This is a genomic window from Faecalimonas sp. LCP19S3_D12 (genome assembly GCF_052121495.1).
In the GTDB taxonomy this organism is placed as follows: domain Bacteria; phylum Bacillota; class Clostridia; order Lachnospirales; family Lachnospiraceae; genus Faecalimonas.
The window spans coordinates 1-99,675 of record NZ_JBQKED010000004.1; the positions used below are offsets into that span (position 1 = coordinate 1).

94 protein-coding genes, 2 tRNA genes, 1 rRNA gene, 1 other RNA gene, 1 riboswitch and 1 other annotated feature are annotated in these 99,675 nt (G+C 41.2%); of the genes, 84 read left to right on the plus strand and 14 right to left on the minus strand.

Going from position 1 to position 99,675, the window contains the following annotated elements; translation table 11 throughout:
* Positions 1-299: 299 nt before the first annotated feature.
* Positions 300-1,361: a cell wall hydrolase gene (locus tag ACTQXY_RS01835; protein WP_441658036.1), complete on the minus strand. Its 1,062-nt coding sequence runs from the start codon at positions 1,359-1,361 to the stop codon at positions 300-302.
* A gap of 114 nt (positions 1,362-1,475) precedes the next feature.
* Between ACTQXY_RS01835 and ACTQXY_RS01840 the strand changes: the two genes are divergently transcribed.
* The 8 genes from ACTQXY_RS01840 to mutY all read left to right on the plus strand — a co-directional run bounded on the left by ACTQXY_RS01840 (position 1,476) and on the right by mutY (position 8,290).
* The gene (locus tag ACTQXY_RS01840; protein WP_441658037.1) at positions 1,476-2,054 is read left to right on the plus strand and encodes a hypothetical protein; all 579 of its coding nucleotides are present in this window, start codon (positions 1,476-1,478) and stop codon (positions 2,052-2,054) included.
* On the plus strand, positions 2,047-2,877 hold the full coding sequence (locus ACTQXY_RS01845) for a Cof-type HAD-IIB family hydrolase (protein WP_441658038.1): 831 nt from the start codon (positions 2,047-2,049) through the stop codon (positions 2,875-2,877). The genes ACTQXY_RS01840 and ACTQXY_RS01845 overlap by 8 nt, the downstream gene beginning before the upstream one ends.
* A gap of 15 nt (positions 2,878-2,892) precedes the next feature.
* Positions 2,893-3,729, plus strand: coding sequence for an undecaprenyl-diphosphate phosphatase (locus ACTQXY_RS01850; protein ID WP_441658039.1), 837 nt, complete (start codon positions 2,893-2,895; stop codon positions 3,727-3,729).
* A gap of 132 nt (positions 3,730-3,861) precedes the next feature.
* Positions 3,862-4,641 carry an ABC transporter substrate-binding protein gene (locus ACTQXY_RS01855; protein ID WP_441658040.1) on the plus strand — a complete coding sequence of 260 codons (780 nt, stop codon included), beginning with the start codon at positions 3,862-3,864 and terminating at the stop codon, positions 4,639-4,641.
* Positions 4,642-4,742: 101 nt separating this feature from the next.
* On the plus strand, positions 4,743-5,444 hold the full coding sequence (locus ACTQXY_RS01860; protein ID WP_441658041.1) for an amino acid ABC transporter permease: 702 nt from the start codon (positions 4,743-4,745) through the stop codon (positions 5,442-5,444).
* Complete coding sequence (locus ACTQXY_RS01865; protein ID WP_441658042.1) at positions 5,431-6,153, plus strand: amino acid ABC transporter ATP-binding protein; 723 nt, start codon at positions 5,431-5,433, stop codon at positions 6,151-6,153. Before ACTQXY_RS01860 ends, ACTQXY_RS01865 begins: the two co-directional genes overlap by 14 nt.
* A gap of 19 nt (positions 6,154-6,172) precedes the next feature.
* The gene (locus ACTQXY_RS01870) at positions 6,173-6,529 is read left to right on the plus strand and encodes a Spx/MgsR family RNA polymerase-binding regulatory protein (protein ID WP_441658043.1); all 357 of its coding nucleotides are present in this window, start codon (positions 6,173-6,175) and stop codon (positions 6,527-6,529) included.
* Positions 6,530-8,290 (plus strand): A/G-specific adenine glycosylase, encoded by a 1,761-nt coding sequence (gene mutY, locus ACTQXY_RS01875; protein WP_441658044.1) that lies wholly within the window; start codon positions 6,530-6,532, stop codon positions 8,288-8,290.
* Positions 8,291-8,315: 25 nt separating this feature from the next.
* On the opposite strand, the gene ACTQXY_RS01880 is transcribed toward mutY, so the two are convergent.
* The 3 genes from ACTQXY_RS01880 to ACTQXY_RS01890 form a co-directional block, all read right to left on the minus strand.
* Positions 8,316-8,966: a phosphatase PAP2 family protein gene (locus ACTQXY_RS01880; protein WP_441658045.1), complete on the minus strand. Its 651-nt coding sequence runs from the start codon at positions 8,964-8,966 to the stop codon at positions 8,316-8,318.
* A 98-nt stretch (positions 8,967-9,064) separates the two neighbouring features.
* Positions 9,065-9,871, minus strand: a complete 807-nt coding sequence (locus tag ACTQXY_RS01885; protein ID WP_441658046.1) for a glycerophosphodiester phosphodiesterase family protein — start codon at positions 9,869-9,871, stop codon at positions 9,065-9,067.
* 2 nt (positions 9,872-9,873) lie between these two features.
* On the minus strand, positions 9,874-10,800 hold the full coding sequence (locus ACTQXY_RS01890; RefSeq protein WP_441658047.1) for a YegS/Rv2252/BmrU family lipid kinase: 927 nt from the start codon (positions 10,798-10,800) through the stop codon (positions 9,874-9,876).
* A 137-nt stretch (positions 10,801-10,937) separates the two neighbouring features.
* Here ACTQXY_RS01890 and ACTQXY_RS01895 point away from each other — a divergent pair, with 137 nt between their 5' ends.
* From ACTQXY_RS01895 to ACTQXY_RS01985, 19 genes are all read left to right on the plus strand, one after another.
* Entirely contained in the window at positions 10,938-11,852 is a 915-nt protein-coding gene (locus ACTQXY_RS01895) for an ArsR/SmtB family transcription factor (protein WP_441658048.1), read from the plus strand.
* A gap of 86 nt (positions 11,853-11,938) precedes the next feature.
* Positions 11,939-13,108, plus strand: a complete 1,170-nt coding sequence (locus tag ACTQXY_RS01900) for a galactokinase (protein WP_441658049.1) — start codon at positions 11,939-11,941, stop codon at positions 13,106-13,108.
* A gap of 14 nt (positions 13,109-13,122) precedes the next feature.
* Positions 13,123-14,613, plus strand: a complete 1,491-nt coding sequence (galT, locus tag ACTQXY_RS01905) for a UDP-glucose--hexose-1-phosphate uridylyltransferase (protein ID WP_441658050.1) — start codon at positions 13,123-13,125, stop codon at positions 14,611-14,613.
* Between the two features lie 24 nt (positions 14,614-14,637).
* A complete protein-coding gene (locus ACTQXY_RS01910) occupies positions 14,638-15,678 on the plus strand; it encodes a galactose-1-epimerase (protein WP_441658051.1) in 1,041 nt (346 codons plus the stop codon).
* Positions 15,679-15,807: 129 nt separating this feature from the next.
* A complete protein-coding gene (locus ACTQXY_RS01915) occupies positions 15,808-21,000 on the plus strand; it encodes a fibronectin type III domain-containing protein (protein WP_441658052.1) in 5,193 nt (1,730 codons plus the stop codon).
* Between the two features lie 14 nt (positions 21,001-21,014).
* The gene (locus ACTQXY_RS01920; protein ID WP_441658053.1) at positions 21,015-21,992 is read left to right on the plus strand and encodes a hypothetical protein; all 978 of its coding nucleotides are present in this window, start codon (positions 21,015-21,017) and stop codon (positions 21,990-21,992) included.
* A gap of 144 nt (positions 21,993-22,136) precedes the next feature.
* Positions 22,137-22,483, plus strand: a transfer-messenger RNA (tmRNA) gene (gene ssrA, locus ACTQXY_RS01925).
* 97 nt (positions 22,484-22,580) lie between these two features.
* Positions 22,581-23,498, plus strand: coding sequence for an ATP-binding protein (locus ACTQXY_RS01930; RefSeq protein ID WP_441658054.1), 918 nt, complete (start codon positions 22,581-22,583; stop codon positions 23,496-23,498).
* 131 nt (positions 23,499-23,629) lie between these two features.
* Positions 23,630-24,307: a response regulator transcription factor gene (locus ACTQXY_RS01935; protein ID WP_441658055.1), complete on the plus strand. Its 678-nt coding sequence runs from the start codon at positions 23,630-23,632 to the stop codon at positions 24,305-24,307.
* Positions 24,307-25,788, plus strand: coding sequence for a sensor histidine kinase (locus tag ACTQXY_RS01940; RefSeq protein WP_441658056.1), 1,482 nt, complete (start codon positions 24,307-24,309; stop codon positions 25,786-25,788). Before ACTQXY_RS01935 ends, ACTQXY_RS01940 begins: the two co-directional genes overlap by 1 nt.
* A gap of 17 nt (positions 25,789-25,805) precedes the next feature.
* Entirely contained in the window at positions 25,806-26,414 is a 609-nt protein-coding gene (gene hisH, locus ACTQXY_RS01945) for an imidazole glycerol phosphate synthase subunit HisH (protein ID WP_441658057.1), read from the plus strand.
* Between the two features lie 11 nt (positions 26,415-26,425).
* Complete coding sequence (gene hisF / locus ACTQXY_RS01950) at positions 26,426-27,187, plus strand: imidazole glycerol phosphate synthase subunit HisF (protein ID WP_441658058.1); 762 nt, start codon at positions 26,426-26,428, stop codon at positions 27,185-27,187.
* Between the two features lie 13 nt (positions 27,188-27,200).
* Entirely contained in the window at positions 27,201-27,875 is a 675-nt protein-coding gene (locus ACTQXY_RS01955; RefSeq protein WP_441658059.1) for a uracil-DNA glycosylase, read from the plus strand.
* Positions 27,876-28,021: 146 nt separating this feature from the next.
* Positions 28,022-30,289 carry a heavy metal translocating P-type ATPase gene (locus ACTQXY_RS01960; RefSeq protein WP_441658060.1) on the plus strand — a complete coding sequence of 756 codons (2,268 nt, stop codon included), beginning with the start codon at positions 28,022-28,024 and terminating at the stop codon, positions 30,287-30,289.
* 132 nt (positions 30,290-30,421) lie between these two features.
* Positions 30,422-30,781: a metalloregulator ArsR/SmtB family transcription factor gene (locus tag ACTQXY_RS01965; RefSeq protein WP_441658061.1), complete on the plus strand. Its 360-nt coding sequence runs from the start codon at positions 30,422-30,424 to the stop codon at positions 30,779-30,781.
* A 23-nt stretch (positions 30,782-30,804) separates the two neighbouring features.
* The gene (locus ACTQXY_RS01970) at positions 30,805-32,667 is read left to right on the plus strand and encodes a heavy metal translocating P-type ATPase (protein ID WP_441658062.1); all 1,863 of its coding nucleotides are present in this window, start codon (positions 30,805-30,807) and stop codon (positions 32,665-32,667) included.
* 19 nt (positions 32,668-32,686) lie between these two features.
* The gene (locus tag ACTQXY_RS01975) at positions 32,687-33,211 is read left to right on the plus strand and encodes a tetratricopeptide repeat protein (protein ID WP_441658063.1); all 525 of its coding nucleotides are present in this window, start codon (positions 32,687-32,689) and stop codon (positions 33,209-33,211) included.
* Between the two features lie 9 nt (positions 33,212-33,220).
* On the plus strand, positions 33,221-34,471 hold the full coding sequence (gene hflX, locus ACTQXY_RS01980) for a GTPase HflX (RefSeq protein WP_441658064.1): 1,251 nt from the start codon (positions 33,221-33,223) through the stop codon (positions 34,469-34,471).
* Between the two features lie 5 nt (positions 34,472-34,476).
* Complete coding sequence (locus ACTQXY_RS01985; protein WP_441658118.1) at positions 34,477-35,091, plus strand: tRNA 5-(aminomethyl)-2-thiouridylate-methyltransferase MnmM; 615 nt, start codon at positions 34,477-34,479, stop codon at positions 35,089-35,091.
* Here the strand turns inward: ACTQXY_RS01985 and ACTQXY_RS01990 are convergent.
* Positions 34,973-35,866: a helix-turn-helix domain-containing protein gene (locus ACTQXY_RS01990; protein ID WP_441658065.1), complete on the minus strand. Its 894-nt coding sequence runs from the start codon at positions 35,864-35,866 to the stop codon at positions 34,973-34,975. The genes ACTQXY_RS01985 and ACTQXY_RS01990 overlap by 119 nt on opposite strands.
* 127 nt (positions 35,867-35,993) lie before the next feature.
* Here ACTQXY_RS01990 and dapF point away from each other — a divergent pair, with 127 nt between their 5' ends.
* The 22 genes from dapF (at position 35,994) to ACTQXY_RS02100 (ending at position 59,467) form a co-directional block, all read left to right on the plus strand.
* Complete coding sequence (gene dapF / locus ACTQXY_RS01995) at positions 35,994-36,851, plus strand: diaminopimelate epimerase (RefSeq protein WP_156556372.1); 858 nt, start codon at positions 35,994-35,996, stop codon at positions 36,849-36,851.
* 266 nt (positions 36,852-37,117) lie between these two features.
* Positions 37,118-37,921: a 3-isopropylmalate dehydrogenase gene (locus ACTQXY_RS02000; protein WP_441658066.1), complete on the plus strand. Its 804-nt coding sequence runs from the start codon at positions 37,118-37,120 to the stop codon at positions 37,919-37,921.
* A gap of 5 nt (positions 37,922-37,926) precedes the next feature.
* Positions 37,927-41,331 (plus strand): helicase-exonuclease AddAB subunit AddB, encoded by a 3,405-nt coding sequence (gene addB / locus ACTQXY_RS02005; protein WP_441658067.1) that lies wholly within the window; start codon positions 37,927-37,929, stop codon positions 41,329-41,331.
* A complete protein-coding gene (gene addA, locus ACTQXY_RS02010) occupies positions 41,322-44,975 on the plus strand; it encodes a helicase-exonuclease AddAB subunit AddA (RefSeq protein WP_441658068.1) in 3,654 nt (1,217 codons plus the stop codon). The genes addB and addA overlap by 10 nt, the downstream gene beginning before the upstream one ends.
* Before the next feature lie 2 nt (positions 44,976-44,977).
* Positions 44,978-45,241, plus strand: a complete 264-nt coding sequence (locus ACTQXY_RS02015; protein WP_441658069.1) for a DUF1294 domain-containing protein — start codon at positions 44,978-44,980, stop codon at positions 45,239-45,241.
* 245 nt (positions 45,242-45,486) lie between these two features.
* Entirely contained in the window at positions 45,487-45,810 is a 324-nt protein-coding gene (locus ACTQXY_RS02020) for a PadR family transcriptional regulator (RefSeq protein WP_044988298.1), read from the plus strand.
* The gene (locus tag ACTQXY_RS02025; RefSeq protein ID WP_441658070.1) at positions 45,807-46,436 is read left to right on the plus strand and encodes an HAAS signaling domain-containing protein; all 630 of its coding nucleotides are present in this window, start codon (positions 45,807-45,809) and stop codon (positions 46,434-46,436) included. Before ACTQXY_RS02020 ends, ACTQXY_RS02025 begins: the two co-directional genes overlap by 4 nt.
* Positions 46,436-47,197 carry a DUF4097 family beta strand repeat-containing protein gene (locus ACTQXY_RS02030; RefSeq protein WP_441658071.1) on the plus strand — a complete coding sequence of 254 codons (762 nt, stop codon included), beginning with the start codon at positions 46,436-46,438 and terminating at the stop codon, positions 47,195-47,197. Before ACTQXY_RS02025 ends, ACTQXY_RS02030 begins: the two co-directional genes overlap by 1 nt.
* 61 nt (positions 47,198-47,258) lie before the next feature.
* Complete coding sequence (locus ACTQXY_RS02035; RefSeq protein WP_441658072.1) at positions 47,259-47,459, plus strand: small, acid-soluble spore protein, alpha/beta type; 201 nt, start codon at positions 47,259-47,261, stop codon at positions 47,457-47,459.
* 92 nt (positions 47,460-47,551) lie between these two features.
* Positions 47,552-48,235 carry a WecB/TagA/CpsF family glycosyltransferase gene (locus tag ACTQXY_RS02040; RefSeq protein ID WP_441658073.1) on the plus strand — a complete coding sequence of 228 codons (684 nt, stop codon included), beginning with the start codon at positions 47,552-47,554 and terminating at the stop codon, positions 48,233-48,235.
* A gap of 188 nt (positions 48,236-48,423) precedes the next feature.
* Positions 48,424-49,512 carry a PucR family transcriptional regulator gene (locus ACTQXY_RS02045; protein ID WP_441658074.1) on the plus strand — a complete coding sequence of 363 codons (1,089 nt, stop codon included), beginning with the start codon at positions 48,424-48,426 and terminating at the stop codon, positions 49,510-49,512.
* Between the two features lie 17 nt (positions 49,513-49,529).
* Positions 49,530-50,207, plus strand: coding sequence for a cell division ATP-binding protein FtsE (gene ftsE, locus ACTQXY_RS02050; protein ID WP_441658075.1), 678 nt, complete (start codon positions 49,530-49,532; stop codon positions 50,205-50,207).
* Positions 50,207-51,118 carry a permease-like cell division protein FtsX gene (gene ftsX, locus ACTQXY_RS02055; RefSeq protein ID WP_441658076.1) on the plus strand — a complete coding sequence of 304 codons (912 nt, stop codon included), beginning with the start codon at positions 50,207-50,209 and terminating at the stop codon, positions 51,116-51,118. Before ftsE ends, ftsX begins: the two co-directional genes overlap by 1 nt.
* An 8-nt stretch (positions 51,119-51,126) precedes the next feature.
* Positions 51,127-52,266, plus strand: a complete 1,140-nt coding sequence (locus tag ACTQXY_RS02060) for a murein hydrolase activator EnvC family protein (protein ID WP_441658077.1) — start codon at positions 51,127-51,129, stop codon at positions 52,264-52,266.
* 16 nt (positions 52,267-52,282) lie between these two features.
* Positions 52,283-53,473 (plus strand): S41 family peptidase, encoded by a 1,191-nt coding sequence (locus ACTQXY_RS02065; protein WP_441658078.1) that lies wholly within the window; start codon positions 52,283-52,285, stop codon positions 53,471-53,473.
* A gap of 89 nt (positions 53,474-53,562) precedes the next feature.
* Complete coding sequence (locus tag ACTQXY_RS02070) at positions 53,563-54,849, plus strand: dihydroorotase (protein ID WP_441658079.1); 1,287 nt, start codon at positions 53,563-53,565, stop codon at positions 54,847-54,849.
* Positions 54,850-54,861: 12 nt separating this feature from the next.
* Positions 54,862-55,788 (plus strand): orotidine-5'-phosphate decarboxylase, encoded by a 927-nt coding sequence (gene pyrF, locus ACTQXY_RS02075; RefSeq protein WP_441658080.1) that lies wholly within the window; start codon positions 54,862-54,864, stop codon positions 55,786-55,788.
* Positions 55,789-55,800: 12 nt separating this feature from the next.
* Positions 55,801-56,583 carry an iron-sulfur cluster-binding protein gene (locus ACTQXY_RS02080; RefSeq protein WP_441658081.1) on the plus strand — a complete coding sequence of 261 codons (783 nt, stop codon included), beginning with the start codon at positions 55,801-55,803 and terminating at the stop codon, positions 56,581-56,583.
* A complete protein-coding gene (locus ACTQXY_RS02085; RefSeq protein WP_441658082.1) occupies positions 56,583-57,485 on the plus strand; it encodes a dihydroorotate dehydrogenase in 903 nt (300 codons plus the stop codon). Before ACTQXY_RS02080 ends, ACTQXY_RS02085 begins: the two co-directional genes overlap by 1 nt.
* A gap of 29 nt (positions 57,486-57,514) precedes the next feature.
* Positions 57,515-57,889: a DUF4190 domain-containing protein gene (locus ACTQXY_RS02090; protein WP_441658083.1), complete on the plus strand. Its 375-nt coding sequence runs from the start codon at positions 57,515-57,517 to the stop codon at positions 57,887-57,889.
* Positions 57,890-57,905: 16 nt separating this feature from the next.
* A complete protein-coding gene (locus ACTQXY_RS02095) occupies positions 57,906-58,829 on the plus strand; it encodes a helix-turn-helix domain-containing protein (RefSeq protein WP_441658084.1) in 924 nt (307 codons plus the stop codon).
* A gap of 101 nt (positions 58,830-58,930) precedes the next feature.
* Positions 58,931-59,467: a prolyl-tRNA synthetase associated domain-containing protein gene (locus tag ACTQXY_RS02100; protein WP_118208339.1), complete on the plus strand. Its 537-nt coding sequence runs from the start codon at positions 58,931-58,933 to the stop codon at positions 59,465-59,467.
* Positions 59,468-59,522: 55 nt separating this feature from the next.
* Here the strand turns inward: ACTQXY_RS02100 and ACTQXY_RS02105 are convergent, their stop codons facing one another.
* The gene (locus ACTQXY_RS02105) at positions 59,523-59,780 is read right to left on the minus strand and encodes a helix-turn-helix domain-containing protein (RefSeq protein ID WP_441658085.1); all 258 of its coding nucleotides are present in this window, start codon (positions 59,778-59,780) and stop codon (positions 59,523-59,525) included.
* Between the two features lie 815 nt (positions 59,781-60,595).
* Between ACTQXY_RS02105 and pyrE the strand changes: the two genes are divergently transcribed.
* The 13 genes from pyrE to radA all read left to right on the plus strand — a co-directional run bounded on the left by pyrE (position 60,596) and on the right by radA (position 72,856).
* The gene (gene pyrE, locus ACTQXY_RS02110; protein WP_441658086.1) at positions 60,596-61,276 is read left to right on the plus strand and encodes an orotate phosphoribosyltransferase; all 681 of its coding nucleotides are present in this window, start codon (positions 60,596-60,598) and stop codon (positions 61,274-61,276) included.
* 14 nt (positions 61,277-61,290) lie between these two features.
* On the plus strand, positions 61,291-61,443 hold the full coding sequence (locus tag ACTQXY_RS02115) for a hypothetical protein (protein WP_004613685.1): 153 nt from the start codon (positions 61,291-61,293) through the stop codon (positions 61,441-61,443).
* Positions 61,444-61,460: 17 nt separating this feature from the next.
* The gene (locus ACTQXY_RS02120; protein WP_441658087.1) at positions 61,461-61,937 is read left to right on the plus strand and encodes a VanZ family protein; all 477 of its coding nucleotides are present in this window, start codon (positions 61,461-61,463) and stop codon (positions 61,935-61,937) included.
* Positions 61,912-62,271 carry a DUF6142 family protein gene (locus tag ACTQXY_RS02125; protein ID WP_441658088.1) on the plus strand — a complete coding sequence of 120 codons (360 nt, stop codon included), beginning with the start codon at positions 61,912-61,914 and terminating at the stop codon, positions 62,269-62,271. Before ACTQXY_RS02120 ends, ACTQXY_RS02125 begins: the two co-directional genes overlap by 26 nt.
* Positions 62,272-64,338, plus strand: coding sequence for an aminopeptidase (locus tag ACTQXY_RS02130; protein ID WP_441658089.1), 2,067 nt, complete (start codon positions 62,272-62,274; stop codon positions 64,336-64,338).
* A gap of 155 nt (positions 64,339-64,493) precedes the next feature.
* Positions 64,494-65,006, plus strand: coding sequence for a 5-(carboxyamino)imidazole ribonucleotide mutase (gene purE / locus ACTQXY_RS02135; RefSeq protein WP_441658090.1), 513 nt, complete (start codon positions 64,494-64,496; stop codon positions 65,004-65,006).
* Between the two features lie 22 nt (positions 65,007-65,028).
* Positions 65,029-66,054, plus strand: coding sequence for a phosphoribosylformylglycinamidine cyclo-ligase (purM, locus tag ACTQXY_RS02140; protein WP_441658091.1), 1,026 nt, complete (start codon positions 65,029-65,031; stop codon positions 66,052-66,054).
* Positions 66,048-66,680, plus strand: coding sequence for a phosphoribosylglycinamide formyltransferase (purN, locus tag ACTQXY_RS02145; RefSeq protein ID WP_004613691.1), 633 nt, complete (start codon positions 66,048-66,050; stop codon positions 66,678-66,680). Before purM ends, purN begins: the two co-directional genes overlap by 7 nt.
* Positions 66,681-66,689: 9 nt before the next feature.
* Positions 66,690-67,961: a phosphoribosylamine--glycine ligase gene (gene purD, locus ACTQXY_RS02150; RefSeq protein ID WP_441658092.1), complete on the plus strand. Its 1,272-nt coding sequence runs from the start codon at positions 66,690-66,692 to the stop codon at positions 67,959-67,961.
* 151 nt (positions 67,962-68,112) lie between these two features.
* A complete protein-coding gene (locus tag ACTQXY_RS02155; protein ID WP_004613693.1) occupies positions 68,113-68,481 on the plus strand; it encodes a GntR family transcriptional regulator in 369 nt (122 codons plus the stop codon).
* A gap of 17 nt (positions 68,482-68,498) precedes the next feature.
* Entirely contained in the window at positions 68,499-70,943 is a 2,445-nt protein-coding gene (locus tag ACTQXY_RS02160) for an AAA family ATPase (RefSeq protein ID WP_441658093.1), read from the plus strand.
* A gap of 65 nt (positions 70,944-71,008) precedes the next feature.
* On the plus strand, positions 71,009-71,422 hold the full coding sequence (locus ACTQXY_RS02165; protein ID WP_004613695.1) for a hypothetical protein: 414 nt from the start codon (positions 71,009-71,011) through the stop codon (positions 71,420-71,422).
* A gap of 78 nt (positions 71,423-71,500) precedes the next feature.
* Complete coding sequence (radA, locus tag ACTQXY_RS02170; RefSeq protein ID WP_441658094.1) at positions 71,501-72,856, plus strand: DNA repair protein RadA; 1,356 nt, start codon at positions 71,501-71,503, stop codon at positions 72,854-72,856.
* Positions 72,857-72,915: 59 nt separating this feature from the next.
* Here the strand turns inward: radA and sdaAA are convergent, their stop codons facing one another.
* Together sdaAA and sdaAB are read right to left on the minus strand one after the other, a co-directional pair.
* Positions 72,916-73,788, minus strand: coding sequence for an L-serine ammonia-lyase, iron-sulfur-dependent, subunit alpha (gene sdaAA, locus ACTQXY_RS02175; RefSeq protein ID WP_441658095.1), 873 nt, complete (start codon positions 73,786-73,788; stop codon positions 72,916-72,918).
* Between the two features lie 11 nt (positions 73,789-73,799).
* Positions 73,800-74,468: an L-serine ammonia-lyase, iron-sulfur-dependent subunit beta gene (gene sdaAB / locus ACTQXY_RS02180; RefSeq protein WP_004613698.1), complete on the minus strand. Its 669-nt coding sequence runs from the start codon at positions 74,466-74,468 to the stop codon at positions 73,800-73,802.
* 195 nt (positions 74,469-74,663) lie between these two features.
* Here sdaAB and ACTQXY_RS02185 point away from each other — a divergent pair, with 195 nt between their 5' ends.
* Together ACTQXY_RS02185 and ACTQXY_RS02190 are read left to right on the plus strand one after the other, a co-directional pair.
* Positions 74,664-76,202, plus strand: coding sequence for a DUF1538 family protein (locus tag ACTQXY_RS02185; protein WP_441658096.1), 1,539 nt, complete (start codon positions 74,664-74,666; stop codon positions 76,200-76,202).
* A 14-nt stretch (positions 76,203-76,216) separates the two neighbouring features.
* Positions 76,217-76,906, plus strand: a complete 690-nt coding sequence (locus ACTQXY_RS02190; RefSeq protein WP_441658097.1) for a P-II family nitrogen regulator — start codon at positions 76,217-76,219, stop codon at positions 76,904-76,906.
* Positions 76,907-76,958: 52 nt separating this feature from the next.
* On the opposite strand, the gene hydF is transcribed toward ACTQXY_RS02190, so the two are convergent.
* The 4 genes from hydF to ACTQXY_RS02210 all read right to left on the minus strand — a co-directional run bounded on the left by hydF (position 76,959) and on the right by ACTQXY_RS02210 (position 81,007).
* Positions 76,959-78,149, minus strand: a complete 1,191-nt coding sequence (hydF, locus tag ACTQXY_RS02195; RefSeq protein ID WP_441658098.1) for a [FeFe] hydrogenase H-cluster maturation GTPase HydF — start codon at positions 78,147-78,149, stop codon at positions 76,959-76,961.
* Positions 78,150-78,159: 10 nt separating this feature from the next.
* On the minus strand, positions 78,160-79,581 hold the full coding sequence (hydG, locus tag ACTQXY_RS02200) for a [FeFe] hydrogenase H-cluster radical SAM maturase HydG (RefSeq protein ID WP_441658099.1): 1,422 nt from the start codon (positions 79,579-79,581) through the stop codon (positions 78,160-78,162).
* Positions 79,582-79,693: 112 nt separating this feature from the next.
* Positions 79,694-80,731 carry a [FeFe] hydrogenase H-cluster radical SAM maturase HydE gene (gene hydE / locus ACTQXY_RS02205; RefSeq protein WP_441658100.1) on the minus strand — a complete coding sequence of 346 codons (1,038 nt, stop codon included), beginning with the start codon at positions 80,729-80,731 and terminating at the stop codon, positions 79,694-79,696.
* Between the two features lie 24 nt (positions 80,732-80,755).
* Entirely contained in the window at positions 80,756-81,007 is a 252-nt protein-coding gene (locus ACTQXY_RS02210; protein WP_004613704.1) for a TM1266 family iron-only hydrogenase system putative regulator, read from the minus strand.
* Positions 81,008-81,264: 257 nt separating this feature from the next.
* Here ACTQXY_RS02210 and ACTQXY_RS02215 point away from each other — a divergent pair, with 257 nt between their 5' ends.
* From ACTQXY_RS02215 to proC, 4 genes are all read left to right on the plus strand, one after another.
* Positions 81,265-81,423, plus strand: coding sequence for a hypothetical protein (locus tag ACTQXY_RS02215; RefSeq protein ID WP_441658101.1), 159 nt, complete (start codon positions 81,265-81,267; stop codon positions 81,421-81,423).
* Positions 81,424-81,460: 37 nt separating this feature from the next.
* Positions 81,461-81,739, plus strand: coding sequence for a hypothetical protein (locus ACTQXY_RS02220; RefSeq protein WP_441658102.1), 279 nt, complete (start codon positions 81,461-81,463; stop codon positions 81,737-81,739).
* A 119-nt stretch (positions 81,740-81,858) separates the two neighbouring features.
* Positions 81,859-82,053: an ATP cone domain-containing protein gene (locus tag ACTQXY_RS02225; RefSeq protein WP_441658103.1), complete on the plus strand. Its 195-nt coding sequence runs from the start codon at positions 81,859-81,861 to the stop codon at positions 82,051-82,053.
* An 85-nt stretch (positions 82,054-82,138) separates the two neighbouring features.
* A complete protein-coding gene (proC, locus tag ACTQXY_RS02230; RefSeq protein ID WP_441658104.1) occupies positions 82,139-82,933 on the plus strand; it encodes a pyrroline-5-carboxylate reductase in 795 nt (264 codons plus the stop codon).
* A gap of 49 nt (positions 82,934-82,982) precedes the next feature.
* Here proC and ACTQXY_RS02235 read toward each other — a convergent pair whose 3' ends face one another.
* Positions 82,983-83,588, minus strand: coding sequence for a TetR/AcrR family transcriptional regulator (locus tag ACTQXY_RS02235; protein ID WP_441658105.1), 606 nt, complete (start codon positions 83,586-83,588; stop codon positions 82,983-82,985).
* Positions 83,589-83,705: 117 nt separating this feature from the next.
* Positions 83,706-85,670, minus strand: a complete 1,965-nt coding sequence (gene thrS / locus ACTQXY_RS02240; RefSeq protein WP_441658106.1) for a threonine--tRNA ligase — start codon at positions 85,668-85,670, stop codon at positions 83,706-83,708.
* A gap of 128 nt (positions 85,671-85,798) precedes the next feature.
* Positions 85,799-86,005 (minus strand) — a binding site (T-box leader).
* Between the two features lie 156 nt (positions 86,006-86,161).
* Here thrS and ACTQXY_RS02245 point away from each other — a divergent pair.
* The 16 genes from ACTQXY_RS02245 to ACTQXY_RS02320 form a co-directional block, all read left to right on the plus strand.
* Positions 86,162-88,315, plus strand: a complete 2,154-nt coding sequence (locus ACTQXY_RS02245; RefSeq protein WP_441658107.1) for a Tex-like N-terminal domain-containing protein — start codon at positions 86,162-86,164, stop codon at positions 88,313-88,315.
* 2 nt (positions 88,316-88,317) lie between these two features.
* Positions 88,318-89,031 carry an SIS domain-containing protein gene (locus tag ACTQXY_RS02250; protein ID WP_441658108.1) on the plus strand — a complete coding sequence of 238 codons (714 nt, stop codon included), beginning with the start codon at positions 88,318-88,320 and terminating at the stop codon, positions 89,029-89,031.
* Between the two features lie 142 nt (positions 89,032-89,173).
* Positions 89,174-91,024, plus strand: a complete 1,851-nt coding sequence (locus ACTQXY_RS02255; protein ID WP_441658109.1) for a beta-glucoside-specific PTS transporter subunit IIABC — start codon at positions 89,174-89,176, stop codon at positions 91,022-91,024.
* Between the two features lie 10 nt (positions 91,025-91,034).
* Positions 91,035-92,465, plus strand: coding sequence for a 6-phospho-beta-glucosidase (locus ACTQXY_RS02260; RefSeq protein WP_441658110.1), 1,431 nt, complete (start codon positions 91,035-91,037; stop codon positions 92,463-92,465).
* Between the two features lie 84 nt (positions 92,466-92,549).
* A riboswitch (FMN riboswitch) is annotated at positions 92,550-92,668 on the plus strand.
* 107 nt (positions 92,669-92,775) lie between these two features.
* A complete protein-coding gene (locus ACTQXY_RS02265; protein ID WP_441658111.1) occupies positions 92,776-93,411 on the plus strand; it encodes an ECF transporter S component in 636 nt (211 codons plus the stop codon).
* An 82-nt stretch (positions 93,412-93,493) separates the two neighbouring features.
* Positions 93,494-94,003 (plus strand): YcxB family protein, encoded by a 510-nt coding sequence (locus tag ACTQXY_RS02270; RefSeq protein WP_441658112.1) that lies wholly within the window; start codon positions 93,494-93,496, stop codon positions 94,001-94,003.
* Between the two features lie 15 nt (positions 94,004-94,018).
* Positions 94,019-94,450, plus strand: coding sequence for a tRNA (adenosine(37)-N6)-threonylcarbamoyltransferase complex ATPase subunit type 1 TsaE (gene tsaE / locus ACTQXY_RS02275; RefSeq protein ID WP_441658113.1), 432 nt, complete (start codon positions 94,019-94,021; stop codon positions 94,448-94,450).
* Between the two features lie 2 nt (positions 94,451-94,452).
* Complete coding sequence (gene tsaB, locus ACTQXY_RS02280) at positions 94,453-95,163, plus strand: tRNA (adenosine(37)-N6)-threonylcarbamoyltransferase complex dimerization subunit type 1 TsaB (protein WP_441658114.1); 711 nt, start codon at positions 94,453-94,455, stop codon at positions 95,161-95,163.
* Positions 95,147-95,587, plus strand: coding sequence for a ribosomal protein S18-alanine N-acetyltransferase (gene rimI / locus ACTQXY_RS02285; protein ID WP_441658115.1), 441 nt, complete (start codon positions 95,147-95,149; stop codon positions 95,585-95,587). Before tsaB ends, rimI begins: the two co-directional genes overlap by 17 nt.
* 108 nt (positions 95,588-95,695) lie before the next feature.
* Positions 95,696-95,926, plus strand: coding sequence for a hypothetical protein (locus ACTQXY_RS02290; protein WP_004613722.1), 231 nt, complete (start codon positions 95,696-95,698; stop codon positions 95,924-95,926).
* A gap of 15 nt (positions 95,927-95,941) precedes the next feature.
* Entirely contained in the window at positions 95,942-96,853 is a 912-nt protein-coding gene (locus tag ACTQXY_RS02295; protein ID WP_441658116.1) for a ribonuclease Z, read from the plus strand.
* A 30-nt stretch (positions 96,854-96,883) separates the two neighbouring features.
* Positions 96,884-97,912, plus strand: a complete 1,029-nt coding sequence (gene tsaD / locus ACTQXY_RS02300) for a tRNA (adenosine(37)-N6)-threonylcarbamoyltransferase complex transferase subunit TsaD (protein WP_156555343.1) — start codon at positions 96,884-96,886, stop codon at positions 97,910-97,912.
* Between the two features lies 1 nt (position 97,913).
* Positions 97,914-98,618, plus strand: a complete 705-nt coding sequence (ispD, locus tag ACTQXY_RS02305; protein WP_441658117.1) for a 2-C-methyl-D-erythritol 4-phosphate cytidylyltransferase — start codon at positions 97,914-97,916, stop codon at positions 98,616-98,618.
* 94 nt (positions 98,619-98,712) lie between these two features.
* Positions 98,713-98,798: transfer RNA gene (locus ACTQXY_RS02310), tRNA-Ser, on the plus strand.
* A gap of 58 nt (positions 98,799-98,856) precedes the next feature.
* Positions 98,857-98,945 (plus strand) — tRNA-Ser (locus ACTQXY_RS02315).
* Positions 98,946-99,302: 357 nt separating this feature from the next.
* Positions 99,303-99,675 (plus strand): 16S ribosomal RNA (locus tag ACTQXY_RS02320); the annotation flags it as partial.

Here is a 99,675-nt window from a genome sequence, read left to right on the forward strand (position 1 = left end):
GATAACCGAACCATTTTTCTTGGTAAATCTATGGAAAAAAGTTAGAAATGTGGAAAACTTGATAAAAGAAAAACCCGGACTTCTGTCCGGGACTTTGTCTACAGTCTGAAATGACTGCGGTTTCTTTAAAACCGCAGTCATTTTTATTCTTCTTCGTCTGTTTCTTGTGCACCGAGTAAGGCACCGGTGGAAGCAGCGACGACAGCTGCAACGATTGCGGCAATGATGCTTACCGCAATGACACAAACTAAGAATCCCATGTTAAGATACCTCCGTTTCTGTGATGAATAGTATTTGCATTAGAAGAATACATTTCCCCCGATTACAATTCCGCTATGTCCGGTCCATGCTGCACGGAAATTCAGACAGCTACCTACATTATTTTTCCCTGCGATAGCATCTTTTGCAACCTCCACGCAAGAGGATTTAACACCTCGTTTTAAGACTTTATCAAGCTTTCCGGAAGCGACCGGAGAAAATTGTCCGATCTGATAGATTACTCCGGTAATAGTATCAGGATAATATCTATGGTTGACTCTGTTCATGACGACAGATGCAACTGCAAGCATACCTTCATAATGTGTACTTCCGGCTTCGCATTCAATCAATGCGGCGAATAACTCTAGTTCACTGGCGCTGACATTAGGGGTCTGACCTTGAGAAGAACCGGAATTGTTACTGGGCGGTGCCTCTGGCTCGATAGGTATGACTTCTTTGTCAAGAGCCTCCTGTGCTGCTTTGGCACGCTCTTTTGCCTCAGCAAGTTTTGCAGAATATTGCTCTAATTCTCCTGATGTGGAAGAAATTTTTGCGGTAAGATCCGCTTGCTTTTGATTGAGCTCATCCTGAAGTTTCGTCAGTTGAGATTGTTCATTTTGAAGCTGCTTTTCTTTTTCGGCAACAGCATTCTGTGCATCGACGAGCTCTTTCAGACGATTGCGGTCGTATTCGCTTACCGCACTGATAAATTCGGCTTTATTTAAAAATTCAGTCATGCTCCCAGAAGAGAATAGCATCTCTAAGTAAGAGGTGTTGCCGCTTTCATATATATGTTTGATTCTCAGTTTCATAGACTGATACTGAGCTGCTTCCTCGCCTTTTGCGACAGCAAGATCGTCTTTCACCTGCTCGATTTGCGCTGTGATGGTATCCATTTTTTTCATAATGGTATCTAACTCTCCACTCAAGGCATCGAGTTCGCTATTTAAATTGGATAATTCATTCTGTAAGTTTGATGTTGTGCCCTCAAGTGATTCAACAGAATCTTCAGCGTATGAAGAAGTAGCAAAAACTGTGAACACTGCGATGGAAGTTAAAATGGAACAGGTACGTATCAGCATTTTTAACTTTTTATTTTTCATAAGTAATTCCTTTCCTGAATAAATAGTTATTAAAATATTATACTATAAATTGCGTTATTAATCAAATTTTGTTAGAATAGAATCAAATAGCAGAAGAAAAGAGGGCAGTAGAATATGATGAAATACAAAGAGGAGCATTATCTTTATAAGAATATCAAGGATAAGATTTATCCGTGGGTGAAAGAATGTCTTGTAGATCATAAGGCGCTGAATGGAAAGTATATTTCTGATAAAGATACTCCGATAGTCTCTTTTGCAGGGGATTTGATGGTGATATTTGTAATTGAAAGAGACAAAGATACATATGAGATATTAAAAGACAATATGCTTCCGCCAGATACGGACATAGAACTGCTTTACCATACAGCGTGCGAAAATCTTGCAAGGAATGTGAAATTTGTAATTGGACACACATTATATGGTGGCTTTAGCATTATCGCTGACGGTTATCACGAGGCAAGTTCACTTTGTTTTAAGCATATTTGGTCTATGTGCAGTGAAAAGCTTAATGATGATATTGTTATTATGGCACCGACGAAAGATATGGTTCTATTTGTTCCAGCAGGCAATCAAAAGCAGATTGAAGAGATGAAAGCTTATGGAATGCAATCGTTTGAACGTTCATTTGACAAGGTAAGCACGAAATTACTACGTTTTACAAAAGAAGGAAGGGAACTGACCGTATATGAGTAGAACAATTAGGATGATTGGGGTGGATCTGGATGGGACACTGCTGAACAGTGAAAAACAGCTGACTGCCTATACAAGAGAGGTGCTAAAAAAGGCGATTGAGCAGGAAGTAGCTGTAGTTGTGGCTACCGGACGTCCATTTTCGGGAGTGCCTGATGAACTGAAACATTTTCCGGGAATGAGATATGCACTGACAGCAAACGGTGCAAGAATATTGGATATGCAGAAGCAGAAGGTAGTTTATGAGAACCTGCTTTCAGGGGAGATAGCAGAAAAAGTCATAGATATTTTGAAAAGACATCATGCAATTCACGAGTTTTTTGTTGACGGAGTCGGCTACATGAATGAAGATGGTCTGAAGAATGTATATGCATATTTTGAAGATCCTCATATGGCAGAATATTTACAAAGTACAAGAATTACGGTAAAAGATGTAAAAGAAAAATTACAGGCGATGAAGTGTGAGGTAGATAAGCTACAGGGAATTTTTAGAAATCAGAAAGATAAACAGGAAGCACTAGAAGAATTGAATACCCTTTCGGGCATCGTTGTCACAGCTGCAATGGATAATAATCTGGAGATTAATAAAGAAGGAACAAACAAAGGACTTGGTCTTTTGCAGTTAGGGAAATCTCTTGGAATTTCAAGAGAGGAGATTATGGCGTGCGGTGATGGCGGCAATGATGTGGAGATGTTAAAAGAAGTTGGCTTTGCTGTTGCCATGGCCAATGCTTATGATACTGTCAAGACAGCAGCAGATTTTGTGACTGTTTCGAATGATGAAGATGGAGTGGCAAAGGCGATTGAGAGGTTTGTGCTGAACTAGAGGAGGAAAAGAAGAATGTTAGATATGTTAAAAGTAATTATACTTGGAATTGTGGAAGGTATCACGGAGTGGCTGCCAATCAGCAGTACAGGACATTTGATTCTGGTAGATGAGTTTATCAAGCTTGGGGCGAGCAGCGCATTCAAAGAGATGTTTAATGTGGTGATACAGCTTGGGGCAATTTTAGCGGTTGTAGTTTTGTACTTTCATAAACTGAATCCGTTTTCACCGAAGAAATCAAGAAAACAGAAAGTGTATACGATTCAGTTGTGGATGAAAGTGATCGTTGCATGTTTACCAGCTGCTATTCTTGGAATTCTGTTGGATGACTGGATGGAAGCGCATTTGCATAATTATGTAGTAGTATCCATTACGTTGATATTGTATGGTATTTTATTTATTGTGATAGAAAATTGGAATAAAGGTAAGACACCGCAGGTGACAAAATTGTATCAGCTCTCTTATCAGACAGCATTGCTTATTGGAGTATTTCAGGTTCTTTCTCTTGTGCCGGGAACGTCACGTTCCGGTGCGACAATCATTGGTGCATTGTTGCTTGGAACTTCCAGATATGTGGCGGCAGAATTTACATTCTTCCTTGCAATTCCGGTTATGTTCGGTGCAAGTGGAATTAAATTGTTGAAGTTTATCAAAGTTGGGGGCGGCTTCACAGGGATGGAAGCAGCTATGCTGATCGTAGGATGTCTGGTGGCGTTTGTTGTATCGATCATTGCGATTAAATTTTTAATGGGATATATCAAGAAAAATGATTTCAAAGTATTTGGTTATTACCGCATCATCTTGGGTGTGATCGTGCTTGGGTACTTTGCGGCAAGCGGATTTTTAAAATAATATACAAACGGGTGGCTGTTTATGCAAGAAAAATGTATAAATAGCCACTTGATTTTTTTGAAAAATGTGATAAAATATACCACATAGTTGAATTTTTATGCAGGATAAATTGCGAAAGGGAGAGATTAAATTATGAAGAAGAAATTATTAAGTGCATTATTGGTGGCAACATGTGTGGTATCTATGGCAGCTTGCGGAAGTGATAAAAAAGAAAAGGAAGCTAAGGCTGACAAGATTATTGTCGGAACAGAGGCTGGTTTTGCACCATACGAGTACATGAAAGGCAATGAAGTTGTCGGAATTGATATGGATATCGCAAAAGCGATTGCGGATGATATGGGAAAAGAGCTAGAGATCAAGAACATGGATTTTGACGGTGCTTTGGCAGCGGTTGCAAGCGGAAAAGTAGATTTTGTTGCAGCAGGTGTGTCTATCGATGAAGACCGTTTGAAAACAATGGACTTCTCTCATGAATATGTAAATTCAACAGAGGTAATCGTTGTAAACGGTGACAGTCCGGCAGTGACTCCGGCAGGAGCAGAACTTTCAGGAACAGATCTTGACGGAAAAGTAGTTGCAGTACAACAGGGGAATATCGCAGATATCTGGGTATCCAATGAAAAGAACTGCAAGCCGAAAGAAGTAAAGCGCTATACAAAATTTGCTCAGGCTGCAGAAGATTTGAAAAATAATAAAGTAGATTGTATCGTAATGGACCAATATCCGGCAGAACAATTAGTAGCTTCTAATGGAACATTGAAAATTTTAGATGGTGTGCTGTTTGAAGATAAATATGCAATTGCAGTGAAAAAAGGAAATAAGGAATTATTGGATAAAATCAACAAAGTAATCGATCAGTTGATTGAAGATGGAAAAATTGAAGAATTTACAGCAAACCATACACAAAAGTAATAAAATAGTGTAAAATAGAAGATAAGTAATTTTAGAATCAGCAGATTTTGTATAATCTGCTGATTCTTTGATGCAATTACAAAAGAAAGAGAGGAGAAAAGATGGACTTTATACAAAAGTTTATAGAAGGGTTTCATCATGCGGTAATCTATGACCAGCGGTATTTGGTCTATTTGGATGGTCTGAAGGTTACCATTTTAATTTCCATATTTGCAATCCTGATCGGTGTGGCGATTGGTCTGTTCATCGCAGTGGTGAAAGTAACAGTTTCCAAAAATATTTTTGTCAGGATTTTGAAGTGGTTCTGTAATGTGTATACGACGGTGATTCGAGGAACACCGGTTATGGTACAGCTTTTGATTATGTACAATATGGTGTTTACTGCAAGAGACACGAACGAAATTTTTGTTGGTGCAATCTGCTTTGGTATCAACTCCGGCGCGTATGTAGCTGAGATTATCCGAGCTGGAATTGAATCCATTGACAGAGGACAGATGGAGGCAGGTCGTTCGCTTGGATTCAACTACATACAGACGATGCGCTATATCATTGTCCCACAGGCAGTGAAAAATATTCTGCCGGCGCTTGGAAATGAATTTATTGTGCTCATCAAAGAGACATCCGTAGCGGGAGTGATTGCGGTGACAGATTTAACAAAAGCAGCACAGTACATTGGTTCTACAGATTTTATTGTATTACCGCCGTTGTTTGTAGCAGCAGGCTGCTATCTTGTGATCGTGTTAGGACTTACAAAATTACAAAGTTTATTGGAAAGGAGGTTGTCACAAGGTGATCGTCACTAAGAATTTACAAAAATCATTTCATGGAAACAATGTGCTTTGTGGGATTGACGAGCATATTGAAAAAGGAGAAAAAGTAGTTGTGATTGGACCGTCTGGTTCCGGGAAATCTACTTTTTTGCGTTGCCTCAACCTTCTGGAAGAACCGACAGGCGGAGAAGTGTGGTTTGAGGGAAATAACATCACAAGTAAAGATTGTGATATCAACAAACTGAGACAGAAGATGGGCATGGTATTCCAGCAATTTAATCTGTTTCCGCATTTATCGATCAAGGAAAATATCATGCTCGCACCGGTGAAACTTGGTGTGATGACAAAAGCAGAGGCGGAGAAGAAAGCAAAAGAATTGTTGCAGCGTGTTGGACTTCCTGACAAAGAGAATGCATATCCGAGACAGTTGTCAGGTGGTCAGAAACAGCGTATTGCAATTGCGAGAGCTCTGGCGATGAATCCGGATGTGATGCTGTTCGATGAGCCGACGTCTGCACTTGACCCGGAGATGGTAGGAGAGGTTCTGGAACTGATGAAAGAACTGGCAGATGAGGGAATGACGATGGTAGTCGTGACACATGAGATGGGATTTGCAAAAGAGGTTGCAACGCGTGTCCTGTTCATTGATGAGGGAAAAGTAAAAGAAAGCAACACGCCGAAAGAATTTTTTGAGAATCCACAAGAACCGCGTCTGAAAGAATTTTTGTCAAAAGTATTGTAAGAAAGCGAGGGAGAATGTGATGAGTATTTTATTTGTAGAATATCCAAAATGTACGACCTGTAAAAAGGCGAAGAAGTGGCTGGAGGAAAAGGGTGTTGCCTTTGAGGACAGACATATCGTGGAGGCAAATCCTACTGCGGAAGAATTAAAGGCGTGGCATGAAAAAAGCGGTCTTCCACTGAAGCGTTTTTTCAACACAAGTGGTATGAAGTATAAAGAACTCGGGCTGAAAGATAAACTTCCAAATATGACAGAAGAAGAGCAATATGCACTTCTTGCGACGGATGGAATGCTTGTGAAACGTCCGCTTCTAGTAGGTGAAGAGTTTGCTGTTCCGGGATTTAAAGAGGTTTCCTGGGAAGAGGTTTTAAGTTAAATGAAATATGAAAGAATTGAGATTGGGAGGTTCATTGAACGTCCCAATCGTTTTATTGCGTATGTAGAAATTGCGGGGAAGAAAGAGAGCGTACACGTGAAAAATACAGGGCGTTGTGCTGAACTTTTGACACCGAATGCATCTGTGTATGTGCAGCGGGCAGAAAATCCGGACAGAAAAACCCAGTGGGATCTGATCGGTGTAAAAAAAGGAAAACGGATGATCAATATGGATTCCCAGATACCGAACAAAGTAGTGGAGGAATGGATTAAACAAGGGAATTTGTTTCCGGATGCGACAGTGATCAGACCGGAAAAGACGTACAGGAAATCCAGATTTGACCTTTATGTGGAAGAGGGAGATAGAAAAATCTTTGTAGAAGTAAAAGGAGTCACGCTGGAGGAAAATGGAATTGTGAAATTTCCGGATGCACCGACTGAGCGGGGGATAAAGCACATCGAAGAGCTTTGTGAGGCGACAAAAGAAGGATATGAAGCGTATATCTTTTTTGTGATCCAGATGAAAGGTGTGCGGTATTTTACTCCGAATATGGAAACGCAGCCGGCATTTGGCGAAGCGCTAAAACGAGCGAAGGAGCAGGGGGTGCATGTACTTGCATATGACTGTAAAGTTGGAAAAGACAGCATTGAGATTGGAAAGGAAGTGCCTGTTCTTTTGGAGGATGAGAATCTAAAGAAAATCGCAGTTCCTCTGGTCACATGGTACCGGGAGAATAAGAGAGAACTTCCGTGGAGAGAACAGATCAGCGCCTATCGTGTGTGGGTGTCAGAGATTATGCTGCAGCAGACAAGAGTGGAGGCGGTGAAGCCGTTTTACGCCCGATTTTTAAATGCGCTTCCGACAGTAAAGGATTTGGCGGAGGCGGAGGAAGACCAGCTCTTGAAGTTGTGGGAAGGTCTTGGATATTACAACCGTGTGCGCAACATGCAGAAAGCGGCAAAGCAGATCATGGAAGATTTTCATGGAGAATTTCCCAAGACCTACGAGGAGATAAAAAGTCTTACAGGAATCGGAAACTATACGGCAGGGGCGATCAGCTCATTTGCATTTGGGATTCCAAAACCGGCGGTCGATGGCAATGTACTTCGTGTGGTTTCGAGGATCACGGCAAGCTATGATGACATTATGAAAGCGAGCGTGCGAACAAGGATAGAAGAACAGCTAGAACGTATCATTCCGAAAAATGCGGCGAGTGATTTTAATCAGGGTCTGATTGAACTTGGTGCAATTGTCTGCGTGCCGAATGGGGAGCCGAAATGTCTGCTGTGCCCGTTGAGGCAGCTCTGCAAAGCGAGGGAAAAAGGAATTGAGTCAGATCTCCCGGTGAAGACAAAAGCAAAAGCGAGAAAGATTGAAAAGAGGACAGTATTCATTTTTCAGGATGGCGAGAATGTAGCAATTCGGAAACGTCCGGCAAAAGGTCTTTTGGCAGGATTGTATGAGCTTCCGAATATTGAGGGAGAATTAAGTGCAGATGAAGCGCTGGAATACAGTAAGAAAATTGGACTGCAGCCGCTGAGAATAAAAGAACTGGGAGTGGCAAAACATATTTTCAGTCATGTGGAATGGCATATGACCGGGTTTGCCATTCGAGTAGATGAGTTGGAAAAATCTTGTACAGAGAAAATGTTGTTCATCCATCCGGAGGAAGTGCAAAGAGAGTATCCAATTCCGGCAGCATTTGAATATTATACCGATTTTGTGGATATCAAACTTGGACAGGAAAAATATGAGGAATAAGAATAGGACCAGCAGTCTGCTGGTCCTAAATTGTTTGTCTGGATACGGCCGGCTGTTTTTTAAATGCAGCCACATATACGAGCTGATAACAGATTACAGCCATGGCGCCGGCGCCTACCACGTCGATTACAGAGTGCTGCTTTAAAAACATGGTAGATAAGATGATGAGTCCGCCAAGTACAAGCGAGGCGTATTGAATCCATCGATATTCTTTTAATCTCTGGCTATGCATAATTGCAATGCAGGCGCCGATGGAATTATACACGTGCAGGCTTGGGAAAATATTCGTCGGTGTATCAGCACGGTATAACTGCTTTACTAAATCGACAAAAATATTGTCGTGTTCAAATGTTGTCGGACGTAAAATCTGCCCATTTGGATAAATAGTTGAAAATATCAAAAAAATCGTCATTCCAATACAGAGAAAGGCTGAAAGCTTATAAAAATCAGTCTTATCTGTGAAAAAGAAGTATCCGACAGTCACTGCGATGAATAAAAACCACAGTCCGTAAGGAATGATGAATATCTCTAAAAATGGTATCTTTTCATCGAGACTGGTATGGATAATATGGAAATCTGTTGTCACATGTTTTTCCAGGTAAAAAAACCAAGGAAGGTATATGAATCCGTAAAGAAAAACCCATGCATGTCTGTATTTTTGTAGGAAGCTTTTCATGCTATCAAAATCCCTTCATAAAGTGAATTAAAGTATGTAAATGATTATAGCATGAAAAAGATTGAGCAACAACAGTCTTCATACTATCTTTAGAATTTTTAAAAGTTTTTTTCGAATATGACCATATCGTATTGCCGTTTTGCCTGGAGAAATGATTCGGGTGTACGAAGTGTCCAGACTGCGACCGGTGTGCGGTAGAGAATTCTTATCATTCGGAGACTGATGTTGGAGACATCTTTGAATTTATAAGAAATAAAATCGGGTTTTGCAATACCGTTTAAAAGGAGAAAACGGACAAGAAAGCAGGCAAACCAAGGCTCGTTCTTTCGTGTCCTTGTCAGGTTCGAGGATAGCTGACCACGCAGAATATGCGGGGCATTTTTTCGAAACCAGAAAATCCCGATTGTGTTAAAAGACTGAATCAAATAAGCTCCCTGATAAGTTTTCAAAAGCTTGTGTACTTCATGACAGAGTCTGGTACTCTTTGTAGGAAGCTTTAATTCAATCAAAAGCGGCACACGACCGTTGACGTACGACAACACATCGGAGAGAAGCGGAATTCTTTCCGATGTGTGATTCAGGTAAAGTTTCTGCAAGTCTTCATAAGAGGTTTCTTCGATGAGGGCATCAATCCGGCACATCCTTGTGAGCGTGTCATCGTGAAAAACGACTACTTTTTCATCTTTTGTCAGATGGACGTCAAGTTCGATGCCGACATGCTGTCTGACTGCTTCCTGAAAAGATTTCATGGAATTTTCAGGAATGGCATGGGCATCTGAAAACAGACCGCGGTGGGCGAATTCTGTATGAAAAAATGGTTCCATCATTTTGCGTCTGGCAAGATTTGGACAGATGGAAATCAAATACAGGAATAAGAATAAAAATAGCAATACAATAAAAAACATAGTTACCTCCTTTGTGGCACGATAACCGGAAGCATTTTAGAATCGCATGAGGCGGAAATGCTTTTTTGTAAAAATACAGGTTCTCCGTCTGTGTGAACCGGCAATGCTCGTTCTGTGTGGATGTTTACATGGCGGCACTGATAGGTGTGGACGCCTTTAAAATGCGTATGCCAACCGGTAAATGCTGTCGGAAGGAGGGTGAGAATCTTTAATTTTGAAAGATCAGAAACAACAATTACATCGAGCAAATCGTCATCGGGGCGTGCATCGGGACAGAATTTGATCCCTCCGCCTTCGTATTTGTGATTCATAATTGAGACAAAATATGCAGATGAAAAAGTGAATTCTTCTTTATGATCCAGCGTGACTGTCATTTCCTGAGGTGTTGTCAGAAAGAGACGGTGCAGGGAGATACCGGCATAAGTGAGTTTTCCAAGGTGGAGCTTATTCAATACAACTTTCAATTTTGAAATGACTGCCTCGTGGCAGATAGCGGCGTCAAAGCCAATACCTGCACTTACGGCAAAGTGTTTCAAGCGGTCTTGATACTGTAATCGTCCGATATTTATCGAGCGGGTGTCATGTGCCGCCAGAATAAGCTCCAAAGCCTCTTTGGGTGAAGAGGGGATATTCAGGCTTCTGGCGAAATCGTTGCTTGAACCAATTGGAATATACCCCAAGATCACCTTTTCGTAATCTTGGATTCCGTTTACCACTTCGTTTATCGTACCATCTCCGCCGAGCACAACCAAAGTGGAAGGACCATCACCAGAGGTGACTTTGCGGGTAATCTCGGTCGCATGTTTTTGATATTTTGTAAAATACGCTTTATAAGGTACTTTTCGTTTTTTTAAAATAGATTCTAATTCGTCCCACACGACATGTCCGAGACCGGAACGAGCGTGTGGATTTACAATAAAAATGTACATTTGCATCACCTGTCTTTTGTTCTTGGAGATATTATAACATTTATAATTGACGATGGTCACTAGAAAAGTTAAAATAAATATAACAAGATTTTTGGTATAAAATAATAAATATAGTGCATTAAAGAGGAAAAAAAAAGATGGATAGAACGGAAAAATATAATTTGAGCCAAAAAGAACAGCTTGCATTAATTGGAAAAGCATTGTCATCGGAATTGAGACTCCGGATTTTGAGTGAACTAGAAGAAAGAGCTTATAATGTAAATGAAATTGCCGAATGTTTACAGATACCAGCATCCTCTGCTGCGCTGCATGTTCGGGTTCTTGAGGAAGCCGGCTTGATTGAGACAGAACTTCGGGCAGCCGTCAGAGGGTCTATGAAAATCTGCAGAAAGAAAGTAGATGGAATTTTTATTGACTTACAGCAGGAGACAGAAGGAGAAATCGATGAGATCCATATGCCGATCGGAAATTATGTGGATTACCATGTGGAGCCGACTTGCGGAATGGTGTCTCAGGACGGGTATATTGATGTGGAAGATGAGGCTTCGGTATTTTATAATCCGGCAAGGATGAATGCCAAGCTTATTTGGTTTGGAAATGGATATTTGGAATACCGTTTTCCGAATGTGACATTAAAAAAGAAAACGCTCAGGAAAGTAGAGGTGTCTGCGGAAATATGCTCGGAAGACCATGAGTATAATATGGACTGGCCTTCTGATATCACACTGTGGATCAATGACGTTGAGGTTGGCACATGGGAAAGTCCGAGTGATTTCGGCGGAAGACGCGGGAAACTGAATCCGGCATGGTGGTCATCCGATAAGACCCAATATGGCATGTTAAAGAACTGGTGTGTGAAAAAGGACGGAAGCTTTCTGGACGGTGAAAAGCTTTCTGATGCCGGACTGGAAAAATACAACATTTCTGACAAGGATTATATTTCGGTGAAGATCGGAATTAAGGAGGATGCAGCACACAAAGGCGGAATCAATATATTTGGGGACTGCTTTGGAGATTATCCGCAGGACATTGTTCTAAAATTGAGTTATTAAAGCTTTACAGTATAGGAAAATATGATATAATAAATAACAAATAAGGTGTTTTAAAACAAAAATATTAAAATAAAAGGAGAAGAAGAATGAAAGCGAGACTGGTAGAACAATTCAAACAATTATTTGGACCAGAAGGGGATATCCGGGCGTATTTTGCTCCGGGACGTGTGAATCTGATTGGGGAACACACAGACTACAACGGAGGGCATGTGTTTCCATGTGCGCTGACATTAGGTACATATGCGATTGCAAGAAAGAGAGAAGATGAGAGGCTGAGACTGTACTCTGCGAATTTTGAATCTCTCGGTGTAATCGAGTCAAGTCTGAAGGATCTGGTTCCATCAGAGGCAGCAGGATGGACGAATTATCCGAAGGGAGTTATGTGGACATTCGAAAAACGCGGATATAAGCTTACAAACGGACTTGATATTCTGATTTACGGAAATATTCCGAACGGATCAGGACTTTCTTCATCTGCATCGTTGGAAGTTCTGACAGGAGTGCTTTTGAAGGATATGTTTGCATTTGACGACTTGACGATGGTTGAGATCGCGCAGATTGGGCAGTGTTCAGAAAATAACTTTAATGGCTGCAACTGTGGAATTATGGATCAGTTTGCAAGCGCGATGGGAAAGAAGGACAATGCCATTTTCCTGGATACCAATACGCTGCAATATGAATATGCGCCGGTTGTACTTGAAGATGCAAAAATTGTAATTGTAAACAGTAAAGTAAAACACAGTCTTGTGGATTCTGCCTACAATGACAGAAGAAATGAATGTGAGACTGCATTAAAAGAACTGCAGAAAGTGTTGGATATCCAGACACTTGGTGATCTGACAGAGGAGGAATTCGAGGCGCATAAAGATGCAATCCAGTCTGAGATCAGACAGAAAAGAGCAAAGCATGCAGTGTATGAGAACCGAAGAACGATCAAGGCGGTAGAAGCGCTCAAAGCAGATGATATTGAGACGTTTGGAATGCTGATGAATGCATCTCATGTATCGCTTCGAGATGATTATGAGGTATCTTGTGAAGAGATTGATATTTTGGTAGACCTTGCATGGTCAATTGAGGGCGTCATTGGATCACGTATCACAGGAGGCGGATTCGGCGGATGTACAGTAAGTATTGTAAAAAATGATGCAGTAGATCATTTCATTGAGACTGTCGGAGCGCAGTATGAGGAGAGAGTGGGACACAAAGCTGAATTTTATGTAGTAGACATCGGAGACGGAGCAAGAATTTTAAAATAAGCAGGAGAGAAAAAATGTTATTTGAAAATATTAAAAAATTAGTACAGTATGGAATTGACACAGGATTGACGCCGGAGTGCGAACGCATTTATACAACGAATCTGTTGTTGGATCTTTTTGGCGAAGAGAATTATGAAGACACAGATATTCAGGGGGAAGAAATAAATCTTGAGACAGTTCTTGGAGCATTGCTTGATGAGGCGTGTAAAAGAGGAATTATTGAAGACAGCATCGTGTACCGTGACTTGTTTGACACAAAGCTTATGAACTGTCTGACACCACGTCCGGCACAGGTACAGGCTGAGTTTGCAAAAAGATATGAGGTTTCTCCAAAAGAGGCGACAGACTATTTCTACAAATTAAGTCAGGACAGCGATTATATCCGTCGTTACCGTGTGAAAAAAGACCGCAAATGGAAAGTGGACAGCGCTTATGGTGAGATTGATATCACAATCAACTTGTCCAAACCGGAGAAAGACCCAAAGGCAATTGCTGCTGCGAAGAATGCAAAAGTGAGCAGTTATCCAAAATGCCAGCTCTGTGTGGAAAATGAAGGATATGCAGGGCGTGTGAACCATCCGGCGAGAGAAAATCACCGTATTATTCCGATTACAGTGAATGACAGTGCATGGGGATTCCAGTATTCGCCATATGTATATTATAATGAACACTGTATCGTATTTAATGGCGAGCACACACCGATGAAAATTGAAAAACAGACATTTGTAAAATTATTTGATTTTGTAAAACTATTCCCACATTATTTCCTGGGATCAAACGCAGACCTTCCGATCGTAGGAGGCTCTATCTTGAGTCATGACCATTTCCAGGGCGGAAATTATACATTTGCAATGGCAAAAGCGCCGATGGAAGAGACATTTACAATCAAAAACTTTGAAGATGTAGAAGTTGAAATTGTAAAATGGCCATTGTCTGTATTGAGATTGAGAAGTACAGATGAGTCGCGTTTAATTGAACTTGGAGCACACATTTTAGATGCATGGCGAGGATACACAGACGAAGCGGCGTTTGTATTTGCAAATACAGAAGGTGAACCACACAACACAATCACTCCAATCGCAAGAAAAGTTGGGGATACATATGAGCTGGATCTTGCGCTCCGCAACAATATTACAACGGAAGAACATCCGCTTGGGGTATATCATCCACATGCACAGTGGCATAACATCAAGAAGGAGAACATTGGACTGATTGAGGTAATGGGACTTGCAGTGCTTCCGTCTCGGCTGAAAGAAGAGATGGAAATCCTTGCAGATTATCTTGTGGAAGGCAAGAATATCAGAGAGAATGAAAAGATTGAAAAACATGCAGACTGGGTAGAGAGATTCCGAGGAAAATACGACGGATTTACAAAAGAAAATGTAATGGAAATTTTGGAAAAAGAAGTTGGAATTGTATTTACCAATGTTTTGGAAGATGCAGGTGTTTATAAATGTACAGAAGAGGGAAGAATTGCATTTAAACGGTTCATAGAGACACTGTAGGCATTTGGAGAGGGTGAGAACAGAATGGAACAGAGAGTATTTGGAGCAAACAGCAAAGGTGATGCAGCTTTATTATATACATTTACGAACAAGAACGGCATGATGATTGGGGTGACTGATCTGGGGGCAACGCTTCATGCGGTTCTTGTCCCGGACAGGGATGGAAACCTCTGTGATGTGGTACTTGGATATGACACGGCAGAGCAATATGAAGAAGGAGCTACTTTTTTTGGAGCTACGGTCGGTCGGAGCGCGAATCGCATCGGTGGTGCGTCGTTTGTGTTGAATGGGAGAAAATATAATCTGGACAAAAATGATGGTGAAAACAATCTTCACAGCGGGTTGGATTTTTATAGTTTCCGTGTGTGGAAAGTGAAAGAACAGACGGAGAACAGCATTACATTCGCACTGCACAGTCCGGATGGCGATCAGAATTATCCGGGGGCATTGGACATTGAAGTGACTTATACGTTGACAGATGACAATGAAATAAAAATTCAGTATCATGGAGTGCCGACGAAAGATACGATCATCAATATGACAAATCATAGTTATTTTAATCTGTCTGGACATAATTCCGGTTCGGTGTTAGAGCAAGAAGTATGGATTGATGCGGATGCTTATACGAGAGCGGATGCAACGTCGATTCCAACCGGAGAGATCGTTTCCGTAGACGGGACGCCAATGGATTTTCGTGTGCCAAAGACAATTGGAAGAGATATTGAAGAAGACTATGAGGCACTGAATTTCGGAAATGGATATGATCATAACTGGGTGTTAAAGCCACGTGATGGAGTTGGAAAGGTTGCAACACTTTATTCTGATAAAACGGGGATTGAGATGGAAGTGTATACAGACCTTCCGGGAGTGCAGATGTATACAGCCAATTTTGTAGAGGATGAGTGTGGAAAAGAGGACGCAATCTATCAAAAACGTCACGCAGTCTGTTTTGAGACTCAGTATTTTCCGGATGCAGTGAATCATGAGAATTTTGTAAGCCCGATCTGTCGTGCGGGTGAGGCATATGATACGACAACAGTATATAAATTCATAGTAAAAAAGTAGGAAATTAGAAAAATAACCGTCTGAGAGCGTTCTCATTCGGTTATTTTTTGAAAAAAATCATTGCATTTTGACGAAAATATTGCTAGAATAATGTGGAATTTTGCAATTTTAAGAAAGGGGAGAGGATGTATGAAAAGAGGAATTGCAGGCTTGCTCATTTCGTGCCTAATTTTACAGACACCGCTTGGAGTGTTGCGGGCAGAAGAGATGAATAAGGAAATTGTCCAAACGGCAGTTGAGGAATATTCCCAAAGCAGTGATTCAAAATCAGTATCCGGGACATTAGAAGTGGTGTTGGAATCGGTACTTGGAGAGATCGATTATAACAGAGACTTTCAAGTTAGTTTGAAAAAGGCTGGTAGCAGCATTGTAGGAGAGCCTGAAACATTTCAATTTTCGGATTCGAAAGGAATCGGCAATGTTTCTTTTGAAGAACTGGAGAGTGGGAACTACACTGTCTCCATCACAGCAAATGGGTTTGAAGAGTATACCCAGGATATACAAATCAATGCATTTGCGAAGAATCAGATTTATGTACTGACCGGATACTCGGAAGGGAGACATGATGAAGAGAATGCACACAGTGGAGCTATGAAATTTGGCGATGTGAATGGTGATAGTATCATTGATGCGAGTGATATGGAGCAGATTATTGATGCAATTGAATCAGAGGGTGCTTCAGCCAATAGTAGTACAGATTTGAACAGAGATGGAAAAGTCGATGAAGCGGACTTGAAATGGTTTTCTCAAAGTTATGAACGTGAGAATGTGACATCAAGTATTATGACAACTATTTCAAAAGAAGCAATAGAACCACAGGTGGATGAAAACACTGTGATTGTGGGCGATGCCAATATTGAAAGCATTTTGGGAGAAAGTGGCGAAAACGTAACGTTTAAGCCGGCAAACGAAGAGCGTATTTCAATAGAAAATCCAGTTGTTTTGAACTTTACACTGGGTGGAGCAAGTGATTCGTCAGTAGAAATGGATGGGTTAGTAATTCAGTCTCCAAATGGAGAGGGGCATTTAGAACAAGGGACCATCATTATTACAGATGAACAGGGCGATGAAATCCAGATTCCGTTTGGAGAAGATCAGACAAGAGCAAAGATAAGCAGAGCTGCAAGTGTTATAATAAATGAAGATGGAAGTTTGGAAGTGGATCTTGGAGAACAAGTTGCGGTTAAAAAAATCAGTATTAAGGTGACAGCGACATCCGGAACACAACTTGCGGATATTTCAAAAGTAGAGTTTATAAATGGAATGGAAAATAGAATTCCGGCACCGGAAATGAATATTCCGACAGAGTTAACAGTAAAAGGGTTGAATAAAGAGCTTGAAATTTCATGGAAAGCCGAAAAAAATGTAACAGGATATGAGGTAGAAGTATCTTCTGTTGTAAGCGGTAAAGAAATTTCTGAAGTACATAAAACAACAGCAAATAAATTATCAGTCGCACAATTTAACAATACAAAATTAGTTAATAAGCAAGAATATAAAGTACGAGTGCAGTCTGTAAATGGAAATTGGAGAAGTGGATATTCAGAAAGTGTAGTCGGAATTCCAATGGCTACAGAAAAACCGAAGGCGCCGGATCATGTGAAAGCTGAAGGGCTTTACAGAAGTATCAAGATTTCTTGGAAAGATATGGAGGATACGGATAGCTATCAAGTATTCTATAGAGAAGACGGTACAGAGGAATATACAAAAATTGATAATATTCAGGGGACAAGTTATGTTGTTTCTGGTTTGAAAGATAATACGAAGTATTATGCTTATGTGGTTGGTGTAAATGAACTTGGAGAAAGTCCAAAGTCATTGGAGAGCACAGCGACAACAACAAATATCAATCCGGTAAAAATGCCAGAACGTAAGCTGATTAATACGTCAAATGGAGTTGGGCAGGTCAGTGCTCATATCGAAAATGTTACAATCGGCAGAGGCAACATGTTGGAGAGTCCACTGGATGATAAAAATGGAAAAAGCGGATTTGGACTTGTCGATAATGATCATGGTTCACGTTTATATGTAGATGATTGGGATGAAGGCGGTGCGTATCCAGGAGGCAATAAAGGTGTTACAGTTGAATTTGATCAGGCATATGAGATGAACTATATCACTTTAGCAGAAGATATGGATCGTACAAATTATTCCTATGTGAATGTTAAATACTGGGATGCAGATGGAAAAGAGATGGAGACCAATGCATCTATTAGTAAAGTGAAAGCAGAAAATGACAGATATTATTATGCGATCAAGCTTCCGAAGAAAATTCAGGCGAAGAAAATTCGAATTGGCGTCGGAAGATATGGTTCTGTAAGAGGAATTTATATCTCAGAGCTTCGTTTCTATCATTATGATAGCTTAGAAGATGATATTATGTCACTTTACTCAGACGACATGCATACAACTTTGAGAGAAGATGTGACAGCAGCCACAATTGAAACATTGCAGAAGAGAGTCGATGAAAAAGACGAGGCGACAGGTGAATATCATCCGGAGCGGGAGCTTTTGCAAAGAGAGCTTGACACAGCGAAGGAAATTCTGAATAATACTTCTCTAAATGAAGTAATTGCAATTCACCCGGAAATTACAGCTGTAAAAGACGGGCACTTAGGATTTGGTGGGTTAAATGCATGGCAGCCATTAGGAGTTACAGCATATGCCGACGAAGAAATAGTCGTTTATGTAGGACATAACGAGCTTCGTACAGGTGCCAATACTTCTTTGAAATTGATGGCTACTCAATATCATGCGGAAGGAAGTTCCTTTGTTCAAGAAGTACAGACGTTAAAGGTCGGAAGAAATGTAGTACGCATTCCAAAACTACAGTCGATAGATGTAGAGAAGGGTGGATCACTTTATGTCATGTATACTGGAAACAATGTAAATGACAAATATGGGGTGCGTATAAGTGGCGGAACAAAGGTTCCGATGCTTGACTTATATCAAGTTACAGATGAGACAGAGAGAGAGACACGTATCAAAAAATATGTACAAGAATTAAATGTACATGTGAAAGATATGGAAAAACAGCATAATAAGCTGCATAAAGGAAATGAAGACAATGCGGTCGATTATGACTATGATAAGCAAAATTGTATTTTAGGGACAACAGATATTATGCTTGATCAGATGATGTATTCGGTCGCAGCAGAACAGGTTTTAAATGGAATTGGCAAGGGAACAGTTGAAGAGCAGACAAAAAATCTTTCTCAAGCATTAAAAGCAATGGATGAGATGATGACGTTATTCTATCAGCATAAGGGACTGAGTAACGCGGAAGGAGCAACAGCAAAAGATAGATTGCCATCACAACATTTGAACATTAGATATCACAGAATGTTTGGAACCGCATTTATGTATGCAGGCGGTAACCACATCGGTATTGAGTGGGGATCAATTCCAATTGTCGGAAGCGCACGTCCTGTTGTAAGAGATGAGAATGGAAAGCATATTTCCGGACAGTATTTTGGATGGGGAATTGCCCATGAGATTGGACATGATATCAATCAGGCAGTTTACGCGATTGCAGAGATTACAAATAATTATTTCTCAGTATTAGCGCAGGCAAAAGATACAAATGACTCTGTTCGATTCAAATATGAAGATGTATATGAGAAAGTAACATCAAATACACTTGGAAAATCAAACGATGTATTTACACAGTTAGGTATGTACTGGCAGTTGCATTTGGCATATGATAGAGGATATAATTATAAGACATATGATACATATCAGGAACAGTTTGATAATTTATTTTTTGCAAGAGTAGACACTTATGCAAGAAATACTGCGAGAGCGCCAAAACCAAATGGAATTGCACTTACTCTGAGTGGAAATACAGATCAAGATTTTATGCGTCTTTCAACAGCAGCCGCTGAAAAGAATATATTAGAATTCTTTGAACGATGGGGAATGGTTCCTGATGAAGAGACAGTCGCTTATGCTTCTCAGTTTGAGCAAGAAACAAGGGCGATTTATTATGTAAATGATGACGCCAGAGTATATGAGATTGAAAACGGAACAGCAGATACTGTTTTAGGGCAGGATGTAGTCGGTGATGATGTATCAGCGGTGGTAGATGAAACATCACAAAATCAAGTGGAAATCGCACTGAGCAATAAAGCGGGAAATAAAGATGCAGTTCTTGGATATGAGATTGCAAGATACAGCACTTCAGAGGGAAAAGAGTCTAGAGAAGTTGTTGGGTTTACTACAGAAGATAAATTTGTGGATACCGTTACAACCATTAATAACAGAGTATTTACCTATGAAATAACGGTAATTGATAAGTTCTTAAACCGTTCAGTTGCGAAAAGACTTCCGGCAGTGAAGATTTCACACGATGGAAGTTATGCTAAGGACGAATGGACAATTACAACAAATATGGTATCAGATCAAGATGAACTGCCAGAGGCGGATGAGAATGAACCGTGTGCACCAGAGTTAGAATCGGCAATTAGCAAGATTGCAGATAATAAAAAAGATACAACATATACTGGTAAAACTGTAAAATCAGAAGACGGTATTGCGACTGCTCCGGAAATTGTATTGAATTTTAATAAGACATTGGAGGTTACTGCGTTAAAATATACATTGCAGGAAGGAACAGCGATAAGTGATTATGAAATTCAAATCAGCACAGACGGAGAGACATGGAAAACTGTAAAATCAGACAGGTTTGATTTGAAAGATAAAACAGTGACGGTTTACTTTGAGAACAAGGAAAATGGAGAGAGTCCATTTATCTTTACCTATGATGCAAGATACGTAAAATTGATTGCAACAGGTCAAGAAGAAAAAGAAATATCAATTTCAGAAATCGATGTTTTAGGGCCGACAGGCGATAATGTCGAATTTAAAAAGACAGATGGAAATGAGGCTGGAGTCGGTATACTGAAAGAGGATTTCGTATATGATAAAGCGCAGCAACTTAAGATTGAGAAAGGTTCTCTTGTCTTTGTCGGAGAGTATAAAGGAAACCCGGCATACAATGTTGTAGTTCTTTACAATGAAAAAGGTGAGATTGTTGGTGGTGTTGACGCGGATGGAAGCATCAATGCAAATCAGATTATTATGGCGGATGTGCCGGAGCATGGAGAACTGGGAGAGACATCCGATGGAACATTTATCTATTGGGTTGAACCAGAACAGGTGGAATCTTTACTGAAAAATAATAAAGTGGTTAGAGCTGAGCTTTACCGTGTGGATAATGCACTCACAAATGAGGGACAACGCCTTGTAAGTGACACATTGCCGATAGAGATTCCAAAAGAATTAAAAGAAATTACGTTGACAGGTGGGAAAAATAGTAGATAAAGGAGCATACAAATATGAGAAAATTAAATTTGAAGAAAAGTGTACTACGTATTTTTACATGTGTATTTCTTTTTGCAGCTGCTTTTTCTACAGCTGCCTTCGCAGCAGATAGTTCAGATGCGTCTGTGTCGCTAGAAGCAAAAGAAAAGCAGATTGAAGTAATATTGCACGTACCAGAAGAATATGTTATGGCTGATGTGCAAACACTGTCAGTAAAATTTTCTGTTGGTGGGACAGCGGTCGACAGTGCAGATTTCGAATTTGCTTCATTTGATCAAAATGTGGTAGTAAAAGAATATCGTTTTAGCAACGGAGTACTAACGGTCTATGTGTCTGGAAGAACAGATCTTTTTACAAAAGGAGAGCTTGCTCTTGGAAAAATTGTGGTGAAAGATTCTGAAGGGAAAGAGATAGGAGCAGAAGTTCAGGCACTTGAAAATGGATTCAAAGTCGTAAATGGAGAGTCTGTTACTTGCAATTTGAATAATGCAGCTTCTGATAAAGTAAATACAGGCTCACAGCCAACAGATCCGGAAAATCCAGATAACCCGGATCCAGAGCAGCCGGATTCAGAAGAACCTTCTTTGGAATATAAGCAGGAGGTGCAAAGATTTTATGAAGAGTGCCTTGCTTATTACAAGCAAGAAAATCACTCAGAGGAAAATTGGGAACGATATCAGGCTGCTATGAATCGGGTGAATATGCTGATCAGTGACCCAGATGCTACAAAAGCAGACTTGGAAAATGCTGTGAAAGAATTACTAGAAATCACCACGATAATGAATAAAGAACTTCCGGATGGAGAAGGGAAGCCAGTACCGCCAAATAGTGGTGAAGACAGTCATGAAGAAACAAAACCCGTTCTGGATAATAAAAAAGAGAATGCTGCTGTGACTGGTGACCAAGCTAAAATTGCTGTGGTTGGAATCGTACTTTTGTCTGCAGCCATAATAATTGTTGTGGTTGTTATGAAAAAAGTAAAGAGAAAATAACAAGCTTTACTTAAAAAGAATCCTGTTTTTACGGGATTCTTTTTGAAATTACTGAGATGGAAACTTATTGCGGTCGGGCTTGACAATTATGAAATAGTAGAATATAATCAAAATACGTTTGCGAGCCATGACAATGCTGAATCAGGGCTTGTACTGGTTTCGACGGGGGTTCAGAAGTTTGGGAAGCCATCTGCGGGGCGGGACCGCATAACAATCCGTACTTTAAAATTAAACGCAGACGAAAATTTAGCGTACGCTGCCTAGTGGCAGCAGTCGGTCTTAAGTCACTCACTGCTTAAGTCACCGGCTTCAATGAGGTGAGGCACTTCGTTTCCAAAGCTTTGAGGGGATGGAAGAATTTATGAAGCTACTGAGATCAGAAGCCTGTCATTAGGCGTCTGATGGAGGGAATGTCAAAATAATGACTGTGATGGGAGATGCCTCGATGGAAGGGCTTTCGGACAGGGGTTCGATTCCCCTCAGGTCCATTTCAAAACCTCAGCATATGCTGAGGTTTTATTTGCATATGTTTGGAAGTAGTGTTATAATTTTTAACAGGGGAAAATTAAAAAAGGGGTATTAGGATAAATGGATAAGATAAGTATTATAGCTATTGCAATTGCTCAGGTAGTAGTTGTGATTTGTGTGTTGATTATATTTTTACAACGAAAAAGCACGAAAACGTTGATTGAAAATCTGACAACAATGATTGATGATGCGACAAAAGGTACATTAAAATCAAAAAGACCGGATGGATCTGTTTTTTCAGATTTGGAAGTCAAGATGAATCAATATCTAAAGATTTGTATTGTCAGGAACAGACGTGTAAAAGAGAAAAAAGACAGAATCAAATCTTTAATTGCAGAAGTTGCATTTCAGACACAGGCACCGCTTGCAGATGTGAAGATGTATTCAGATATGTTGCTTGATCAGAAAGATTTTTCGGATGATACTAGAAAGATTGCGGAGCGCATCAGTACACAGGGAGAGAGACTGAATACGATGTTGGAAGCATTGGTGAAGATATCTGTGCTGGAGAGTGGTCTGAATTCAATTAAGCCTAAGTCACAGAATATCGGGAATCTTTTGTGTGAAGTAAGTCAGGAATTACTTCCTTTGGCAGAGAAAAAAGGAATTGCAATTCAATATAAGAAGAAAAAGATTCAGGCAGTGTTTGACTATCCTTGGACACTTGTAGCTATTTCGAATATTTTGGAGAATGCGATTAAGTATTCAAAAGAGAACTCGATGGTAAAAGTAAACGTGATGCAGTATGATATGTATGCAAAAATAGATATTACTGATAATGGAATCGGAATTGATTACACAGAGACAGAGGCAATTTTTAAGAAATTTTATCGTACAAAAGAGGCAAAAGAGCAAGAAGGTCTTGGAATCGGACTTTATATTGCAAGACATATTATACGAGAACAATGTGGGTATATCAAAGTGTCTTCAATTGTTGGAAAAGGAACGATGTTTTCTGTGTTCCTACCGAGGGTATAAAATAAAGTGAAGGGCGAGTGACAGTTGGAAAAACTAAAAAAACGGAGTTTTCTGACTGTCATTTTTGTTTCACAAAGTTGACATAAATCTTTGCTATGATGAAAAGAGAACATTAAACGAGGTGAAAATATATGGAAAAATTGAAAATATTGGTTGTAGATGATGAGAGCAGAATGAGAAAACTGGTAAAAGATTTTTTGGAAAGAGAGGGGCACACTATCATAGAAGCTGTTGATGGAATGGAAGCAATGGATATTTTTTATGAAAATAAAGACATCTCTTTGATTATATTGGACGTGATGATGCCTAGAATGGATGGATGGCAGGTGTGCAGAGAAGTTCGTGCATTGTCTCAGGTTCCGATTATCATGCTGACGGCACGGGGGGAAGAACGGGATGAGCTGCAAGGGTTTGAACTTGGGGTAGATGAATATATTTCAAAACCGTTTAGTCCGAAAATTTTGGTTGCACGTGTGAATGCGATTTTAAAACGAGGAGGTTCAGCGGTTTCGGAGGATTTGATTGATGCGGGAGGAATCGTGATTGATAAAGCAGCGCACCTTGTGAAGATTGATGATGTACCGATTGAGCTGAGTGTGAAGGAGTTTGAACTTTTGACTTATTTTGTGGAGAATCAAAAGATGGCATTGTCCAGAGAGAAGATACTGAACAATGTGTGGGATTATGATTACTTTGGAGATGCTCGTACAATTGATACGCATGTAAAAAAATTAAGAAGCAAACTGGGAGAAAAAGGAAACTATATCAAGACGATATGGGGGATGGGATATAAGTTTGAGGTGGAATAATGCGTGGGTCGATTAAACGGCAGATTTCGGTGATCTTTATCGGATTGGTAGTGGCAATTCTCCTGATTTCGCTTGGAGTGAATGCAAAATTTCTTGGTCAGTATTATATTTTAAACAAACAGGCGAGTTTGACGGAGGTATATGAAAAGCTAAAAACGGCTTCGGAAAAGGGAACATTGACATCTGACAGCACGGTAGAAAAATTGAGTGAGATGGTTGAGGTTGGTAATATTACGCTTGCGGTCGTCTCTGGAAAAGAGAAGATTCGTCTTTCTATTGCCCAAAATGAGCAGAAAAGCAATGAGCTTGTTATGCAGCTGATTGGCTATATGTTGGGGAGAAATCAGGAAAGAGGAACGCTTTTAAAGGAGAGTGATACCTATCAGATTCACAGTGCAAAAGATGTGCAAAGTGGTTATGAATATATAGAGATGTGGGGATATTTGGAGGATGGAAGCACATTTATTCTAAGGAGTCCTTTGGAGAGTATTCGGGAAAGCGTGGCGCTTTCGAATGAATTTCTATCTTACATCGTGGTTGTAGTTGTACTGATCAGCACTGTTTTGGTGTGGTATTTTTCGAAAAGGATTGCGGATCCGATCATGGAACTGGCGGTTCTGTCACAGAGAATGGCAGATTTGGATTTTGATGCGAAATATACAAGCGGCGGAGATAATGAGATCGGAGTTCTTGGAGAGAACTTTAATGCTATGTCAGAAAAATTGGAACAGACCATTTCAATGCTGAAAAAAGCCAATTATGAGTTGCAAAAAGATATTGAGAAAAAAGAAAAAATGGAAAATATGCGAAATGAATTTCTTGGAAATGTCTCCCACGAATTAAAGACACCAATTGCTTTGATACAGGGGTATGCGGAAGGACTAAAAGAGGGGATTTCGGATAATCCGGAGAGCCGGGCGTTTTATTGTGACGTGATTATGGACGAAGCAGGAAAGATGAACCTCATGGTGAAAAATCTGCTGACATTGAACCAACTGGAATTTGGAGAAGAGGAAGTGTCTTTTGAGCGCTTTGACATCGCGGAGCTGATTCGCGGAGTAGTGCAAAGCTGTGAGATACTGATACAGCAGAAGAATGCTACAGTGCATTTTACGCAGAATGAACCTGCGTATGTCTGGGCAGACGAGTTCAAGGCAGAACAGGTTATTCGAAATTATGTGAGTAATGCATTGAATCATGTAGAGGGGCAGATGCTGATTGACATTCGTATTTCAAAAGGAAAAGAACCGGATACGACGAGAGTTTCGGTGTTTAATACCGGAAAACAGATTCCAAAGGAAGATATCGGGCACATTTGGGATAAATTCTACAAAGTGGATAAAGCACACACAAGAGAATATGGTGGTAATGGAATCGGACTTTCCATTGTCAAGGCGATTATGGAATCGTTCCATCATGAGTATGGAGTGAACAACTATGAAAACGGAGTGGAATTCTGGTTTGAATTATCTGCAAAATAGAGGAGGGCACAAGTGATATGATAGTGATTATTGATTATGATGCGGGGAATATAAAAAGCGTAGAAAAAGCATTACAGAAGCTGGGGCAGGATGTTGTGATCACACGCGAGAAAGAGCAGATTTTAGCTGCAGATAAAGTGATTCTGCCTGGAGTCGGAGCATTTGGAGATGCAATGAAGAATCTGAATGAGTATGGTTTGGTGGAGGTTATTGAGCAGGTGGTGAAAAAAAGGATTCCTTTTTTAGGGATTTGCCTTGGTCTGCAGTTGTTGTTTGAAAAAAGTGACGAATCGGAAGGCGTGAAAGGACTTGGAATTTTAAAAGGAGAGGTTTGCAGAATTCCGGATCAAGAAGGGTTTAAGATTCCGCATATGGGATGGAACTCTTTGCATCTTCAGAATGACGGAAGACTCTTTCGGGGAATTGAACAGGACGCATATGTATATTTTGTGCATTCTTATTACCTAAAAGCCAAGGAGGAACAAATTGTGAAGGCGACGACAGAATACGGTGCGCACATCCATGCATCTGTGGAAATGGATAATGTGTTTGCATGCCAGTTTCATCCGGAAAAAAGCAGTGATGTGGGACTTCAGATTTTGAAAAATTTTGTAGAGCTTAGCTAGGAGGAAGAGAGATGTTTACGAAAAGAATAATCCCTTGTCTGGATGTGCACAATGGGCGCGTGGTGAAAGGAGTTAATTTTGTGGATTTGATAGATGCGGGTGACCCGGTTGAGATTGCGAAGGCATATGATGCAGCAGGGGCAGATGAGATTGTGTTTTTGGATATCACGGCATCGTCAGATGAGAGAAAAACTGTTGTCGATATGGTGAGGAAAGTGGCCGCCAATGTATTTATTCCTTTTACAGTTGGCGGAGGAATCCGGACGGTAGAAGATTTTAAAGTACTTTTGCGGGAAGGAGCGGATAAGATTTCAATCAATTCATCTGCGATCAATCGCCCAGAGCTGATACGGGAAGCAGCAGAAAAATTCGGCAGTCAGTGTGTGGTTGTCGCAATTGATGCGAAGAAAAGAGCGGATGGAACCGGATGGAACATCTATAAAAATGGTGGAAGAGTCGATGTCGGTATCGACGCGGTTGAGTGGGCAAAAAAAGTGGATGCGCTCGGAGCGGGAGAGATTCTTTTAACGAGTATGGATGGAGATGGAACAAAGGCAGGGTATGACCTGGAGTTGACAAGAGCGATTGCGGAAGCAGTATCGATTCCGGTCATCGCATCAGGCGGTGCAGGAACGCTGGAACATTTTTATGAGGCGTTGACGGAAGGAAAGGCAGATGCGGCGCTTGCAGCATCTCTATTCCATTTTAAAGAATTAGAGATCAAAGAAGTCAAACAATACTTGCGAGAGAAAGGCGTTTCAGTCAGAATGTAAGGAGGAAGAAAAGATGGCGGCAATCAACGGAGATTGGCTGGAAGCATTAAAGGATGAATTCAAAAAAGACTATTATAAGCAGCTGTTTGAGAAGGTGAACGAAGAGTATCGGACGAGATTGATATTTCCACCGGCAAATGACATATTTAACGCATTTCATCTGACACCTTTAAAAGATGTGAAAGTGGTTATCTTAGGACAGGATCCGTATCATGGAAATAATCAGGCGCATGGACTTTGCTTTTCGGTAAAGCCGGAGGTGGAGATACCACCATCGCTTGTAAATATTTACAAAGAACTGCATGATGATTTGGGGTGCACGATTCCTGGTCACGGATACCTTGTGAAATGGGCGAAACAGGGAGTGTTAATGCTCAATACTGTTTTGACTGTGCGGGCACATCAGGCAAATTCCCACAGAGGAATCGGCTGGGAAGAGTTTACAGATGCAGCAATCCGTGTGTTGAATACACAGGATCGACCGATTGTGTTTATTTTGTGGGGAAGACCGGCTCAGATGAAAAAAGCGATGTTGAATAACCCAAAGCATCTGATATTGGAAGCTCCACATCCAAGTCCACTGTCTTCTTACCGTGGTTTTTTTGGAAGCAGACCATTCAGTAAGACGAATCAATTCCTTGAGGCGAATGGAGTGGAACCGATCGACTGGCAGATTGATGAATTGTAGAGAAAAGAGATGTGACATAGAATAAAAGTTGAGATATGCGAATGGAAGGCGTATGTTTCAACTTTTTTTAATTGATATCTTGACATTTTACATGAAATATGGTTATATGAACATATGAACAATCGCTCATATGAGGAGGTAGAAAGATGAAACAGAATCATGAAGAACATAAAGAGAAACATCATCATAACCATGAAGCTTATGGATGTGGTCACGACCATGGGCACGAAGCCTGCGGATGTGGGCATGACCATGAGCACGAAGCCTGTGGATGCGGGCATGAGCATGAATATGGGAGTGGTGACAAAGAGAGTCATTCGCATGTTCAATCAGATGCGAAGCAAAAAGTATATATCTTAGAAAATCTTGGCTGTGCAAACTGTGCGGCGAAGATGGAGAGAAAGATTAAGGAATTGCCGGAAGTGGAAGATGCGGTGATAACATTTGCGACAAAGCAGTTAAAAGTTGCGTCGAATCATCAAGAGGATCTTCTTCCGATACTGCAGGAAATTTGTGCATCGATAGAGTCTGAGGTGGTGGTAAAACCAAAAGAGTCAAAAGTACACAAAGAAAAACAGGAGGAGAACCAAAAAGCGATAATAGGTATCCTTGCGGGTGCAGTATTGTTTGCAGCAGGGATGATATTTGAGGATTCTTATCCGACAGTGACATCAATTGGATTTGTTATAGCCTATCTGATTCTTGGTGGGAGAATTGTATTACAGGCAGCGAAGAATCTGAAGAAGGGACACGTGTTTGATGAAAACTTTCTGATGAGTATTGCGACGCTGGCAGCATTTGCGATTGGAGATTTTGCTGAGGCGGTAGGTGTGATGCTGTTTTACCGGTGTGGAGAGTTGTTTGAAGATATTGCAGTAGAAAAGAGCCGTGGACAGATTATGGATGCGGTTGATATGAGACCAGAGGTTGTAAACCTTCTTCATGGAGATGAGGTGCAAGTGATTCCGGCAGAGGAAGCTCAGATCGGAGATATTCTCCTTGTAAGAGTTGGAGACCGAATTCCGCTTGATGGAGTAATTTTAAGCGGTGAGAGCCGCATTGATACAGCACCAGTGACAGGTGAACCGGTTCCGGTAAAAGCAGGTGAAGGAGACCGGGTGATCTCAGGCTGTGTAAACACTTCCGGAATGTTAAAGATTCGGGTAGAAAAGACACTTGGCGACTCTATGGTTACACGAATTCTGCAGTCTGTCGAAAATGCGGCGGCAAGCAAGCCGAAGATAGACCGATTTATTACAAGATTTGCAAGGGTATACACGCCATTTGTAGTAATCCTGGCATTGGGAACTGCAATTATCCCTTCACTGATTACGGGAGATTGGAAATTCTGGATTTATACAGCAATCACATTTCTTGTCATAAGCTGTCCATGTGCACTTGTATTGAGTGTGCCGCTTGCATTTTTCTCCGGAATTGGCGCAGGATCTAAAAAAGGAATTCTTTTTAAAGGCGGCATTGCTTTGGAGGCGTTAAAAGAGGTCAAGGCAGTTGTCATGGATAAGACAGGGACTATTACAAAAGGAAATTTTGAAGTGCAGAAGTGTATTCCGGTAGGGGCATGGAAGGAAGAAGAACTCTTAGCAGTTGCAGCAGGATGTGAGAGTACATCGACCCATCCGATTGGGAACAGTATTGTGGAGGAAGCAAAAAAACGTTTTGTAGAATTGGAGCATCCATCAAAAGTGGAAGAACTATCAGGAAAAGGAATTCGTGCACAAATGAAAATCGGCGAGGTGCTATGTGGAAACAGAGCCCTTTTAGAAATGCATCATGTGAATGTGCAAATGATGGAGAGCAATGACTATGGAACAGAAGTATTTGTTGCGGTAAATGGAGAGCTGGCAGGATATCTCGTCATTGCGGACACTTTGAAAGAAGATTCCGTTAGTGCAATCAGAAAGATGAAAAAATATGGACTTCGAACAGCAATGCTTACAGGAGATGCCAGAACAAGTGCAGATGCCATAGCCAAAAAGGCAGGTGTAGAAGAGGTGTACGCACAGCTTTTGCCAGAGGATAAAGTAGAGAAATTAAAAGAGATACGTCAAAAGAATGGAGCGGTTATGTTTGTTGGAGATGGAATCAATGACGCACCGGTGCTGGCGGGAGCAGATGTTGGAGCCGCGATGGGAAGTGGAGCGGATGCTGCGATTGAAGCGGCGGATGTGGTGTTTATGACATCTTCGATGGAAGCGATTCCGCAATCTGTTGCAATTGCAAAAGCGACCGGAGCGATTGCCATGCAAAATGTTGTGTTTGCACTGATTGTGAAAGCTTTGGTAATGATACTTGGACTTATGGGATTTGCAAATATGTGGCTGGCAGTGTTTGCCGATACAGGAGTTGCGATGCTCTGTGTATTAAATTCCATCCGAATTTTATATAAGAAATAAAAGAAGTGCGGCTGTTGTCCTGCGGTGAGTCAGGAGAGCAGTCGCACTTATTTTGCAGGAAAGTATTGACCAAACAGAGTACATCATTCATAATTGTTCTATAAATATCGAGTCATATGAAAGGAGTAAGATATGGAAAAATCGGAAATAGAATGTTGCGGGACAACGCATTTGCATGACAGTCTGGTGCACCAGATTGAAGATGGAATGCCGAGAGAAGAGACGATACGAGAATTGTCAGATTTTTTTAAAGTATTTGGAGATATGACGAGGATAAAAATCTTATGTGTGTTGTTTCAGGCAGAATTGTGTGTGTGTGATCTGGCAGAGGTTGTGGGAATGACCCAATCTGCAGTTTCACATCAACTGAGAATATTAAAGCAGATGAAGTTAGTAAAGAACAGAAGAGAAGGAAAGACGGTGTTTTACTCGCTGGCAGACGGGCATATACAGAGCATTTTGAATCAGGGAATAGAGCATATAATAGAGTAGAGGCTGTTTGATGAGGGCAGGTTATGAAGGAAAGAATACGTAATAATGTGTACATGACAGTGAGTGGACTTTTATTGTATTTCGGGAGTGTCTGGTTGAGCAAGAGCTATCATTTGCCATCAGACATCGCATTTGGCTGTTTTTTTGCCGCATACCTACTGGCAGGGTACAGTGTGTTTCAAAAGATTGCGGAACATTTTTTGGAAAAAATTTTTTTGGATGGGAATGTATTGCTTGTATTTACAACAATCGGTGCGTTTGGGGTTGGGTATTATGTAGAAGCCGTTGCGGTGATATTGATTTTCCAGATTGGAAACCTGATAGAGATTATCACGGCAGATCGATCAAAACGAAGAATTCGGGAATTGATAGATGTACATGCAATTCTTGCAAACAAACTGGTAGACGGAGAGGAAGTACAGGTAGAACCGTCGGAGCTTGAAAAAGATGATATTATTGTAATTAGACCGGGAGAACGAGTTCCGGTGGATGGGTTGATTATTTCAGGGACGACTTCTCTTGACACACAGATGATTACAGGAGAAACAATTCCGCGCGAGGAAGAGCCAGGAGGAGTTGTCTATGGAGGAAGTCTGAATCTGACGGGGGTGCTAAAAGTAAGAGTGCTTTATACTTATAGTCATTCAATAGCATCAAGAATTTTGGATATTGTTGAGCATGTAGATGAGAAAAAAGCAGAAAGTGAGCATAAGGTGCAGAAATACATTCAGATTTATGTATGCTTGATCTTGGTGGCAGCAGCGATGCTTGTTGTTTTGCCAAGTCTGTTTGATAAGACATATGAGTATGTGACTGGGATGAAGAGCGTTGTTGTATTTTTGGCGGCAGCCTGCCCATGTGCGATTGGGATGTCTGTATCCACAGCATTTTTAGGAGGGATTCTTTCAGCGGCGAAAAAAGGTGTGATTGTAAAAGGTGGCGTGTATCTGGAGCTATTGGCGAAGGTGAATACATTTTTATTCGATAAGACAGGAACATTGACAGAAGGTGTTTTTGAAGTGCAGGAAATACATGCAGAGGGAATATCAGAGGTAAAATTGTTAGAGATTGCAACTTATGTGGAAAGCTATTCAAACCATCCGATTGCGATTTCATTAAAAAATGCTTATGGAAAAGAACTTGAAAAAGCACGTATGACTGCGATGGAGGAGATTCCGGGGTATGGATTGACAGCAGTTTATGAGGGCAAGAAAGTATATCTTGGAAATGCGAGATTGATGAAAGAAAGAGGAATCCAGTTTCAGGAAGTACACAAATCAGGAAGTGTAATCTACATTGCAGTTGGTGGAAAATATTCAGGATATATCGTTATTTCTGATAAAGTGAAAAAAGACGTTAAAGAGATGCTTGTGTATCTGAAAAAGCATTGTCAGGCAGTCACTGTGATGGTGACAGGAGATACTCAGTTTACTGGAAAAGAAGTGGCTGAGGAACTGGAATTAGACTACTATTATGCAAATCAACTCCCAGAGGACAAGGTGAAACGGCTGGAAGAGTTTTTAGATATGCAGGATGATACTGAATGTCTTGCAGCAGTGGGAGACGGCATCAATGATGCTCCAGTGCTTGCAAGGGCAGATGTGGGGATAGCTATGGGAGCGCTTGGTTCAGATGCGGCAATAGAAGCGGCGGATATTGTCCTGATGGATGATGAACCGCTGGCATTGGTAGATGCAGTTCGTATTGCAAAGGAGACATTGAAAGTCATCAGGCAGAACACGGTTTATGCGGTTCTTATTAAAATAATCGTATTGGGATTGGCACTGTGTGGAATGATAACAATCAAAGGGGCGATCATTGTGGAGGTATGTGTGATTGTGCTTGCGATTGTGAATGCTGCATGGGCATCTAAAAATCCTGCATAATAATAGAAAAGGAGCAGACATGAAAAAAAGGAAAATAGCGATGCTTGTCATGACGGGAGTTTTACTGACAGGTTGTATGGGAACGAATTATTTGGAAGAAGGCGTTTCTTATTTGGAAGAAAAGCAATATGAGGAAGCGAGCAAGTCCTTTCAGAAGGAGATCGATGAAGAAAAGAATTTAGATGAGGCATACCGCGGAATGGGAATTGCATATTTTGAGATGGAAGAATTCGAAAAAGCAATTGATGCATTCGGGAAGGCATTGGACAATGGGGCAGAAGAAACGGCAACGTTATATAATTTTATTGGTATCAGTAATATGAGAATCGAAAATTATGAGGAAGCGGTCTTGGCTTTTGAAAAAGGTATGTCTATGGAGGACTGCTCTGATACAATGAAACAGGAGATGCTGTTTAACACGGTTGTATCATATGAAAAGTTAGGAGACTGGGATAATGCAAAAGAGAAAGTGAGTGAGTATAACGAGCAGTACCCCGGAGACTCGAAAGCAGAAAAAGAAGCAGAATTTTTGGAGACCAGATAGGAGGGCTTTATGGCGGAAATGATAGAACTGAAACAGGTGAAGGAAAAGGTCATTCTAGTCGGAGTCAGCACGGATGATCATGATGATACGGAGAAATCACTAGATGAATTGGAAGAACTGGCGTCAACTGCAGGGGCAGTGACGGTAGGGCGTGTTGTCCAGAACCTGTCACAGATTCACCCGGTGACCTATGTCGGAAAAGGAAAGTTGGACGAGATAAAAGACCTGTTGTGGGAGACAGAGGCGACGGGCATCATCTGTGATGATGAATTATCGCCGATTCAGCTTGGAAACATGGAAGATGCGTTGAATACAAAGATTATGGATCGAACCCTCATTATTTTGGATATTTTTGCAAATAGGGCATCGACCAATGAGGGGAAAATTCAAGTAGAACTTGCACAGTTGAAATACAGACAGTCGCGTCTTGTGGGACTTGGAAAGTCATTGTCAAGACTTGGCGGTGGAATCGGGACAAGAGGACCTGGAGAGAAAAAGCTTGAGATGGACAGACGTCTGATCAAGGGGCGGATTGCCCAATTGAACCGAGAATTGAAAGATGTTAAGCGGCACCGTGAGGTGACAAGAGAGCAAAGAAGCAGAAACCAAGTTCCGGTCATTGCGATTGTCGGCTACACAAATGCTGGGAAATCTACACTTTTGAATACGCTGACGGGGGCGGATGTGCTGGAAGAAGATAAGCTGTTTGCGACGCTGGATCCGACAACTCGGAATTTAAAACTCCCAAGTAAACAAGAGGTATTGCTGACGGACACAGTTGGATTTATCCGAAAACTGCCGCACCATCTGATTGAAGCCTTCAAAAGTACGTTGGAGGAAGCAAAATATGCAGACATCATCCTGCATGTGGTGGATGCATCTAATCCGCAGATGGATGAGCAGATGTATATTGTCTATGAGACACTGATGAATCTGGAAGTTAAGAATAAACCGGTTATCACGGCGTTTAATAAACAGGATAAAGTAGATGGTGAGGTTATTTTACGTGATTTTAAAGCAGATTATGTTGTGAATATTTCGGCAAAGACTGGTGAAGGATTAGAAAATCTGCAAAATGTAATCGAAGAAGTTTTGCGGGAACAAAAAATTTTAATTGAGCAGCTTTATCCGTATGCTGATGCGGGAAAGATACAATTGATTCGAAAATACGGGGAACTGTTAGAAGAAGAGTACCGGGAAGAAGGTATTTTTGCAAAAGGGTACGTTCCGGTTGAAATCTATGAGAAAGTGAAACTGTGAGAGAAATGAAAAGATATCAGATTACAGAGTGGTGCCATCATTTTATGGAGAATCATGTGAAAGAAGGAGATCTCTGTATTGATGCGACAGCGGGAAACGGTAATGATACGCTCTTTTTGTGTGAACTTGTAGGAGAGTGTGGACGGGTGTTGGCATTCGACATTCAAAAAGAAGCGGTGGAAAATACGAAAAAGCGGATTTTGGAACATCAGATGGAAAAACGTGCAGATGTTTTTCTGGAAAGTCATACTAAGATGCAGAAGTATGCAAAGGAAGAAACAGTAGACTGCATCGTATTTAATTTCGGATACCTTCCGGGCGGTGATCATCAGCTTGCGACTAAAGCAGATACAAGTATAGAGGCAATCAGACAGGGACTGCGACTGCTGAAGGTAGGAGGCATGATGAGCCTTTGCATTTACAGCGGAGGGGACAGCGGATTTGAGGAACGGGATGCAATCCTGTCATTTCTGAAATTCTTGAATACAAAATATTATCTTGTTATTCTGAGTTCCTATTACAATCGCCCCAATCATCCGCCGATTCCGGTGATGATTCTGAAGCTAAAGTCTGACGTGGCGATTCATGAAAACACTTCCGATAAGCACGGGAAAAAGTAGAATAATCTTGAAAACCGCAGTCAAAACAGGCTTCTAGAACCGGAGTTCCCTGTAGAATCAAGTCTTTGGCAAAAAGAAGTCGTTTTTGTGTAATATAATTTCCGAGGCTGTATCCGGTCTCGGATTTGAACAGGCGCATCATATAGTATTTGCTTAGATAGAATCTTGAGGCGAGGTCATCAATTGAAAGATGGGAGGACAAATTGGCGTTGATATAGTGCAGAATGTCCGCTATTTTTTCGTTGTAGACGGCGGTATCCAAAAAGAAAAGCTGCCTTGCGTGTGCGGCGCGATTGAGATGAATCATAAATTCTAAAAAAAGAACTTGCCTGTATAGTTCGTTGGCATAGCCGTCCGAGGAAAAGGATTCTTCCAATCTTTGGATTGTCTGAAACAAAATACTTTTTTGACGAGTGGGAATCCGAAGCACACTGGATTCCTTTTTTGCTGCTTTTTGAAAACAATATCCCAAGTCGTAGTCCTGTGTACGGTAATTTTCAATAAAAGTGGGAGAGATGTAAATAATAATCCGCTCATATGTCGTGGTTGTGTCGACGACCGGGCGGTGAATCTCATTATGGCGGACAAGAACCATATCGTAAGGTTCGAGCTGATAAGTTCGTCCCTCGATGGTATAATGTACATTTCCCTTGATCAAAATAGTAATCTTATCAAATTCATGGTAATGATATTTAATCTTTGGAATACTCCTGTCTGTCAGATGAAACAACCGGAAATCACTGCTTAAATATCCTTTTTTTTCATAGTGTTCCATATCAAACCCTCCTGCTATGAGATTATTATATAGCATTATTTGCAATATAGAAAGCATTATTTGTGTATTTACGACATATAATGCCTGTTAAAATGGAAGTAGTAAAAGTGCCGTGGAGGGTGAATGTATGAATGTTGTATTAGAAAAATATCATGGACTTGGAAATGATTATCTTGTATTTGACCCAAATAAAAATGAAATGGAATTAAATGAAGAAAATGTCAGACTGTTATGTGACCGCAATTATGGTATAGGAGCGGAAGGGATTTTGGAAGGTCCTGTTTTTGAGACAGAGCAGATGGGTGTTCGAATCTGGAATCCAGATGGAAGCAAGGCAGAAATGAGCGGAAACGGGGATCGTATTTTTGCAAAATATTTAAAAGATGCCGGTTATGTACAGAAACGAAATTTTCATTTTCAGACACCGGGAGGAGAAATTGAGGTTTTCTACTTAAATGAAGATGGAAGCCGCATCCGTCTTTCGGTGGGAAAAGCATCTTTTTGGAGCGATGAAATTCCGGTGACAGGGGAACGAAGAGAAGTGGTCGATGAGGACATGGTATTCGGAAGAAACCTGTATCCGACGACTTGTGTGTCTGTCGGAAATCCACACTGTGTGATCCCGATGAAAGAAGTGTCGAAACATCTCGTGTGCAAAATCGGAAATCATTCAGAGATTGCAAGATATTTTCCGAATAAGATCAACACACAGGTGATGCAGGTGATTGATGAAGAAAATATTCGGATTGAAATCTTTGAGCGCGGCGTGGGGTATACGCTTGCATCTGGCAGCAGTGCATGTGCCGCAGCGGCAGCTGCATATAAACTTGGACTTACGAATCCGGGTGTGACAGTGCACATGCCAGGTGGTGAGTTGCAGGTGGAGATTCAGGATGACTGGGAGATATTTGTGACAGGTGAAGTATTTTATATTGGAAAAATGATACTTGGAAATGAATTGAGTGAAAAATTGAGAATGATGTAGAGAAGAGGACTGTCCGCGATGGATGGTCCTTTGCTGATATTAAGGAAAAAGTTCTTTACAAGATATATAGGATTGTCTATAATAGAAACCATATTTTATTTCTATATATATATCTAAAAGTCTAGGCAATTCTGCCAGAATATTCAAGCGTAAAAGGCATTGCAACTTAAAAACAGATTGTTTATACTAAAGGAGAGAGACATATCGACGAGAGAAAAAAGAAAAATGAAAAAGTAGTACAGTGGCATGATGCAATTGAAGCTGTGATGAGAGTAGAATTGGGAGATGAAGCAGAAAATCTACTTTTTGAACGTGAACATCAATTGAGTCATAAACCACTAGAAATGGATTTACTGATTATCAAAATGCAAAATGGAATACAACTAAAAAAGAATATTGGAAAAATATTTCGGAAACATAATATTATTGAATATAAGTCACCGAAAGATTATTTAAGTATTAATGATTTTTATAAAGTGTATGGTTATGCTTGTATCTATCAGGCAGATACAAAAGAGATGTGTGAAATTTTACCTTCGGATATTACACTTACTATGATTAGCAACAAATTTCCGAGGAAAATGGTAAACTATTTACAAAAGGAGCGTGGGTTAGCAGTTCATAAGCAGGGACAAGGAATTTATTATTTGGAAGGTGATCAGTTTAAGATTCAGGTACTTGTAAATAAGGAATTGTCAAGAGAAGAGAATTTTTGGTTGAACAGTTTGCGAGATGATTTGAAATCTGGAGAAGAGATTGAAGAACTCATTGAAAGATACGAAGGGGAGAAAAATAATAAATGGTATTCGGATGTAGCGGACACGATTTTGCGCGGTAATTGGGAGAGTGTAAAGGAGGCTAAGAGTATGTGTGAGGCATTAAGAGAATTATTTAGAGAAGAATTGGAAGAAGAGAGAGAAATTGGACAGGCAAAAGTAATTGTGCAGGATAATTTGGAGAGCGGAGCATCCAAAGAGGTAATTATAAAAAAATTACAAAAATTTGTTCATATTGACAGAGAAAAAGCAGAGCAGTATTACCAACAAAATCTGAGAGAGCTGAAAGGATAGAAGGAATGGCATTACAGTTTATTATGGGACCACCCGGTTCGGGAAAGTCCCATTATTTATATGAAAAAGTAACAAAAGCATCTTTGGAGCATCCCGAGACCAATTATATTGTGCTTGTGCCGGAACAGTTTACCATGCAGACACAGAAAGATCTTGTGATGGCAAGCCCGAGAAAAGGAATTATGAATGTAGATGTGCTGAGCTTTGGACGACTTGCACATCGTATTTTTGAGGAGACCGGTGGAAATCAGCGGACGGTTCTTGATGATGTGGGGAAAAGTTTTGTGCTGAGAAAGATTGCGGGGGATTGTGAGGCAGAGCTTCGCGTACTTGGAAGCAATCTGAAAAAGACCGGATACATCGGGGAAGTGAAGTCGGTTATATCGGAATTTACACAATATGATATTCAGGAAGAGACGTTGGAACAGATGATGGAAGAGGTGAAAGACTCTTCTAATCTTTATTATAAATTGCAGGATATCAAGACGATTTACCATGGATTTCGAGAATATCTGAGAGAGAAATATATTACAGGGGAAGAACTTTTAGATGTCCTTTGTACTGTAGTGGGTAAATCTAAGATTTTAAAAGACAGTGTGGTTGTACTGGATGGGTTTACCGGATTTACGCCTGTCCAAAATAAGCTTTTGCGTGAACTGTTTGGTATCTGCAAGAGGGTTGTGATTACAGTGACAATGGAGCAAAAGGAGAATCCGTTTTCTTATAAACATCCATACCAGCTGTTTGCATTGAGCAAGCAGATGGTGACTTCCCTGATTACAATTGCCAAAGAGACAAAGACAGATGTAGAGGAGCCAATCTATCTATATGACAGACCGATTTATCGATTCCGCGAGAATACAGCGCTTGCATTTTTAGAGGCGCATCTGTTCCGCTATTCAAAAGAGCAGTATGAAAAGGAACAGGATCGTATTCAGGTTTATTGTGCAAAGAATCCGAAAGAAGAGGTCGATTTTGCTGCGCAGAAGATTCGAAATCTGGCTCGGACAAGAGGATACCGTTATCGGGAGATTGCAATCATTGCAAGTGACTTGAACACATATGGAAATCAGATTGAAAAGATTTTTGGAGAATATCAGATACCGATCTTTATGGATCATAAAAGAAGTATTTTGTTGAATTCATTTGTGGAATACGTCAGAAGTCTTCTTGCGATGGTGGAACAGAACTTTTCCTATGAAAGTGTTTTCCGTTATCTGCGCACGGGACTGACCGGATTTTCAGACGAAGAGATTGACATTGTGGAAAACTATGTGATTGCACTTGGAATCCGTGGATACAAAAAATGGCAGGAGAAATGGATTCGAAGAGCCAGAGGGATGGAGGAAACGGAATTGGAACGTATCAATGACATCAAAGAACGTTTCCTTATTCAAATGGAAGATGTGACAATGGTATTAAAAAAACGAAACAAAACGGTCTCAGAAGTCACAAAAGCACTGTATGACTTTCTTGTGAAGGAAGAATTGCAAAAAAAGGTAAAAGAATATGAAATTAGATTTGGAAATGACGGAGAACTTGCATTAGAAAAAGAATATGGACAGGTATACCGTATTGTAATTGAATTATTTGATAAGTTTGTAGAGTTGCTTGGAGAGGAACAGATTGCGCTGAAAGAGTATTGTGAATTGTTGGATGCAGGACTTGAGGAGGCGAAGGTTGGTGTGATCCCGCCAAGCCTTGATCAGGTTGTGGCGGGGGATATTGAAAGAACCCGTATCAAGGACATAAAGGCGGTGTTTTTGCTTGGAGCCAATGATTTGTATATTCCAGGAAAAGAAAATGCGGGAGGTATTCTCTCAGAGCATGACAGGGAGCTGTTCCAAAAAGGAGGAGTAGCACTGGCTCCGGGAGCGAAAGAAAAAGCATTTATCCAGAAGTTTTATCTCTATCTGCTGATGACAAAATCATCCGAACAGTTGTATGTGACATATAGTAAAGTCTCTGCGGATGGAAAGACACTTCGGCCGGCATACCTGATTCAGGATTTACGGCGAATGTACAAAAAGATGGAAATTCAAGATGCAGATTGTCAGCCAGATAAAAAAGAATTGACACCGAAAAGCGGATTTGCATATCTGATTGAAAAGTTACAGAAAAAACACGAAGGATTGGGCACTGAGTGGCAGGAACTGTATACATGGTACAGACAAAATCCAAAATGGCGAAAAAAAATAGAACAGATAGTGGAGGCTTGTTTTTATGAAAAACCCAAAGATGGTCTTACAACAAGAACAGCACAACGATTGTATGGGACTATTTTAGAGAACAGTGTAACCAGACTAGAAAAATTTTCGGCATGTGCCTATGCTCATTTTTTATCTTACGGACTAAATTTGCGGGAACGTGAGGAATATACTTTTCAGGCGATCGATCTGGGAAATATTTTCCATAGTGCCATTGAACATTTTGCAAAAAAACTGGAGGCGGAGGGGTACACATGGACGACGCTTCCCGAAGGAAGAAGAGAAGAGCTGATTGAAGAAAGTGTGGAGGAAAGTATTGTGGATTATGGAAATACAATCCTCTATAGCTCGGCGAGAAATGAATATATTATCAAACGTCTGAAACGTATGATGAGGCGCACCGTCTGGGCGCTGACAAAACAGTTGGAGAAGGGCGATTTCATGCCGGGCGGGTATGAGATTTCTTTCGGAGGGGCATCCGGACTATCTACGTCGGACATTTCGCTGGATGTACATGGACGAATGAGACTGCGTGGAAAGATTGACAGGGTTGACATCTGTGAAGATGAGGACAATGTCTATGTCAAAGTGATTGATTATAAGACGGGGGCGAAAGCGTTTGATCTGGGGGAATTGTATTATGGCTTACAGTTGCAGCTCGTTTTATATCTGAATACGGCGTTAGAACTGGAGAGCAGAAAGCATCACGGGAAAACAGTGATACCTGCGGGGATTTTTTATTATCAGATGAAAGATCCAATCGTGGACAAGGAAAAAGATGAAGAAAAACTGGAAAAGAAAATATTAAAAGAACTGCGTTTGGATGGCGTGGTGAATGCAAGGGAAGAAGTGGTGCGGCATTTGGATAGGGAGATATCCGGAAATTCACTTGTTGTGCCGATCGGGCGAAATAAAGACAGGAGTCTGTCAAAGGCATCCAAAACAGCGACACAGGAAGAGTTTGAGCTGATTTCAGAGTATGCCAAGAAGCAGATGAAACAGATTGGGACAAGAATATTAGAAGGGGAGACGGAGGTGTCCCCATATGAGCTTGGAACGATGACAGGCTGTAGTTACTGCCCTTACAAGGCGATTTGCGGATTTGAAGAAAAAATTCCGGGATATGAATATCGGAGACTGCAGAAACTGAAAAAAGATGAGGCGCTTATGAAGATGAGAGAGGAGGTGTCAGAGTGGGAGTAACATTTACACCGGAACAAAAGCAGGTTATTGACCTGCGAGATCGAAATATTTTGGTATCGGCAGCAGCCGGATCAGGAAAGACTGCGGTGCTTGTAGAGCGTATTATTACGAGACTTACAAAAGACCAAAATCCGATAGATGTGGATCAGCTTTTGATTGTGACCTATACGGAGGCAGCAGCATCAGAAATGAAAGAACGTATACGTACAGCAATTGAAAAAGCACTGGAGGAGAATCCGGATAATGTGCATCTGCAGCGTCAGGCGACATTGATTCACAGTGCACAGGTGACGACGATCCACAGCTTCTGCCTCTCTGTGATAAGGGATTATTTCCATACGATCGATCTGGATCCGGGATTTCGGATTGCCGAAGAAGGAGAACTCAAACTACTTAAGCATGACGTGATGGAAGAGCTTTTAGAAAGGTATTATGAAGAGGGGAGCGAGACCTTTCAGGAATTTGTAGAGTGTTTTGCATCTGGAAGAGACGATAAGAAACTAGAGGAGCTTATTTTGCAGCTATATGAATTTTCAAGAAGTTATCCGAATCCGGAAAAATGGCTGCAAGAGTGTGTGGAACAGTACGAGTTTGACAGTCTGCAGGCGATGGCAGAGTCAGAGTTTGTAGAACATATTATGCGCAATACCAGATCTTATATGAAAGATCTGAAAGAAACTATTGTATCAGGGCTGCAAGTATGTGACTGCGAAGATGGGCCGTATATGTATCGGGAGACTCTGGAAGCAGACCTGCAGAATATAGAAAAAATTAACAGTGCAGAAGACTTTTTGGAGATGTCCACCTTGATTTCTAAGGTGAAATGGGCAAGGCTTGCAACCAACCGCGACAAGAGTGTTTCGGAAGAACTGGCTGCCTATGTGAAAGGTGTCCGGGAGGAAGTCAAGAAGACGGTGGCTTCGGTTGTAGAACAGTATTTTTTTGACGCTCCCGAAGAATTGTATCAGGATATGCTCTCGGCAAAATCGAATATGGAAGTGCTTGTACAGCTTGTAAATGATTTTGCCGATACCTTTGCGGAGAAGAAAACTGGGAAAAATATGATTGATTTCGGAGATATGGAACAGTTTGCTCTGCGGATTCTTACATTGGAAGAGGGCGGAAAACTAGTGCCGTCTAAGGTTGCAAAAGAGTATCAGGAGAGATTTGCGGAAGTTATGATCGATGAGTATCAGGACAGTAATCTGATTCAGGAGGCGATTCTGACGAGCGTATCCAAAGTCTCTAAAGGGAGCTATAACATTTTCATGGTGGGGGATGTTAAGCAGAGTATCTATAGGTTCCGTCTGTCAAGACCAGAGCTTTTTATGGAAAAGTTCAACACATATAGTCTGGAGGAGAGTGACAAGCAGAGAATTGATCTACATAAAAATTTCCGAAGCAGAAGAGAGGTACTTGACAGTACGAACTTTATTTTTGAACAGATCATGACAAAAGGGCTTGGAGGCATCGCATATGATGACAAAGCTGCGCTCTATGTCGGAGCAGCCTATGAAGAACAGGCTGGAAATGAGACAGAAGTTATTTTGGTAGATGCGGATTTTGAGGATGAGGATGATCAAAAGATAGAGGAAACGAACCGAGAGCTGGAGGCGAGAGCCGTGGCAAGACGGATCAAAGGACTTGTCGGTCATCACATGGTATTGGATAAGGAGACGGGAGAATACCGGACTGCTAGATATAGTGATATTGTAATTTTAACGCGGAGCCTGAAAGGATGGACAGATGTATTTACTAATATTTTGAACAGGGAGGGGATTCCGGCGTACAGCGGTTCTAAGGAAGGGTATTTTGAGACGAGAGAAATTCGGACCATTTTGGACTATTTGCGGATTTTAGATAATCCGAGACAGGATATTCCGTTTGCGGCAGTGCTGACCTCCTGTTTTGGAAAGCTGACGAGTGAGGAGCTTGCGAATATACAGTGTGAAGGGGAAGGAAAGACATTCTATGAGCGGACATTGTTCTATTTGGAAAATGGAAGTGACGAAAATCTCAAAGAGCGGATCACAGATTTGCTGAGAAAGTACGAAAGATTCCGAAGAAAAGTACCTTATACGGCTATTCACGCATTGCTATGGGACATCATAGAAGAGACAGGATATGGAGATTATGTGGCATCTTTACCTTCGGGAGAACAGAGGAAGGCGAATCTGGAGATGCTTGTGGAGAAAGCAGTAAGCTTTGAGAGCACCAGCTACAAAGGATTATTCCATTTTATCCGCTATATCGAGCAGCTTCATAAATATGATGTGGACTATGGCGAGGCATCTGTTTTGGATGAGCAGGCAGATACCGTCAGGCTGATGAGTATTCACAAAAGTAAGGGATTGGAATTTCCGATCGTGTTTGTGTCTGGCATGAGCAAACGATTCAATACACAGGATGTCAAAGGAAGTATTGTGATTCATCCGGAATTTGGTGTCGGAATTGACGCGGTGGATGTAGAAAGAAGAACGAAGGCGCCAACATTGTTGAAACGGATGATTCAAAGAGAAGTGTTGATGGAAAATGCAGGCGAAGAACTTCGTGTTTTATATGTGGCACTTACAAGAGCGAAAGAAAAACTGATTATGACGGGAACGATATCGAATTTGGAACAGAAAATAAGAAGTTATGAAGGGCTTCGCAGCCACGAGGAAACGGAGCTTACATTCAGCAGACTGACAAAAGCAAATTCTTATTTTGACTGGGTACTTCCTGCACTTTACCGTCATGCTTCCTTTGCACCGATCTTAGAGACGTACAATATAGGGGCGCCGTTTATGAATCCGCTGTATGATCGTGATGTGCCAATCCGAGTATACAAAATGGGAATCGGAGAGATTGTCGCGGGGGAAGTTGCAGAGGAGCTGAGCGGACAGTATACGAAAGAGCTGTTGCATAACTGGGATGATACACGCACCTATGACGAGCAGATGAAAGAACAGTTGGAAATACAGTTCGGGTATCAATATCCATATGAGCGTGAGCGAAAACTGAAGCAAAAAATGACGGTATCAGAACTGAAAAAACGTGCTTATTTGGAAGAGGAAGCCGGAGAACTTGTGTTTGATGAGGCAGATGTCGTTCCGCTTCTTCCGAAATTTTTACAGGAAGAGGAGGAGCTTACCGGGGCATCAAGAGGAAGCGCTTATCATAAATTGCTGGAATTGCTTGATTTCTCGAAAAAGTATGATGAAGTTACATTGAAGGAACTGATCGAGGAACAAAAACGAAGCGGAAAGCTGTCGGAGGAGATGTGTGCTTCAATTCGGGAGAAGGATATTTTACAGTTTTTAAACACACCTGTCGGAGAGAGAATGCATCGAGCGGCAGTTCGGAGAACACTGTGGGCAGAGCAGCCTTTTGTTCTTGGAATAGATGCAGATGAACTTTATAAAGGGGAGAGGCTGGAAGAAACTGTTCTGGTTCAGGGAATCATCGACGTCTGGTTTGAAGAAGATGGAGAATTGGTTGTTTTGGATTATAAGACAGACAGAGTGTTCAAAGAAGAGATATTGAGGGAAAAATATCATACACAGCTTGATTATTATGCGCGGGCATTGGAACAGCTCACAGGGAAATGTGTGAAAGAGAAGATTATTTATTCCTTTACAATGCAAAAAGAAATCGAGGTGTGAATATGAGATATATAATGTGGTATTTACTAGCGATCAATATCGTGACATTTTTCTTATATGGAATAGACAAACAGAAGGCACGCAAAAAAAGGTGGAGGATACCGGAGGCGACGCTTCTTTCGATGGCGGCTTTGGGAGGCTCTGTTGGAGCCTGTGTCGGGATGCAAATATTCCGACATAAGACTCAGAAACCGAAATTTTATATTGGAGTGCCTGTTATTCTTTTGTTGCAGGCTGGAATTGTGGTATATGTTTATTTAAAGTAGGAGATAAAACTCCTACTTTTTTTGAATTATAGGAAATTCCTTTGGAATCCTATAATTCAAAAAAATGCACTTCGTGCAAAGATGCGCAGCTCGCGGGGGTGAAATTATCACTGCGTGAACCGCTCGCGCGCGAAGATTGCGCAATAGCGCAATCTTTTTTGCAATATTATATTGACTAATAATATTATACAGTATATAATATGTGTATAAAAATAATATTGCATCAAATAGAAAGGAGTGAGGTCATGGTATTTAATACAGGAGCAGCCTTACTGGATGCGATTGTTCTGGCTGTAGTATCAAAAGAGCAGCAGGGGACTTATGGATATAAGATCACACAGGATGTCAGGCAGGCGTTGGAAGTATCGGAGTCAACCTTATATCCGGTGCTCAGGCGTCTTCAAAAAGATGGGTGTCTGGAGGTGTATGATATGCAGTTTGACGGCAGGAACAGGCGATATTACAAAGTGACAAAGAGAGGGACAGAACAGTTGGAGATGTATCGAAAAGAGTGGAAAAGCTATTCAGAGAAGATCTGCAAGATATTTGAGGGAGGTGTGGATGAATGAACAGAGTAGAATATATGACAAGACTGGCAGCGATGCTTCAGGACATTCCGGTGGAAGAAAGACAGGAAGCAATGAAATACTACAACGACTATTTTGATGAGGCCGGTGAGGAGAATGAAGAAAAAGTTGCAGCAGAATTAGATAGCCCGGAAAAGGTAGCGGCGGCAATCAAAGCGGAAATTTACGGGAGAAATAATACTGGGGAAACGAAAGCCCCTGTGTATCCGGCTGAAAAAGAAGAGAAAGATACGAACAATTGGTGGAAGATTTTCCTGATCATAGTAGGTGGTCTGTTTGTTTTATCCATTGCCGGCCCGATCGTTCTAGGTGTGGCGCTGACGGTATTGACAGTGGTGTTTTCGGGATTTATTGCTCTGATCGCATTTGTTATAGCGGCAGGATGTCTTGCAGTTGTAGGTATCGCATTGTTTATTGGCGGGCTTACGCAGATTGCCGTGGCGCTTCCGGAGGCATTTACGTTGATTGGCAGCGGAATGATTTTATTCGTAGTTGGAATGGTGGGAGTTGTGTTGCTTGTGCAGCTTTGCTTCGTTGCATTTCCGAAGATGTTTCGGTGGATTGTAAAAATTTGCAAAAAACCATTTCATAGAAAGGCGGTGTCATAATGAAAAAAGGATGGAAGAGATTTTGGATCACAAGTGGTGCGATTGCCGGAATCGGCGTGCTGTTTTTGATTTTGGGATTTATACTGGGAGTCTCTTTTTCAAAGATCAAGTTTGGTTTCCCATATATATTTCCATTGAGCAACAGGGTGGTGACAGTAAAGGAAAGCACAGGGCAGACCGGCGAAGAAAAAACGTTCGAAGGGGTAAAAAATCTGGAAATGGATGTGGATCATATGAGTGTATATCTGAAGCCTTCCAAAAATGGAAAAGTATGTGTGGGCACTGAAGATATTGACGAGAGAGCAAATCTCCAGATATATAAGGAGGGAGATACTCTGAACATTGAGACGGATTTGGAAAGTAATCGAATTAATCAGGCAGGGACGATTATTTTGTACTTGCCGCAGGATGTGAAATTCTATGAGATGGACATTTCAGTAGGAGCAGGAAGTTTGAAATCAAAGCTGCAAAGCGTACATGCGGAAAATGCGGATATTGCGGTAGCGGCAGGAGCCGCAGAGATACAGGGCATTATGGCGCAAGAGATGTATCTGGAATGTGGAGTGGGTTCTGCAACGCTTACTCTCCATGGAGCACAAGAAGACTATAACTATAGTCTGGAGTGTGGAATGGGTGAAGTGAAGATTGCAGAAGGACGTTATTCAGGAATCGGAGTTGAGCAGCAGGTTGATCATGGGGCGGCGAAAAATTTGGATATTGAATGTGGCATGGGAAGTGTCGAAGTAAAATTTGAAAAGTAACTTAGAATAAAAATGAAAAAAATGGAAATCCTCTTACCATCATGGAAAGGGGATTTTTATTATGTCTAAAAAGAAAGAAAAACCGATTTGCTTAAATGAACTGGAACCAGAAGAAAAATTAAAATATGAGATTGCAGAAGAATTGGGATTACTCGATAAGGTATTGGAGGATGGCTGGAAGGCACTTTCCTCAAAAGAGACTGGGAGAATTGGAGGGCTGATTACGAAGAAAAGACGTGAGATGGAAAAAGCGAAAGAGTAGTAACCAAAGTGTGAACATTTTCGAACCGGACTTGAAAAGATGATGGAGATTTGTTATAATCGTAAAACTGGGGAGAAACAACAGGTGAGGTTATGAGTGATAAAATAAAAGTATTAGGCGTGTCGATTGATCATTACACGGCTAAGGAAGCAATGAAAAAGGTCATGGAATATATGGGGACAGAGCCGATCAATGTGATTGAGATGGTTACGATGAATACGTTGTCCCAGCTCTTGAATAAAGAAGAGCAGAAAACATATATTGATGAGTTTGACCTTACATTTGCAGGAGATAAATCAATATTAGAGGCGGCAGGAGTGACTGACTCAAAATATTTGAATGAGGCCAAGACACTGCTGTTTGTAAAAATGGTAATGCGATTTCTGCATAAAAGCCACAAAAAGGTTTTTTTGCTCGCTGAGGATGAAGAAGCTTTGAAAGAACTGAAGGAGTATGTGTCAGGAAAATACAGTGGGATTGTTATTTCTGAGACAGCGACCATGACAGAACATGGAAAGTCTGATGATATGATTGTCAATCGGATTAATGGAGTAGAGACTGACTGTATTATTGCTGCTCTTCCATCTCCGCTTCAGGAAGAAGTTATTCTTCGTAACCGTACACTTTTAAATGCCAGAATATGGTTCGGAATGGGTACTGAATTGGAAGAACGCAGGAGAACAGGGTTTGGAAGACGGCGGTTTAAGGCATTTTTTACACAACACATCGTGAAGAAAAAGATTGAGAAAGAACGTAAGCAAAATCAGAATTTGTGAACAATGTATAGTGTGGAAATGTATAAGAGCAAAAGGGAAATTGAGGAAATGCATAAAAATTTATGATTTCCTCTTTCTTTTTTTGGTGTTTTGCATTAGTATATAGTGTAGAAATATGCGTTTACTTATTTCGAAGAAAAAATGTATTGTAAAAAGTGCATATGAAAACGACGAGTGGAGGGAATTGAATGATATCAAATCAAATACTTCAAAACACGATTGAAGGACTAAAAGCAATTACAAGAATTGATTTATGCGTAGTGGATACAGAAGGAAAAGTGCTGGCTGGCACTTGTACAGAGACTGATGACTATGAGACTTCAATCAAATCTTTTGTAGATTCACCTGCGGACAGTCAGGTGGTGCAGGGATGTCAATTTTTTAAAATTTTTGACGAATATCAGTTAGAATATATATTACTTGCTTATGGAGAAAATGAAAATGCATATATGATCGGAAAGCTTGCAGCATTCCAGATTCATAATTTATTGATTGCATATAAAGAAAGATTTGATAAAGATAATTTTATCAAAAATCTGTTGCTGGATAATTTGTTGTTGGTGGATATTTATAACCGTGCAAAGAAACTACACATTGATACAGACGCAAGACGTGTCGTATTTATTATCGAGATGGCACATGAGAAAGATGCGAATATGATTGAACATGTGCGAGTGTCCATTGGAAGAAAAAACAAAGATTTCATTACAGCTGTCGATGAAAAAAATATTATTGTCGTAAAGGAACTGGAAGCGAGCGAAGGCTATCAGGAGATGGAGCAGGCTGCGAATGCGATGCTGGAATTATTAAAAGCAGAAGGCGAAGAAGGATTGCATGTCGCATATGGTACGATCGTAAGCGATATCAAAGAAGTTTCAAAATCTTATAAAGAAGCCAAACTTGCGCTTGATGTCGGAAAGATTTTCTTTAACGAAAAAGACGTGATCGCATATAGTACACTCGGAATAGGACGTCTGATCTACCAGCTTCCGATACCACTTTGCAAAATGTTTATCCGTGAGATTTTTGAGGGGAAATCACCGGATGATTTTGACGAGGAGACTTTGGTTACAATTAACAAGTTTTTTGAGAACAGTCTGAATGTATCTGAGACATCAAGGCAGTTGTATATTCACCGTAATACGTTGGTGTATAGATTGGATAAGATTCAAAAGAGCACAGGACTTGATCTGCGTGTCTTTGAAGATGCCATCACATTTAAGATTGCGTTGATGGTTGTAAAATACATGAAACATATGGAAACGTTGGAGTATTAGTAATTATGGAGGAGCGTATGATAGAATTAAAAGATGTTACGAAGGAATACTCAAAGGGGATAGCTGCGCTCAATGGAATCAGTCTGACGATTGAGCAAGGTGAGTTTGTATTTATCGTAGGAGACAGTGGGTCAGGAAAATCGACTTTGATTCGTTTGCTGATGAAAGAGTTAGATCCGACATCCGGAACAATTACTGTTATGGATGAGAATCTTGGAAAAATGAAACACAAACATATTCCGAAATACCGTAGGAGAATCGGAGTGGTGTTTCAAGATTTCCGTCTTTTAAAAGATCGAAATGTATACGAGAATATTGCGTTTGCACTTCGTGTAACAGAGACACCGACTCGTATTATCAAACAGAAAGTTCCGGCAGCATTATCGCTGGTGGGACTGGCACAAAAGTATAAATCGTTTCCGAAGGAGCTATCGGGCGGAGAACAGCAGCGTGTGGCTATTGCGAGAGCAATCATCAATGAGCCGTCTATTTTGCTGGCAGATGAGCCGACTGGTAATCTGGACCCGTCGAATTCATGGGAGATCATGAAATTGTTGGAGGAAGCAAACGATAGGGGAACTACAGTCATTGTAGTTACACATAATCATGAGATTGTAAATGCAATGCAAAAACGAGTTGTAACAATGAAACAGGGCAGCATTGTCAGCGACGAGAAAAAAGGTGGGTATGTATAATGAGAATCAGTACATTAGGATATTCGATGAAACAAGGGGTTAAGAATATTGGGAGAAATAAGATGTTTTCCATTGCCTCTATGGCAACGATGGCAGCATGTATTTTCCTGTTTGGCGTATTTTTTTCAATTGTGATTAATTTTAGATACATTGTAGATAAGGCGGAAGAAGGTGTCGCAATTACGATACTTTTTGATGCAGATGCGACGGACGAACAGATTAAAGAGATTGGTGAGAAACTAAAGGACCGAGATGATGTGGCAGAGGTGAAATATATTTCCGCAGAACAGGCATGGGAAGACTTCCAAAAAGATTATTTTGGAGAGGATAATGCAGATGCAGCAGCAGGATTTGAAGGCGATAACCCGTTGATTGATTCTGATAACTACGAAGTATATTTGAAATCAGTTGAGACTCAGGCAGACCTTGTAAAATATGCAGAGGGACTTGACGGAGTTCGGCAGGTCAACAAATCAGATGTCGTTGCAGATGCGTTAGGAAATGTAAATGTGCTCATTGCATACGTCTCAGGGGGAATTATTCTGATTCTGCTTGCAGTATCTATTTTCCTGATTAGCAATACGGTTACAATGGGAATTACAATCAGACGTGAAGAGATTGCGATTATGAAATACATAGGTGCAAAAGACTTTTTTGTAAGAGCACCGTTTATCGTGGAAGGTATCTTTATCGGATTGATTGGAGCGGCAGTACCGCTTGTTGCATTGTACTTTGCATATGGAAAAGTTGTTAACTATGTTTTGGAAAGATTTAAAATTTTAAATAATATTTTGGACTTTCTTCCGGTAGGGCAGGTATATCAGATATTACTGCCGGTTGGATTAATTCTTGGAGTTGGAATCGGTTTTGTGGGAAGTTTCTTTACGATTAGGAAACATTTAAAGGCATAGGTGACTGTATGACAAAAAGAAAAAGAATTGCGAACTGTATGATTGCCGGAGTGCTTTCACTCAGCTTTATCATGCCGACATATGCAACGGATTTATCCGATGCGCAACAAAAGGCACAGCAATTAGAAGAACAGAAAAAGGCTGCCGAATCAGAGAAGTCTTCTCTGGCGGAACAATTGAATACTATTGTGGCAGATATGAAAAAGTCAGAAGAGGACATGACAAAAAAAGAGTCGGAGATTGAAAAGGCTGAAGAAAATCTTGTCAACGCAAAGGTAGATGAGCAGAATCAGTATGAAAGCATGAAAAAAAGAATCAAGTACATTTATGAAAATGGAAGTTCTGAATTTTTAGAGATCATGCTGGAAGCAAAAGATATGGCAGACTTTTTGAATAAGGCAGAGTATGCCACAAAGATGTCTGAGTATGACAGAGATATGTTGAAAAAATTCCAGAAGCTTGTAAAGAAAGTGGAGGAAGAAGAAGCAAAATTAAATAAAGAATATGAAGAGCTACATACACTTCAGGCGAGTCTCACAGAAAAGCAGACCGAAGTGGAAAAACTTTTAACGGAGAAAGCTTCGGAGCTTGCCACCATTGAATCCGAAATGACAGAGGTGCAGGGGCTGATTACAGCGGCAAAAGAAGCGGAGCGAAGAAGACAGGAAGCAGAAGAGGCTGCTAGGCAGAAGGCACAACAGGAGCAGCAGAACAGTGGGAACTCTGGAGGTACTGCGGGTGACTCTGTTGTGAGCGGAAATGGCTTCTTCACACATCCTTGTCCTGGTATGAGTTACCAGTCAAGTTACTTCGGAGAAGTACGTGAGGGAATTGGTGATTCCAGACCTCACAAAGGACATGATTATGCGGCGGCACCGGGGACTCCAATCTATGCGGCAGCAGCCGGAAAAGTGACGACTGCAGGATACAGCAACTCTGCCGGATACTGGGTTGTTATCAATCATGGCAATGGACTTGTGACAAAATATATGCATATGTGGCAGATGCCGTATGTATCTACAGGTCAGACAGTAGAAAAAGGGCAGAATATCGGAGGCGTAGGTACGACAGGACAATCGACTGGAAATCATCTGCATTTTCAGGTGGAATTAAATAATGTTCCGGTGAACCCGTCAAATTATATGTAAGAAGGTATATTGGTGAATGGAAAAGAAAAATAGCTTTTTAAAAGGGGCACTTTGCGGTGCCCTTGCTATGTTATTAGCGGTAGCATTTGTAGGAGGCGGCTACTTTGTCTATAAGATATCTAGAAATGACAAAGTTGTCACGATGGGGACTGAAAAGAAATTGGAAACGCTTCGTGACTTGATTGATGAAGTCTATCTCCATAGCGATGAAGTGTCAGATGACGAATTGAAAGAGTTTTTGATCAAAGGATATGTAAGTGGTCTTGGTGATCCGTATTCTGTTTACTATGACAAAGAAGAAACGGACAGTCTGTTTGAGTCAACAGAAGGAAAATTTAGTGGGATTGGCGTTTCAATCACGCAGGATTCTGAGACAGGAGCCATGACATTTGTGAATGTGTACGAAGAAGGAGCCGGAGCAGAAGCCGGATTTCAGGCGGGAGATATTCTCTATAAAATCGATGGAGAGGATGTAACCGGTCAAGATCTCAATAATGTTGTTGCCAAGATTAAAGGTGAAGAGGGAACACAGGTAGAGATTACAGTTCTTCGTGGTGAGAATATGGAAGAGTATACGGCGACAGCGACGAGAAAACTAGTAGAAGTACATACAGTTGAACATGAGATGAAGTCAGATGGAATCGGTTATATCAGAATTACAGAATTTGATTCCGTAACTTATGATCAATTTGCTTCTGCCTTAGAAGACCTAGAGAATCAGGGAATGACAGGACTTGTCATTGATCTTCGTAACAATCCGGGAGGAAATCTCGACACGGTTTGTGACATTCTTGATTTGATTTTGCCGGAAGGAACTATTGTTTCTACGAAAGACAAGAATGGAGAAGGAGAGACTTACACATCAGATGAGGAACATAAGCTGGAGATTCCACTGTCAGTGCTGACAAATGGCAACAGTGCCAGTGCATCTGAGATTTTTGCGGGGGCAGTTCAGGATTATGGGGTTGGAACACTTGTTGGAACAACTACATTCGGAAAAGGAATTGTACAACAGATATTCCCATTGACCGATGGAACAAGTATTAAATTGACCATTTCCGAATATTTTACACCGGAGGGAAGAAATATTCATGGGACAGGGATTGATCCAGATGTGGAAGTAGAATATGAATACAATAAGGAAGAGCCGGAGGCAGATAATCAGCTGGAAAAAGCAATTGAGATTGTGAAGGAAAATGGAATGTAAATTTTGCATTCCATTTTTTTTGCCTCTATGATAGAATAAAAGTAGTATGTAATTTTATGCTCAAATCTAGAAGAAAGGATGAAAACATAATGAAAATTTTGATTCAAAATGGACATGTGCTGGATCCGGAAAATAAAACAGAGGGGATATGTGATATCCTTGTGGAAGACAAAAAGATTGTAAAAGTGGCAGAACATATTACAGATACAGCAGATAAGATAATTGATGCAAAGGGCTGTTATGTGATGCCGGGATTTATTGATTTGCATGTGCATCTGCGAGATCCGGGATTGGAATATAAAGAGACGCTTAAGACAGGGGGGGATGCGGCTGCAAGAGGTGGTGTCACGACAATCTGTGCGATGCCGAACACAAAACCTGTTATTGATACAGAAGAGAAAGTGAGACAAGTGCATGAAAGGGCAAAAAAAGAGTCCAAAGTGCATGTGATACAGCTCGGCGCGATTACGGTTGGACAGGCAGGCGAGGAGCTCGCAGATATTGTCGGAATGGCAAAAGCAGGATGTCACGCAATCAGCGAAGATGGAAAATCTGTGATGAATGCATCTTTGTACCGCAAGGCGATGAAGATTGCAAAAGAACAAGGAATTGCGATTTTTGCACACTGTGAAGATATCACAATGGTGGAAGGCGGAGTGATGCACGCCGATAAGAAGGCAGAGACACTAGGTCTGAAAGGAATTACGAACGCGGTGGAAGATGTCATTGTGGCAAGAGATATTCTTCTTGCGAAAGAGACTGGGGTGAGGCTGCATCTTTGTCATTGCTCGACAGAGGATAGTGTCAAACTGGTGAGGGCAGCAAAAAAAGAGGGCTTGCCAGTCACAGCAGAGGTGTGTCCGCATCATTTTACAATGACGACAGAGGATATTACAGAAGATCATGGGAACTTCAAGATGAATCCGCCGCTTCGAGGAAAAAGTGATGTGGAAGCGCTGAAAGCAGGACTGAAGGAAGATATTATGGATGTGATTGCTACAGATCATGCACCGCACTCAGAGGAGGAAAAAAATAAGTCTATGAAAGAGGCAATGTTCGGTATCGTAGGGCTTGAGACAATGGCAAGTCTGACTTACACGGAATTGGTGGATACCGGAATTCTGACACCAATGCAGATGGCAGAAAAGACAAGCTATTACCCGGCAAAGATTTTAGGCTTGCAGGACAAGGGAGCAGTTGCGGAAGGAAAGATTGCGGATCTCGTGATTTTTGATCCGAACAGAGAATATATAATTGACAAAAATACATTTTTCTCAAAAGGGAAAAATACACCATTTGACGGTTGGAAAGTGAAAGGTGATGTGCGCTACACATTGGTGGACGGCACTATCGTATATGAAAATACAGCATACTAGGAGGAATGAAAGATGATTAACAAGTTAGTAGAAAATATTAAAAAGACAAAGGCGCCGATCGTAGTTGGTCTGGATCCAATGCTCAATTATATTCCGGAGCAGGTGCAAAAGAAAGCGTTTGCAGAATTTGGAGAGACATTGGAAGGCGCTGCGGAGGCAATCTGGCAGTTCAATAAAGAAATCGTGGATAAGACATACGACCTGATTCCGGCAGTCAAACCACAGATTGCAATGTATGAGCAGTTTGGAATTCCGGGACTAGAAGCATTTAAAAAGACAGTGGATTATTGTAAAGAAAAAGGACTTGTTGTCATCGGTGACATCAAACGTGGTGATATTGGTTCTACATCAGCAGCATATGCAGTCGGTCACCTTGGACGTGTGCAGGTGGGAAGCAAATCATATGTGCCGTTCGACGAGGATTTTGTGACAGTGAACCCATATCTTGGTTCGGACGGGGTGAATCCATTTATCGATGTGTGCAAAGAAGAAAAGAAGGGACTCTTTATTTTAGTAAAGACATCGAATCCGTCAAGTGGAGAATTTCAAGATCAGTTGATCAATGGAAAACCATTGTATGAATTGGTAGGAGAAAAAGTGGCACAGTGGGGAGAAAGCTGCATGGGCGACGAATACAGCTATATCGGAGCTGTTGTAGGGGCAACTTATCCGGAGATGGGAAAAGTACTTCGCAAAGTAATGCCAAAATCTTACATCCTTGTTCCAGGATACGGAGCGCAGGGAGGACAGGGAAAAGACCTTGTTCATTTCTTCAACGAAGATGGACTAGGAGCAATCGTAAATTCTTCACGTGGAATTATCGCGGCGTACAAACAGGAAGCATATGCGAAATTTGGCGCAGAGAATTTTGGAGAGGCTTCAAGAGCAGCTGTTGAGGCAATGGTGAAAGATATTAATGGAGCGCTCGAGAGCAGATAAGGAGAATGGAAGATGGCAGCGAGAAAGAGAGAGACAGTTACAGTTGTTTCACAGGAACAGCTGACAGACGGAATTTTTAGTATGTGGATTCAGACGGAAGCTGCAAAGACTGCAAGACCGGGACAGTTTATTTCCATGTATACAAATGACGGAAGCAAGCTGCTTCCAAGACCGATCAGTATCTGCGAGATTGATGCGGAAACATCGAAACTTCGTGTTGTATACCGTGTGACAGCAGAAAAGACGGGGACAGAGCAGTTTTCGAAGATGAAAGCGGGAGATACACTTCCGATTATTGGACCTTTGGGAAATGGTTTTCCATTGGAAGCAGGAAAAGGGAAACGAGCATTTTTGATGGGTGGCGGTATTGGAGTTCCGCCGATTTTGGAGCTTGCAAAACAGCTTGACTGTGAGAAGCAGATTATAATGGGATATCGTGATGCAGATACATTTTTAAAAGAGCAGTTTGAGGAAAATGGAACTGTCTATATCTCCACAGAGGATGGAAGTGTCGGAACAAAAGGAAATGTCATGGATGCAATCCGTGAAAATGGACTTCAGGCGGATATCATCTATGCATGCGGTCCGACGCCAATGCTTCGGGCAATCAAGCAGTACGCAGAAGAAAATAGCATTGAATGTTATATTTCTCTGGAAGAGAGAATGGCGTGCGGTATCGGGGCATGTCTCGCGTGTGTATGCCAGTCAAAAGAAAAGGATCACCACAGCAATGTAAATAACAAGCGCATTTGCAAGGACGGTCCGGTATTCCTGTCTACGGAGGTGGAGATCTAATGAATATGAAAGTAAATATTGCAGGTGTAGAGTGGAATAATCCGGTTACAGTGGCATCCGGTACATTTGGTTCGGGGGCAGAATTTGCAGAGTTTGTTGATTTGAACAGACTTGGAGCTGTCACGACAAAAGGAGTTGCAAATATTCCTTGGGCGGGAAATCCGACACCGAGAGTGGCAGAGACATACGGTGGAATGATGAATGCAGTAGGTCTTCAGAATCCGGGGATTGAATTGTTCTGTGAGAGAGATATTCCGTTTTTAAAACAGTATGACACAAAGATTATCGTGAATGTGTGCGGAAAATCTACAGAAGATTACTGTGAGGTTGTGGAACGTCTCGCAGACGAGGATGTAGATATGCTGGAGATCAACATTTCCTGTCCAAATGTCAAGGAGGGTGGAATCGCATTTGGTCAGAATGCGAAAGCGGCAGAAGAGATTACAAAAGCGGTAAAGAAATATGCAAAACAGCCGGTCATCATGAAATTAAGTCCGAATGTGACTGATATTGCGGAGATGGCGAAGGCGGTGGAAGCTGGAGGCGCAGATGCAATTTCTCTGATCAATACACTTACTGGAATGAAGATTGACATTAACCGTCGCAAATTTGTGCTCGCAAATAAGACAGGCGGAGTGTCAGGACCGGCGATTCATCCAATCGCAGTCCGCATGGTATATCAGGCATTCCATGCGGTAAAAGTGCCGATCATCGGAATGGGAGGAATCGCAAATGCGGAGGATGCAATCGAGATGATCCTTGCAGGAGCAAGCGCAGTCTCTGTCGGCACAGCGAACTTCCATAATCCATCTGTGACGATGGAAATTGTAGATGGAATTCAAGATTATATGAAACGATATGGATTTACCTCTGTGAATGAGATGGTTGGACTGGTAGACTAATTGTAGTGTGAAGAAAGAAGGGATACAAGATGGATAACCAATATAAAGGACTGGGGATTACTTCGATGGTACTTGGGATTGTCTCTATTCTTTTGTGCTGGACGGTGGTGATGTCCGGATTATGTGCAGTTGTGGGAGCAGGACTTGGGGTTTATTATCTTTCTAAGAGAAAACAGGAACGTGGATTTGCGATTGCAGGGATTGCGACATCTGCATTTGGAATGATTTTATCTGTATTTGTGGTTGCTATGATTTTGATTGCAGGTACGATGGAGACCCATGTTCCTTCCATAGAAGAACAGACTCCGTATTATGAAGAACAGCCATATGACGATTTTTTTAATGATTATTATAATGACTTCTTTTACGATGATGATACGAATCAATATCGAGATTTTTTCTAAATAGAGTGTGATAAAAATGCAAAGATGCAATCCGAAGCAGATAGAAAAACCATTACATGAGATTAATTATTATACGGATAAAGGGTTTCCGATTGAGATGTACACGGTAACGCAGGGGAATATTGAACCATCGGGAAGAGGATATATGGACTTGCACTGGCATGAGGAACTGCAGTTTACTGTTGTGACAAGCGGAAAGCTCAAACTGAGAGTAGATGGGAAATTATATACGCTGGATGAAGGGGATGGGATTTTTATCAATCGAAATCTTCTCCATATAACGACAGAGATTAGCGATAGAGGCAGATATCTCAGTTTTAATTTTCCAGACAAGGTAGTATCTTTCTTTTCAGGGAGTGCTATGGAGGAGAATTTTGTGCTTCCCTATGTGGGCAATTACGGGATACCGGTAGTTGAATTTAAAAGGACAACGTCATGGCAAAAGGAGATACTGGATACTCTGCTAAAGATGGAGATCCTGTTTAAAAGAAGAAGAGAGAAAAGACAAGCTGTTGGAAGAGAAGAATATCAGATTGCAATAAAAATTGTGGAGATATGGTATATGATGATCTGCAATATAGAAAAAAATGGAAAGAAAATTTCAAACAGCTATATTAGAAAGCAGGAACGGATACAGGCGATGTTGTCTTATATCCATAATCAGTATATGCATCCGATGTGTCTGGCGGATATTGCGCAGGCAGGGAATGTCAGTGTTGGAGAATGCTGCAGAGGATTTAAGGAAGTTGTCTGCAAAAGCCCGAACGAGTATCTGGCAGAATACCGCATATTGAGAAGCAAAGAGTTGCTAAGAGGGACGGAACTATCGGTAACGGAAGTTTCCGGGGCGGTTGGATTCAACACTGTGAGCCATTTCATTCAATGTTTTAAGAAAATGACCGGTGTTACTCCAAAAGCTTATAAAAATATGAAATGTTAAGATATTAATATTTTTTGTTAAGGTTTTGGTAGTTCTTTTTACTCGAAAATGCTAAGATGTCCTTATCAAAGACCAGCATTAGAGAAAGGGGAACTAAGATGATATATATTAGTGATATTTATACAACAGCACCGACGGATGATCGCGTAGCAACAGAAAAAAAGGTGTATCAGATACTGGATAAACTGAAAATTTCTTATGAGAGAGTCGACAATGATGTTGTGGAGACGATGGAAGAGTGTGAGGAGATTGACAAGGCGCTTGGAACAGAGATTCGAAAAAGTATTTTCTTGTGCAATAAGAAAAAAACGAGTTTCTTTTTGGTCGTGCTTCCGGCAAACAAATCTTTGGATACGAACACATTGAGTAAAAAAATCGGAGTACCGCATCTTTCATTTGCATCAGGAGAACTGATGGAAGAGCATCTTGGAACGAAACCGGGATCTGCGTCTGTCATGGGATTGATCAATGACGAAGACGATTATGTTCAATTGATTGTGGACAAAGAAGTTGCACAGGAAGAATGGTTCGGCTGCAATCCGGGGATTAATACAAGTCATTTGAAAATGAAGACAGAAGATTTGTTGAATAAATTTTTGCCACAGATCAGACATAAAGCAAAGATTATGGAATTGTAATAGAATAAAGAATTAGACCAGCGGGTATTCATGGTAAGATGGATGGTCGCTGGTTTTATGACTTTTCTTCTTTTCCCTCAATGAGATATTCGTAAGAGACATGGAAAATCTCCGTAAGAGCTTTTAATTCCACATCTGTGACATAACGTTTGTTTGTCTCAATTCTGGTGATTACATTTTTATCCATATCATACCCATTCAGTTGAAGCTGATAGGCTAAGAGTCTCTGTGACATATTGTGCTGGCGGCGAAGTTCTATGAGCCTTTGGCTGATCAGATTTTTCTCCCCAGTGGATGTTCGCGGCTTTGGCATATTTCTAATCCTTCCTGCAAATAGTATGAGCAGATTTGTCTCATTTTTTGCATTTTTTCTATTAATTTTACATGGAATTAGTAATATGATTGGTTATAAAACTGAGACAAACAGAAATGCCAAAGACTACAATATTTGATGAAGTAAGAGGAAAAGGGAAACTTTAAGGAGGTTAATCCTTAAGTTTCCTTTCACTTTTCCAGAAGTTCACATGTTCCACATTCGGTGCATGTTGAATCAGCATGGAATCTTTATTTGAACAATTAGAGTAGTTTGCCAATTTTTAGTAAGCTCATCGTATAGCAGAGGACTTGAAAGGTTACAAAACTTGCAGGTCCTTTTGTCTGTTATTGGCGTTAGGCTTGAGATAGAGTGTTTCTTTTTCCAGTTCTTTCTGTTGTATAGAATGAGATTCTGCTGTATGCTCACAGGCAAGATTAGATAAATTGCTGAATAATTAAGTTGTAGAGTAAGAAAAAGGACTATGTGACATTTTTTCGTACATTTTTAAGGGAGTTCCTCAATTGAAATAACAGGAAATATATGATAAAATTGAAAAGATTTAATAGTTCTTTTCCCGATTTTGCTAGGAAAGGAGGCAGTGATGGGTAAATCACTTAACGGGAAAGAATTAGGGAATCGTATATCTCAAAAAAAGATGGATTATATCAGATCCCCTTTACATTACATACGCTGTTCTTGGAAATGGAAAAGTTTGAGAAAAAGTGTAAAAAAGGTGTAAAAATGGTGCAGTAGGGGATAAAGCATAGAAAGTAAGGGCGTAAAAAACCCGTAAATACGGAGGTTTAAGAGATATGGAAAGTTATAAGAAAGAATTTATAGATTTTATGGTAGAGAGCAAAGTGTTGAAGTTCGGAGAGTTTACTTTAAAGAGTGGAAGAAAGTCTCCGTTTTTTATGAATGCAGGTGGATATGTAACAGGTTCTCAGCTGAAAAGACTCGGAGAGTACTATGCAAAAGCAATCCATGATAAATATGGAGATGATTTTGACGTGCTGTTTGGACCTGCTTACAAAGGAATTCCGCTTAGTGTTGTGACTGCAATTGCATACAGTGAGTTATACGGAAAAGAAATTCGCTATTGCTCAGACAGAAAAGAAGAGAAAGATCACGGCGCTGATAAAGGAAGTTTTCTTGGCAGCAGTTTAAAAGACGGTGACAGAGTTGTGATGATCGAGGATGTGACAACATCTGGAAAATCTATGGAAGAGACTGTGCCGAAAGTAAAAGGTGCCGCTGATGTGGAAATTGTTGGATTGATGGTGTCCTTAGACCGCATGGAAGTCGGAAAAGGCGGCATAAAATGTGCATTGGAAGAAGTAAAAGATCTGTATGGATTTGAGACAAATGCGATTGTGACAATGGCAGAAGTAGTTGAATATCTGTATAACAAAGAAATCAATGGAGAAGTTATTATTGACGATACATTAAAAGCGGCAATTGACGCATATTATGAACAGTACGGAACGAAATAAGGAGGCGAGATTGCATGGTAGAAAAAGCATATCGATCAATGAAAACAGTAGGTGCCGGAAATATCGCACTAGGGATTATCATGGCTGTTGTAGGTGTGACAGCAGGAATTTTAACGATTATCGGAGGCGCCCGTCTACTGCGGAATAAGCAGGAATTGACATTTTAACCGGAAAGGGAATTGTTTTGGACGCAAGAAAGAAAAGACGATTACGTATATTAGGGAAAATTTTATTTGTATTATACATTTTATTTGTGTTCTATTTTTTGATCTTTTCTGACTGGTATGGACGCACTGGTGAAATGCAGGAGTACCATTATAATTTGGTTTTGTTCAAGGAGATCAAGCGATTTTGGAATTACAGAGGACAGCTTGGAGCGTTTGCAACATTTACAAATTTATTTGGAAATATTGTCATTTTCCTGCCATTTGGATTTTTTATGCCGATGGCGAGCAAATACAGAAGTTTTTGGGCAACTGCAGCGAACAGTCTGGCTTTGAGTCTTCTGGTCGAGACATTTCAACTGCTTACGAAAGTGGGATGTTTCGACGTGGATGATCTGGTGTTAAACACGTTGGGGGGAATATTAGGCTATATCACATTCATGATATGCAATACGATAAGGAGAAGATACAATGCGAAAAGAAAAGGAAAAAAATAAGGCAAAAGAAAGGAAAAAAAGAGCCAATCGCAAATATGGACAGGCAAAGCTGAAACACTCTAAAAAAGGGATACAATCCTGTGTGATCGCGGGAATTGTATTGGTGGCATTGGCTGCAATGATTGTGATTGCATACATCAGTGCAGGGACTGCGGCACCTTACATCGGAGGACTGGCACTTGTCACTCTTATTCTTACAGTGGCGGGGGGCGTGCTTGCAGTGAGAGGGCTGAAAGAACGAGAGAAAAACTATCTTACATGTAAGATAGGAATTGGTTGCAACATATTCTTTATCATTGCATTTATTGCTATTTTTTGCAGGGGGCTATTTTAAATGAAAGAAATCAATGAACAGATTATAGAGCGGTATATGCTTTCAATAGAAAGAATCCGCAGAATCACAGAAGAAGAGACGACAGAAGTTTTATATAGAGACTATTTTCGGAAAGTATCCGAATTTATTTTGAAGATCAATGAGATTCGGGAACGTATGCAGGACAAGCCATTTGAACAGTGTACGCTCGACGAATTAAAAAAAGAGAATGAAAGTATCTATGTAGATGTTGTGGGAGACCAGTACGATACAAGTTATGCGAATCCGGCATATGCGGTTTCTCTGTTTGGAGAAGAAATCGGACAGCTTTTGAGTTTTTTATACACAGAGCTTCGCGGGGAGATCGCTTATATGTATGAGCAGCAGGTGGAATATCTTGCAATCTGCAACGAATTATTTATAGAGATATATAATTGTTTTGAGGGGACATTGGCACCGGATTACAAGGAACTCAAAGAGATTGTTTACTGGTATGCGAGTGATTACTGTGATGTATTTGTCGCTGACAGAATCGAAGAACAGTTGAATCCGGAATGCTCGTTTGCCGCAGATATCGTGACAAAAAGTAATTTAAACGATTTGCGTTATCTGTATCAGTATGGCGAATATGTGTCTGAGAATGAGTGGAAGACAGCGGAACATTTGAATGCACTTCCACAGAAGACGATTGATCAGATGGCTGATGTATACACAGAAGGATATCGAATTGGATTCGTCAATGCGGGGATCGATCTGTCGAAAAAATCGGTTGTAAATATTCGCTATACACTTGGATTTGAGCGGGTAATCAAAAAAGCAATTGAAAATTTTGAAAAGATGGGACTAAGACCGACAATCTATCGGGCAGCAGTCAGTGTATTGACAAAGCGACAGCACTATAAAGTAGGATATTACGGAGCAATTGCAAATAAGCAGTATGAGTATGATCACAGACAGGATCAGGGGCTGTTTTTGGATAAGAAGTTCATGGAGAGAAAGCTCGATGTCATGAAAAATGCCTACGAGAAGTACAGAGAGCTTGCAGGAGAACATGCGGGACCGGCTGTTATGGAGATATTCGGTGAAGAGCCGTTTGTACCGGTGCAAAAGCCGGAGTCAGTCGTGCTCACAGAAAAGCAGGAAAAATTATCGGTGCTGTTTGACAGTAAATCCGGACAGCTTACGAATCAGTATATCAAAGGGGATGAGCGCAGTTTTACGATTGTCGCTTATCCGGTGCCGGAGATTGGAGCACAGTATAAAGAGATTTTTGATGAAGTCATTCGCATCAATACGTTGGATGCGAACGTCTATAAAAACGTACAACAGGCTTTGATCGATGCGCTGGATAAAGGTGAGTATGTGCATATTCTTGGGAAAGATAAAAATGAGACTGACTTAAAAGTACAGCTTTATCGTTTGTCAGACCCGGCAAAAGAGACCATTTTCGAAAACTGTGTGGCGGATGTCAATATTCCAGTCGGAGAAGTATTTACTTCGCCGGTACTGGAGGGGACAAACGGAGTGCTGAATGTAAGTAAAGTATATCTCAATGAATTGCAGTACCGTGATCTGAAGATTACATTTGAAAATGGAAAGATTACAGAGTATACATGCAGCAATTTCGAGGACGAGGAGCAATCGAAAAAGTATATCAAAAGCAATATTCTTCATAACCATGATACGCTGCCGCTTGGAGAGTTTGCCATCGGAACGAATACAACTGCGTATGTTGTGGCAAAGAAATATCAGATTGAGGACAAGATGCCGATTCTGATCGCAGAAAAGATGGGACCGCATTTTGCTGTGGGAGATACATGCTATAGCTGGAGCGAGGAGAATAAATTGTATAATCCGGATGGAAAGGAAATTGTTGCGAAAGATAATTCAGTTTCAATACTTCGGAAAGAAGATGTGTCAAAAGCGTATTTCCAATGTCATACTGATATCACAATTCCGTATGAAGAGTTAGAAGAGATTGCGGTTGTAACCGAAAAAGGAGAGCGCATTGTGTTACTGAAAGACGGTCATTTTGTGCTGTCTGGAACAGAGATTTTGAACGAGCCGCTGAAGGAAGCGGGTGTGTAGAAAAGATGATAGAACCATATTTGTGATAAGCATTTATAATTATTCTTAACAAGTGGAGATGTTGACATCCTGGAAATGTATTAGTAAAATAACTTATAAATAGTGGAATATTTATTTTGATTACTTATAAATGAGACAAAGGAAGGAGAACAATTATGCCAAAGGTAGGAATTGTAATGGGTAGCGATTCTGACATGAAAGTAATAAGCAAAGCAGCTGACATGTTAGAAAAATTTGGAGTGGAATATGAGATGACCATTATCTCAGCACACCGTGAGCCGGATGTTTTTTATGACTATGCGAAATCAGCAGAAGAGAAAGATTTTAAAGTCATCATTGCGGGAGCAGGGATGGCAGCGCATCTTCCGGGAATGTGCGCGGCGATTTTCCCGATGCCGGTAATTGGAATCCCAATGTCAGGCAAGAATTTGGAAGGGGTAGATGCACTGTATTCAATTGTTCAGATGCCGCCTGGAATTCCGGTAGCAACTGTGGCAATCGATGGAGGTGCCAACGCAGCGATTTTAGCAGCAAAGATTCTTGCAACATCTGATCCTGAGCTGTTGGAGAGACTGAAAGCCTACACAAAAGAAATGAAAGAAACGGTACAGGCAAAAGCAGCAAAATTGGACGAGCTTGGACACAAAGAATATTTGAAACAAATGTAGAACACATATTGGAGGAAGTAAGATGGATTATAAGAACGCAGGCGTAGATATTGAAGCTGGTTACAAATCAGTAGAATTGATGAAAAAACATATTCAGCAGACAATGAGACCGGAAGTGCTGACAAATATCGGAGGATTTTCAGGAGCTTTTTCTATGGAGAAATTCAAAGATATGGAAAAACCAACTCTTGTATCCGGAACTGATGGTGTCGGAACAAAGTTAAAACTTGCTTTTATTTTAGATAAACATGATACAATTGGTATCGACTGTGTGGCAATGTGTGTGAATGATATTGCCTGTGCAGGCGGAGAACCATTATTTTTCTTAGACTATATTGCCTGCGGAAAAAATGAACCGGAAAAAATTGCTACAATCGTAAGCGGTGTCGCAGAAGGATGTAAACAGTCAGGCGCTGCGTTGATTGGTGGAGAGACTGCAGAAATGCCAGGTTTCTATCCAGTGGATGAATACGATCTTGCAGGATTTGCAGTTGGTGTGGTAGATGAAAAAGATCTGATCACAGGAAAAGAATTAAAAGACGGAGATGTGCTGATCGGTATGGCATCTTCAGGTGTTCACAGCAATGGATTTTCTCTGGTAAGAAAAGTGTTCGATATGAAAGAAGAGGCATTGAAGAGAGAATATGATTCACTTGGATGCTCGCTGGGCGAGGCATTGCTTGCTCCAACAAAAATTTATGTGAAGTCACTTCGCACAATCAAAGAATCTGGTGTGAAGATCAAAGCCTGCAGTCATATTACAGGTGGTGGTTTCTATGAAAACATTCCACGTATGCTCTGTGATGGGATGCACGCGATTGTAAAAAAAGACAGCTATCCGATTCAGCCAATCTTTAAGATGTTAGCAGTGGATGGCGATATTGAAGAGACTATGATGTACAACACATTCAACATGGGACTTGGAATGATTCTTGCAGTTGATAAAGAAAATGTAGATAAGACATTAGAGGCAATCAAAGCAGCCGGCGAGGACGGATATGTAGTTGGTCATATTGAAGCCGGAGATAAAGGAGTTACTTTATGTTAAAAGTAGTTGTGCTGGTTTCCGGAGGCGGAACGAATCTGCAGGCGATTTTGGATGCGGTAGACAGCGGTGCGATCACGAACACAGAGATTGTGGGCGTAATCAGCAACAATAAGAATGCATATGCTTTACAGAGAGCAGAGGAAAAGGGAATTCCGAATGTCTGTGTCTCTCCGAAAGCGTTTGCATCGAGAGCAGAGTTTAATCAGGCATTGTTAGATACCGTGGATCAGTTTCAGGCAGATTTACTGGTACTTGCAGGATTTTTGGTTGTCATTCCGGAAATGATGATTGAAGCTTACAGAAACCGTATTATCAATATCCATCCATCTTTGATTCCAGCATTTTGCGGAACTGGGTATTATGGTTTGAAAGTGCATGAGGCGGCACTTGAAAAGGGCGTAAAAGTCGTTGGAGCTACTGTGCACTTTGTGGATGAAGGAACCGATACCGGTGCGATCATTCTTCAGAAGGCTGTGGAAGTAAAACAGGGAGATACTCCTGAAATTTTGCAAAGAAGAGTGATGGAGCAGGCAGAGTGGAAAATTCTCCCACAGGCAATTGACCTGATCGCAAATGGGAAAGTGAAGGTTGTAGATGGCAAGGTAATGATAGAGGAAGAAGCATAGGAGGTCGCAATGAAAGTATTAATTGTTGGAAGCGGCGGAAGAGAACATGCGATTGCATGGAGTGTGGCAAAAAGTGATAAAGTAGAGAAAATTTATTGTGCACCTGGGAATGCAGGGATTGCACAGTATGCAGAATGTGTTGCAATCGGTGCGATGGAGTTTGAAAAATTGGCAGCTTTTGCAAAAGAACATGAAGTAGACCTTACAATTGTCGGAATGGATGATCCGCTTGTAGGTGGAATTGCAGATGTGTTTGAAAGCGAAGGATTAAGAGTGTTCGGTCCTCGTAAAAATGCGGCTATTTTGGAAGGGTCCAAAGCATTTTCAAAAGATTTGATGAAAAAATATAATATCCCGACAGCGGGATATGAAAACTTTGATGACGCAAAGAAAGCGCTTGCGTATCTTGAGACAGCGAAGTTCCCAATCGTGTTAAAGGCGGACGGACTTGCACTTGGAAAAGGTGTACTGATCTGCAATACATTGGAAGAAGCAAAAGACGGAGTACAATCCATTATGCTGGACAAGCAGTTTGGAACAGCAGGAAACACGATGGTCATCGAAGAATTTATGACTGGCCGTGAAGTGTCGGTACTTTCTTTTGTGGATGGAAACACGATCAAGACGATGACATCCGCGCAGGATCACAAGCGTGCACTGGATGGAGATAAAGGTTTGAACACAGGAGGAATGGGAACATTTTCTCCAAGCCCGTTCTACACAAAAGAAGTAGAAGAGTTCTGCAATAAATATATTTATCAGGCAACCGTAGATGCGATGAAAGCAGAAAGAAGAGAATTTAAGGGAATTATTTTCTTTGGATTGATGTTGACAGAGGATGGACCGAAAGTATTGGAATACAATGCAAGATTCGGAGATCCGGAGGCACAGGTTGTACTTCCTCGTATGAAAAATGATATCATCGAAGTTGTGGAGGCATGTATTGACGGAACATTAGATCAGATTGATCTTCAGTTTGAAGACAATGCAGCTGTGTGTGTTGTGCTTGCATCAGAAGGATATCCGGTGAAGTATGACAAAGGACTTCCAATCAGTGGACTGGAAGAATTTGAAAAACACGACGGATATTATTGTTTCCATGCGGGGACAAAGTTTGATGGAGATAGGATCGTGACAAACGGCGGACGTGTTCTCGGGGTGACTGCAAAAGGAAAAGATTTGAAAGAAGCACGCGAAAACGCTTACAAAGCGACAGAGTGGGTGCAGTTTGCAAACAAATATAAGAGAAATGATATCGGAAAAGCGATAGATGAAGCGTAACTCTTTGATGGGGACGAAGTTTTTATAAAACTTCGTCCTTGCTTTTTCCGGAGATGATACTGTCTGAGAGTCAAAATAAAATAGAAAGTTGACAGAAGCAGGCGAATGCTATAATATCTATATAACAATCAGAAGAAAAAAGGTGAAAAAGATGCTTATAGAAATTGATTTTAACAGTGATGAAGCGATTTATATTCAATTGCGTAATCAGATTATCATGGGGATTGCTACGTCTCAGATACAGGAAGGAGATACACTTCCTTCCGTGAGACAATTGGCGGAAAATATCGGTATTAATATGCATACAGTGAATAAGGCGTACAGTGTGCTGCGAGAGGAAGGTTTCCTGCAGCTTGACCGAAGAAGAGGAGCCGTAATTGCGCTTGACATTGATAAGATACGGGCGATGGAAGACATGAGAAGATATCTGCGCGTGGCACTTGCCAAGGCGCATTGTCATAATATTACAAAGGAAGATATCTACGAGCTGGTAGATGAGATTTATGAAGATTATAAATAGGTAGCAGGAGGAGATAGATGCAGAAAGATTTTACAAAACAGGCTGCGAAGGTATTAGAGACAGCAAGGGTGCTAGCAAAAAAATGGAACCATCCATATGTGGGGACAGAGCATCTGCTGCTTGCTTTGAGAAGAGAATTTACAGGTGTTGCAGGGCAGATTCTTGCGGCTAACAAAGTGGAAGAAGAAAAGATTACAAAAGTGATCGAGGAACTGATTTCTCCGGGAACTGAGATGCAGACGAAAAGAACATTGGAGTTCAGCCCGAGACTGGTATATCTTTTGGATAATGCGCTTTTGGAAGCAGTGCGATTATCTTCTGAGAAGATAGGAACAGAACATATGCTGCTTGCCATGTTAAAAGATGTAGACTGCGTGGCAACAAGAACACTGGTGACATTGAATGTCAATCTTGGCAAAGTGCAGGAGGGAATCTTGGAAGTCATCGGAGTGAATCCGAGAGAATATATGGAGGAGACCAGAGAGGAGAAAAATGGTCGTAACAGTGTACTTGCACAGTACAGTACAGATTTGACGGCGCAGGCAGAAGAAGGAAAATTAGATCCGGTGATTGGAAGAGAGTCTGAGATAGAAAGACTGATGCAGATTTTAAGCAGACGGACAAAAAACAATCCGTGTCTAGTGGGAGAACCTGGTGTTGGAAAGACAGCAATTATCGAAGGGCTGGCGAACCAGATTGCAACGGGGATTGTGCCGGATGGCATGAAAGATAAACGGATTGTGACGCTGGATTTATCAGGAATGATAGCGGGATCCAAATACCGTGGAGAGTTTGAGGAACGGATGAAACGATTGATCCGGGAAGTGAAATCTGCCGGAAATATTATTTTATTTTTAGATGAGGTGCACACGATGATTGGCGCAGGAGGCGCCGAAGGTGCGATTGATGCATCAAATATTCTGAAGCCATCTCTTGCAAGAGGAGAACTGCAGCTGATCGGGGCGACGACAATTGTGGAATATCGGAAATACATTGAGAAAGATGCTGCTTTGGAGAGACGCTTTCAGCCGATCACAGTGGAAGAACCGACGAATGAGCAGTGTGAACGTATTTTAGAGGGAATCAAGGGAAAATACGAGAGTCATCATCATGTGACAATTGAGGAAGGTGCGTTAAAAGCAGCGGTGACTTTGTCAAGCCGTTATATCAATGACCGTCATCTTCCGGATAAGGCGATTGATGTGCTTGACGAGGCGTGTTCGAAGGTAAGTCTTGCCGGATTTAAAGTACCGGACAGCCTGACAAGACTGGAACAGACATTGCAGGAAATCTCACTGGAAAAAGAAGAAAAGATTAAAAATGGAGATTTTGCAGAAGCATCACTGCTGCACAAAGAACAGGAGAGTGTGGAAAAAAAATTAGAGAGTGTGAAAAGACGTTTTCATTCGAACAATGCAAAGCGGAACCTGGTTGTCACTGAGGCGGATATCGAAGCTGTTGTATCCTCCTGGACGAAAATTCCAGTGCAGAAGCTGGCAGAGACAGAAAGCGCAAGATTGAAAAAGCTGGAGCAGACGCTGCATAAAAGAGTAATCGGACAGGAGGAAGCGGTGAGTGCGGTTGCAAGAGCGGTGAAACGTGGGCGTGTCGGACTAAAAGATCCAAAGCGCCCGATAGGTTCGTTGTTGTTTTTAGGTCCGACAGGAGTCGGAAAGACAGAACTTTCCAAGGCACTGGCAGAAGCTTTGTTCGGCGATGAAAATGCGATGATTCGCGTAGATATGTCAGAATATATGGAAAAACACAGTGTATCGAAGATGATTGGCTCACCACCGGGGTATGTAGGTCACGACGATGGCGGACAATTGAGTGAGAAAGTTCGCCGAAACCCGTACTCAGTGGTACTGTTTGATGAGATTGAAAAGGCACATCCGGATGTATTTAACATTTTATTGCAGGTGCTGGATGACGGGCATATCACAGATTCGCAGGGAAGAAAAGTAGATTTTAGAAATACAGTCATTATTATGACTTCCAATGCAGGGGCAAAAGCAATTGTCGATCCGAAGAAATTGGGATTTGTAACAAAAGAAGATGCCGCCGGCGATTATAAAAAGATGAAGGCGAATGTGATGGACGAGGTGAAATTACTGTTCCGTCCGGAATTTTTGAACCGAATTGATGAGATTATTGTATTCCATTCATTGACGATCGATCACATGAAAAAGATTGTTGGGTTGATGTGCAAAGAATTGATCAGACGTGTGAAGACCCAGATGAATATCACATTGACGATTCGGGATTCTGCAAAAAAATATATTGTGGAAAAGGGAAATGACCAGAAATATGGTGCAAGACCGTTGCGGCGTGCAATGCAGACGGAGCTGGAAGATAAGCTTGCCGAGGCAATATTAGACGGAGAGATTTGCGAAGGAATGGATGTGGAAGTGGGAGTATCTAAAAAAGAACTAAAATTTTTCACAAAAGACACAAAAAACTAGCAAAATAGTCTGATTTATTATATAATAGAAGTAGAAATTTTATACCATTTAGGAGGAAAAATAAGATGGCAGCAGTAAAGGACTTATTGAGAGCAGAGGCAGATGGGACACTTAGTTTTGGGGATTACACACTTGCTTCAAAGACAAAATTAGACGGATTTGAATTCCAGGGAGATTTATATAAAGTAAAGACGTTCAAAGAGATTACAAAATTAGAAAAAAATGGAATGTTTGTATATGAATCAGTACCAGGAACTGCTGTAGAACATTTTAAGATGACAGAAGACGTGCTTTCATTTGAGGTATCCGGAGCGGAGGATGCACAGTTTACAGTTGAACTGGAGGCGGACAGTAAATACGAAGTCTATATGGATGATGTGAGTGTTGATAAGATGACTACAAATTTAAGCGGAAAACTAAGCATCAGTGCTGAGCTGAATGAGAACAGCAGTGTGGAAGTAAAAATTGTAAGAAGATAATAGTTGGGTGAAATAGGTTGCGCCGAGGCGCAGCCTATTTTATAATATATAAATTTTGTTATTAAGAAAGGAAGTCATATGGCAAAAGGAAAGAAGAGTGTTTTTTTCTGTCAAAACTGCGGACATGAAGAGAACAAATGGCTTGGGCAGTGCCCAATGTGCAAAGAATGGAATACGTTTGTGGAAGAGCCGGTCTCTTTTTCAAAGTCTGCTTCTGCAAAGCAGATAAAAGATGCGGAAGTGGTGGCTCTAAAACATGTGGAGACTGATCAGGAGGAACGAATTAAAACAAAGATAGAGGAACTCGATAGAGTACTTGGCGGAGGAATTGTTCCAGGGTCTCTTTTGCTGGTGGGAGGAGATCCTGGGATTGGGAAATCTACCCTTCTTTTGCAGGTGTGTCAGAGACTGTGTGAAGATAAGCACCAAGTGCTTTATATATCAGGGGAGGAGTCACTCAAACAGATCAAACTCAGGGCAAATCGGATGGGAGAATTCACGGAAGATTTACTGCTCCTATGTGAGACAAATTTAGAGATTGTGAAAAATGTGATCCAAAAAAGAAAGCCGGAAGTTGTCATTATTGACTCAATCCAGACGATGTACAGTGAGGAGGTGGCATCTGCACCGGGCAGTGTGTCACAGGTTCGGGAATCGACCAATGTATTTATGCAGTTGGCAAAGGGACTTGGAATATCCATTTTTATTGTAGGACATGTGACAAAAGAAGGAACGGTTGCAGGACCCAGAGTGTTGGAACATATGGTGGATACCGTTCTCTATTTTGAGGGAGACAGGCATGCATCCTACCGAATTTTGCGAGGTGTGAAGAATCGTTTTGGGTCCACGAATGAAATCGGTGTGTTTGAGATGAGACAGAATGGACTTGTGGAAGTGGAAAATCCATCAGAATTTATGCTGAACGGAAAACCGGAGAATGCATCCGGATCGGTTGTGGCGTGTTCCATGGAGGGGACAAGACCGATTTTAATTGAGATTCAGGCGCTTGTATGCAGCAGTAATTTTGGGATGCCAAGGCGCACTGCAGCAGGTACGGATTATAATCGAGTGAATTTGCTGATGGCAGTTTTGGAAAAACGAGTAGGAATACATCTGTCTAATTACGACGCATATGTCAATATCGCCGGGGGAATTAAGATGAATGAGCCGGCGGTGGATCTTGGAATTGTGATGGCGGTTGTATCAAGTTATAAAAATCAGCCGATTGATGAGAAGACGATTGTGTTTGGGGAGGTTGGTCTAAGCGGTGAGGTGCGTGCAGTCAACATGCCGGAGCAAAGAGTCGTCGAAGCAAAAAAACTTGGATTTACAACCTGTATTATGCCTGAAGTGTCAAGAGAGGTTGTAAAGAATATCAAAGGGATTAAGATTATCGGTGTCAAGACGATCAATGAGGCACTGCAAGTATTATGAACTAAAAAGGTGTGATTGTTGAAGTGCTGGCTTTCAACAATCACACCTTTTTGGTAATGCTATTTACAGATCTCACAGCCTAGTTTACAGCCGGTCGGTGTCCCGGCACAGCCGCCCATCGCAGTTTCCCGCAGTTCAAATGGAAGACTTTTTCCGACACGGAACATAGCTTCCGCCATCTCGTCAAATGGTATCGGATGTGAAATTCCACTCAAAGCAAGTTCTGCGGATGTAATCGCATTGGCTACTCCAATCGCATTTCTGCTCTGGCACGGGGATTCTACAAGCCCTGCGATCGGGTCACAGACAAGTCCAAGCAGATTGGAAAGCGCAAGGCTTGCAGCGGTCAGACACATATGGGGAGTTCCGCCCATCATCTCGACAATGGCGCTTGCCGACATGGCACTTGCGGCGCCAACCTCCGCCTGGCATCCGGCTTCCGCACCGGAGACAGAGGCATTTCGCATGAGGAGATATCCGATGGCGCTTGCATTTAAAAGCCCTTGGTAGAGTTTCTCATCGGATAATCCGTGCTCATCCTGCATTGCAAGCAGTACACCCGGAACGACGCCGGACGAGCCTGCGGTCGGGGCAGCGACAATCAGTCCCATCGAGGCGTTGACTTCTAAAACAGCCATGCTATAGGAGATTGCCTTCGAAAGCATACTGCCACAGACACAGGAAGTGGTTTTCCCATGATCGTTTACTTTTTTTGCCTCACCGCCAATCAATCCGCCGATAGATTTTCCAGGATGTAAGAGAGGTCTGGTTGCGGCATTTTTCATAATAGAGAGCACTGTCTCTAACTTCGAATCAATTTCTTCAGATGAAAGAGATCCTGTCGTCATCTCGCGAAGTTTCATTATCTCAGAAATAGGAAGTGCTTTTTCTTTGCATGCTCCTATCAATTCTTGTCCGGTAAAAAAATCCATACTAATCCCTCCTACATTTGAATCAGCATAAGATCAGATACATGCGGATTCGTTTTGATTTTGTCTAATACAGCCTCTGGAATCGGTTCGTCAGATTCCACGACGGTATATGCGTTGGCACCCTTGTCTTCGCGGAACAATCTCATGAATGCAATGTTTACTTCCTGTTCACTGAGTGCCTGTGTGATGTGAGCAACCACTCCCGGAGTGTCCTTTTGCTGCACGATCAAGGTACTGTACTCTCCGGTAAACTCTACATCGATGTTGTTGATGCGGACAATCTTCATCTTTCCACCGCCGATAGATTCACCGCGGATAGAGAGTGTATGTCCGGTCACGCCAATAAGATCGATATCTGCTGTATTCGGATGTTCGGTAGCAGTTTTCTCATCGATGATATATTCATAGGTGATATTTCTATCTTTGGCAATCTGAAAGGCATCCCGGATTCGCTCGTCATCTGTAGAGAATCCAAGGATACCACCAAGAAGCGCCCGGTCTGTGCCATGTCCGTGATAGGTCTTCGCAAAAGAGCCATATAGTGTGAATGTCACTTTTTTTATATCTTCCGGGAACATCTTGCGTGCCATTAATGCGATGGATACTGCTCCGGCTGTGTGTGAGCTGGAAGGTCCGATCATATTCGGTCCGATCACATCAAAAATACTTAAAAAATTCATAATCGTTGTCCTCCTGTCGTATCTTCATTTAGTATAACAGGAAATGAAAAGAAGTTACAGGGTTTAGCACGAGAAAAGTTTATAGAAAATTTTCTTTTTTGAGAATGAATTTCATGATAGAATAGAAGAGAAAAAACGGATAAGAAACTTGTAAACTTAGATTCAGCCAAAGAAGGCAGAAAGGCGCGGAAACATTTGAAATTATATCGTACAAAATTACTGGAAAAACTAAAGGAGTCATTGGGAGCAGTCTTACCAATTATTGGGATTGTATTATTTTTGTGTTTTACAATCGCACCGGTACCGACTAGCATTCTGATGGCTTTTATTATTGGAGCATTGATGCTTATTGTTGGAATGATGTTTTTTACATTGGGAGCAGAAATGGCGATGACACCGATGGGAGAACGGCTTGGGACAAAGATGACGCAGACAAAAAAGCTTGGAGTGGTTGTGGTTCTCTGCTTTGTACTCGGGTTTATCATTACAATTTCAGAACCGGATTTACAGGTGCTGGCAGAGCAGGTGCCATCGATTCCAAATTATACATTAATCATAGCAGTCGCGGTCGGAGTAGGGATATTCCTTGTGGCAGCGGTGCTTCGAATGCTGTTTGGAATTGCATTGCCGCATATGCTTGTTGTGTTGTACCCAATTGTATTCCTGCTTGCATTTTTTGTGCCGGCGGACTTTTTAGCAGTTGCATTTGACTCGGGAGGGGTGACCACCGGTCCGATGACAGTGCCGTTTATTATGGCTTTTGGAATTGGTTTTTCGGCGGTGCGTAGTGATAAACATGCGGAAAATGATAGCTTTGGTCTAGTTGCTCTTTGCTCAATTGGACCGATTTTGGCAGTCCTGATTTTAGGGCTTATCTATAATCCGCAGGGAAGTACTTATACTAGAACTGTTATTCCGGATGCGAGTGATTCTGTGGAATTGTGGAAACTATTTGCAGATGGAATCCCAACATATATGAAAGAAATACTGATTTCATTGTTGCCGATTGTTCTGTTTTTTGCAGTTTTTCAGTGTATTTCACTGAAGTTGAAAAAACGAACGTTAGTGAAAATTCTTGTTGGAATTGTATACACTTATATAGGACTGGTGCTATTTCTCACAGGAGTAAATATCGGATTTATGCCGGCTGGAAATTATCTGGGACAACTAATTGCGGCGCTTCCTTATCGTTGGATTATTATCCCGATTGGCATGATTATGGGATATTTTATTGTTAAGGCAGAACCGGCAGTATATGTATTGACGGAACAAGTAGAAGAAATTACATCCGGTGCCATTTCCAGAAATGCGATGGGGCTCAGCCTGTCAATTGGTGTATCTGTATCACTTGGACTTGCGATGGTTCGAGTTCTGACAGGAATTTCTATCTTTTGGTTCATCATTCCGGGATATGCGATTGCGATTGTTTTATCGTTTTTTGTGCCAAAGATTTTTACTGCAATTGCATTTGACTCCGGCGGAGTGGCATCCGGTCCAATGACAGCAACCTTTTTATTGCCGTTTGCAATGGGAGCGTGCCAGGCAGTAGGCGGTAATATTGTAACGGATGCATTCGGTGTAGTTGCTATGGTAGCGATGACCCCGCTGATTACGATTCAGGTGCTTGGAGCAGTCTACAAACTACGTTCAAAACATGTGGCAGAAGAAACCAAAGAACCTGTTTTGGTATTACCGTTGGAAGCATTTGGAGATACAGATATTATTGAATTGTAGGAGACGAGAATTTTATGAGCAAAGTATATATGATGGTTACAATTACAAACCGGCAATTACGCAATCAATTCCAAGACTTATTTGAAAAAAATGAGATGGCTCCTGTTTTTGGAGCATTGGGAAGAGGAACTGCAGACAGTGCCGTTTTGGATTATTTCGGATTGGAGGCGAGCGAAAAGGCGGTGTATTTTTCAATCGTAACGGAGAGTATGTGGAAACAACTTCGGCGGGAATTGATTATTAAGATGCAGATTGATGTGCCGGGAACCGGAATTGCATTTATCGTGCCAGTGAGCAGTATCGGTGGGAAAAAAGTGCTGCAGTATTTGATTGGTGGGCAAGAGTTTGAAAAAGAGGAGGAAACAGTATTGAAAGATACAAAGTACGAATTGCTTGTTGCAATTGCAAATCAGGGAAGTATTGATAATGTTATGGATGCAGCACGGAGTGCGAATGCAGGTGGAGGAACGGTTATTCATGCAAAAGGAACCGGAATGGAAAAAGCGGAAAAATTTTTAGGTGTATCTCTTGCAGAGGAAAAAGAGATTATTTTGATCGTGGCAAAGACATCGCAGAAAAATGAGATTATGAAAGCGATTATGGAGCAGGCAGGGCTTGAAAGCAAAGAAAAGGCGATTGTGTTTTCGCTTCCGGTAACAAGTACAGTGGGTGTCAGAATGCCGGAAGAAGAGTTTTTAGATTAAAGAATTACGGAGAATCCGGACATAAAGGATTCTCCGATTCACTATATACTGTCTATAAAAATGGTTCCAGGCTACGGGTTAAGATGGCTTTCATATGTGCGATTGCGATGCCGTAATTTGTTATAGGAACATTTTGATCAAGCGCACATTTCATTCGATATTTCACTTCACGTTCGTTCAGCATACATCCACCGCAGTGAACAATGAGCTGATAATCAGAAAGATCATCTGGAAATTCGGTTCCACTTGTAAATGAAAAGTGGAGTTCTTTTTTGGTATGCGCTAAAATCCACTGCGGAAGTTTCACAGAACCGATATCGTCACATTGACGATGATGTGTGCAGCCTTCGCTGATGAGTACAGTATCTCCGTCTTCTAAGGTGTCAAGTGTCCAGGCTCCGGTAATCAATGTGTCTAGATTTCCCTTATATCTGGCAAATAAGATGGAAAAAGAAGTTAACGGAATATCACGAGGAACCTCTTTGGAGACTTTTCCAAATGCCTGACTGTCGGTGATGACAAGTTTTGGCTTGACAGCAAGTTTGTCCAATGTATCTTTTAATTCCGTATCTTTTACAACAATGGAGACTGCACCTGCATCTAAAATGTCGCGGATTGTCTGCTGCTGTGGCAAGATGAGTCTGCCTTTTGGAGCAGCACTGTCAATGGGAACGACAAGCACAACAAAATCAAGTGGTGCAATCAAATCTCCTACAATTTTTTTCTCAGTCAGTTCTTTTGGAAGTTGACTTGCAATCAATTCTTTTAATGCCTGTATATGATAGCCGTTTTTGGCACTGACTTGTAGAGAATGGCTTTCTTGTCTGGTATTCACAGAAGCATCTGTTATTAAGTCCATTTTGTTGAAGACAATGACATATGGTATGTTTTTTTCTTTGATTCGAGTAAGAATCCGGTCGTCTTCTTCTGTCATGCCGATGCTGCCATCCACGACAAGGACAGCAATATCGGTTTTATTTAGCATTTGATATGCTTTTCTGATACGGAGTGTACCGAGCTTGCCTTCATCGTCAAGTCCCGGTGTGTCAATCAGCACAACTGGACCGAGAGGCAGCAGTTCCATTGATTTTAGGACAGGATCGGTCGTCGTGCCCTTGATATCAGATACGATGGCGAGATCCTGACCGGTGATGGCGTTTATGACGCTGGATTTTCCGGCATTTCGCTTCCCGAAGATTCCGATATGAATACGTTCGGAAGATGGTGTGTTATTGAGACTCATAATTTTCCTCCTAGAACCGGAAATCACGGCGGTTATCTTCTTCGATTGCCTTCAGGTTATCAATGACAATTTTTCTTACTTTTTCATTTGGAATGTGGTTGATTTCCTCTGAAATTAATTTTTCTCCGATTTTTTTTGTCTCAGGGGAAGCATAATCCATCAGGTATTCTTTTAAGGTCATCAGTGCGTTCGGCTGGCAGCAGTTTTGAATCTGTCCGCTTTTACAAAGAGACATAAAACGGTCTCCGGTGCGTCCTTCCCGATAACAGGCGGTACAAAAGCTTGGAAAATAGCCAAGTTCCATCAGCCACTTGACGATCTCATCCAAGGTTCTTGTGTCGCTTACGTCGAACTGTTCGGATTTGTCTTCTTCAGGTTCCGGTTCAGCATAGCCGCCCACACTTGTCTTGGAACCACCGCTGATCTGGGAGACGCCAAGATGGAGAACGCGTTCACGGCATTTCTGACTCTCCCTGGTAGAAATAATCATGCCGGTGTAAGGTACGGCGATACGAATACAGGCAACCAGTTTTGCAAATATATCGTCGTCAATTCCGTTGTCAAATGCGTCTGCGTCAATATCATCTGCGTGTCTCAGACGAGGAACACTGATCGTGTGCGGGCCGACTCCCCAGACTGTCTCGAGGTGTTCCGCATGCATCAAAAGTCCGGCAAACTCATAGCGGTATTTGTCAAGACCGAAGAGGACGCCGATTCCCACATCATCGATGCCGCCTTCCATTGCACGGTCCATCGCCTCGGTGTGATAATCATAATCATGTTTAGGTCCGGTCGGGTGAAGTTCAAGGTAACTTTCTTTGTGGTACGTCTCTTGGAAGAGAATGTAAGTTCCGATTCCGGCTTCTTTAAGTTTACGGTAGTTTTCGACAGTTGTTGCAGCGATATTGACATTGACACGGCGGATAGCACCATTTTTATGCTTGATACTGTAAATGGTGTTGATACATTCTAAAATGTACTCGATTGGGTTGTTTACAGGATCCTCACCGGCTTCGAGGGCAAGACGCTTGTGCCCCATATCCTGAAGTGCGATGACTTCCTTTCGGATTTCTTCTTGCGTCAGTTTTTTTCTTGCTATGTGCTTATTTTTCATGTGGTATGGGCAATAGGTACAGCCATTGATACAGTAATTGGAAAGATATAGTGGGGCAAACATGACAATTCGATTGCCGTAGAAATCTTTCTTAATCTGTTCAGCTAAAGCATAGATTTCTTGATTTTTTTCTTCGATGTCACACGCCAGTAAGACAGATGCCTCACGGTGTGAGAGCCCTTTGCGAAGTTTGGCTTTTTCGATTAATTCTGTGATCAGCACTTCGTTGTGCCTGTTTTCTTCTGCGTAGTTTAATGTCGCTAAAATTTCTTCATGGTTAATAAATTCTTCCGCTTTTTTTGATGCTGGGTTATACATAGGTTTGTCTCCTTTCTTAGTTTGGGGACGTAGTAAAAGTCACTTTTACTACGTCCCCAATTGACAATAGCCCTGTCCCTAATTGAGCAGGTGAGGGCAGGTTTACGTAGTGTTAGTTCAGGGAATCCCCGCGGGATACCACGATTTGATATCCGATATCTGCCATGCTTCTTTTTAAACTATTTAAAGATTCTGCCGCTTCGTCTCCTGTAGAGATTTTATTATCGTATAAAAGATAATTTTTCCGAAGGTTGATGGGGGACAAGTTCGGCATAATGACATTGGCACCTGCCAGAATACCGAGTTCCCGTCCGTTAGGGCTGATAGTTCCAAGTGCCGTCGTGGCTGGAAGTAATACTTTCGGCAGCATTAATCTCAAAAGACCAAGCATAAAAAGTGTTAATTCTAAGCTTCCGGATGTCTGGTCTTTAAACGGAGTATTGTGGTGTGAGATAAAGGGGCCGATTCCGATCATTTGGGGATTTAAGCTTTTAATAAACAACAAATCGTCGGCAAGATTTTCTGAAGTTTGATAAGGGGAACCGACCATAAATCCTGTACCGACCTGATATCCGATTTCCTTTAAATTCCAAAGGCATTGCTGACGATTTTCGGCAGTCAGAGAAGATGGATGCAGTTTTTGGTAATGCACGGAGTCAAATGTCTCATGGCGCAAAAGATAACGGTCTGCACCAGCTTCAAATAATGCCTTATAGCTGTCGTAAGATTTTTCACCAACGGAAAGTGTGATGGCGCAGTCAGGATAAGAACTCTTGATCGAAGAGACGATATCACAAAGACGAGCGTCGGTAAAATAGCCGTCTTCGCCACCCTGTAAGACAAATGTGCGAAAGCCAAGTGTATATCCGCTTTTGCAGCAGGTCAAAATATCTTCTTTTGTAAGTCGATACCGGGGAGTATTCGCATTGCTTTTTCGGATGCCGCAGTAAAAGCAATCATTTTTACAGTAATTTGTAAATTCAATCAATCCGCGTACATAAATCTCTTTTCCATAATATTGATGTCGAACCTCTCTCGCCTGCGCGAAAAGGTAGTCCGAAAGCTCTACAGAGCGGTTTTCAATCAGTGAAATCCATTCTTTTTTTGACAAGTTTTGAGTTTCTTTTAATTTTTGAATCAATTCTTTCATAAGCTTTTGAATCCTCCTTCCTTATTAAAACGGTAGTTTGGAATAAACGGTCTTTGTGCTGAGCCCCGGAAGCATTCCGATTTTCCCGGACAGGGAACTGATTACATCATTTGGTGCATCGATGGCAATGCTGATGATTGAGACATTTTTCTCTCGATAAGGGATGCCCATGCGCCCAACAATGTAAGAGCCGTATTCGCTTAACAATGTATTCAATTCCTGAATGGATTCATGACTTGTGACAATGATGCCAATGAGTGCAATTCTTGTTTCCATAAACAACTCCTTCCTAAAAAAAGAACCTACGCCTATGGCGAAGGTTCAAAAAGGGCAAACTTATCTTGATAAGTCTGATCGGTCTTTTATTCGGTCCGCCTTTTTACTCAGATATCAGAAAGAAAAATCTGCCCTTTGTAATTAGTACGTATGTTATGAAAAGTATAGCATATACACAAAAAAGGTACAATGCTCGATTTGGTTTTTAAGAAAAATTCCAAACATTGAAAATATCATCTTTAGACTATAAGGGAAAGGTGGCATGCACAATCTTTACTTCAGGCTGCAACCTTAGATGTCTATTTTGCCATAATGTGCCGCTCGTTCTTGGGACAGGGCAGGCAGAAAAGTATCGGGAAGAAGTCAAAGAACTTGGATTTTTGGTAAAACTGGATACGAATGGGAGCTTTCCATAGAAGTTGAAAAGTCTTGTCCAAAATGGACTGGCAGACTATGTTGCGATGGACATTAAGAACAGTCCAAGACAATGTTGTAAGACACCCGGTTACATATGAGTTTCGCACAACGGTAATCCAAGAATATCATACGTGGGAGTCGTTTGAAGAAATTGGACGGTGGATACGAGGGGGTGAAAAATATTTTTTGCAATCTTTTGTGGACTCGAGAGAGTTGATCGGTGATGAGATAAACGGATGCGAAAAGGCAGAAATGCAGGCGTTTGCGGAGGTTATAAGACTTTATGTTTCAAACGTAGATCCATGTGGTATGTAACAATATATAGAAATATAAAACCAAAAACACACAATATATAGTTTGTTAGTGCTATTGACGAACGTTTCGCGTAGTGCTACAATGGGTTCATGATTTGTAAATGGTGGACGTTGAGATAGATGTATCAGGTAACAAAAAGAGACAGGAAAATAACTGATTTTCATTTGAAAAAAATTGTAGCTGCGATCACGAAGGCATTTGAAGCACAGGAGATTATTGCAGAAGAAAATGTATCGGTGGAAGAGAGAAAAACGTTGCTGTTTACAATGAAGACTTGTACGAATTGCAAGGTTGCAGAATTTATGTTGGATTAGGCACGTGTGGAATATGAAAAAATCGACAAATGCGTCAGAAATTAAAAAGTATACAGAAGAGATGTAGAACATAGGAGGAGACAAGATGAAATTAGGATTTATAGGATGCGGCAATATGGCAAATGCCATGATAGCTGGGATTATTGGAAATGGAATCTGCAAGGCGGAGGAGATTATCGGGACGGCAAAATCAGAGGAAAGCAGAGTACGTGTGAACAAAGAATTTGGAATTTATATGACAGAGGACAACAAGGAAGCTGCAGAAAAAGCAGATGTGATTGTACTTTCTGTGAAACCACAGTTTTATGAAGAAGTTATCTGTGAGATTAAAGATGTTATGAAAGATAATCAGATTGTAGTGACGATCGCACCTGGAAAAACGCTTGCGTGGCTGGAAGAAAAATTCGGTAAACCGGTGAAACTTGTGAGAACAATGCCAAACACACCGGCAATGGTTCAGGAAGGAATGACGGGTGTCTGCAAAAATACATATGTGACAGAGAGCGAGATGGAGCATGTATGCGATATTTTACGCGGATTTGGAGAAGTAGAAATTATTCCGGAGAGATTGATTGATGCAGTCGTGACGGTAAGCGGAAGTTCTCCGGCATATGTGTTTATGATGATTGAGGCGATGGCAGACGCGGCAGTCGCAGAAGGAATGCCAAGAAAACAGGCATATAAATTTGCGGCGAAAGCAGTGATGGGAAGCGCGAAGATGGTTCTTGAGACAGGAAAACATCCGGGAGAATTGAAAGATATGGTATGCTCTCCGGCAGGAACGACGATTGAGGCGGTGAAAGTGCTGGAGGCAGTAGGATTCAGGAGTGCTTTGATGGAAGCGATGGAAGTGTGCGCAGAAAAATCAAGAAATATGTAAAAAAATAAAAGCCTGCCCTAACGCGTTTGAATTGTTAAGGCAGGCTCTTTTATACGACAAAAATACTATCCAAATAGTGAGACAGGGAACGTCTCATATTTCCTTCAAAATCAGCATCTCCATTTCTCATCGCCCATTCAAATACATTTCCGATGACAATCATACGGATATCTGTGGTGATTTCCTCGATTTTCAAATTCAATTGAATTGCATTGGCCCCTAAAGCTCGTTCTAAATAATGCTGAACAGTGACGATTGGGTATGGACGCTCGGTACGAATCGTAGGGTTTAACGCTTGATTGTGCGGAGTGTAATATCCCGCCATAAATTCCACGCCAAGTTCCTTACAATATTTCACATAATTTAAGTAGACGTGAATGATCGTTTCTTTTGCATCCTCTTTATTTTTAGGCAGTTCTAAACGATCCGGATCGATGCTTGGCTGGTCTTCAATATAATAGGAAAGCAGATCATCTTTTGTTTTAAAGTGATGATAAAAGCTTCCGTTGGAAACGCCTGCTTCCTCGCAAATATTTTTTATGGAAAGTTCTTCGTAGCCACTTTTTTGTAAAATACGTTTTGCAGCCTGGAAGATACGCTCTTTTGTCTCTTTTGATTTTCTCTGTTGTTTTGATAATTCTACAGGTTCTTTCATGTTTTCCCTCCTTCATTCAATGACAGATTTGTATGAAGTATACCATAACTTCTTATAAAAAACAAGAAAACCGAGTAGACTCTGTTTCTGCTCGGCTCCTTGTTGGTAAAAATAAATTTATTTCTGATCTTCCCGCACTTCGATTTTACGAATCTCTTTTGTGCGGATTTCTTTACAAATATCATTGATAAATGTATCTAAAGGTTTTTGACCTTCATCGCCTAAATATCTGCTTCGTACAGATACAACGCCTTCTTCTTCCTCTTTTGCTCCGACAACAAGCATGTAAGGAACGCGATCGAGACGTGTCTCACGAATTTTGTAACCAATTTTTTCAGCACGTTCGTCAACTGTGCATTTTACGCCGTTGCCACGTAATTCGTTAGCAACTTTGTTTGCATAATCGTGATATTTCTCTGAAATAGGAAGTACACGAACCTGTTCCGGACAAAGCCATGTCGGGAATAAGCCGGCATATTTTTCAATCAGCCATGCAAGTGTTCTCTCGTAGCATCCCATTGCAGTACGATGGATGATGTATGGACGTTTCTTTTCGCCGTCTTTGTCTACAAATGTCATGTCAAAACGTTCTGCAAGGAACATATCCAACTGAATTGTAATCATAGTATCTTCTTTGCCATAAACATTCTTTGCCTGAATATCTAATTTAGGTCCATAGAATGCAGCCTCACCTGTCTCTTCTGTGTAGTTGATTTCAAGATGGTCTAACATTTTACGCATAACATCTTCTACTTCATCCCACATTTCTCTTGTTCCAAGATATTTATCCATATTGTCAGGATCTGCAAGAGAGAGACGGTATGTTACGTCTTCTTCCACACCGAGTGTTGTCAGACAGTATTTTGCAAGATCGACACAGCCTTTGAATTCATCTTCTACCTGGTCAGGGCGGATAACAAGATGTCCTTCAGAAATTGTAAACTGTCTTACACGAGTCAATCCGTGCATTTCTCCGGAATCTTCATTTCTGAATAAAGTAGAAGTCTCACCGTAACGGCATGGCAGATCTCGGTAGCTCTTCTGGCTTTGTTTGTATACATAATACTGGAAAGGACATGTCATCGGACGAAGTGCGAATACTTCTTCGCCTTCTTTTTCTTCATCTCCAAGAACGAACATTCCTTCTTTATAATGTCCCCAGTGATCGGAAATGACATATAAATCTTTTTTTGCCATAAGCGGTGTCTTTGTTCTCAGATAACCGCGGCGTTCTTCTTCGTCTTCAATCCATCTTTGCATTGTCTGGATCATAGCAGCGCCTTTTGGCATCAAAAGAGGAAGTCCCTGTCCGATGACATCAACAGTTGTGAACAGTTCCATCTCACGACCAAGTTTGTTGTGGTCGCGTTTTTTGATGTCTTCCAAATGTTCCATATGTGCTTTTAATTCATCTTTTTTTGCATACGCTGTTCCGTAGATACGAGTCAGCATTTTATTGTTTTCATTTCCTCTCCAGTAAGCACCGGAAGAAGAAATTAGTTTGAATGCTTTAACACCTTTTGTGCTCATCAAGTGAGGTCCGGCGCAAAGATCAACAAATTCACCTTGTCTGTAGAATGAAATCACAGAATCTTCAGGAAGATCGTTGATCAATTCCACTTTATAAGGTTCCCCTTTTTCTTCCATAAGTGCGATCGCTTCAGCACGAGGAAGTTCGAAACGTTCAATTTTAGCACCTTCTTTGATGATCTTTTTCATCTCTTTTTCAATTGTCTCTAAATCTTCGTTTGAAAATGGTGCATGTTCAAAATCATAATAGTATCCAGTATCGATGGAAGGTCCGATTGCAAGTTTTGCCTCCGGATATAATCTCTTTACTGCCTCTGCAAGAACATGAGATGCCGTGTGACGAAGTGCTGCAAGCCCTTTTTCGTCATTTGCAGTCAAAATGTTTAGTTCACAGTCTTCTGATACAACTGTTCTTAAATCTACAACTTCGCCATTTACCTCTCCGGCGCAAGCTGCTCTCGCAAGCCCCTCGCTGATATCAAGTGCAATTTCATATACTGATTTGCTCTCTGCATATTCCTTTACAGAACCATCTTTTAATGTGATTTTCATAATAATCATCTCTCCTTTTTTAATTTGGGGACGTAGGAAAATTGAATTTTACTACGTCCCTAATTGACAAATGCCCTGTCCCTAAACGTAAAATGAAACGAAAAAAATCCCTTGTAATGAATTTCATTACAAGGGACGAGTTCTCTTTACTCGCGGTTCCACCCAAATTGTACTGGCAAATACCAGAACCACTCAACTGATTATAACGGAATCACCGGACTGTTTTGCAGCCACTCCGAGGTAGTTTTCAGATGTTTCCGCAATAAGAGGCTTCCAGCCAGCGACCTCTCTCTCTGTATCCTTTCACATCTTACTCGTCTCATCAACGTGTTTTCTGTTTCTATACCCCCTATTATAACATTGGAAAATGATTTGTCAATGACTGGATTTTTGGATATAATAGTTACAGTTCACATATCGGTCGATCGCAAAAGCAGCATAGAGAGTGTGAACAATAATGTATCATGCGTAGAACAGAGAGGATTTTAGAAATGGATATAAATCAAAAAATAACAGAAGAGCTTGGCGTGAAAAAATGGCAGGTGGAAGCGGCTGTAAAGTTAATTGATGAGGGAAATACGATTCCGTTTATTTCCAGATACCGTAAAGAGGCAACTGGTTCGTTAAATGATGAGCAGCTTCGAAAATTATACGAAAGACTGATGTATCTTCGGAATTTGGAAGAGAAAAAAGAGCAGGTGCTTGCGACAATTGAAGAGCAGGGGAAGCTGAAAGAAGAATTGAAATTGCAGATTCTTGCAGCAGAGACACTGGTAGTTGTGGAAGATTTATACCGCCCATATAGACCAAAACGAAGAACGAGGGCGACAATCGCAAAAGAAAAAGGGCTTGAACCTCTGGCAGCACTGATCACGCTGCAAAAGACAAAAGTCCCGATAGAAGAAGCAGCAAAATCTTATATTTCGGAAGAAAAAGAGGTAAAGACGGCGGAGGAAGCAATCAATGGAGCGAAAGATATCATTGCAGAATATATTTCCGATGAGGCGGATTACCGCATCTATATCCGAGATCTGACTGCGAAACAAGGAAAAATTACTTCAATGGCGAAGGATGCACAGACAGAATCCGTGTACGAGATGTACTATGAATTCGAAGAGCCGATTACAAAACTTGCCGGACACCGTATTCTTGCATTGAATCGTGGAGAAAAGGAAAAGATATTGACTGTGAAGGTGGAGGCCCCGGAAGAACGAATTTTGCAATATCTGGAAAAGAAAGTCATTTCTTCAGATAATGTGTATACAACACCGATTTTACAGGAAGTAATTGAAGACAGCTATAAGCGCTTGATAGCGCCGGCGATTGAACGTGAGATCCGAAGTGATCTAACAGAAAAAGCAGAGGACGGCGCGATTGAGGTTTTTGGAAAGAACTTGGAACAGCTTTTGATGCAGCCGCCGATTGTTGGACAGGTTGTGCTCGGGTGGGATCCTGCATTTCGTACCGGATGTAAGCTTGCAGTAGTAGATGCAACCGGAAAAGTGCTGGATACGACTGTTATTTATCCGACTGCACCGACTACTCCTCAGAAGATTCAGGCAGCAAAAGAGACACTGAAGAAACTGATTCGAAAATACGGAATTACGTTATTTTCAGTTGGAAATGGAACGGCCTCCAGAGAATCAGAGCAGATTATTGTAGAATTATTCAAAGAGATTCCGGAGAAAGTGCAATATATTATCACAAACGAGGCGGGGGCCTCCGTATATTCCGCAAGCAAACTTGCAACAGAAGAATTCCCGAACTTTGATGTAGGACAAAGAAGTGCGGCGTCAATTGCGAGACGTCTCCAGGATCCGCTTGCAGAACTTGTGAAGATTGATCCGAAATCTATCGGTGTCGGACAGTATCAGCATGATATGAATCAGAAAAAATTAAGCGAAGCGCTGTCCGGTGTTGTGGAAGACTGTGTAAATAAAGTCGGAGTGGATCTAAATACTGCATCTGCACCGCTTTTAGCTTATATTTCCGGCATTTCCAATGCGATTGCAAAAAATATTGTCACATACAGAGAAGAAAATGGAAGCTTTACGAGCAGAAAGCAGCTTTTGAAGGTGGCAAAATTGGGACCGAAAGCGTTTGAGCAGTGTGCCGGATTTATGAGAATTCAGGGTGGAAAAAATCCGCTTGATGCGACAAGTGTGCATCCGGAAAGTTACGAGGCGGCAGAAAAACTGCTGGAAAAACAAGGGTTTACAACAAAAGATATTACAGGAGGAAATTTGCAGGGGCTTTCCAAATCAATCAAAGATTATAAAAAGCTTGCAGAAGAACTCGGCATCGGAGAAATTACGCTGCGCGATATTGTAAAAGAGTTGGAAAAACCGGGACGTGACCCGCGTGATGAGATGCCAAAACCGATTTTAAGAACTGATGTCCTGGAGATGAAAGATCTGACAGAAGGCATGATTTTAAAAGGAACCGTCCGAAATGTCATCGACTTTGGAGTATTTGTGGACATCGGAGTGCATCAGGATGGTCTTGTACACATCTCGCAGATTACAGATAAAAAATTTATCAAGCATCCGTTGGAAGTGGTAAGTGTCGGAGATATTGTAGATGTAAAAGTGATGAGTGTGGATGTGAAGAAAAAACGAATTCAGTTGACGATGAAAGGAATATAAAAATGTTCTCGTATGAAACCATTCAGCTTTTTAATGACTTAGAGCTGGTCATTTACAATTACATTATGAAAAACAGTAGTCAGGTACAGTACATGACAATTCGGGAATTAGCAGACGCGGTCCACGTCAGCACTTCATCGATTATGCGATTCTGCAAGAAAGCAGGATGTGATGGATATGCGGAATTTCGGGTGAAATTTAAATTGTACTTGGAGAGCAGAAAGGAAATTCAGCCACAGAATGATTTGAGTGAGCTGCTGCATTATTTTCAGGGTGTTCATACGAGTGCATTTGAGGAGCAGATTTCCAGAGCGGTTGATATGGTCAGAGGAGCGCAGCAGGTAATTCTCATCGGAGTTGGTTCATCAGGAACACTTGCCAGATATGGCGCCAGGTATTTTTCAAATGTGGGAAAATTCAGTCAGTATATTGATGATCCGTACTATCCAATTTCCAGAGACACGTATATTGACACGGTTGTGATTGCGCTATCAGAGTCGGGTGAGACCAGACAGATAATCGAGATGACAGAAAGTTTCAAACGTCATCAGTGTAAGATTTTAAGTATCACAAACAAGGATTCTTCCACATTGTCTAAAATTTCGGACATGAATCTGTCTTATTTTGTGACAGAGAGATTTGTGGAAGGGCGGTACAATGTGACCTCACAGGTTCCGGTACTGTTTCTGATGGAAACGATTGCGAGAAGAATTTAGTATATCAAGATGGCACAAGATGTGCCGGATTTGTAACAAATTTCAAAACAGCATACATGTACCCAAACAAGGGGAAAGAGCAGACAGCCTTTTGGCTGTCTGTTATACTAAATGTAGAAAATAAAAAAGGAGAGAGAAGGCTATGGCAATTGATTATTCCATTACGGCAAAAGAAATTGTAAAAGAACTTGGCGGTGACGAGAATATTGTAAACGTCACACACTGTGCAACAAGACTTCGTTTTATTTTAAAAGACGAATCGGTTGTAGACGGAGCAAAAGTAGCAAAAATTCCGGGTGTCATTACGACTGTACAGGCAGGAGGGCAATATCAGAGTGTCATTGGCAATCATGTGTCGGATGCATATGCTTTTGTGATGAAATTGGTGCACGTAGAATCCGGAGAGATTCAGGATACAGGAAAGAAAGCAGGAGTTGTGAGCCGGATCATTGATGTCATTTCCAGTATTTTTGCCCCATTTTTATATACATTGGCGGCATGTGGTATCTTGCAGGGGATTCTTGGTGTATTAGTAGCTCTGAATTGGATTGATACAACTGGTGGAACGTATCAGATTTTGAATTTTGTTTCATGGACGGCATTTACGTTTTTACCTGTATTGATTGCAGTGACGGCGTCGAAAAAATTTAATGTGAATGTATTTATTGCGGTTGTAATTGCATGTGCACTTGTGTCGCCGGATTATATTGCAATGGTAAATGCAGGGGATCCAGTTAAGTTTTTGGGGATACCGGTACAGCTTCTCAGCTATACATCTTCGGTGATTCCGATTATTCTGGCAATCTGGATTGCATCTTATGTTCAGAAATTTTTTGATAAAGTACTTCCGATTGTGGTGCGAAATTTGTTTACACCAATGTTTACCATTGCGATTATGGTTCCTCTTACTCTGTTGGTGTTCGGTCCGGTTGGGAATACGATCGGCGGAGCAATCGGAGATATCTACAATACACTTTATGGCTTGAGCCCGATTGTTGCCGGTGTGGTAGTCGGAGGACTTTGGGAAGTGCTCGTAATCTTTGGTGTGCATTGGGGAATCACTCCGGTTACGGTAGGAAATTATGCAAATCTAGGATATGATACTTTCACAGGACTTCAGGCATCGGCAGTATTTTCACAGGCTGGCGCAGCACTTGGAGTATTCTTAAAAACGAAAGACAAAGAGATGAAAGGAGTTTCCCTTTCGGCGGCGATTACAGGACTTTTTGGTATCACAGAACCTGCGATTTACGGTGTCAATTTAAGACTGAAAAAACCGATGATCTGTGGATGTATCGCAGGTGCGATCGGCGGAGGAATCGGCGGAGCATTTCAGGCGGTATCATGGAGCTATAACATGCCGGGAATCGCAACACTGCCGGCATATTTTAAAGCAGGACATATGACACAATTTATCGGATTGGTGATTTCTATCTTAGTACCATTTGTACTGGGTGCACTGCTGACATATCTTGTTGGATTTAAAGAAGAGATTACAGAGTTAAAAGAGAATGAGCCAGAGACAAAGCTGACAGAAGGAACAGTGGAAGTGGCAAGCCCGGTGAGTGGAAAAGTAATTCCTGTCTCAAAAGTTAACGATGAGGCATTTGCATCGGAAATGATGGGAAAAGGTGTTGGAATCATTCCCAATGATGGAAAAGTTTATGCACCGTTTGATGGAACAATATCCGCTTTATTTGACACAAATCATGCAGTTGGGTTAACAGGTGAAAATGGTCTGGAAACATTGATTCATATAGGAATTGACACTGTAAAATTAGATGGAAAAGGGTTCAAAGTCCACACAAAGACAGATGCATCAGTGAAAAAAGGTGATTTATTAGTGGAATTTGACAAAAAATTGTTGGAAAAAGAAGGTTTTGATACTACAGTAATTTTTATTGTTGTCAATATGGATCAGGTCAAAGACATGAAAATAGAGGACGAGAAAACAGTAAAAGTGTTGGAGTCTGTGATGGAAGTGACATGTTAGGAGGAGACAAATGCAAAAATTATCAGAAGATTTTCTTTGGGGCGGCGCAGTTGCTGCCCATCAGGTAGAAGGTGGCTGGAATAAAGGCGGAAAAGGAGTCAGCATCGCAGATGTACTGACAGCGGGAGCGCATGGAGTGGATCGTAAAATTACAGACGAAGTGTTGGAAGGGCATTACTATCCGAACCATGAAGCGGTTGATTTTTACGGACATTATAAAGAAGATATCAAATTATTTGCAGAGATGGGATTCAAATGTTTCCGTACTTCGATTGCATGGACACGTATTTTCCCAAATGGGGACGATGAGTGTGCCAATGAAGAAGGACTTCAATTTTACGATGACTTGTTCGATGAACTGCTCAAATATAATATTGAACCGGTCGTGACACTGTCTCATTTTGAGATGCCGTATCATCTTGTGAAAGCATACGGTGGTTGGAAAAACCGGAAAGTAATTGATTTCTTTGTCAAATATGCAGAGACTGTAATGAAACGTTACCGGGACAAGGTGAAATACTGGATGACATTCAATGAGATTAACAACCAGAAAAATTATAAGTATCCGTTGTTTGGGTATACTTGTTCCGGCGTGATTTTCGCGCAGGAGGAAAATCCGGAAGAGTGCATGTATCAGGTGGTGCATCATGAACTGGTGGCAAGTGCGTTGGTAGTGAAAAAAGGGCATGAGATCAATCCAAATTTTCAAATTGGATGTATGCTTGCATGCGTTCCAATTTATCCGTATTCCTGCAATCCAAAAGACATGATGTACTCTGTGGAAGCAATGCATGACCGATACCTGTTTGGAGATGTGCATGTGCGTGGGGCATATCCGTCTTACGCTTTGAAAGAATGGGAGAGAAAAGGATTCCAAATCAAGATGGAAGAGGAAGATTTGGAAATTTTACGTCAGGGTACTGTGGATTATATTGGTTTGAGCTATTATATGACAAATGCGGTGAAGGCAGATCATGTTGCGGAAGGCAATGGAGTTGACGGTTTCCCTGGAAGTGTTCCGAATCCATATGTAAAAATGTCGGACTGGGGATGGCAGATTGATCCAATCGGGCTTCGATATGCACTGAATTTACTATACGAACGCTATCAGAAACCATTGTTTATCGTGGAAAATGGATTTGGAGCAATTGATAAAATAGAAGAGGATGGTACGATTCAGGATGATTATCGAATTGCATATCTGAAAGCGCACATTGAGGAGATGGGAAAAGCAGTGTCACTTGATGGTGTGGAATTGATGGGATACACCCCTTGGGGCTGCATTGACTGTGTTTCTTTCACGACAGGAGAGATGAAAAAACGATATGGATTCATCTATGTTGACAAAGACAATGAAGGAAACGGTACATTAGAGAGAAGGAAGAAGAAATCCTTTCAATGGTATAAACAGGTAATCCAAAGCAATGGAGAAATACTGTAAGCAAAAAATATTTGCAGGAAATGAAGTTAGAAAAAATACTTGAATAACGGCTTATATTGGCATATAATATACGAGAAGTAAATAAGGATTCTTCGGGGCAGGGTGTAATTCCCTACCGGCGGTTACAGTCCGCGACCCATGAAAATGGCTGAACTGGTGGAATTCCAGTACCGACAGTAAAGTCTGGATGTGAGAAGAAGGTGTGTGCAATATATCACAACGATAATAGATGTCCTGAATTTTTTTGATTCAGGGCATTTTTGCATGCGCGAAAGAAGAATTCCTTTTGTAAAGAAAAGGAGAGAAAAAAATGAGTACAACAACAATGACAGAAACAAGAGAAAAATCAAAGGAAAGAATTGGAGTGCGCAGTGTCGTGCAGATCGGTATGCTGTCTGCAATTGCGATTATTTTGATGCAGTTTGAAGTACCGCTTCCATTTGCGCCTCCGTTCTACAAAATCGATTTCAGTGAAATCCCGGTGCTGATTGGCTGTTTTGTGATGGGACCATTTGCAGGAGCAATCGTGGAACTGATTAAAGTAGTTCTCAATGTGGTGATCAGCGGTACTACAACAGGAGGAGTTGGTGATATAGCGAACTTCTTAATAGGATGTGCAATGTGTGTGCCGGCAGGAATGATTTATAAAAAATATCATACGAGAAAGAGTGCACTTGCGGGAATGGCAGTAGGAACCGTATTTATGACGGTGATCGGCTGTATTCTGAATGCATATGTGCTGCTTCCGGTATACGCAAAAGCATTCGAGATGCCAATCGATGCGTTGGTCGCGATGGGAACAGCTGTGAACCACTCGATTACAAGTCTTTCTACGTTTGTGATTTTTGCAGTAGCTCCGTTTAATTTGCTGAAAGGGGGACTTGTATCTTTCATTGTGTTCCTGATTTATAAGAAAATCAGTCCGATTTTTAAAATGAACAAGTAAGTTGTAACCATGAAAATGCTGTGCTATAATTTTATAGCACAGCATTATTCGTGTGAAATATCAATTTAGATGGAGGAAACACATGTCTGTAAAATTTGAAGTGAAGATGACGGATAAGATCATGTATGATTTTCTGCTGTATCATACGTATACACATATGAGTGGTTTGCTGGGAGCAATGATTGGAGTGCTTGCCCTTGGGATGGGAATGAATTATATGCTGTCGGGAGATTCTATGGCGGCGATGCCGGCATTTATATTAGCGGCATTGTTCTTGGTGGTGACGCCGGTTTCCCTGAAAGGAAAGGCAAAGACACAGGTACAAAGAACGAAGATGTTTCAAAAACCATTAGAATATGAATTGTCAGAAGAAGGCGTAACGGTAAGACAAGGGGAACTGGAAGTGACCAACAAATGGGAGGATTTTTCCAAGGCGGTCAGCACGAACCGTGCGGTGATTTTATATGTGACAAGGATGCGGGCGCTGATTTTCCCGAGAGAGTCTATGGAAGAGCAGTATGAGGCAGCTGTGAAGATGATTTCTACACATATGCCGCCTAAGAATGTAAAAATCAGACATATTGTAGGATAAAGAGAGGATTTTGAAATGATAATAGAGACAAGAAGTGCACAAGAAACCTATGAACTTGGACTCAAGATCGGAAAAGAAGCAAAAAAGGGCCAAGTTTATACAATGGTAGGAGACCTTGGAGTGGGAAAAACTGTATTTACGCAGGGGATGGCTCATGGACTTGGGATAAAAGAACCAATCAGCAGTCCGACATTTACCATTGTGCAGGTATATGATGATGGCAGAATGCCGTTTTATCATTTTGATGTGTATCGAATTGGTGATATCACAGAGATGGATGAGATCGGTTATGAAGACTATATTTATGGAGAAGGAGTCTCATTGATTGAGTGGGCAAATTTGATTGAAGAGATTCTACCGAAAGAACGGATCGAGATTCAGATTGAAAAAAATTTGGAACAGGGATTCGATTATAGAAAAATTACAATAGAAGAGAGGACGGCGTAGATATGCGGATATTGGCATTGGATAGTTCTGGTTTGGTTGCAACTGTCGCAATTGTGGAAGAAGAACAGATTTTGGCGGAGTATACAGTGAATTATAAAAAGACACATTCACAGACGTTACTTCCGATGTTGGATGAGATTGTCAAAATGACAGAGTTTGACCTGAACACATTGGATGCGATTGCGGTGGCAGGAGGACCTGGATCATTTACCGGACTTCGTATTGGTTCCGCAACTGCAAAAGGACTTGGTCTGGCATTGAACAAACCATTGATCCATATTCCGACAGTGGACGGATTGGCGTACAATTTATATGGAAATTCCGGGCTGATCTGCCCGATTATGGACGCAAGGCGAAATCAGGTATATACAGGATTATATCGTTTTCAAGGGGAACAGCTTGAAATTGTAGAAGAACAGATGGCAATTTCGCTAGAAGAACTAATAGGAAAATTAAATGCATATGGAGAAAAAGTCACATTTCTGGGGGATGGCGTTCCGGTTTATCAAACACAATTAAAAGAAGGACTTCAAACGGAATATCATTTTGCACCGGCGCATAAAAACCGTCAAAGTGCGGCAGCAGTAGGAGCGCTCGCAATGCAATACTTAAAAGAAGGAAAGACGGAGACAGCAATGGAGCACCAGCCGGATTATCTGCGCCTGTCTCAGGCAGAAAGGGAGCGGGCAGAAAAAAATGCAAAGCTTTCGTAATATGAAAAAGCAGGATGCAGAGGCAGTTGCATTACTGGAAACATTGAATTTTTCAGATGCATGGAGCAGACAAAGTCTCTTAGAGACGTATGAACAAAGACAGTCCTTTATCACAGTCGCAGAAGAAGATGGAAACATCATAGGGTACTGTATTATCTATTTTGTGATGGATGAAGGGGAAATTGCGCGAATTGCAGTGAACCCAAAAGAACAGCGCAGAGGGGTAGGGCGGCAATTGCTGGACTACACTTGTGAGACCTGTCGAGAGAAAAAAATTCAGCGTTTGATGTTAGATGTGCGGGAAAGTAATATACCGGCGCGAAAATTTTATGAACACTATGGATTTACCAAAGATGGTGTCCGAAAAAACTTCTATGAAAAACCAGAAGAAGATGCCATTTTGATGAGTAGACAAATTGGATAGAGATTGACAGTTCAGGCAGCAGTTCCCACTAGGAATTACGATTTGCAATCGCTATAATAAAGACGTAGCAGACAGATGAAATGAGATTCGTTCACAGGAGGAATTTGTATGCGTCAGTATAACATTCAGGAGACAAAAGAAGTAACAAAAATTATTTGTAATAAATGTGGGAAAGAAATTGCTGTAGAAAACGGAATGGCAAAAGAAGATACGCTTTCTGTGCAGAAACGGTGGGGGTATTTTTCGGAAAAGGACAATGAAGTGCATGCGTTTGATTTGTGTGAGGCGTGCTATGACGAACTGATTTCGAATTTTCGAATTCCGATAGAAATAGAGTAGAGATAGGAGAATCAGATGTTAGATGTTTGTTTATTGGGAAGCGGTGGGATGATGCCGCTTCCATATCGGTGGCTTACGTCATTGATGACAAGATTTAATGGAAGCAGTCTTTTGATTGACTGTGGGGAGGGCACTCAGATTGCCATAAAAGAAAAGGGATGGAGTTTTAAACCAATCGATGTGATTTGTTTTACACATTATCACGGCGATCATATCAGCGGGCTTCCAGGGCTTTTGCTTACAATGGGAAATGCAGACCGGAAAGAGCCGTTGACCCTTATCGGGCCGAAAGGATTGGAACGGGTTGTGACAGCACTGCGTGTCATCGCGCCAGAGCTTCCTTTTGAGATTAAATTTATAGAGATTACACAGCCGGAGCAGATATTCGAATTGAATGGCTACCGGCTAAAAGCATTTCGGGTGAATCATAATGTGGTGTGTTATGGGTATACGATAGAGATTGACAGAGCTGGAAAATTTGATTTGGAGAGAGCGCTTTCGCAGGACATTCCAAAACAATATTGGAAACATTTGCAAAAAGGAGAGACAATCGAGTCAGATGGAAAAACATATACGCCTGAGATGGTGCTTGGAGCACCTAGAAAAGGCTTGAAATTGACTTATTGTACCGATACAAGACCGACAAATTCTATTCGAGAGAATGCGAAAGGATCGGATCTGTTTATCTGTGAAGGAATGTATGGAGAAAAAGAAAAAGCGGCAAAAGCTATAGAATATAAACATATGACTTTTTATGAGGCGGCAACACTTGCAAAAGAAGCGGAGGTGGAGGAGATGTGGCTGACACATTACAGCCCGTCTTTGACGAAACCGGAAGAATACATGGAAGATGTGAGAGCGATCTTCCCAAATGCAAAAGCAGGAAAGGATAGAATGTCTGTGGAATTGGCGTTTGAGGAAGAATAGTTGGCAAAGATAGGTAAAGAGGATGAAAATATGGTAGAACAAAAAGATGTTATGATATTAGCAATTGAAAGTTCATGTGATGAGACGGCGGCATCTGTTGTAAAAAATGGAAGAGAAGTCCTTTCGAATGTAATCTCTTCACAAATTGAACTGCACAAATTATACGGGGGAGTTGTCCCGGAAATTGCATCGCGTAAGCATATTGAAAAAATTAACCAGGTGATCGAGGAAGCATTATCAGAAGCAAAGGTGACTTTGGATGATATAGATGCGATTGGAGTGACCTATGGACCAGGGCTTGTGGGGGCTCTTCTTGTCGGTGTGGCAGAAGCGAAGGCGATCGCCTACGCAAAAAATCTTCCACTTGTGGGTGTGCACCATATAGAAGGACATATTTCAGCAAACTTCATTGAAAATAAAGAGTTAGAGCCACCGTTTGTCTGTCTTGTTGTGTCGGGCGGGCATACACACCTTGTATGTGTAAAAGACTATGGAAAATATGAAATTATTGGACGTACGAGAGATGATGCGGCAGGAGAGGCGTTTGATAAAGTGGCACGTGCCATTGGACTTGGTTATCCTGGGGGACCCAAGATTGATAAGTTGTCCAAAGAAGGGAATCCAGACGCAATTGTATTTCCAAAGGCTCACATCAATGATGCGCCATACGATTTTAGTTTCAGCGGAGTCAAGTCAGCGGTACTGAACTACATCAATGGATGCAAGATGAAAGGTGAGGACTATAATCGGGCGGATATTGCGGCATCTTTCCAAAAAGCAGTGACAGATGTATTGGTGGAAAATGCAATGCGGGCAGTGAAAGAATACGGTATCTCTAAGTTTGCAATTGCGGGGGGAGTTGCCTCTAACAGTACACTACGAGCTGCCATGAAAAAAGCATGCGAAGAGCGAAATGTAGAATTTTACTATCCTTCTCCGATATTTTGCACGGATAATGCGGCGATGATAGGTGTGGCTGCGTATTATGAATATTTAAATGGAACAAGACATGGCTGGGATTTGAATGCAGTTCCAAATTTAAAATTAGGAGAGCGTTAGTATGCAAAAGAAAAAATGTAAGGCAATAGTTCTGGCGGCAGGGCAGGGACGTCGTATGGGAACAAAAACACAAAAACAATATTTAGAAATTATTGGGAAACCGGTGCTGTGCTATTCTTTGGAAGTTTTTCAACAATCAGAGATTATAGATGAGATTATTTTGGTGGTAGGAAAAGGGCAAGAAACATACTGCAAAAAAGAAATTGTTGAGAAATATCAGATTCAAAAGGTGAAGAAAATTGTAACCGGAGGAGAAGAGCGTTATCACTCCGTATGGAACGGACTGAAAGAAGTATCCAAAGATGGGTATGTATTTATACATGATGGAGCCAGACCATTTATTGATCAAGAGATGATCCGGCGTGTATATGAAGAAGTTGTGCAACATAAAGCATGTGTAGCAGGTATGCCTGTAAAAGATACGATTAAAATTGTAGATACATCAGAATTTGCGGAAGAGACACCAGACAGAAGCAAAGTATGGCTTGTACAGACTCCTCAGGCATTTGAGAATAACTTGATAAAAAATGCGTATAAAATATTGATTGAGAAAGAAGAATATTCAGTGACAGATGATGCAATGGTGGTAGAAAAAATACTTGGTGAAAAAGTGAAATTAGTGCGCGGCTCTTATGAAAATATTAAAATTACAACACCAGAAGACCTTGATATTGCTGGAGTTTTTGCAAAAATACAAAAAAAATAAAAAAGTTTAAAAAAAGTGTTGACAGTACTCGCTTACTATGCTAGAATACATCTTGTCGTTAGCGAGTACGACAAACAAAAACAATAAAATATATGCAGAGGTATCGAAGTGGTCATAACGAGGCGGTCTTGAAAACCGTTTGTCCGAGAGGGCGCGTGGGTTCGAATCCCACCCTCTGCGTTTGAGAAAAACCACCAACCAAAATGATTCGGTGGTTTTCTTATGCCGAAGTTGGCTGGGAGAAGTACCCAAGTGGCTGAAGGGGCTCCCCTGGAAAGGGAGTAGATCGTTAATAGCGGTGCGAGGGTTCAAATCCCTTCTTCTCCGTTTGTTTTCTGAAAGTGTCAAATGCTAATATAGAAACTTGAAAAAAGTCGAAAAAAGGTGTTGACAAACAAAAAGAAAACATGGTATTATATCTGAGCACTTGATTGAGCGATGAAAAACAAGAAAATAAAAGTTCAAAAAAGTGAAAAAAGTTGTTGACAAGCAAAAAGAGATGTGGTAATCTAATATAGCTGTCGCAAGACAACAAAAACAAAGAACATTGATAATTAAACAACAGATGACAAGATAACCCTGAAAGATTCTTAAAAGAGAAAAATTCAGAACAGACATGAAAATGTCAACCTAAAACAGTAAAGGGAAAGATAGCTAGCAGTTATCTGAACCGGAACAAACACTTTTAACGAGAGTTTGATCCTGGCTCAGGATGAACGCTGGCGGCGTGCTTAACACATGCAAGTCGAACGAAGCGCTTAAACAGATTTCTTCGGATTGAAGTTTTTGCGACTGAGTGGCGGACGGGTGAGTAACGCGTGGGTAACCTGCCTCATACAGGGGGATAACAGTTAGAAATGACTGCTAATACCGCATAAGCGCACGGTGCTGCATGGCACAGTGTGAAAAACTCCGGTGGTATGAGATGGACCCGCGTCTGATTAGCTAGTTGGTGGGGTAACGGCCTACCAAGGCGACGATCAGTAGCCGGCCTGAGAGGGTGAACGGCCACATTGGGACTGAGACACGGCCCAAACTCCTACGGGAGGCAGCAGTG

Excerpts from the sequence above, each read along its gene's own strand:
- ACTQXY_RS01835 (WP_441658036.1), bottom strand. The coding sequence starts at position 1,361 with ATGAAAAATAAAAAGTTAAAAATGCTGATACGTACCTGTTCCATTTTA.
- ACTQXY_RS01840 (WP_441658037.1), top strand. The coding sequence starts at position 1,476 with ATGATGAAATACAAAGAGGAGCATTATCTTTATAAGAATATCAAGGAT.
- ACTQXY_RS01845 (WP_441658038.1), top strand. The coding sequence starts at position 2,047 with ATGAGTAGAACAATTAGGATGATTGGGGTGGATCTGGATGGGACACTG.
- ACTQXY_RS01850 (WP_441658039.1), top strand. The coding sequence starts at position 2,893 with ATGTTAGATATGTTAAAAGTAATTATACTTGGAATTGTGGAAGGTATC.
- ACTQXY_RS01855 (WP_441658040.1), top strand. The coding sequence starts at position 3,862 with ATGAAGAAGAAATTATTAAGTGCATTATTGGTGGCAACATGTGTGGTA.
- ACTQXY_RS01860 (WP_441658041.1), top strand. The coding sequence starts at position 4,743 with ATGGACTTTATACAAAAGTTTATAGAAGGGTTTCATCATGCGGTAATC.
- ACTQXY_RS01870 (WP_441658043.1), top strand. The coding sequence starts at position 6,173 with ATGAGTATTTTATTTGTAGAATATCCAAAATGTACGACCTGTAAAAAG.
- mutY (WP_441658044.1), top strand. The coding sequence starts at position 6,530 with ATGAAATATGAAAGAATTGAGATTGGGAGGTTCATTGAACGTCCCAAT.
- ACTQXY_RS01880 (WP_441658045.1), bottom strand. The coding sequence starts at position 8,966 with ATGAAAAGCTTCCTACAAAAATACAGACATGCATGGGTTTTTCTTTAC.
- ACTQXY_RS01885 (WP_441658046.1), bottom strand. The coding sequence starts at position 9,871 with ATGTTTTTTATTGTATTGCTATTTTTATTCTTATTCCTGTATTTGATT.
- ACTQXY_RS01890 (WP_441658047.1), bottom strand. The coding sequence starts at position 10,800 with ATGTACATTTTTATTGTAAATCCACACGCTCGTTCCGGTCTCGGACAT.
- ACTQXY_RS01895 (WP_441658048.1), top strand. The coding sequence starts at position 10,938 with ATGGATAGAACGGAAAAATATAATTTGAGCCAAAAAGAACAGCTTGCA.
- ACTQXY_RS01900 (WP_441658049.1), top strand. The coding sequence starts at position 11,939 with ATGAAAGCGAGACTGGTAGAACAATTCAAACAATTATTTGGACCAGAA.
- galT (WP_441658050.1), top strand. The coding sequence starts at position 13,123 with ATGTTATTTGAAAATATTAAAAAATTAGTACAGTATGGAATTGACACA.
- ACTQXY_RS01910 (WP_441658051.1), top strand. The coding sequence starts at position 14,638 with ATGGAACAGAGAGTATTTGGAGCAAACAGCAAAGGTGATGCAGCTTTA.
- ACTQXY_RS01915 (WP_441658052.1), top strand. The coding sequence starts at position 15,808 with ATGAAAAGAGGAATTGCAGGCTTGCTCATTTCGTGCCTAATTTTACAG.
- ACTQXY_RS01920 (WP_441658053.1), top strand. The coding sequence starts at position 21,015 with ATGAGAAAATTAAATTTGAAGAAAAGTGTACTACGTATTTTTACATGT.
- ACTQXY_RS01930 (WP_441658054.1), top strand. The coding sequence starts at position 22,581 with ATGGATAAGATAAGTATTATAGCTATTGCAATTGCTCAGGTAGTAGTT.
- ACTQXY_RS01935 (WP_441658055.1), top strand. The coding sequence starts at position 23,630 with ATGGAAAAATTGAAAATATTGGTTGTAGATGATGAGAGCAGAATGAGA.
- ACTQXY_RS01940 (WP_441658056.1), top strand. The coding sequence starts at position 24,307 with ATGCGTGGGTCGATTAAACGGCAGATTTCGGTGATCTTTATCGGATTG.
- hisH (WP_441658057.1), top strand. The coding sequence starts at position 25,806 with ATGATAGTGATTATTGATTATGATGCGGGGAATATAAAAAGCGTAGAA.
- hisF (WP_441658058.1), top strand. The coding sequence starts at position 26,426 with ATGTTTACGAAAAGAATAATCCCTTGTCTGGATGTGCACAATGGGCGC.
- ACTQXY_RS01955 (WP_441658059.1), top strand. The coding sequence starts at position 27,201 with ATGGCGGCAATCAACGGAGATTGGCTGGAAGCATTAAAGGATGAATTC.
- ACTQXY_RS01960 (WP_441658060.1), top strand. The coding sequence starts at position 28,022 with ATGAAACAGAATCATGAAGAACATAAAGAGAAACATCATCATAACCAT.
- ACTQXY_RS01965 (WP_441658061.1), top strand. The coding sequence starts at position 30,422 with ATGGAAAAATCGGAAATAGAATGTTGCGGGACAACGCATTTGCATGAC.
- ACTQXY_RS01970 (WP_441658062.1), top strand. The coding sequence starts at position 30,805 with ATGAAGGAAAGAATACGTAATAATGTGTACATGACAGTGAGTGGACTT.
- ACTQXY_RS01975 (WP_441658063.1), top strand. The coding sequence starts at position 32,687 with ATGAAAAAAAGGAAAATAGCGATGCTTGTCATGACGGGAGTTTTACTG.
- hflX (WP_441658064.1), top strand. The coding sequence starts at position 33,221 with ATGGCGGAAATGATAGAACTGAAACAGGTGAAGGAAAAGGTCATTCTA.
- ACTQXY_RS01985 (WP_441658118.1), top strand. The coding sequence starts at position 34,477 with ATGAAAAGATATCAGATTACAGAGTGGTGCCATCATTTTATGGAGAAT.
- ACTQXY_RS01990 (WP_441658065.1), bottom strand. The coding sequence starts at position 35,866 with ATGGAACACTATGAAAAAAAAGGATATTTAAGCAGTGATTTCCGGTTG.
- dapF (WP_156556372.1), top strand. The coding sequence starts at position 35,994 with ATGAATGTTGTATTAGAAAAATATCATGGACTTGGAAATGATTATCTT.
- ACTQXY_RS02000 (WP_441658066.1), top strand. The coding sequence starts at position 37,118 with ATGAGAGTAGAATTGGGAGATGAAGCAGAAAATCTACTTTTTGAACGT.
- addB (WP_441658067.1), top strand. The coding sequence starts at position 37,927 with ATGGCATTACAGTTTATTATGGGACCACCCGGTTCGGGAAAGTCCCAT.
- ACTQXY_RS02015 (WP_441658069.1), top strand. The coding sequence starts at position 44,978 with ATGAGATATATAATGTGGTATTTACTAGCGATCAATATCGTGACATTT.
- ACTQXY_RS02020 (WP_044988298.1), top strand. The coding sequence starts at position 45,487 with ATGGTATTTAATACAGGAGCAGCCTTACTGGATGCGATTGTTCTGGCT.
- ACTQXY_RS02025 (WP_441658070.1), top strand. The coding sequence starts at position 45,807 with ATGAACAGAGTAGAATATATGACAAGACTGGCAGCGATGCTTCAGGAC.
- ACTQXY_RS02030 (WP_441658071.1), top strand. The coding sequence starts at position 46,436 with ATGAAAAAAGGATGGAAGAGATTTTGGATCACAAGTGGTGCGATTGCC.
- ACTQXY_RS02035 (WP_441658072.1), top strand. The coding sequence starts at position 47,259 with ATGTCTAAAAAGAAAGAAAAACCGATTTGCTTAAATGAACTGGAACCA.
- ACTQXY_RS02040 (WP_441658073.1), top strand. The coding sequence starts at position 47,552 with ATGAGTGATAAAATAAAAGTATTAGGCGTGTCGATTGATCATTACACG.
- ACTQXY_RS02045 (WP_441658074.1), top strand. The coding sequence starts at position 48,424 with ATGATATCAAATCAAATACTTCAAAACACGATTGAAGGACTAAAAGCA.
- ftsE (WP_441658075.1), top strand. The coding sequence starts at position 49,530 with ATGATAGAATTAAAAGATGTTACGAAGGAATACTCAAAGGGGATAGCT.
- ftsX (WP_441658076.1), top strand. The coding sequence starts at position 50,207 with ATGAGAATCAGTACATTAGGATATTCGATGAAACAAGGGGTTAAGAAT.
- ACTQXY_RS02060 (WP_441658077.1), top strand. The coding sequence starts at position 51,127 with ATGACAAAAAGAAAAAGAATTGCGAACTGTATGATTGCCGGAGTGCTT.
- ACTQXY_RS02065 (WP_441658078.1), top strand. The coding sequence starts at position 52,283 with ATGGAAAAGAAAAATAGCTTTTTAAAAGGGGCACTTTGCGGTGCCCTT.
- ACTQXY_RS02070 (WP_441658079.1), top strand. The coding sequence starts at position 53,563 with ATGAAAATTTTGATTCAAAATGGACATGTGCTGGATCCGGAAAATAAA.
- pyrF (WP_441658080.1), top strand. The coding sequence starts at position 54,862 with ATGATTAACAAGTTAGTAGAAAATATTAAAAAGACAAAGGCGCCGATC.
- ACTQXY_RS02080 (WP_441658081.1), top strand. The coding sequence starts at position 55,801 with ATGGCAGCGAGAAAGAGAGAGACAGTTACAGTTGTTTCACAGGAACAG.
- ACTQXY_RS02085 (WP_441658082.1), top strand. The coding sequence starts at position 56,583 with ATGAATATGAAAGTAAATATTGCAGGTGTAGAGTGGAATAATCCGGTT.
- ACTQXY_RS02090 (WP_441658083.1), top strand. The coding sequence starts at position 57,515 with ATGGATAACCAATATAAAGGACTGGGGATTACTTCGATGGTACTTGGG.
- ACTQXY_RS02095 (WP_441658084.1), top strand. The coding sequence starts at position 57,906 with ATGCAAAGATGCAATCCGAAGCAGATAGAAAAACCATTACATGAGATT.
- ACTQXY_RS02105 (WP_441658085.1), bottom strand. The coding sequence starts at position 59,780 with ATGCCAAAGCCGCGAACATCCACTGGGGAGAAAAATCTGATCAGCCAA.
- pyrE (WP_441658086.1), top strand. The coding sequence starts at position 60,596 with ATGGAAAGTTATAAGAAAGAATTTATAGATTTTATGGTAGAGAGCAAA.
- ACTQXY_RS02115 (WP_004613685.1), top strand. The coding sequence starts at position 61,291 with ATGGTAGAAAAAGCATATCGATCAATGAAAACAGTAGGTGCCGGAAAT.
- ACTQXY_RS02125 (WP_441658088.1), top strand. The coding sequence starts at position 61,912 with ATGCGAAAAGAAAAGGAAAAAAATAAGGCAAAAGAAAGGAAAAAAAGA.
- ACTQXY_RS02130 (WP_441658089.1), top strand. The coding sequence starts at position 62,272 with ATGAAAGAAATCAATGAACAGATTATAGAGCGGTATATGCTTTCAATA.
- purE (WP_441658090.1), top strand. The coding sequence starts at position 64,494 with ATGCCAAAGGTAGGAATTGTAATGGGTAGCGATTCTGACATGAAAGTA.
- purM (WP_441658091.1), top strand. The coding sequence starts at position 65,029 with ATGGATTATAAGAACGCAGGCGTAGATATTGAAGCTGGTTACAAATCA.
- purN (WP_004613691.1), top strand. The coding sequence starts at position 66,048 with ATGTTAAAAGTAGTTGTGCTGGTTTCCGGAGGCGGAACGAATCTGCAG.
- purD (WP_441658092.1), top strand. The coding sequence starts at position 66,690 with ATGAAAGTATTAATTGTTGGAAGCGGCGGAAGAGAACATGCGATTGCA.
- ACTQXY_RS02155 (WP_004613693.1), top strand. The coding sequence starts at position 68,113 with ATGCTTATAGAAATTGATTTTAACAGTGATGAAGCGATTTATATTCAA.
- ACTQXY_RS02160 (WP_441658093.1), top strand. The coding sequence starts at position 68,499 with ATGCAGAAAGATTTTACAAAACAGGCTGCGAAGGTATTAGAGACAGCA.
- ACTQXY_RS02165 (WP_004613695.1), top strand. The coding sequence starts at position 71,009 with ATGGCAGCAGTAAAGGACTTATTGAGAGCAGAGGCAGATGGGACACTT.
- radA (WP_441658094.1), top strand. The coding sequence starts at position 71,501 with ATGGCAAAAGGAAAGAAGAGTGTTTTTTTCTGTCAAAACTGCGGACAT.
- sdaAA (WP_441658095.1), bottom strand. The coding sequence starts at position 73,788 with ATGGATTTTTTTACCGGACAAGAATTGATAGGAGCATGCAAAGAAAAA.
- sdaAB (WP_004613698.1), bottom strand. The coding sequence starts at position 74,468 with ATGAATTTTTTAAGTATTTTTGATGTGATCGGACCGAATATGATCGGA.
- ACTQXY_RS02190 (WP_441658097.1), top strand. The coding sequence starts at position 76,217 with ATGAGCAAAGTATATATGATGGTTACAATTACAAACCGGCAATTACGC.
- hydF (WP_441658098.1), bottom strand. The coding sequence starts at position 78,149 with ATGAGTCTCAATAACACACCATCTTCCGAACGTATTCATATCGGAATC.
- hydG (WP_441658099.1), bottom strand. The coding sequence starts at position 79,581 with ATGTATAACCCAGCATCAAAAAAAGCGGAAGAATTTATTAACCATGAA.
- hydE (WP_441658100.1), bottom strand. The coding sequence starts at position 80,731 with ATGAAAGAATTGATTCAAAAATTAAAAGAAACTCAAAACTTGTCAAAA.
- ACTQXY_RS02210 (WP_004613704.1), bottom strand. The coding sequence starts at position 81,007 with ATGGAAACAAGAATTGCACTCATTGGCATCATTGTCACAAGTCATGAA.
- ACTQXY_RS02220 (WP_441658102.1), top strand. The coding sequence starts at position 81,461 with ATGTTGCGATGGACATTAAGAACAGTCCAAGACAATGTTGTAAGACAC.
- ACTQXY_RS02225 (WP_441658103.1), top strand. The coding sequence starts at position 81,859 with ATGTATCAGGTAACAAAAAGAGACAGGAAAATAACTGATTTTCATTTG.
- proC (WP_441658104.1), top strand. The coding sequence starts at position 82,139 with ATGAAATTAGGATTTATAGGATGCGGCAATATGGCAAATGCCATGATA.
- ACTQXY_RS02235 (WP_441658105.1), bottom strand. The coding sequence starts at position 83,588 with ATGAAAGAACCTGTAGAATTATCAAAACAACAGAGAAAATCAAAAGAG.
- thrS (WP_441658106.1), bottom strand. The coding sequence starts at position 85,670 with ATGAAAATCACATTAAAAGATGGTTCTGTAAAGGAATATGCAGAGAGC.
- ACTQXY_RS02245 (WP_441658107.1), top strand. The coding sequence starts at position 86,162 with ATGGATATAAATCAAAAAATAACAGAAGAGCTTGGCGTGAAAAAATGG.
- ACTQXY_RS02250 (WP_441658108.1), top strand. The coding sequence starts at position 88,318 with ATGTTCTCGTATGAAACCATTCAGCTTTTTAATGACTTAGAGCTGGTC.
- ACTQXY_RS02255 (WP_441658109.1), top strand. The coding sequence starts at position 89,174 with ATGGCAATTGATTATTCCATTACGGCAAAAGAAATTGTAAAAGAACTT.
- ACTQXY_RS02260 (WP_441658110.1), top strand. The coding sequence starts at position 91,035 with ATGCAAAAATTATCAGAAGATTTTCTTTGGGGCGGCGCAGTTGCTGCC.
- ACTQXY_RS02265 (WP_441658111.1), top strand. The coding sequence starts at position 92,776 with ATGAGTACAACAACAATGACAGAAACAAGAGAAAAATCAAAGGAAAGA.
- ACTQXY_RS02270 (WP_441658112.1), top strand. The coding sequence starts at position 93,494 with ATGTCTGTAAAATTTGAAGTGAAGATGACGGATAAGATCATGTATGAT.
- tsaE (WP_441658113.1), top strand. The coding sequence starts at position 94,019 with ATGATAATAGAGACAAGAAGTGCACAAGAAACCTATGAACTTGGACTC.
- tsaB (WP_441658114.1), top strand. The coding sequence starts at position 94,453 with ATGCGGATATTGGCATTGGATAGTTCTGGTTTGGTTGCAACTGTCGCA.
- rimI (WP_441658115.1), top strand. The coding sequence starts at position 95,147 with ATGCAAAGCTTTCGTAATATGAAAAAGCAGGATGCAGAGGCAGTTGCA.
- ACTQXY_RS02290 (WP_004613722.1), top strand. The coding sequence starts at position 95,696 with ATGCGTCAGTATAACATTCAGGAGACAAAAGAAGTAACAAAAATTATT.
- ACTQXY_RS02295 (WP_441658116.1), top strand. The coding sequence starts at position 95,942 with ATGTTAGATGTTTGTTTATTGGGAAGCGGTGGGATGATGCCGCTTCCA.
- tsaD (WP_156555343.1), top strand. The coding sequence starts at position 96,884 with ATGGTAGAACAAAAAGATGTTATGATATTAGCAATTGAAAGTTCATGT.
- ispD (WP_441658117.1), top strand. The coding sequence starts at position 97,914 with ATGCAAAAGAAAAAATGTAAGGCAATAGTTCTGGCGGCAGGGCAGGGA.